Source organism: Arthrobacter sp. MSA 4-2 (assembly GCF_016405885.1).
Lineage (GTDB): Bacteria > Actinomycetota > Actinomycetes > Actinomycetales > Micrococcaceae > Arthrobacter_D.
Map to the genome: position 1 here is coordinate 1 of NZ_JAEKGC010000011.1, position 112596 is coordinate 112596.

103 protein-coding genes and 1 pseudogene (1 of these 104 only partly in view) are annotated in these 112596 nt (G+C 69.6%); 47 read left to right on the forward strand and 57 right to left on the reverse strand.

The features are described 5' to 3' along the window. Positions 1-246 precede the first annotated feature (246 nt). Complete coding sequence (locus I6N91_RS12765) at positions 247-477, forward strand: zinc-ribbon domain-containing protein (RefSeq protein ID WP_198813131.1); 231 nt, start codon at positions 247-249, stop codon at positions 475-477. Positions 478-501: 24 nt separating this feature from the next. Here I6N91_RS12765 and I6N91_RS12770 read toward each other — a convergent pair whose 3' ends face one another. Beyond that, positions 502-1347: a CoA ester lyase gene (locus I6N91_RS12770; RefSeq protein WP_198813133.1), complete on the reverse strand. Its 846-nt coding sequence runs from the start codon at positions 1345-1347 to the stop codon at positions 502-504. 135 nt (positions 1348-1482) lie between these two features. On the opposite strand from I6N91_RS12770, the gene I6N91_RS12775 reads away from it, so the two are divergent. After that, positions 1483-2487 carry a helix-turn-helix domain-containing protein gene (locus I6N91_RS12775; RefSeq protein ID WP_198813135.1) on the forward strand — a complete coding sequence of 335 codons (1005 nt, stop codon included), beginning with the start codon at positions 1483-1485 and terminating at the stop codon, positions 2485-2487. Positions 2488-2625: 138 nt separating this feature from the next. Further along, positions 2626-7164, forward strand: a complete 4539-nt coding sequence (locus I6N91_RS12780; RefSeq protein WP_198813138.1) for a S8 family serine peptidase — start codon at positions 2626-2628, stop codon at positions 7162-7164. A gap of 164 nt (positions 7165-7328) precedes the next feature. On the opposite strand, the gene I6N91_RS12785 is transcribed toward I6N91_RS12780, so the two are convergent. From I6N91_RS12785 to I6N91_RS12805, 5 genes are all read right to left on the reverse strand, one after another. Beyond that, positions 7329-9233 carry a cation:proton antiporter gene (locus I6N91_RS12785; protein ID WP_198813140.1) on the reverse strand — a complete coding sequence of 635 codons (1905 nt, stop codon included), beginning with the start codon at positions 9231-9233 and terminating at the stop codon, positions 7329-7331. Continuing rightward, a complete protein-coding gene (locus tag I6N91_RS12790) occupies positions 9230-10702 on the reverse strand; it encodes an ATP-binding protein (RefSeq protein WP_198813142.1) in 1473 nt (490 codons plus the stop codon). The genes I6N91_RS12785 and I6N91_RS12790 overlap by 4 nt, the downstream gene beginning before the upstream one ends. Next, entirely contained in the window at positions 10699-12399 is a 1701-nt protein-coding gene (locus tag I6N91_RS12795) for an FAD-dependent oxidoreductase (RefSeq protein ID WP_307843350.1), read from the reverse strand. Before I6N91_RS12795 ends, I6N91_RS12790 begins: the two co-directional genes overlap by 4 nt. A 255-nt stretch (positions 12400-12654) precedes the next feature. Then, on the reverse strand, positions 12655-13410 hold the full coding sequence (locus I6N91_RS12800; RefSeq protein ID WP_198813148.1) for a MerR family transcriptional regulator: 756 nt from the start codon (positions 13408-13410) through the stop codon (positions 12655-12657). Positions 13411-13515: 105 nt separating this feature from the next. Next, positions 13516-13773 (reverse strand): hypothetical protein, encoded by a 258-nt coding sequence (locus I6N91_RS12805; RefSeq protein WP_198813151.1) that lies wholly within the window; start codon positions 13771-13773, stop codon positions 13516-13518. Positions 13774-13968: 195 nt separating this feature from the next. On the opposite strand from I6N91_RS12805, the gene I6N91_RS12810 reads away from it, so the two are divergent. Then, positions 13969-14382, forward strand: coding sequence for a helix-turn-helix domain-containing protein (locus I6N91_RS12810; RefSeq protein ID WP_198813153.1), 414 nt, complete (start codon positions 13969-13971; stop codon positions 14380-14382). Here I6N91_RS12810 and I6N91_RS12815 read toward each other — a convergent pair. Further along, positions 14344-15558 (reverse strand): PucR family transcriptional regulator, encoded by a 1215-nt coding sequence (locus tag I6N91_RS12815; RefSeq protein WP_198813156.1) that lies wholly within the window; start codon positions 15556-15558, stop codon positions 14344-14346. The genes I6N91_RS12810 and I6N91_RS12815 overlap by 39 nt on opposite strands. Positions 15559-15868: 310 nt before the next feature. On the opposite strand from I6N91_RS12815, the gene ald reads away from it, so the two are divergent. Beyond that, positions 15869-16981, forward strand: coding sequence for an alanine dehydrogenase (gene ald, locus I6N91_RS12820; protein WP_198813157.1), 1113 nt, complete (start codon positions 15869-15871; stop codon positions 16979-16981). On the opposite strand, the gene I6N91_RS12825 is transcribed toward ald, so the two are convergent. After that, positions 16978-18009 carry a Gfo/Idh/MocA family oxidoreductase gene (locus I6N91_RS12825; RefSeq protein WP_198813159.1) on the reverse strand — a complete coding sequence of 344 codons (1032 nt, stop codon included), beginning with the start codon at positions 18007-18009 and terminating at the stop codon, positions 16978-16980. The two genes, ald and I6N91_RS12825, sit on opposite strands and share 4 nt — an antisense overlap. 75 nt (positions 18010-18084) lie before the next feature. Continuing rightward, on the reverse strand, positions 18085-18696 hold the full coding sequence (locus I6N91_RS12830) for a TetR/AcrR family transcriptional regulator (protein ID WP_198813161.1): 612 nt from the start codon (positions 18694-18696) through the stop codon (positions 18085-18087). Between the two features lie 85 nt (positions 18697-18781). On the opposite strand from I6N91_RS12830, the gene I6N91_RS12835 reads away from it, so the two are divergent. After that, positions 18782-19345, forward strand: coding sequence for an NAD(P)H-dependent oxidoreductase (locus tag I6N91_RS12835; protein WP_198813163.1), 564 nt, complete (start codon positions 18782-18784; stop codon positions 19343-19345). An 83-nt stretch (positions 19346-19428) separates the two neighbouring features. Here I6N91_RS12835 and I6N91_RS12840 read toward each other — a convergent pair whose 3' ends face one another. From I6N91_RS12840 to I6N91_RS12850, 3 genes are all read right to left on the reverse strand, one after another. After that, complete coding sequence (locus tag I6N91_RS12840; RefSeq protein ID WP_120166358.1) at positions 19429-19620, reverse strand: hypothetical protein; 192 nt, start codon at positions 19618-19620, stop codon at positions 19429-19431. Positions 19621-19662: 42 nt separating this feature from the next. Then, positions 19663-20631, reverse strand: a complete 969-nt coding sequence (locus I6N91_RS12845) for a lantibiotic dehydratase C-terminal domain-containing protein (protein WP_198813164.1) — start codon at positions 20629-20631, stop codon at positions 19663-19665. A gap of 86 nt (positions 20632-20717) precedes the next feature. Further along, positions 20718-20858, reverse strand: a complete 141-nt coding sequence (locus I6N91_RS12850) for a hypothetical protein (protein WP_198813166.1) — start codon at positions 20856-20858, stop codon at positions 20718-20720. Between the two features lie 430 nt (positions 20859-21288). Here I6N91_RS12850 and I6N91_RS12855 point away from each other — a divergent pair, with 430 nt between their 5' ends. The 4 genes from I6N91_RS12855 (at position 21289) to I6N91_RS12870 (ending at position 26005) form a co-directional block, all read left to right on the forward strand. Continuing rightward, positions 21289-22257, forward strand: coding sequence for a LuxR C-terminal-related transcriptional regulator (locus I6N91_RS12855; RefSeq protein WP_198813169.1), 969 nt, complete (start codon positions 21289-21291; stop codon positions 22255-22257). Between the two features lie 82 nt (positions 22258-22339). Beyond that, positions 22340-23524 carry an FAD-dependent oxidoreductase gene (locus I6N91_RS12860; RefSeq protein ID WP_198813172.1) on the forward strand — a complete coding sequence of 395 codons (1185 nt, stop codon included), beginning with the start codon at positions 22340-22342 and terminating at the stop codon, positions 23522-23524. Positions 23525-23613: 89 nt separating this feature from the next. Beyond that, positions 23614-24936 (forward strand): PLP-dependent aminotransferase family protein, encoded by a 1323-nt coding sequence (locus I6N91_RS12865; RefSeq protein ID WP_198813175.1) that lies wholly within the window; start codon positions 23614-23616, stop codon positions 24934-24936. Positions 24937-25381: 445 nt separating this feature from the next. Next, on the forward strand, positions 25382-26005 hold the full coding sequence (locus I6N91_RS12870) for a hypothetical protein (RefSeq protein ID WP_198813178.1): 624 nt from the start codon (positions 25382-25384) through the stop codon (positions 26003-26005). A 111-nt stretch (positions 26006-26116) separates the two neighbouring features. Here the strand turns inward: I6N91_RS12870 and I6N91_RS12875 are convergent, their stop codons facing one another. The 6 genes from I6N91_RS12875 to I6N91_RS12900 form a co-directional block, all read right to left on the reverse strand. Beyond that, positions 26117-27586 carry a dihydrolipoamide acetyltransferase family protein gene (locus I6N91_RS12875; protein WP_198813181.1) on the reverse strand — a complete coding sequence of 490 codons (1470 nt, stop codon included), beginning with the start codon at positions 27584-27586 and terminating at the stop codon, positions 26117-26119. Positions 27587-27595: 9 nt separating this feature from the next. Beyond that, positions 27596-28570 carry an alpha-ketoacid dehydrogenase subunit beta gene (locus I6N91_RS12880; protein WP_198813184.1) on the reverse strand — a complete coding sequence of 325 codons (975 nt, stop codon included), beginning with the start codon at positions 28568-28570 and terminating at the stop codon, positions 27596-27598. Beyond that, positions 28570-29751 carry a pyruvate dehydrogenase (acetyl-transferring) E1 component subunit alpha gene (gene pdhA / locus I6N91_RS12885; protein WP_374058950.1) on the reverse strand — a complete coding sequence of 394 codons (1182 nt, stop codon included), beginning with the start codon at positions 29749-29751 and terminating at the stop codon, positions 28570-28572. Before pdhA ends, I6N91_RS12880 begins: the two co-directional genes overlap by 1 nt. A 129-nt stretch (positions 29752-29880) precedes the next feature. Then, positions 29881-31011, reverse strand: a complete 1131-nt coding sequence (locus I6N91_RS12890) for a histidinol-phosphate transaminase (protein WP_198813187.1) — start codon at positions 31009-31011, stop codon at positions 29881-29883. 9 nt (positions 31012-31020) lie between these two features. Beyond that, positions 31021-32364, reverse strand: a complete 1344-nt coding sequence (locus I6N91_RS12895; RefSeq protein ID WP_198813189.1) for a hypothetical protein — start codon at positions 32362-32364, stop codon at positions 31021-31023. Then, positions 32361-32651 (reverse strand): hypothetical protein, encoded by a 291-nt coding sequence (locus I6N91_RS12900; protein ID WP_198813191.1) that lies wholly within the window; start codon positions 32649-32651, stop codon positions 32361-32363. Before I6N91_RS12900 ends, I6N91_RS12895 begins: the two co-directional genes overlap by 4 nt. Positions 32652-32793: 142 nt before the next feature. Here I6N91_RS12900 and purB point away from each other — a divergent pair, with 142 nt between their 5' ends. Next, positions 32794-34227: an adenylosuccinate lyase gene (gene purB, locus I6N91_RS12905; protein ID WP_198813193.1), complete on the forward strand. Its 1434-nt coding sequence runs from the start codon at positions 32794-32796 to the stop codon at positions 34225-34227. A gap of 42 nt (positions 34228-34269) precedes the next feature. Here the strand turns inward: purB and I6N91_RS12910 are convergent, their stop codons facing one another. The 4 genes from I6N91_RS12910 to I6N91_RS12925 all read right to left on the reverse strand — a co-directional run bounded on the left by I6N91_RS12910 (position 34270) and on the right by I6N91_RS12925 (position 37078). Next, a complete protein-coding gene (locus I6N91_RS12910) occupies positions 34270-34791 on the reverse strand; it encodes a 2'-5' RNA ligase family protein (RefSeq protein WP_198813195.1) in 522 nt (173 codons plus the stop codon). A 4-nt stretch (positions 34792-34795) separates the two neighbouring features. Continuing rightward, positions 34796-35704, reverse strand: a complete 909-nt coding sequence (locus I6N91_RS12915; protein WP_198813197.1) for an FHA domain-containing protein — start codon at positions 35702-35704, stop codon at positions 34796-34798. A gap of 12 nt (positions 35705-35716) precedes the next feature. Beyond that, positions 35717-35977, reverse strand: a complete 261-nt coding sequence (locus I6N91_RS12920) for a hypothetical protein (RefSeq protein ID WP_198813199.1) — start codon at positions 35975-35977, stop codon at positions 35717-35719. Between the two features lie 117 nt (positions 35978-36094). Beyond that, positions 36095-37078 carry an aldo/keto reductase gene (locus I6N91_RS12925; RefSeq protein WP_198813202.1) on the reverse strand — a complete coding sequence of 328 codons (984 nt, stop codon included), beginning with the start codon at positions 37076-37078 and terminating at the stop codon, positions 36095-36097. Positions 37079-37153: 75 nt separating this feature from the next. Here I6N91_RS12925 and I6N91_RS12930 point away from each other — a divergent pair, with 75 nt between their 5' ends. Both I6N91_RS12930 and I6N91_RS12935 read left to right on the forward strand, forming a co-directional pair. Continuing rightward, positions 37154-38644 carry an FAD-dependent oxidoreductase gene (locus tag I6N91_RS12930; RefSeq protein WP_307843351.1) on the forward strand — a complete coding sequence of 497 codons (1491 nt, stop codon included), beginning with the start codon at positions 37154-37156 and terminating at the stop codon, positions 38642-38644. 112 nt (positions 38645-38756) lie between these two features. Further along, positions 38757-39833 (forward strand): phosphatase PAP2 family protein, encoded by a 1077-nt coding sequence (locus tag I6N91_RS12935; protein ID WP_198813205.1) that lies wholly within the window; start codon positions 38757-38759, stop codon positions 39831-39833. Positions 39834-39957: 124 nt separating this feature from the next. Here the strand turns inward: I6N91_RS12935 and mscL are convergent, their stop codons facing one another. Then, a complete protein-coding gene (gene mscL, locus I6N91_RS12940; RefSeq protein ID WP_198813208.1) occupies positions 39958-40386 on the reverse strand; it encodes a large conductance mechanosensitive channel protein MscL in 429 nt (142 codons plus the stop codon). Continuing rightward, entirely contained in the window at positions 40379-40942 is a 564-nt protein-coding gene (locus I6N91_RS17375) for a TetR family transcriptional regulator (RefSeq protein WP_198813211.1), read from the reverse strand. The genes mscL and I6N91_RS17375 overlap by 8 nt, the downstream gene beginning before the upstream one ends. A gap of 62 nt (positions 40943-41004) precedes the next feature. On the opposite strand from I6N91_RS17375, the gene I6N91_RS12950 reads away from it, so the two are divergent. The 5 genes from I6N91_RS12950 (at position 41005) to I6N91_RS12970 (ending at position 47742) form a co-directional block, all read left to right on the forward strand. Then, on the forward strand, positions 41005-42558 hold the full coding sequence (locus I6N91_RS12950) for an MFS transporter (protein ID WP_198813213.1): 1554 nt from the start codon (positions 41005-41007) through the stop codon (positions 42556-42558). Between the two features lie 122 nt (positions 42559-42680). After that, entirely contained in the window at positions 42681-44291 is a 1611-nt protein-coding gene (locus I6N91_RS12955; RefSeq protein ID WP_198813216.1) for a peptide chain release factor 3, read from the forward strand. A 220-nt stretch (positions 44292-44511) separates the two neighbouring features. Further along, positions 44512-45819 carry a sugar ABC transporter substrate-binding protein gene (locus tag I6N91_RS12960; protein WP_198813218.1) on the forward strand — a complete coding sequence of 436 codons (1308 nt, stop codon included), beginning with the start codon at positions 44512-44514 and terminating at the stop codon, positions 45817-45819. Continuing rightward, positions 45819-46787, forward strand: a complete 969-nt coding sequence (locus I6N91_RS12965) for a carbohydrate ABC transporter permease (protein ID WP_198813220.1) — start codon at positions 45819-45821, stop codon at positions 46785-46787. Before I6N91_RS12960 ends, I6N91_RS12965 begins: the two co-directional genes overlap by 1 nt. A 46-nt stretch (positions 46788-46833) precedes the next feature. Further along, complete coding sequence (locus I6N91_RS12970) at positions 46834-47742, forward strand: carbohydrate ABC transporter permease (RefSeq protein WP_198813221.1); 909 nt, start codon at positions 46834-46836, stop codon at positions 47740-47742. Between the two features lie 69 nt (positions 47743-47811). Here the strand turns inward: I6N91_RS12970 and I6N91_RS12975 are convergent, their stop codons facing one another. From I6N91_RS12975 to I6N91_RS13025, 11 genes are all read right to left on the reverse strand, one after another. Next, positions 47812-48456, reverse strand: coding sequence for a DUF3105 domain-containing protein (locus I6N91_RS12975; RefSeq protein WP_198813223.1), 645 nt, complete (start codon positions 48454-48456; stop codon positions 47812-47814). Positions 48457-48537: 81 nt separating this feature from the next. Further along, positions 48538-49185 (reverse strand): DUF305 domain-containing protein, encoded by a 648-nt coding sequence (locus I6N91_RS12980; protein ID WP_198813225.1) that lies wholly within the window; start codon positions 49183-49185, stop codon positions 48538-48540. Between the two features lie 166 nt (positions 49186-49351). After that, positions 49352-50653: an ADP-ribosylglycohydrolase family protein gene (locus tag I6N91_RS12985; protein ID WP_198813228.1), complete on the reverse strand. Its 1302-nt coding sequence runs from the start codon at positions 50651-50653 to the stop codon at positions 49352-49354. A 123-nt stretch (positions 50654-50776) separates the two neighbouring features. Continuing rightward, positions 50777-52057, reverse strand: coding sequence for an ABC transporter substrate-binding protein (locus I6N91_RS12990; RefSeq protein WP_198813236.1), 1281 nt, complete (start codon positions 52055-52057; stop codon positions 50777-50779). 59 nt (positions 52058-52116) lie between these two features. Beyond that, positions 52117-52878: a ThuA domain-containing protein gene (locus I6N91_RS12995; RefSeq protein WP_198813238.1), complete on the reverse strand. Its 762-nt coding sequence runs from the start codon at positions 52876-52878 to the stop codon at positions 52117-52119. A gap of 26 nt (positions 52879-52904) precedes the next feature. Continuing rightward, complete coding sequence (locus I6N91_RS13000; RefSeq protein WP_307843352.1) at positions 52905-53699, reverse strand: sugar phosphate isomerase/epimerase family protein; 795 nt, start codon at positions 53697-53699, stop codon at positions 52905-52907. Then, entirely contained in the window at positions 53696-54742 is a 1047-nt protein-coding gene (locus I6N91_RS13005) for a zinc-binding dehydrogenase (protein WP_198813240.1), read from the reverse strand. The genes I6N91_RS13000 and I6N91_RS13005 overlap by 4 nt, the downstream gene beginning before the upstream one ends. A gap of 59 nt (positions 54743-54801) precedes the next feature. Next, complete coding sequence (locus tag I6N91_RS13010) at positions 54802-55713, reverse strand: carbohydrate ABC transporter permease (protein ID WP_198813242.1); 912 nt, start codon at positions 55711-55713, stop codon at positions 54802-54804. Then, on the reverse strand, positions 55710-56633 hold the full coding sequence (locus I6N91_RS13015; protein ID WP_198813244.1) for a carbohydrate ABC transporter permease: 924 nt from the start codon (positions 56631-56633) through the stop codon (positions 55710-55712). The genes I6N91_RS13010 and I6N91_RS13015 overlap by 4 nt, the downstream gene beginning before the upstream one ends. Position 56634: 1 nt before the next feature. Continuing rightward, entirely contained in the window at positions 56635-57924 is a 1290-nt protein-coding gene (locus I6N91_RS13020) for an ABC transporter substrate-binding protein (protein WP_198813247.1), read from the reverse strand. Between the two features lie 58 nt (positions 57925-57982). Beyond that, positions 57983-59137, reverse strand: a complete 1155-nt coding sequence (locus tag I6N91_RS13025; protein WP_307843353.1) for a Gfo/Idh/MocA family oxidoreductase — start codon at positions 59135-59137, stop codon at positions 57983-57985. A 135-nt stretch (positions 59138-59272) separates the two neighbouring features. On the opposite strand from I6N91_RS13025, the gene I6N91_RS13030 reads away from it, so the two are divergent. From I6N91_RS13030 to I6N91_RS13065, 8 genes are all read left to right on the forward strand, one after another. Beyond that, a complete protein-coding gene (locus I6N91_RS13030) occupies positions 59273-60487 on the forward strand; it encodes an ROK family transcriptional regulator (protein ID WP_198813250.1) in 1215 nt (404 codons plus the stop codon). A gap of 113 nt (positions 60488-60600) precedes the next feature. Then, entirely contained in the window at positions 60601-60948 is a 348-nt protein-coding gene (locus I6N91_RS13035) for a metal-sensitive transcriptional regulator (RefSeq protein ID WP_198813253.1), read from the forward strand. 33 nt (positions 60949-60981) lie between these two features. After that, positions 60982-61206, forward strand: a complete 225-nt coding sequence (locus I6N91_RS13040) for a heavy-metal-associated domain-containing protein (RefSeq protein ID WP_120166294.1) — start codon at positions 60982-60984, stop codon at positions 61204-61206. Next, complete coding sequence (locus tag I6N91_RS13045) at positions 61203-63440, forward strand: cation-translocating P-type ATPase (RefSeq protein ID WP_198813256.1); 2238 nt, start codon at positions 61203-61205, stop codon at positions 63438-63440. Before I6N91_RS13040 ends, I6N91_RS13045 begins: the two co-directional genes overlap by 4 nt. A 126-nt stretch (positions 63441-63566) precedes the next feature. Further along, a complete protein-coding gene (locus tag I6N91_RS13050; RefSeq protein WP_198813259.1) occupies positions 63567-64694 on the forward strand; it encodes a glycosyltransferase family 1 protein in 1128 nt (375 codons plus the stop codon). 15 nt (positions 64695-64709) lie between these two features. Continuing rightward, a complete protein-coding gene (locus I6N91_RS13055) occupies positions 64710-66068 on the forward strand; it encodes a UDP-glucose/GDP-mannose dehydrogenase family protein (protein WP_198813262.1) in 1359 nt (452 codons plus the stop codon). A 14-nt stretch (positions 66069-66082) separates the two neighbouring features. Beyond that, on the forward strand, positions 66083-66901 hold the full coding sequence (locus I6N91_RS13060; RefSeq protein ID WP_198813266.1) for an SGNH/GDSL hydrolase family protein: 819 nt from the start codon (positions 66083-66085) through the stop codon (positions 66899-66901). Positions 66902-67061: 160 nt separating this feature from the next. Beyond that, entirely contained in the window at positions 67062-68345 is a 1284-nt protein-coding gene (locus tag I6N91_RS13065) for a hypothetical protein (RefSeq protein WP_198813269.1), read from the forward strand. Here the strand turns inward: I6N91_RS13065 and I6N91_RS13070 are convergent. Beyond that, positions 68305-69276 (reverse strand): DMT family transporter, encoded by a 972-nt coding sequence (locus I6N91_RS13070; protein WP_120166284.1) that lies wholly within the window; start codon positions 69274-69276, stop codon positions 68305-68307. The genes I6N91_RS13065 and I6N91_RS13070 overlap by 41 nt on opposite strands. Before the next feature lie 110 nt (positions 69277-69386). Here I6N91_RS13070 and I6N91_RS13075 point away from each other — a divergent pair, with 110 nt between their 5' ends. After that, on the forward strand, positions 69387-69929 hold the full coding sequence (locus I6N91_RS13075) for a CGNR zinc finger domain-containing protein (protein WP_198813272.1): 543 nt from the start codon (positions 69387-69389) through the stop codon (positions 69927-69929). A gap of 27 nt (positions 69930-69956) precedes the next feature. Here I6N91_RS13075 and I6N91_RS13080 read toward each other — a convergent pair whose 3' ends face one another. The 7 genes from I6N91_RS13080 to I6N91_RS13110 form a co-directional block, all read right to left on the reverse strand. Then, a complete protein-coding gene (locus I6N91_RS13080; RefSeq protein ID WP_307843354.1) occupies positions 69957-70337 on the reverse strand; it encodes a hypothetical protein in 381 nt (126 codons plus the stop codon). Between the two features lie 166 nt (positions 70338-70503). Then, complete coding sequence (locus I6N91_RS13085; RefSeq protein WP_198813278.1) at positions 70504-71010, reverse strand: hypothetical protein; 507 nt, start codon at positions 71008-71010, stop codon at positions 70504-70506. A gap of 80 nt (positions 71011-71090) precedes the next feature. Continuing rightward, on the reverse strand, positions 71091-72440 hold the full coding sequence (locus tag I6N91_RS13090) for an MATE family efflux transporter (protein ID WP_198813281.1): 1350 nt from the start codon (positions 72438-72440) through the stop codon (positions 71091-71093). A gap of 42 nt (positions 72441-72482) precedes the next feature. Next, the gene (locus I6N91_RS13095) at positions 72483-73307 is read right to left on the reverse strand and encodes a glycerophosphodiester phosphodiesterase family protein (RefSeq protein ID WP_198813284.1); all 825 of its coding nucleotides are present in this window, start codon (positions 73305-73307) and stop codon (positions 72483-72485) included. A 108-nt stretch (positions 73308-73415) separates the two neighbouring features. Beyond that, on the reverse strand, positions 73416-73988 hold the full coding sequence (locus tag I6N91_RS13100) for an MOSC domain-containing protein (RefSeq protein ID WP_198813287.1): 573 nt from the start codon (positions 73986-73988) through the stop codon (positions 73416-73418). A 9-nt stretch (positions 73989-73997) separates the two neighbouring features. Next, positions 73998-75392 carry an FAD-binding oxidoreductase gene (locus tag I6N91_RS13105; RefSeq protein ID WP_198813289.1) on the reverse strand — a complete coding sequence of 465 codons (1395 nt, stop codon included), beginning with the start codon at positions 75390-75392 and terminating at the stop codon, positions 73998-74000. A gap of 139 nt (positions 75393-75531) precedes the next feature. Continuing rightward, on the reverse strand, positions 75532-76194 hold the full coding sequence (locus tag I6N91_RS13110; RefSeq protein ID WP_198813292.1) for a hypothetical protein: 663 nt from the start codon (positions 76192-76194) through the stop codon (positions 75532-75534). Between the two features lie 254 nt (positions 76195-76448). Here I6N91_RS13110 and I6N91_RS13115 point away from each other — a divergent pair, with 254 nt between their 5' ends. The 3 genes from I6N91_RS13115 to I6N91_RS13125 all read left to right on the forward strand — a co-directional run bounded on the left by I6N91_RS13115 (position 76449) and on the right by I6N91_RS13125 (position 78922). Further along, positions 76449-77429: a DUF1996 domain-containing protein gene (locus I6N91_RS13115; protein WP_198813294.1), complete on the forward strand. Its 981-nt coding sequence runs from the start codon at positions 76449-76451 to the stop codon at positions 77427-77429. Positions 77430-77655: 226 nt separating this feature from the next. Then, the gene (locus I6N91_RS13120) at positions 77656-78210 is read left to right on the forward strand and encodes a sigma-70 family RNA polymerase sigma factor (protein ID WP_198813296.1); all 555 of its coding nucleotides are present in this window, start codon (positions 77656-77658) and stop codon (positions 78208-78210) included. Further along, the gene (locus I6N91_RS13125; protein ID WP_198813298.1) at positions 78197-78922 is read left to right on the forward strand and encodes a hypothetical protein; all 726 of its coding nucleotides are present in this window, start codon (positions 78197-78199) and stop codon (positions 78920-78922) included. Before I6N91_RS13120 ends, I6N91_RS13125 begins: the two co-directional genes overlap by 14 nt. 102 nt (positions 78923-79024) lie before the next feature. On the opposite strand, the gene I6N91_RS13130 is transcribed toward I6N91_RS13125, so the two are convergent. Together I6N91_RS13130 and I6N91_RS13135 are read right to left on the reverse strand one after the other, a co-directional pair. Continuing rightward, on the reverse strand, positions 79025-80065 hold the full coding sequence (locus I6N91_RS13130; protein ID WP_198813300.1) for a M14 family zinc carboxypeptidase: 1041 nt from the start codon (positions 80063-80065) through the stop codon (positions 79025-79027). 60 nt (positions 80066-80125) lie between these two features. Further along, on the reverse strand, positions 80126-80722 hold the full coding sequence (locus I6N91_RS13135) for a hypothetical protein (protein WP_198813302.1): 597 nt from the start codon (positions 80720-80722) through the stop codon (positions 80126-80128). A 276-nt stretch (positions 80723-80998) separates the two neighbouring features. Here I6N91_RS13135 and I6N91_RS13140 point away from each other — a divergent pair, with 276 nt between their 5' ends. The 3 genes from I6N91_RS13140 (at position 80999) to I6N91_RS13150 (ending at position 84536) form a co-directional block, all read left to right on the forward strand. Continuing rightward, the gene (locus I6N91_RS13140) at positions 80999-82477 is read left to right on the forward strand and encodes a glyceraldehyde-3-phosphate dehydrogenase (protein WP_269823087.1); all 1479 of its coding nucleotides are present in this window, start codon (positions 80999-81001) and stop codon (positions 82475-82477) included. A gap of 131 nt (positions 82478-82608) precedes the next feature. Further along, positions 82609-83463 carry a class I SAM-dependent methyltransferase gene (locus I6N91_RS13145; RefSeq protein WP_198813304.1) on the forward strand — a complete coding sequence of 285 codons (855 nt, stop codon included), beginning with the start codon at positions 82609-82611 and terminating at the stop codon, positions 83461-83463. A 98-nt stretch (positions 83464-83561) separates the two neighbouring features. Beyond that, positions 83562-84536, forward strand: a complete 975-nt coding sequence (locus I6N91_RS13150; RefSeq protein ID WP_198813307.1) for a DMT family transporter — start codon at positions 83562-83564, stop codon at positions 84534-84536. Here the strand turns inward: I6N91_RS13150 and I6N91_RS13155 are convergent. Together I6N91_RS13155 and I6N91_RS13160 are read right to left on the reverse strand one after the other, a co-directional pair. After that, a complete protein-coding gene (locus I6N91_RS13155; RefSeq protein ID WP_198813311.1) occupies positions 84502-85620 on the reverse strand; it encodes a glucose-1-phosphate adenylyltransferase family protein in 1119 nt (372 codons plus the stop codon). The two genes, I6N91_RS13150 and I6N91_RS13155, sit on opposite strands and share 35 nt — an antisense overlap. Before the next feature lie 105 nt (positions 85621-85725). After that, positions 85726-86943 carry an ROK family transcriptional regulator gene (locus tag I6N91_RS13160; protein ID WP_198813314.1) on the reverse strand — a complete coding sequence of 406 codons (1218 nt, stop codon included), beginning with the start codon at positions 86941-86943 and terminating at the stop codon, positions 85726-85728. A gap of 114 nt (positions 86944-87057) precedes the next feature. Between I6N91_RS13160 and I6N91_RS13165 the strand changes: the two genes are divergently transcribed. Genes I6N91_RS13165 through I6N91_RS13195 form a run of 7 tightly spaced genes read left to right on the forward strand, consistent with a single transcriptional unit; the run spans position 87058 to position 95029 of the window. Next, the gene (locus I6N91_RS13165) at positions 87058-88566 is read left to right on the forward strand and encodes a sugar ABC transporter ATP-binding protein (protein WP_198813317.1); all 1509 of its coding nucleotides are present in this window, start codon (positions 87058-87060) and stop codon (positions 88564-88566) included. Further along, a complete protein-coding gene (locus I6N91_RS13170; RefSeq protein WP_198813320.1) occupies positions 88563-89579 on the forward strand; it encodes an ABC transporter permease in 1017 nt (338 codons plus the stop codon). Before I6N91_RS13165 ends, I6N91_RS13170 begins: the two co-directional genes overlap by 4 nt. Beyond that, on the forward strand, positions 89576-90673 hold the full coding sequence (locus tag I6N91_RS13175; RefSeq protein WP_198813322.1) for an ABC transporter permease: 1098 nt from the start codon (positions 89576-89578) through the stop codon (positions 90671-90673). The genes I6N91_RS13170 and I6N91_RS13175 overlap by 4 nt, the downstream gene beginning before the upstream one ends. Beyond that, a complete protein-coding gene (locus I6N91_RS13180; protein WP_120166248.1) occupies positions 90673-91905 on the forward strand; it encodes a substrate-binding domain-containing protein in 1233 nt (410 codons plus the stop codon). The genes I6N91_RS13175 and I6N91_RS13180 overlap by 1 nt, the downstream gene beginning before the upstream one ends. A gap of 33 nt (positions 91906-91938) precedes the next feature. Next, positions 91939-92796: a sugar phosphate isomerase/epimerase gene (locus I6N91_RS13185; RefSeq protein ID WP_198813324.1), complete on the forward strand. Its 858-nt coding sequence runs from the start codon at positions 91939-91941 to the stop codon at positions 92794-92796. A gap of 12 nt (positions 92797-92808) precedes the next feature. Next, a complete protein-coding gene (locus tag I6N91_RS13190) occupies positions 92809-93981 on the forward strand; it encodes a Gfo/Idh/MocA family protein (RefSeq protein WP_198813326.1) in 1173 nt (390 codons plus the stop codon). A 49-nt stretch (positions 93982-94030) separates the two neighbouring features. Continuing rightward, entirely contained in the window at positions 94031-95029 is a 999-nt protein-coding gene (locus I6N91_RS13195; protein WP_198813328.1) for a sugar phosphate isomerase/epimerase, read from the forward strand. 86 nt (positions 95030-95115) lie between these two features. Here the strand turns inward: I6N91_RS13195 and I6N91_RS13200 are convergent, their stop codons facing one another. Then, on the reverse strand, positions 95116-96867 hold the full coding sequence (locus I6N91_RS13200) for a pyruvate dehydrogenase (RefSeq protein WP_198813330.1): 1752 nt from the start codon (positions 96865-96867) through the stop codon (positions 95116-95118). 247 nt (positions 96868-97114) lie between these two features. After that, entirely contained in the window at positions 97115-98101 is a 987-nt protein-coding gene (locus I6N91_RS13205) for a nitrilase family protein (protein ID WP_307843355.1), read from the reverse strand. A 425-nt stretch (positions 98102-98526) separates the two neighbouring features. On the opposite strand from I6N91_RS13205, the gene I6N91_RS13210 reads away from it, so the two are divergent. From I6N91_RS13210 to I6N91_RS13235, 6 genes are all read left to right on the forward strand, one after another. Continuing rightward, positions 98527-99306, forward strand: a complete 780-nt coding sequence (locus tag I6N91_RS13210; protein ID WP_198813334.1) for a glucose 1-dehydrogenase — start codon at positions 98527-98529, stop codon at positions 99304-99306. Between the two features lie 46 nt (positions 99307-99352). Next, a complete protein-coding gene (locus I6N91_RS13215; RefSeq protein ID WP_307843356.1) occupies positions 99353-100834 on the forward strand; it encodes an aldehyde dehydrogenase family protein in 1482 nt (493 codons plus the stop codon). 77 nt (positions 100835-100911) lie between these two features. Further along, a complete protein-coding gene (locus I6N91_RS13220) occupies positions 100912-101994 on the forward strand; it encodes an ABC transporter substrate-binding protein (protein ID WP_198813336.1) in 1083 nt (360 codons plus the stop codon). 63 nt (positions 101995-102057) lie between these two features. Further along, positions 102058-103638, forward strand: a complete 1581-nt coding sequence (locus I6N91_RS13225; RefSeq protein ID WP_198813339.1) for a sugar ABC transporter ATP-binding protein — start codon at positions 102058-102060, stop codon at positions 103636-103638. After that, complete coding sequence (locus I6N91_RS13230) at positions 103635-104603, forward strand: ABC transporter permease (protein ID WP_198813340.1); 969 nt, start codon at positions 103635-103637, stop codon at positions 104601-104603. The genes I6N91_RS13225 and I6N91_RS13230 overlap by 4 nt, the downstream gene beginning before the upstream one ends. After that, positions 104600-105598, forward strand: a complete 999-nt coding sequence (locus tag I6N91_RS13235) for an ABC transporter permease (RefSeq protein WP_307843357.1) — start codon at positions 104600-104602, stop codon at positions 105596-105598. Before I6N91_RS13230 ends, I6N91_RS13235 begins: the two co-directional genes overlap by 4 nt. 35 nt (positions 105599-105633) lie before the next feature. Here I6N91_RS13235 and I6N91_RS13240 read toward each other — a convergent pair whose 3' ends face one another. From I6N91_RS13240 to I6N91_RS13255, 4 genes are all read right to left on the reverse strand, one after another. Then, the gene (locus I6N91_RS13240; RefSeq protein WP_198813343.1) at positions 105634-106392 is read right to left on the reverse strand and encodes an SDR family NAD(P)-dependent oxidoreductase; all 759 of its coding nucleotides are present in this window, start codon (positions 106390-106392) and stop codon (positions 105634-105636) included. Further along, positions 106389-107099 carry a hypothetical protein gene (locus I6N91_RS13245; RefSeq protein ID WP_198813346.1) on the reverse strand — a complete coding sequence of 237 codons (711 nt, stop codon included), beginning with the start codon at positions 107097-107099 and terminating at the stop codon, positions 106389-106391. The genes I6N91_RS13240 and I6N91_RS13245 overlap by 4 nt, the downstream gene beginning before the upstream one ends. 77 nt (positions 107100-107176) lie before the next feature. Continuing rightward, on the reverse strand, positions 107177-108274 hold the full coding sequence (locus I6N91_RS13250; protein ID WP_307843358.1) for a glycerophosphodiester phosphodiesterase: 1098 nt from the start codon (positions 108272-108274) through the stop codon (positions 107177-107179). A 105-nt stretch (positions 108275-108379) separates the two neighbouring features. Beyond that, complete coding sequence (locus I6N91_RS13255) at positions 108380-109489, reverse strand: aminotransferase class V-fold PLP-dependent enzyme (protein WP_198813348.1); 1110 nt, start codon at positions 109487-109489, stop codon at positions 108380-108382. Positions 109490-109681: 192 nt separating this feature from the next. Between I6N91_RS13255 and I6N91_RS13260 the strand changes: the two genes are divergently transcribed. Then, on the forward strand, positions 109682-110341 hold the full coding sequence (locus I6N91_RS13260; RefSeq protein ID WP_307843359.1) for a nucleoside/nucleotide kinase family protein: 660 nt from the start codon (positions 109682-109684) through the stop codon (positions 110339-110341). Positions 110342-110422: 81 nt separating this feature from the next. Here the strand turns inward: I6N91_RS13260 and I6N91_RS17615 are convergent. The 4 genes and pseudogenes from I6N91_RS17615 to I6N91_RS13280 form a co-directional block, all read right to left on the reverse strand. After that, positions 110423-110578 (reverse strand): annotated as a pseudogene (locus I6N91_RS17615) (CGNR zinc finger domain-containing protein); the annotation flags it as partial. A 119-nt stretch (positions 110579-110697) separates the two neighbouring features. Beyond that, positions 110698-110862 carry a BBE domain-containing protein gene (locus I6N91_RS13270; protein WP_198813350.1) on the reverse strand — a complete coding sequence of 55 codons (165 nt, stop codon included), beginning with the start codon at positions 110860-110862 and terminating at the stop codon, positions 110698-110700. Between the two features lie 55 nt (positions 110863-110917). Beyond that, positions 110918-112255, reverse strand: a complete 1338-nt coding sequence (locus tag I6N91_RS13275) for an FAD-binding oxidoreductase (protein ID WP_198813352.1) — start codon at positions 112253-112255, stop codon at positions 110918-110920. A 68-nt stretch (positions 112256-112323) separates the two neighbouring features. Continuing rightward, positions 112324-112596, reverse strand: the final stretch of a protein-coding gene (locus I6N91_RS13280; protein WP_198813354.1) for a ZIP family zinc transporter. It continues 483 nt past the right edge of the window; 273 of the gene's 756 nt are visible here — the last part of the coding sequence; the start codon falls outside the window, past its right edge — the gene reads right to left on this strand; its stop codon occupies positions 112324-112326.

Below are 112596 nucleotides of genomic sequence, written 5' to 3' on the forward strand. Positions count from 1 at the left end.
GTGGTCACCTACCTCAACCGGGTCGGCCTCGCCGCCCGCGACCCCTTCGACTGCCCCATGGTCAACAAGTACCGCCGGCAGTAGCCTCGCCCTCCAAGGACGTCCCGCACCCCCGGTGCGGGACGTCCTTGGGTTAAGGCACCCGGACGGGCGGCGGCAAGTCAATCATCAGTATGCTTCCTATTTTGCTCGGACTGCGGGTAGCGTTGACCCTTCGGACCAACCCCGCGCCCTTGAAGGAGCACAATGTTTTTCCTGTTCGGCCTCACCACCCGCGAGCGCGTCCTGTTCTCCCGCTCCGCCAGCTGCCACTTCTGCGGGCGCTTCGCACCACAGCAGGTTATTCAGCGGGCCACGAAATTCACGCTGTTCTTCATCCCGCTGCTGACGGTGCGCAAGAGCCGTCTTCTGGTGTGCACCAACTGCGGAGGGGCCTCGCCGCTCAGCGCGCAGCAGCAGCGGGCCATGGCGGCCTAAGGCGCCGGACGGCGACCTACCGGCTCAGGCGTTCCAGAGTCCGTAGGAGTCGGCGAGCGAGGAAATCTTCTGCGCCCGCGCCAGCCGCGGAAGGTAGGAGCCGTCCCCCACCACCGCACCGGCGGCATGGGCGCTGAGCAGCTCCACAGCCCACTGGATCTCCGATTCGCTCGGGGAGAGCGCCCGGTTGATCGTGTCGGTCGCGTCAGGTGAAAGGCACAGCTTGCCGGTCATCCCCATTGAGGCGGTGACCCGGCTCGCCTGCAGCAGCTCATCACCGAGCGCACCGACGGTCGGGCCGTCGATGGGGCCCGGGAGCTGGCCGACGCGGGACGCGACAACAAGCTTTGACCGCGCATAGGCAAGTGCCATTGGGTCGTCCGAGGCGCCGGTGTCGCGGCGGAAGTCGCCGACGCCGAAGGCCAGGCGGAACGTTCCTGGAGCACTCGCGATGGCTGTGGCGTTTTCGATGCCAAGCGCCGATTCCACCAGGGCGAGGACCGGGGTTCCGGCCTTGAGGCGCATGGCGGTATGGGTCACCTGCTCCGGTTTCTCCGTCATCGCGAGCATCACCCCCCGCAGCCCCGGGAGCCCGGAGAGGGCCGCGAGGTCATCGGCCCAGTAGTCGGTTTCGATCCCGTTGACGCGCACCCAGGCGGTCATGCCGCTGGACAGCGCCTCAACGACCCGGTCCCGCGCCTCAACCTTCGCGTCGGCGGGCACCGCGTCTTCCATATCGAAGATGACTGAGTCCGCCTCGGAGGCGAGCGCCGGGGCGAAGTTGGCCTCCGAGGCCGCTGAAGCCAGCAGCCAGGATCGGGAAAGTTTGGCTGGGAGCGCGGCGGCGCGGCTGTTTCGAAGGGAGGCCATAGGGAAACACTACTGAGGGGGACGGCCCATTATCCAACGGGGACGGATCAGCCCCGGAAAATCACCCACGCGGGGCGCTGTTCATCATCGGCCCGGCTGCGGCGGTACGGGTCCGGCCTCGGTAGGCTTTCTGCCATGGCTAAGGATGAGACCGTTCTCGACCTCCTCGGAATCGACGAGGCCAGCGAACGCATCTACCACCTTGTGCTGCGGCAGGGGGCGGCGAGCGTCCCCGTGGTGGCGGAACAGCTCGGGATCTCCCACACGGAGGCCGAGGACCGCCTCGATACACTGCGCGGGATGGGCCTTGTCGCCCGGCGGGCCACCGAGGACGGCGACTACGCGCCGGTCGATCCCCGGTTTGCCCTGCGGATCCTCACCGACCGGCACAGCGACGGCCTGGCCCGCATCCGCGACCACATCGGGGTGCTGGCGGACCAGTTCGACGCCGGGCGCTCGAGCCAGGCCGACGCGCCCCAGACGCAGGTCCTCAGCGGCGCCGATGCGCTGGCCGCCTGGTACGTGCGGCTGCAGCACCAGGCCGGCCGGGAATTCCTTGCCTTCGACCGCCCTCCCTACGTGTCGGCATCCTCGAACCCGCTCGAACCCGTGGTGCTCGACCGCGGCGTGTCGTGGCGGGCCATCTACTCGGCCGCCAGCTTCGAGCACGAGGGCAGCTGGGAGGAGGTCCAACGACTTGTCGCCCGCGGGGAACAGGCGCGGGCGACCCAAGAGCTTCCCCTCAAGCTGGCCATTGCCGACCGCACGGTCGCCATGGTGTCCCTCACTCTGGAGGGGGAGCGCTTCGACGCGCTAGTCACCGAGTCGCCTCCGCTGGTTGAGGCCCTCTGCCAGCTGTTCGAGTTCTACTGGCGCTCGGCCATCCCGGTGGGGGAAACCGCCGGGACGCTCGCCCGGGACCTCAAGACCCCGGGGCGCCGGGTGGAGCGGGCGCCGACCCCGGAGGAACATGCGATGCTCACCCTGATCGGCGCCGGCCTGAAGGACGAGGTCATCGCCCGCCAACTCGGCATGTCCGCGCGCACCCTGCGCCGCAGGAGCCAGGACCTCATGGCGGAGCTGGGAGCAGCCAACCGGTTCCAGGCGGGAGCGGAGGCGGCACGACGCGGGTGGCTGTGACGGTTCGATGACGCACTAGAACCCCCGTTCAACTATTTTCTGGCCTCCTGCGGCCAGAGGCCGCTCGCGGCCATTCATTTTGGGTATCCGCCCGTAGAGTTACGGCACGCCAAAAGGCGATCGTGACGAAGGATGTCCATGTCGATACTCGGTTCCCGTTCCTTAGCCCACCTTGCCGGAGGCACCGCGGTGCTCGCGGTCCTCGCCGGCGGCCTTACGGCCGTTGAGGCGCCTCCAGCCTCCGCCGCCAATAAATCCCAACGCGTCATCATCGAGTTCGAGGGCGAGCACGCGCTCGCCCGACTCGGAGACACCGAAGCCAACGCACTGCGGAAGGGATCGGGAAACGCCCGTTCCGCGGCGCAGAGCGCCTACCGCTCGGCCCGCGCCGAGGTGACCGAGGCGCAGGAGAGCGTCCTTGCCGAGGCAGAAGCCCGCGGCATCCGGCTCGAAAAGACCCGGCACGTCACCGGCGTGCTGAACGCCGTCATTGCCACGGTTGACCCGGTCCAGCTCGAAGCGCTCCGCGGGATTCCCGGCGTGGTCCGGGTGAACCTCGACCGCCAGGTCCACTCACTCGAGACAGCCCCGGCACCGACCGAGCCTTCCGACGAGGCGGAGGCGACGACTGCACCGACTCCGCCCGCCGAAAAGCCGACGCCTCCTACCGACCCCACAGCCCCGGCGCCCACGCCGAAGGCGACGCCGAAGCCCTCAGCGAAGCCCGCCCCTACAGACGCACCGACGCCGGCCAAGAACGCCCAGCCCGATGCCGATGCCCCGACGACGGCGGAAACCGCCGCCGGGAAGGGCTCGGTCGTCGCTGTCCTCGACACCGGAATCGACTACTCGCTGCCGGAACTGGGCGGTGGATTCGGCGAGGGCTTCAAGGTGGTGGACGGGTACGACTTCGTCAATGACGACGACGACCCGATGGACGATCACTATCACGGCACGCACGTCGCCGGAATTGTCGCCGGGACCGGTGCGGCAACCGGCGTGGCGCCCGAGGCGGCCCTCACTGCCTACAAAGTGCTCAACGCCGAGGGCTCGGGATGGGAATCGACGATCATCGCCGGGATCGAAGCCGCGGCGGACCCGGTCGGCGCCCACCCGGCCGATGTGATCAATATGAGCCTCGGCGGTCCAGGGGATGGAAACGACGCCCTAGGTGACGCAGCGTCAAACGCCACAAAGAGCGGCGTCCTGGTGGTCGCCGCCGCAGGAAATGAAGGCCCTGGGGAAGCGACCATCGGAACGCCCGCAGCGGCCGCGGACGTCCTCGCCGTCGGCGCATCGGTGACCGACTACCGGGTCGCCACGGCGGCGCTCGCCGCTCCCATGCAGCGCACACTCACCACCTGGCGGGCGCCGTTCAGCGCGAATCCGCCGGAACAGGACCTCACCGCACCGGTGGTCGCCCTCGGTGGGGCAGGAACGCCCGAAGACTTCGACGCGGCCGGCGATGTTGCCGGCAAGATCGTCGCCCATCAGAGGGAACTCCCCCGAAGCGCCACCGAATCCGCCGGCGGCCTCCCCGGGATCGCCCGGCTCGCCGAGGAGCGCGGCGCGGCGGCAGTCATCTTCTACAGCCCTCCTCCTGAGAGCGACACCCCACCCGTCGGGCCCGGGGATCCCACGGGCCCCGGGCTGGATCCGGGCATCACCGATGCCGCACCGAGCGCGTCAGGGCACCTCGCCCAGAGCAGTGATTCACGGTTGGATTCGGTCGTTGTCCTCGGGATGAAGAACTCGGAATACGCTGCCTTCGCCGAAGCGGTGGAGGAGGGAACTGCCCGGATCACCATCTCGTCGGTCGACGCGACCGACACCATCGCCAGCTTCAGCTCCCGCGGACCAACGGTCCTCAGCCGGCTCAAGCCCGAAATCGTTGCTCCCGGTCTGGATATCCTCTCAATGGTTCCCTCCACCTTCGGGGCGCCCGGCAATGTCGCCCGGCTCTCCGGAACGTCGATGGCCTCGCCCTTCGTCGCGGGAGCCGCGGCCATCGCGAGCGCCCAGCATCCCGACCTGGACCCGGCATCGCTTCGCTCGCTCCTCGTGGGGAGTTCGAAGGAGCTCGCGGGAGCGTCCGCACGGCTCTCCCCCACCCTCCAAGGCGCAGGCCGGGCCGACACGGGCACGCTGAAGAAGGCAAGCGTTCTCGCATCACCGTCGTCCCTCGGGTTCGGCCAGGCCGACGCCCGGGGGGACCGGCCCGTTCCCCTCGAATTCGCCCTGAAGAACCTTTCCACCGAGCCGGTCTCCGCGCGGCTTGAGGTCCTTCCCTCAGACCGCAGCGCCGGTGAACTGACGCTGAGCAGCCCCGAGGTCACGATCGCGCCCGGCGCCTCGGTCCCGGTGGAGGCGGTGGCATCCGCAACGGTGTCCGAGGCGGACTCGGAGCTCTCGGGGGTCATCGTCGCCCGTCTGAGCGACGGCACCGAGGTGCGCATCCCCTACCTGCAGCTCTCGCGCCGCCTCTCGGTCACCGCTACGCCCCAGCCCGCGGCTCCCGGAACGACGAGGGTCCTGATTAGCTCCTTCCTTCGCCTTGACGAGGCACCGGTCCTGACGGTGTCCCGCAACGGCGGGACCGGCGAACCGTTCACCGTCGCCGCGGTTCCGTCGCCGTCGATGCCCGGCTGGTACAGCGCCGACGTTGAGGCACGCGATGTGGGTGCCTACACCCTCACCGCCACCGGCGTCACCGGCGGCAGCCAGGTCGCGGGGTCAGGCTCGATGGAAGTCGTCTCCGGTGAAACCTCCGGGGACACGTGGAAGCAGGTGGGGCGGAACGCCAGTTCGGACCAGCTCGCTGTTTCGCCGGCCGCGCCCGGAACCGCACTGCAGACGACGTCGACGTCGGTGCGCCCCTTCGTCACCACCGACCACGGCGCCTCGTGGCGGCAGGTGAGGTCCCTGCCGGTGGCCGACGGCAGGGGTATCCCCATTGCCGACCCGAAAAACGGCAAGGCCTTCTGGTACGCCGTCAACGGCGGAGGGACGAATCCGCCCATGGACCCAAGCTACGCCGGGCGCCTGCTGCGCACGGAGGACCTCGGGAAGACCTGGAGTGTCCTGCCGATGCCCGACAAGCACGTCGCCGCGGTCGTCAATGACGGCAGCAGGCTTGCCGTCCTCACGGCGGACGGGGTGGAAATCAGCCTGGACGGAGGGACCACCTGGTCCCACGAGCCCTTCCGCTGGGCGGGAGCGGTGACCGGCGCCGCGCTGCAGAACGGCAACCTGCTGGTCACCGCGTTCGACCGGGTCTGGCGGGTCGAGGACATCTTTGGAAGCCCCGGCACCCCCGAACAGGTGTACGAATCCCCTGACCGGAGCATCACCGGGGTCGCCGCGACCGGCTCGGTGGTGGCCGTCAGCGAACGCGAACGGGTCACCACCTCGACCGACGGAGGCTCGACGTGGAGGACAACCGAGCCGCTTGGATCCTTCGCCATCAATGTCCACGCGGTGGGAGATGAACTCATCCGGGCCACCAGCAACAACGGATATGCCCGCTCCACCGACAACGGCGTCACCTGGAAGGACTTCACCTACCCGGGCGGCGGCGGTGGCATCGGCAGCGACTTCGCCCGGTGGCCGGACGATCGACGTTCCCTGCTCGTGGCGATGGAAGCGGGCGGCCTTTACGCCTCACGCAACGACGGAGACTCCTTCAAGCGGCTGGGCGTGGCTGCCACGACCATCAAGGACGTCATCGCTTCGACCGATGCCAAGGGCGCCCCGCGCCTGTTCGTGTCCGACGATCAGGGCTCCGCATCGCGCGAGCTTCCGGCCGGGCGCAAGCTGCCCGCCAACATCGTCGAATGGGGCCCCACGGGCGGGGAGGGTATGATCGGCGTCCGCTCCGACGAACTGGAGCAGGACGCCGGGGACCGGAACGCCCTGTGGAGGACCCGCGTGGATGCCTGGTTCGCCCACCGGATCGAGGTGAGCTCCGACGGCGGAGCAACCTGGACGCAGGCCGGCAGGTCGTCCCGCGGACAGGTGATCCACGACCTTGAGGCCAGCCCGACCACGACAGCGCACGGCGCTGGGAGCTACGCGGACTTCGGGGACAGGGGCCTCATGGTCACCCGTGACGCCTGGCAGACCTGGGAGACATACCAGCACCCGATCACCATCCGGAACATCGCCATCGACCCCTCGAACGACACCCGGATGTGGCTTGCCGCCGACGAGGGACTCTACCTCTCGGAGGACGACGGAGCCACGATCCGTCAGGTGCAGGAAGGGGAAACCTCAACCGTCTGGGTCAATCCGGCCGATCCGCTCCACGTCGTCGCCGGGGGCCGGGGCATCTCCGTCTCGACCGACGGGGGGAAGAGCTTCACCCGCTCGGACGTCGGCGGGATCGATATGTACACCAGTTCGATCACCGAGGCCGTGGTGAAGGGTAAGCGCGGGAACCAGACCGTCCTGTTCGCCGGGTCGACCACCTTCCGTCCCACTCCCCTGTGGGTCCATGGCCGCGGGGTGCTCGCGAGCCTGGACGGGGGTATCACCTGGAAGAACGTGTCCGCCGGACTGGCGTCCACCTCGGTCACCTCGCTCGATGCGAGCGACGACGGGAAGTGGCTGTTCGTCGGCACCCGGCAGGGCGGACTGTTCCGCGCCGACGCCGCCGAACTGATCAAGGCCGCCGGCTGATCAGCCCCTCCGCTGATCAGTTCTGTCCCTGATCGAACCGCGGGCTGATCAGTCCCCACGCTGATCAGCCCGCACCAGGGCCCGTCCGGCAGCCGCCGGGCGGGCCCTTTCGTCTGCGTCCCGCGCGCGCCGGCTTCCCCGCAGCGGGCGGACGGCGGCGGAAATCAGCCAAGCACCTCGTCGAGGTAGCACCACCGCCACGACTCGCCCGGCTCGACGCTGCGCATCAGCGGATGCCCCGTGTTCCGGAAGTGCCGGTCGGCATGCAGGCCGGGCGAGGACTCACAGCATGCGACCTCGCCGCACTCGAGGCACATCCGCAGGTGCACCGGCGTCGTCCCCTCACGGGCGCAGTCAAGGCACCGGGGGGCTGCCGGCGTCTGCCGTTCGGGCGCGTCCTGCAGATGCGCGCACCCGTCCCGGACGGGCCGGTCCCGCGGGTCCGCCAAGGCGGCCGGGCCCACCGCAGGGACGGTTCCGCCGGCCTCGTCCGCTTCCTCGGCGAGGAACGTCTCAAGCATCGCCTCCTCGGAGTCGAGCCGCTCAAGGACCTCATCGACCACTTCGGCGGCATAGAGGCCCTGCCGCCGCAGCTTCAGCACCTCCCGGCGTTCGGCGTCGAGCATCACCATCCGCAGTTCGAAATACCGCTGGCTCGGTGTCTGGAGCTGCTCCTCCGGCGGCCCGAGGCGCTCCCAGGCCGCGGCGCTCCATTCCTTGGTGCGGCGGCGGAGCATCCCGAGCAGCTCCGGTGAGTCCTCGGCGAGGATGCGCCCCTCGAGCTGGCCCAGGCCGGCCGCGGTGGATTGGCGCACCAGCAGGGCCCGCTGCAGCGCGTCCTCCCGGCGGTCGGGGCCGCGCAGCCCGAGCCGGCGCACCACCCAGGGCAGGCTGAAACCCTGGATGGCCAGGGTGCCGGCGGCCACGACGAGGGCGGCGAGGATGAGCACCGGCCGGTGCGGGATGTCCTCCGGGAGGACGAACACCGCCGCCAGCGTGACCACCCCGCGCATGCCGGCCCACGCGACGACGGCCGGGAACTGCCAGGGCAGCGGAGGTTCGGTGGTCCGGATCCGCGGAAGGAGCCGGGGCAGGTAGCTGGCAGGGAAGACCCAGACCGGGCGGAGCACGATGACCGCCAGCAGGATGATGCCGCACACGGTCCAGACCCGTGCCGGGCCCATCGGGTCCATCAGCGCGGCGTCGACGATCGAGCGCACCTGCAGCCCGATGAGCAGGAACACCGCGTTCTCGAGGAGGAACTGGACCGTCGCCCAGTTGGTGCGCTGGCTCAGCCGTGAGGCACTGCCGGGCATCGAGGGCGTCCGGGTGCCGATGATCAGGCCGGCGACGACGACTGCGAGCACCCCCGAGGTGTGGAGCGCCTCGGCGGGAAGGAACGCAACGAAGGGTGCGGCCAGGGACGTCGCCGTGTTGATCGGCACGTTCCGCACGCGCCTGCGGATGCCCAGCAGCACCAGGGCGGCGCAGGCGCCGATGAGCGCGCCGCCGGCGGCGGCCACCACGAATTCGAAGGCAATCTCGAGCAGGCTGATGCTCCCGGCGAGCGCGGCGACGGAGGAGCGCAGCAGCACCAGGGCGGTGGCGTCGTTGACGAGGGACTCCCCTTCGAGGATCGCGACCGCCCGGCGGGGCATGCCCACCCGCCTGGCGATGGAGGTGGCGGCCACGGCGTCCGGGGGTGCGACGACGGCTCCGAGGGCGAAGGCAGCCGGAAGGGGTACCTCGGGGATCAGCCAGGCGACCACGAGTCCTATGGTGACCGTGCCGAAGATGACGTAGCCGACCGAGAGCAGCGCGATGGGCCGCTTGAGGGCCCGGAACTGCACGACGGGGGTCCGCAGGGCGGCCGCGTACAGCAGCGGCGGCAGGATGCCGATGAGCACCATCTCGGGGATGAGGCGCACCGGTGGGATGAACGGCAGGTAGGACCCGATCACTCCGAGGATCACGAGCAGCAGCGGAGCCGACATCCGCCACCGGGTGGCCAGGGCGCTGGCGGCGCAGATGACGGCCACGATGGTGAGCAGGGTCAGGGCGAGGTTCATCCGTGTGCGGCCGGAGCTTCCTGCGCCGGGGCGGGGCCTGTCCCGGCGTCCTCCGCGGGCTGCTGCAGCGGCAGCCGCACCTGGAACGCCGTGGCCGGGTCGCTGACCAGCTTCAGCGACCCGTGGTGCTTGTTCACGACGATCCGCCAGGAGATGTCCAGGCCGAGGCCCGTTCCGCTGCCCACGGGTTTGGTGGTGAAGAACGGCTCGAAGATCCGGCCCCGAAGCTCCCGGGGAACGCCGGGCCCGGTGTCCCCGATCTCCACGAGGACGGTGTCGCGCTCGCGGACGGCGGTCACGGTCAGCCGGCCCTGCCCCTCCATTGCGGCCACGGCGTTGTCGATGAGGTTCGTCCAGACCTGGTTGAGTTCGGCCGGGTAGCACTGAAGCATCGGCAGGTCGGGATCGTAGGTCTTCTCGACAGTGATCCCGGCACCGATGCGCTGGGCCAGCATGACCAGGGTGCTGTCGAGCAGCGTTCGCACGTCGGCCTCCTGATAGGGCGCGCGGTCGAGCTGGGAGTATTGGGAGGCCGCTTCGACCAGGGAGGAGATCCTGGAGGTCGAATCCTGGATCTCGTTCATCAGCTGTTCGGTGACGATGACGTTGGCCAGCCAATGGAGGACGCCGTTGATGTCGCCGTCCGGAGCAGCTGTTGCGGCCTCCCGCAGCCAGTCCTCGCCGACGCCGGCCTGGACGAACGTCGCGGCCAGCTCCCAGCTGCCCTGGACACCGTGGTCCTCGAGCCAGTCGGCGAGCGCGTCCTCCCGGTCGGAGACCTCAAGCGGGCCGAGGGTTCCGACGTGCGCGGACCGGCGCAGCGCCTCCTCCTGCAGGTCGACGAGCCGCTCGAGTGCCTCCGGGGCCACGGTCAGGCCCGCCGCGAAATGGATCGTGTCACGAAGGGCGGCGACCCGTTCCCGCAGCACGGAGGTGGCCCGCAGCGCCGACGCCGCCGGGTTGTTGAGCTCGTGGGTCAGTCCGGCCGAGAGGGAGCCCAGTGCCATCAGCCGCTCCCGCTGTGCGATCACCTCGCGGGTATTCTCCATACCTAAGAACAGTCCCTCGAGCAGGTGCAGCGCCATCGGGAACCAGTCTCCGACGAGGTTGCCGAAGTCCTCGGCCCCGATCTGGAGGAACCGGCTGGGCCTGCTCGTGCGGAAGGACGTCGAATAGACCTGGGGTACCCGGTCGCCAAGGTAGGCCTGCACCGCGCCGGCGTACACGCCCCGCTGGCTGGTGCGGATGAGCTCGACGTCGTCGTCGCCGACCCGGCGGGTCAGCACCACCTCGCCGTCGAGCAGCACGTAGAACACCTCCGCCGGCGTGTTCTCGCTGTAGATCGTCTCGGCCCCGTAGGAGCGGATGGTGCCGATCTCGCAGATCCATGCGAGCTGCTCCTCGGTGAGCTTCTCGAACAGGAAGAGCGTGCGGAGCTCCTCCGGATCGCACCGCTGGCCCCCGTTCATTGCGCGGCCAGGTATCGATGGGCGAGGGTGACGGCCATGGCGCCTTCGCCGACCGCCGAGGCCACCCGTTTCACCGAGCCGGCGCGCACGTCGCCTGCGACGAACACCCCCGGAATGCTGGTCTCGAGCGGGTAGGGCATGCGGTCGAGCGGCCAGTCCGCAGGGGGCCTGCCGTCGGTCAGCAGGTCGTTGCCGGTCACGATGAACCCGCGGCTGTCCCGGACCAGGGCCCCCTCGAGGTTTTCCGTGTGGGGATCGGCTCCGATGAAGACGAACAGCCAGTTCGTCGCCACCTCCCGGGACGTACCCGTTTCCCGGTTCCGCAGGGTCAGCCCCTCAAGGTGGTCCTCGCCGCGGGCCGCCGCCACCTCCGTCTGGAGCAGCAGCTCGATGTTCGCGGTGGCCTCGATCTGGTCGATGAGGTAGGAGGACATTGACGCCGTCAGGCTCGAGGCGCGGATCAGCAGCCGAACCGAGCGGGCCGTGCGGGCGAAATAGACGGCGGCCTGCCCCGCGGAGTTGGCTCCCCCGACGATGTAGACGTCCTCGCCGGCGAGGTCGGCCGCCGAGGCGGTGGCAGCCCCGTAGAAGACACCCCGATCGGTGAGGTGCGGGAGCCCTTCGCCCGCCAGGGTCTTGTAGGCCACGCCCATCGCCAGCACCACCGCATGCCCGGCGATTTCCGTCCCGTCATCGAAGGTCACGACGCGCGCCCCGCCCCGCGCCTCAAGCCCGGTCATGTTGCGGGTGGTGAGCACCTCGGCTCCGAACTTGGAGACCTGGCGGCGGGCCCGGTCGGCCAGCTGGGCACCGGAAACCCCGTCCGGGAAGCCCAGGTAGTTTTCGATCCGGGAGCTCTGCCCCGCCTGCCCGCCGGTGGCGTTCTTCTCCACGAGGACGGTCCGGAGGCCCTCGGACGCACCGTAGACCGCGGCCCCCAGCCCGGCCGGGCCCCCGCCGACCACGACGAGGTCGTAGAAATCCTTGAGCGGGGCGGTGCTCAGCCCCACGCGTTCGGCCAGGACGGTGTCGGTGGGGGCAACGAGGGCGTCCCCGCCGGCGGTCACCACCACCGGAAGGACCGAGCCGTCGGTGCCGGCCGCCGCCAGGATCCGCTGCGCCTCCGGTTCGGTGACCGGCAGCCAACGATAGGAGACCTGGTTCCGGGCGAGGAATTCGCGCACTTCGACGGACCGCGCGGACCACCGGTGGCCCACGAGGGTCGTGGTGTGCACGGGCCGGCGGTCCGCGGTCCGCCAGGACTCGAGGAGGGAATCGACGACCGGGTACAGCTTCTGCTCCGGCGGGTCCCACGGCTTGAGCAGGTAGTGGTCGAGGTCAACGACGTTGATCGCGTCGATGGCTGCGCTGGTGTCGGCGTAGGCGGTCAGCAGCATCCGGCGGGCCGCCGGGTAGATGTCGATGGCTGCCTCGAGGAACTGGATGCCGTTCATCTCCGGCATCTTGTGGTCCGCGATGAGCAGGGCGACCTCGTCGCCGCGGAGCTTGAGCTCCCGCAGCGCCTCGAGCGCATCGGCCCCCGAATCGGCGCGCACGATCCGGTACTGTTCGCCGAAGCGCCGGCGCAGGTCCCGGGCCACCGCCCGGGAGACGCTCGGTTCGTCGTCGACGGTGAGGATGGCGACAAGCCCTCCGGCGCCGTCGGCCCTGCGCTGGCCCGCCGCTGGGGCAGTCACAGCCGCCCTCGGGCCGGCCGGCAGCCCGGCCCTGCACCTTCGTGTTGAGCAGCTTTCCTGCTCCCGCCCCATGGAAAAGCTGGTCCCATGACTGGGCCTCCCACGTCCGGTGCGCCTCGGGGCGCACGCGATTATCGAACCATCTGTGCCGGGGAGGGTCAATAGCGCCAGCGCCGGACCCGCCGTGCCCGTCCGGTTCCCGCGGCGTGGCGGGCCCGGCGCGCTGTGGTGGGGCCGGCGGGAGCCGGCCGGGGCCTAGAGGTTGGCGTCGGCGTAGGCCTTCAGGGCGTCGCTGACGAAGCCTGCCTTTTCCGGTCCTCCGTAGACCGCGCTGAAGCGGGGGTCGGCGACATACATCTCCCCGATCCCGATCACGTAGTCCTTGGCGGGCCTGCCGCCTTCGCGGGGAATCCCCGGCGCCTCGGACAGCCATTCAAAGTGCCGGGCGGCGAGCTCCTGCGCGCGGGGCCCCTCGGGGCGCTCGTCGCCGGACGCCGCGGCCACCCAGCCGTCGGCGAGCCGCTTGGCCGCGGCCGCGTAGTCCTTCCGCTCGGTCTCGCTCTTCGCCCGCCACCAGGAGTCTCCGGCGGCGTACGCGTCGGCGCCCCACCGCTGTTCCACCTCCTCCTTGAACTGGGTGTGGTCGAAGCCGTCGAACATTTTCTCGGCCATCAGGGGTTCCCCTCTCTCAAGACTCCGTACGGTGCCCAGCACCGATTCGATCTGTTGTCCGATCCGCTGGTGCTCCCGGCGCAGCTGTCCCAGATGGGTGCGCAGGGCAGCGGCCGGCTGTTCGCCGCCATCGAGGATGTCCCGGATGGCGGGCAGTGCCAGCCCGAATCCGCGCAGGAGAAGGATGCGCTGGAGGCGCACCAGTGCGTCGTCGTCGTAGTACCGGTAGCCGTTGGCGCCCACGCGCGACGGCTCAAGGAGGCCCAGCTGCCCGTAGTGGCGCAGGGCCCTGCTGGTGGTGCCGGCGAGTCTCGCGACGTCCTGGATCGACCGTTCCACGTTCTGTTCTCCCGTTCTGGATTCCGTGCCGGATCCAGCGTAGGAGTTGACGCAGCGTCAAGGTCAAGGCCGGTGCGCGGCAGGAGGGAAGCCGGCCCGGGTGGGTCAGCTGTACCAGAACCAGTGCGGTGGGCTCCAGTCCGCCGGCACCGTGTGCGCGGCGAATCCGCCGCACTCCGAGCAGGAGTAGCCCGCGCTGGCGGGAAGGATCGCCCCGCCGCCGCTCGGGAGCCGGGGCGGGACGTACTCTTCGAAAATCAGGAAATCGTCGGAGCCGCAGCGGTGGCACCAGGGGCGTTCGCCGGTTTCGGCGGGGGCCGCCCCCGGCCGGGCGGCGCCGGGCGTTGAGTTGATTGTCGTCATTGCCTTCACCATCTCGCTTCAAGCGGTCGACGTCGGCCGCGAACGGAAGTAAGGATACTGATCGCCTCAGGATACTACCGGTCCAGACCACCGGATAGTCCGCGCACCGCATCGGTGCCGCCCGGCCGGGCGCAAGCTTTGGGAAACGGGGGCCCAAAGAACCCGCAGGACGCCCATCTTTGGCACAATGTCCCCATGCCGCCACGAGCCCCCCGCACCACCGATGCGCTGCCCTCCGCCGAGGCCGCAAGGCTCGAACGGGCGCTGGCCGACAGCTCCGACATCACCGTCTTCGTCGACGGGACGGCGTTCCGCCTGCCCGCCGGCGCACGCGAGGCGGTGGTCGACCTGCTCGAACGGCTCGGAGCAGGCGACACCGTGCAGTGCTCCTCGGTGGCCGAGCTGCTGACGACCTCGCAGGCCGCCGAACTGGCCGGGATCTCCCCCACCTACCTGCGCAACCTCACCGATGCCGGGGAGATCGCCACCGAGTACCGCGGCTCGCACCGGCGCATCCGCCGGAGCGACATCGAACAGTGGCTGCGCCGTCAGGGCTCCCGCAGGGCCGGATCAGAACCTCGGACGGAGCATCCAGCGGCGGGCCTTTAGGGCGAGGTGCAGCTCGAGCCGCACCGCACCGCCGAGCGGATCGGCCCCGATGATGGCCCGGATCCGCGCGAGGCGGTTGTAGACGCTGCTGCGGTGCAGGTGCAGCTGCGCCGCGACATCCTGAACGGACCCGTTCTTGTCGTACAGCAGTTCGAGCACCGGCAGCAGCTCCCCTGCCCGGTCCTGTTCCTCCAGCTCGGCGAAATAGATGCTCCGGGCCGCCGCCGCCTGCCAGCCCACTGCCGCAAGCATCTGGTAGGCGCCGATCGAGCGGTACTCGACGAGAGTACCGAGCTGCGGCTCGACGCCGGCGGCCTGCGCGGCGCAGCGGGCCTGGCCGTAGGACTCGGCCAGCCGCTCAAGGCCCGCGAAGGGCTCCCCCAGCCCCAGGACCAGCAGCGCGGCCGGACGCCCCGCACGCTTGGCCAGGCCCTCCCCATACCGCCGCAGGACATCGGCGTGAGCGGCATAGCCGACCCCTGCTCGCAGGAGGAGGACCGCGTGCGTCGGCGCGCCGGCGCTGAAGAGGAACGGTTCGACGCCGACCGTCGCCTGCAGGGCGGCGGCCCGGTGCATCAGCGTGCCCGCTTCGGGATCGGCCGGCCGCGCCCGCGGGCTTCCGGCGTCGGCGATCACGCCGAGCTGCCACGGACCGCCGTCGTCGACCTCCGGCCATCCCCTGAGGTCCTCGAGGGCGGAGGCGGTGCCATCGCAGGCGGCCAGGAAGTCGGCCTCCCTGCGCGTGCGGTGTTCGGAGTCGGCCGTATTGCCCTCGAGCAGGAGCTCGGCGAGCCGGTCCAGCTCCGGGCGGACCCGGGGAAGGGCGGCGAGGATGTCTACGGCGGGATCGGCCTCGGACTCCTGCTGCACCCAGAGATATCCCACCCGGAAACCCTTGACCAGCAGGGGCACGCACACCCGCCCCAGCATCCCCAGGTCGGCGTTCGCCGGGACCGCCACCGGCCGCACCGCGGTCCCGATCCCGTGCCTAAGCTGCCAGGCGCCGACGTCGGCGGGGACCTTCTTGCTCAGCAGGAAATTGACCCGGACCCGGTCCGCGGAACTCTGGTGGCTGCTGTAGGCCACCAGCACGCCGTCGAGGTCCTCGAGTGAAAGACCCCGGCGCAGCGTCCCGGCAATCCGCTCGACGGCGTCCTCGATGGCGGAGTTGTGCATCCCGCCAGCCTAGGGGCTGCACGGGCAGCGGGGCGACATTTGCCGCTCCCGGACTCGACAGCTGTCGATTGCTTTCAACGGTCCCCCCTGCTAGTGACCTGGGACACAGGGAACGGCAGCCGCCCCGGCGTTGCGCGCCAGCGCGGGCACCGGCGGGAGGGGACACCGGCCCGGCAGGCAACGCTCCGCACGGCATCCCGCCGACGGCGCGCGATCAACCCCGGCAAAGCAGCAGACAGCGGTTTGGGCGCCGCTCATACTTGAAGCACGCCCCACCGGGCGCCTGCCCGAACGACACCTGGAGAACCCCATGATCATCGGCGTCCCGAAAGAAGTTAAGAACAACGAGTACCGCGTCGCCATCACGGCCTCGGGCGTCCATGAGTTCCGCACCCACGGGCACACCGTGCTGATCGAAACGGGTGCCGGAACCGGCTCCAACATCACCGATGCGGAGTACCGGGCCGCCGGTGCCGAGATCCTTGAGGACGCCGACGAGGTCTGGGGACGCGCCGACATGGTCCTCAAGGTCAAGGAGCCGATCAAGGAGGAATACCACCGCTTCCGCGAGGGCCTGATTCTCTTCACCTACCTCCACCTCGCCGCCGAGGCCGAGCTCACCCGGAACCTGCTGGACGCCGGAGTCACCGCCATCGCCTACGAGACCGTGCAGGACGGGCGCGCCCTCCCCCTGCTGGCCCCGATGTCGGAGGTCGCGGGGCGGCTTTCGGTCCAGGTGGGCGCCCAGGTCATGACCGCTCCTGCGGGCGGTCCGGGCCTGCTGCTGGGCGGAGTCCCCGGGGTGCGCCCGGCCAAGGTCACGGTGCTGGGCGCCGGTGTCGCCGGCACGAACGCCACGGCCATGGCCGTGGGGACCGGGGCGGAGGTCACGATCCTCGACATCAACATCGCCCGGCTGCGCGAGATCGACGCGCAGTACGCGGGACGGGTGAAGACGGTGGCCTCGAACGCCTTCGAGATCGAGAAGTCGGTGCTCGAGGCGGACCTGGTCATCGGCTCGGTCCTCATTCCAGGGGCGAAGGCCCCCAAGCTCGTCACCAACGACATGGTCTCGCGGATGAAGCCGGGCAGCGTGCTGGTCGACATCGCGGTGGATCAGGGCGGCTGCTTCGAGGACTCGCACGTGACCACCCACCAAGAGCCGACCTTCAAGGTCCACAACTCGCTGTTCTACTGCGTCGGCAACATGCCCGGCGCCGTCCCGAACACCTCGACCTATGCGCTGACCAATGTCACCCTGCGCTACGCGGTGGCCCTGGCCAACCGGGGCGTGCGCGCGGCGTTCGAGGCGGACCCGGCCCTGGCCCGCGGGCTCAACACGGCCGCGGGCCAGGTGGCGCACTCCTCGGTTTCCGAGGCGCACGGGCTCCAGCTTGCCGAGGACTGGCGGGACCTGATCTAGCCGCCCGCAAGCCGGTGGGCCTGCTCAATGAGGCGCAGGCCCGCCAGGGAATCCTCCGGTTCCACCGGAACGGCTCCGCCGCTGCGGACCGCCCCGGCGAGCTGCCGGTAGAACCCGCCGTAGTCGCCGCGGGCCGTCTCCACCGGCTCCGCCGACGGATCGTGGCCGAGCCGGCCCCACAGCTCCTGCGGCTCGCGCCCGTACAGGGGATCCCCGGGAAGCATCCCGGCCTCGATCGATGCTTCCTGCGGATCGACGCCCCACTTCGTGTAGGAGGCCTCCGACCCGGTGAGGCGGAACCGGGGCCCGGCCTGCGGGGCGAGGAAATTCATCGCCAAGTGGGAGAGAACTCCCTGCTCATGGCGCAGGACCACGAAGGCGTCGTCGTCAGGGCCACCGCCGGAGCGGGCCGTGGCCAGCTCCGCATGCTTAAGGGTCGCCGGACCGAAGAGCCGCAGGGCCTGGTCGATCAGGTGCGGACCCAGGTCGTAGAGGATGCCCCCGCCCTGGTCGGGGCCGGCGCTCTTTTTCCACGGCTTGGCTACCTCGGGCTTGAAGAACTCCATGCGCGATTCGAACCTCCGCACCCGGCCCAGGGCGCCCTCCCGGACCAGCCGTTCCACGGTCAGGAAGTCGCCGTCCCAGCGCCGGTTCTGGAAGACCGTCAGGATCCGCGAATGCGAGGAGGCCAGTTCGGTCAGCCGCACGCCCTCGGCGCTGTCGACGACGAAGGGTTTGTCGACGACGACGTGGAGCGAGGCCTCCAGTGCCGCTCCGGCCAGCGCGGCATGGGTGGCCGGCGGCGTGCTGATGACGGCCAGGTCCAGGTCTGCGGCCCGGGCGAGGGCCTCCTCCGCCGAGGACACCACGGCGGCCCCCGGGTAGGCCTGCCGGGCGGCCGTGGCGCGCCCCGGATCGGAGGTGACGATGACTTTGAGCTCGAACCGGGGGTCAGCGGCGAGGAACGGGGCATGGAAGACCCTTCCGCCGAGACCAAAACCGAAGAGCGCCGCGCGGATCTTATGCATGGCCCCAGCCTACCGGGGTGCGTCCGTCCGCCCGCGGACGGGCGCGCCCTGCGGCTGGTCCCTGGCGCCGGCCGGCTACCTTGGCAGGAAGCGCTTGACCAGCTCGTTCCAGCCCGCGATGAGGCGCTCCTGGGGCATCCGGCGCTCCTCCGTGAGGTGGACCAGCACCCCGGCATTGAGGTAGGCGGCGAGCTGATACGCAGCGAGTTCGACGTCGCCGGTGGTTCCGGCCTCACGGAGGAGAAGGCCAAGGTGCTGCCGGGAGAGCCGCTGCGTGGGGTGGCCGAGTGCCTCCGGCCCCTCCTGCGCGGCCCGCAGCAGGTGACCCTGAAATTCGCACCGCCGGATCGACGCCTCGCCGAACGCCTTCAGCCGCTCCCCCGGGGCCGCCCCGGGGCCGAGGGGAGGCGGCCCGGACATGAACGCGGCCTGGAAGTCCCTCCCGGACTGATCGAGCAGCGCCTGGATCAGCCCGGTCTTGTTCCCGAACCGGCGGAACAGCGTGCCCTTGCCTACTCCGGCGTGGCGGGCCACCTCGTCCATGGTGAGCTTCTCGGGTCCGTGCAGCTCCACGATGCGGACGGCGGCCTCGAGCAGGAGCCGGCGGTTGCGCGCGGCATCGGCCCGCTCGCCGTCGTTGCCGGAGAGCCGAAGCACTGGATTCCCGCCCGACATAGGTTCAAGCATAGTGCGGAATAAAAGTGGACCACGGTCCGGTTATAGTGGACAGCGGCCTGAGGGCCGAGACCCATTACCCCCACAAGGAGTACACATGACCACGACCATCCTCACCCTCGTCGGAAGCCTCCGCGGAGATTCACACAACCGCCAGATCGCCGAAGCTGCAGCTGCGGTTGCCCCGGGTGACGTGAGCATCGTGACCTATGACGACCTCACCAGCATCCCGTTCTACAACGAGGACCTCGATGTACCCGGCGCCGTCCCGGCCGCCGCCGCGAAGTTCCGTGCCGCCGTGGCCGAGGCCGACGCCGTCCTGCTCGTCTCCCCCGAGTACAACGGCACGATTCCGGCCGTGCTGAAGAACGCCATCGACTGGGCCTCCCGCCCCTACGGCGAGAGCTCCATCTCGGCCAAGCCCGCAGCCGTGATCGGCTCCTCCATGAGCCCCTACGGTGCGGTACGCGCCCATGACGACGCACGCCGCTCGCTCGGCGTTGCCGGCGCCTCGGTGCTCGAGGACGCACAGCTGTCGGTCGGAACGAGCATGGAGCGGTTCGCCGAAATCCACCCCAAGGATGACGCCGAGCTCGTCGAGCAGGTCACCGCGATCCTGAACGCGCTCGCCGGTGCCGCCAAGGAACCGGCCGCCGCGTAACTGAGCTTATCGCTGGTGTTGACCAGGAAGGCCGGGCAACTGCCCGGCCTTCCGCCGTTAAGGAGGTACGGGCGCGCCGGTGCTCAGTGCCACAGGCTGTCGGCCCAGGCGGCGTCCCGGAGGTAGTCCCTCGCCGGGCCCACCTCCCATAGTTCGCCGGAACTCGCGAGGACCCCGCTGTCCCTCAGGGACGCAAGCGCCGCGGCGGAACATCCAAGGGCCACTGTCAGATCACGGTCGTCGGCGGCGATAACGAAATCACTGCGGTCGCTCATGGGAACCTTCTTCTGGTGGGGGGGCGCTGCGGGTCGTGTCGATCAGGAGGTGCTGTGCTGCCGGCGCCGAGCCCCCGCCGGCACCTGCGGGCTCCAGGTCCGGGCGTGAAGTCCGAGGGCCGCCTCCTCCCGGGGAAGGAAGCCCAGCCGGTTGAGCGTCATGTGGGCCTGGTACACGGTCAGGTGGCGCGCGCCGCGGCTCACGCCGGCCTTATCCGCGCTGCTGAGGTAGCCGTCGAGGGCCGAGAACCACCGCCGGCGCCAATGCTGGACGGTCGCTTCGGCCGCCGTGGCCCCCATGAGGCTGTGGAAGGCCGGGCTCTTGGCCCGGACCTGCTCGGTCATGGCCTGCCGGACGGCCGGCGCGCGCACGCCCAGCTCGGCGGTGCAGGCCGCAAGGTGGTTGTCCCAGTAGGAGTCCCAGGAGTCCCGCCGCCGTTCGGGCCAGGTGCCCGAGCGCGGCCCGCGCATCATGGCCTGGGTTGAATCGAAGAGAATCAGCGCCCCCAGCGCCGAGCGGCTCTGCATGCGGGTGAACCGCTGCACGGCCCACAGGGAAAGGTCCGAGCTGAGTTCGAACACCTGCTCGGCCAGTTCAAGCCCGGCCGAGCCGCCGTAGGTGATGAGATCGGACTCGAGCTGCGGATCGGGTTCCCCGACTCCGCCGAAGTAGTAGAGGTCCACGGCCGGGCTTGAGGTGTGCTGCCGGATCGAGACCTTCGGCCTGGCGGCGCTGCGGTGAATCCGCTGGTCGCGCTGGAGGCCCTGGAGCTTCTCCAGAACGCGGGGGTGGGCCTGGATGTTCACCCGAACCTGGGTGGCCGGGTCGCCGCTGCGGGAAAAGTACCAGCGCTTGGCTCCCAGCGAGCGGGCCTGCGCCACCAGGGGGGTAACCAGCTCTTCGATGATGCCGTCCGCTACATCGAAGCCACCCGCAGTGAAGGTGAGGTGCCACCATTGAGTGCTCCCGGCCGTTCGTGAGGCGGTTCGAACGGTGGTGAGCTGACTCATGGGCCCTCTCCTTCAGGGTTAGTGGTTACCCCGCTGGGGCGGGATCGGGGGGAACGCCGCCGCACCAACACGCACAGCGTTCCGGCTTACTTCGGCCAGTCCCAACTGCCGGCGACGAGGTCTCCACGCGGCGACTCGGCGCTGCCTGCCGCGAGGGCCGGGCCCGCCGGTGACACCGCGCCCATGAGGATGAGGATTCCGGCGGCTGTGCCGAGGAGCTTCTTCATGGAGATCACCTTTCGCAGTGGGACTGATTCCGGAAGGGATGGCCGACGAACCTGTCGGGCCTTTCGATGCCGCCGTTCCACCAGCACCGCCTTTCCGGTCTACCCAGAATGGTCGGAGTGTCCCTGCGTGTCCAGCCTCCCGGATGGCCGCTTCAGGACATGGCCGGAACCGGACTTCTGACCGCCCCGGCGGCCGCCGTCGCGCCCCGGATACCCGCGGGATTTCGCGCCAGTATGCGGAGAATCCGAGCGCCGACGCCGGCGGGTTGCTGCTCCGTCCGCGGTGTCATTAACTGGACATGCCATGTTTTTCGCACCGTCGGGTCGGCGGGAGCGCCACTGCGGGAATGGCGGGGCGGGCCGGGGCTCCTCTGTACTCTGGGGAAGGGCGGGCCGCCGACGCGCCGCCCGGTGTCCAGAAGGAGGTCTCATGCTCGACGGTTCATGCCTTGAGTTGTACCGGTACGCCGTCGGCCATCCCGGCTGGACCAAGGAGCAGGCCTCCGAGGCGCTGGGCCTGACGCTGCGCGAGATCGACAATGCCATGACCGAGCTTCAGGCACGCCGACTCCTCGGGCCGCAGGCCGCCGGCACCGCCGGCTTCGTCGCGGTCTCACCCGATGTCGCCCTCGCGGACCTCGTCGACGCCGACGAGCGGTCCCTGCAGGAGCTGAAGATGCGCATCAGCTCACGTCGGCGGGAGCTTTCAAGCCTCGTGCCGATCTTCCTCGAGGCGCGCAAGCAGAGCGTGTCGAGCACCTCGGTGGAAACCCTCGAGGATCCCCATCTGATCCACAGGGTGCTGATCGACTACGGCAGGGACGTCTCCGAAAAGGTCCTGATCGCCCAGCCCGGCCAGGGCTCCACCGCCGATGTGCACGAGGAAAGCATCCGCAAGGACCTCGACCTCCTCAACCGGGGCGTCCGGCGCCGCACGCTCTACGACGTCAGCACCCGCGACCACGTCCCTACGCGCAAGGCCGTCACCGCCATCCAGGCCGGCGGCGGTGAATTCGGGGCACTTCCCTTCGTCCCGCTGCGCATGATGATCTTCGACCAGAAACTCGCCCTCGTCGCCCGGCAGCTCGACGCCGGCGACAAGGCGGCGCTGGTGATCCGCGACCCGAGCCTCATCCACATCTTCACCCTGCTCTTTGATGTCGCGTGGGAACTGAGCGAGCCGTTCCTGGCACCGGACGCGACACAGACCCCCCTCAACAGCATGCAGCACGCGATTCTCCAGGGGCTGGCCGCCGGACTGTCCGACGAATCGATCGCCCGGCGCCTCGACATCAATGTGCGCACCTGCCGGCGGCACATCGCCTGGATGCTTGAGACGCTGCGGGCCGACAGCCGCTTCCAGGCGGGGGTCAAGGCGCGCGACGCCGGCTGGATCTAGCGCGGCCAAGGCGGCCCGGCTGCCGGACGGCTGCTACCCGGCGTAGCATGGGCCGGCGGAGGCACTGCGGGCGGGGGATGGAATGGCCGGAACCAAACGGGACGCTGTGGTGGTCGGGGGCGGCATTGCCGGGCTGGCCGCCGCCTGCTCCCTGCTGCGCCAGGGATGGAACGTGACCGTGCTCGAGCAGGCACGCCGGTTCGCGGAGGTCGGGGCCGGGCTGGCCCTGACACCCAACGGCCTGTCCGCGCTCTCGTCGCTCGGGCTTGATGCACCGGCGCGCGGGGCGGGCCATCCCGTGCAGATGGCGGGCACCCAGGACCACCGCGGCAGGTGGCTCGTGCGCATCCCCTCCGGCAGCGTCCGGCGCCCGCCCCCGACGGCCTACGGCATCCACCGCAAGGAACTGCACCGCCTGCTCCTGGCGTCCGCCCAGGGAGCCACCCTTCTGCCCGGCGCGCGGGTGGTGGGCATCGATCCAGGTCGGCCGGACGGGCCAAGGGCAGTCGTGTTCTGCGCCTCCGACAAGGGGGACCTGGCCCTCGACGCGGATCTCGTCGTGGCAGCCGACGGCCTGCGCAGTGCCTGCCGTCAACAGCTCGCACCGGCGTCGGCACCACGGTACAGCGGGAAGTCCGCCTGGCGGGGCGTCGTCCGGGAATTCCCTGCCGCGGCCGACGGCTTCGCGGTGCGGTGGGGCCCGGGTACCGAATTCGGGGCGCTGCGGATCGGGGCCGGCTCCGTGTATTGGTATGGGTACACCTTCTCCGAGGAGGGCCAACGATGGGCCGATGAGAAGGACGCCGCGATGGAGCACTTCGCCGGCTGGGCCGAGCCCGTCCCTTCGCTGATTAGGGGGACGCCCCCGGCGGTGATCCTGCGCCATGACGTCTACGCACTCGCGCCGGCACTTGCGACGTACGTCTACGGGCGCGCCGTGCTCATCGGGGACGCCGCCCACGCGATGGTGCCGACCTTGGGACAGGGGGCCAATTCCTCCCTTGAGGACGGGGCGTGCGTCGGTCTCCTCATTGCCCGGGCGGTCAATGAGGGTGCCTCCCTGGCCGCTGCCCTCGGAAGCTATGACGCCCGGCGCCGCCCCCGCACCCAGCGGATCGCCCGCCGGTCCGCCACGGCCGGCCGGCTGGGAGCGGACCTCCGCGCGCCGGCCGGCGTCGCCGCCCGGAACGCACTGCTGAGGCTTCTCCCCGGCAGCCTCGCTGCCCGCGCCGGCTCATCCGTCGTGGCGTGGCGGGCACCGGCCTGAGCGGTTCGCCGGCCGACCCCGGGACGCGCGCCCCCACAAATGGGCAACAGCTGTTGCCCCCCGGTGAACCCGCCGCCTAGACTCGGGGGGTGACGAACTCCAGTGACTCAAGCCACGAAGTGATTCCCGCCGAAACCGAAGCAGCCCTGGAGCGGGTGGCCGACTATGCGGCCCGCCACGACGTGCTCTACTCGGCCCGTGCCGCCAACATCAAGCAGTCGGCGGTCCGCGATGTCTTCGATATTTCGATCCGGCCCGGCCTCGTATCCCTCGCCGGAGGCAGCCCGTACCTGCGTTCGCTGCCCCTCGAGGACCTGGGCCGAACGGCCCAGCGGATCATCGCCGAGCAGGGCCTCGAAGCCCTTCAGTACGGCGGCGGCCAGGGCATGGAGGAGTTGCGCGAACTGATCTGCGAGGTGATGGCCGCCGAAGGGATCACCGACGCCGACCCGGCCGACATCGTGGTCACCACCGGCTCCCAGTCGGCCCAGGACGTCGCCGCAAAGGTCTTCTGCAACCCCGGCGACGTGATCCTCTGCGAGGATCCCACCTACGTCGGGGCCCTGAACACCTTTGAAGCCTACGAGGTCGACGTCGTCACCGTCCCGATGGACGACAAGGGCCTCATTCCGGAGGAGCTCGAACGCACCATCCTCCGGCTGAAGGAGGAGGGCCGGTCGATCAAGCTCCTCTACACCATCCCCAGCTTCAACAACCCCAGCGGGATCACGATGGAGGCCGGCCGGCGCCAGCGCGTCGTCGACATCTGCCGGGACAACAACATCCTGGTGCTCGAGGACAACCCCTACGGCATGCTCCGCTTCGACGGCCACCCCCTGGCGCCGATGCGGGCGGGCAACCCGAACGACGTCATCTACCTCGGCTCGTTCTCGAAGATCTTCGCCCCGGGCGTCCGGCTGGGCTGGGCGCTGGTTCCGCGCCACCTGCACCGCCGCTTCTACCTGGCGTGCGAGGCCGTGGTGCTGTGCCCGTCGCCGCTGACCCAGATGCTGGTGAGCTCCTACCTGACGGACTATGACTGGCGCGGGCACCTCGAGACCATGAGGGTGCTGTACCGCGAGCGGTGCGACGCGATGCTCGCCGCGCTGGCCGAGCACCTTCCGGAGGGCGTGCACTGGACCACCCCCGAGGGCGGCTTCTTCGTCTGGGTGACCCTGCCCGCGGGGATCGACACCTATCCCCTGCTCTACGAAGCGATCGACGCCGGCGTGGTCTTCATTCCCGGTGCGGCCTTCACCCCCTCGGACGAGGCCTCGAACAAGCTCCGCCTGGCCTTCAGCGCGGTCTCCCCGGAGGACATCGCCGAGGGTGTGCGCCGGCTTGCGCCCATCCTGCAGCGGGCCCTGGCGTCGGTCCCGCCGCAAAACGCGGCGCAGTCAAGCAACTCCTGACGGGACCTCCCGGGCGGGACTCCGGCACCCGTCGGCCTGGCTCCACGGGGGCATGACGGAGCATTGCACAGGGGTTTCCGCCACCCGGCTGACGGCGCCGGCCCTGCCGCGGCCGGGTGCACCGGACCGGCCGGGGGCGAAGATCACAGCGGGATCACGAACCCACCCGGCCAGTTACAGTTCGGTGACAGGAGTTGTTGCCTCCCGACGAGCATGCCTACGGTTGAAGGACACAACAGGAGCCACGCACCCACAGCGTCGGCTTCAAGGCTGGCCTTGGAGACCGCACCAGCGCGGCCGGAAGGTCGTCAAAGAGGGCCAATAACGACACGGGCCCATCCATCACAGACCGAGCACCCTCGCCGAAAGGGCCGAGCAGTCAGCGTTCCCCCTGGGCTTTGAACTTCAACCAGCCACGGCGAAACCCTCACGCAGGGAGAAGACAATGGATAACCAGAACACCTCCGGGGCGTCGTCCCCTAAAGGCATGCGGAACTCCGTCGTGGCCGAGGAAAGGCGTCAATTCGGCGGGATCAAGTTCGGGTCGGCCTTCTTCGGTTGGATGACGGCCACCGGCATCGCCGTGCTCCTGACGGCGCTGCTCACCGCCCTCGGCGCGGGCGTCGGCGTCGCAAACAATGCAGCACCGGCCGAGGTCGCGGAGCGGGCCACCCAGAACGCGCAGACCGTCGGCGTCGTCGGTGCCGTCCTTCTCGCAGTGATCCTGTTCATCGCCTATTACTGCGGCGGCTACGTCGCAGGTCGGATGGCGAGGTTCGACGGCGTCAAACAGGGCCTTGCCGTCTGGCTGTGGGCCATCGTGGTCGCTGTTGTGCTGGCCATCATCGGCGCCGTCGCCGGCAGCGAATTCAACCTCCTCAGCGGTCTGAACGGATTCCCCAGAATCCCGATCAATGAGGGAACCCTGACCTCGGGCGGCATTGTCGCCCTGTCGATTGCGGTGATCGTTCCGCTTGTCGGCGCCCTCCTCGGAGGTAAGGCCGGGATGCACTTCCACCGCAAGGTCGATCAGGTCGGTGTGGACCACCAGGTTGGCCTGAGCGGGTAATTCACCCCCCCCCTCGGCGCCGGGGCACAACTCCTGCCCCGGCGCGCGTTGGCGCCCCGGCCCGGGCGCTCATCCCCGGCGCCGCGAACCACCTGCCGCTCGAACCATCTGCTAGTCGAGCAGCAGTGCCGGCTCCTCGAGGATCGAGGCGACGTCGGCCATGAAGCGGGCGCTGAGGTCGCCGTCGACCACCCGGTGGTCGAAGGATCCGCCCAGGGTGGTGATCCACCGCGGGATCACCTCGCCGTCGAGCACCCACGGTTTCTGCTTGATGGTGCCGAACGCCACGATCGCCACCTCGCCGGGATTGATGATCGGGGTTCCCGTGTCGATGCCGAGGGCGCCGATGTTGGTGATGGTCAGGGTGCCTCCCTGCATCTGGGCCGGCTGGGTCTTGCCGGCCCGCGCCGTCACCGCCAGGTCGTTCAGGGCCAGGGCGAGCTCCTTCAGGGACAGGTTCTGCGCGTCCTTGATGTTGGGCACCATCAGCCCGCGGGGCGTCGCAGCGGCGATCCCCAGGTTCATGAAGTGCTTCACCAGGATCTCGTCGTCGGTCCAGGTGGCATTGACCGAGGGGTTGCGGGCCGCCGCCCAGATCACGGCCTTGGCCAGGATCAGCAGGGGTGAGACCTTGATGCCCTCGAAGTCGCGCGAGGCCTTGAGCCGCTTGACGAACTCCATGGTGCGGGAGGCATCGACGTCGACGAAGATGCTGACGTGCGGCGCGGAGAAGGCGCTCTGCACCATCGCCTTGGCGGTGGCCTTGCGCACCCCCTTCACGGGGATGCGCTCGATGCGCCCGGCGCCGTGCTTCTTCCGGTCGTCCCAGAACGAGTCGGCGCCGTCCTGTTCGGCGTCGCGCTGGGCCTGGTAGCTCATCAGGTCCTGCTTCGTCACCTCGCCGGAGGACCCGGTGGCAGGAACATCGGCGAGGTTGATCCCGAGGTCCCGCGCGGCCTTGCGCACCGGCGGCTTGGCCAGGACGCGGTTGAGCAGCTGGTTCAGCGGCCCGGGCCGCGGGTCCGGCCGGCCCGCAGCGGGACCGGTGCCGTCGGCGCGGGCCGCCGGGAGGTCCGCGGATACGGCGGGAGCAGGCGGTGCCGGTGGCGCAGGCGGTGCCGGAGGCGCGGGCGCGGCCGCCGGCTCCGGGGTGTTCGCGCCGGGGGCGCGCCGCGGCCTGCGGCGGACCGCATCGGCCTTGGGCCCGGTTCCGACGAGGGGGCCGTTCTCCGGTCCGGCCGCGGGCTCAACCGGCGGCGGGGTGGTCAGTTCGCCGGGCATTTCGGGGGCCGGCGCCTGGGCGGCCGGGCCGCCGGCGGCGGGCTCCCCGGGAGCCGGGACGGCGTCTTCGACGGCGATGATCGCAGTTCCCACCTCGACGGTGTCGCCCTCTGCCACCAGCAGGGCCGAGACCACGCCGGCGAAGGGGGATGGCAGTTCGACCAGCGACTTCGCCGTCTCGATCTCGACGATGGTGTCGTTGACGGCCACGACGGCGCCGGGCTGGACCTTCCAGGAAACGATTTCGGCCTCGGTGAGCCCCTCGCCGACATCCGGGAGGTGGAAAGTGTTCAGTGCCATTCGGTGTCCTTAGTAGGCAAAGGCCCGTTCAAGGGCCTCGAGGATTCGGTCGATATCGGGCAGGTAATGTTCCTCGGTGCGCGCCACGGGGTAGGGCATGTGGAAACCGCCCACCCGGATGACCGGCGCTTCGAGGGAGAGGAAGGCACGTTCGGAGATGCGGGCGGCGATCTCCCCGCCGATGCCTCCGAAGGTCGGCGCCTCGTGGGCCACCACCAGCCGGCCGGTCTTCGCCACGGATGCCGTGACGGTGTCGAAGTCGATGGGCGAGATGGAGCGCAGGTCGATCACCTCGACGCTGTGCCCGTCCGGCTGCGCCGCCTCGGCCGCCGCCAGGGCCACCGGGACCAGCGGGCCGTAGGCGACGACCGTCGCGTCGGAGCCCTCCCGCAGGACCTGTGCCGTGAACGGGCTCGGCGGGGCGTTGACGGTGTCGACCTCGCCCTTGAGCCAGTACCGGCGCTTGGGTTCGAAGACGATGACGGGGTCCTGGCAGTCGATGGCCTGCTGGACCATCCAGTAGGCGTCCTGCGGATTCGACGGGGTGATGATCCTCAGCCCGGCGGTGTGCGCGAAGAGCGCCTCCGGTGACTCCGAGTGGTGTTCGACGCTGCCGATGCCGCCGCCGTAGGGGATGCGGATGACGACCGGAGCGCCCAGCATGCCGTCGCTGCGGGTGCGCAGCTTGGCCAGCTGGGTGGTGATCTGGTTGAAGGCCGGGAACACGAAGCCGTCGAACTGGATCTCGCACACCGGCCGGTAGCCGCGCAGCGCCAGGCCGATGGCGGTGCCGATGATGCCGGACTCGCCCAGCGGGGTGTCGACGACCCGGTCGGCGCCGAAGTCCCGCTTCAGACCCTCGGTGATGCGGTAGACGCCGCCGAGCTCACCGATGTCCTCGCCCATGAGCAGCGTCTTGGGATTGTTCTCAAGGGCGGCACGCAGCCCCTCGTTGATCGCCTTGGCGACCGTCATCACTGCCATCAGGACGTTTCTTCCTCTCCAATGAAGCCTGCTTCATAGTCCCGCCACGCCTGCAGCTCCTCCTGCACCAGCGGATGCGGCTCCGCATACACGGTGTTGAAGCGTTCCTCGAGTCCCGGGGGCTGCATGGCCTGCACGTCGCGCCGCAGCTCGACGGCCATGGCCTTAGCCTCGCCGACCAGCTCCTCGAAGAAGGCATCGCCGGCCTTCCCGGTGGTGCGCAGGTGCTTCTCCAGGCGGGCGAGCGGGTCGCGGGGATGCCAGTCCTCCTCCTCGCGGGAGAGCCGGTACTTCGTGGGGTCGTCGGCGGTGGTGTGCGCGCTCATCCGGTAGGTGAACGCCTCGATCAGGACCGGACCCTTGCCGCTGCGGGCGTGCTCGAGTGCCCAGTTGGTGACGGCCTCGACGGCGACGACGTCGTTGCCGTCAACCCGGATGCCCGGGAAGCCGTACCCTTCGGCCCGCTGCGCCAGCGGCACCCGGGTCTGCACCGACGAGGGCACCGAGATGGCCCAGTGGTTGTTCTGGCAGAAGAACACGACGGGGGCGTTGAAGGAGGCGGCGAACACCATCGCCTCGTGCACGTCGCCCTCGGAGCTCGCCCCGTCGCCGAAGTAAGCCACCGACGCCGCGGGCGCCAGGGTGGGATCGGCGGCCTGGTCGCGCTGAAGGCCCATAGCGTAGCCGACGGCGTGCAGGGCCTGGGCGGCCAGGACGAGCGTGTAGAGGTGGAAGTTGGTCTCGCGCGGGTCCCACCCGCCGTTGGTGATGCCGCGGAACAGGCGGAGCATTTCGGAGAGCCGGACGCCGCGGGTCAGGGCAACGCCGTGTTCCCGGTAGGTCGGGAACACGTAGTCCTGGGCCTGGAGTGCCCGGCCGGAGCCGATCTGGGCGGCCTCCTGGCCGGTCAGGGGCACCCAGAGCGCCAGCTGGCCCTGCCGCTGCAGTGCGGTGGCCTCCTGGTCGAACCGGCGGATGAGGTACATGTCCCGGTAGAGGGCCTTGAGCCGTTCCGCTCCGGTGCCACTGGAGAAGCCGCCGAATTCGGGATGGTCGTTCAGGCGCCCGTCGGGGTCGAGGAACTGGACCATGCCCGGGCCCCCGTCGGGGCCCGGCGGGGCGGAGGCGAGGGCGATCTCCTCCGATTCGAATTCAGCCGCAGGCAAACGGGTGCCACTCATGACCACTCCTCAGTCGACGTATGCCCCACTCGGAATGCTTCGTGGACGCATACACCGGGATACATATGTTCGTTAAACGTACGGCTCCCACACTAGCCAGTGACGGCGGTTAGACCTATTTATGTCTGGTCAGCACCCGCCGGGCGCCGCCGGGTATCCTGCGCACAGCGCCAGGAACCGGGTGTTTGCCTCGGGTTCCCCGATGCTGACCCGGACGCCTTCGGTGCCGAAGGCCCGCACGGACAGGCCCTGCAGGTCGGCCTGCGCCGCGAAGTCGGGGGTGGACTCACCGAGGGACAGCCAGACGAAGTTTCCCTGCGCCTCGGGGATCTTCCAGCCCAGCGCCCGGAGGCCCTCCACCACGCGCACCCGCTCGTCGACGATGCCCTGGACCCGCTCCGCGACCTCGTCGAAGTGCTGGAGCGAGGCCACGGCGGCGGTCTCTGCGATCTGCGACACCGCGAAGGGCACCGCGCTCATCCGCAGGTGCGCGGTGAGTCCGGGCTGGGACACCGAATACCCCACCCGGAGCCCGGCGAGCCCGTGCGCCTTGGAGAAGGTGCGCAGCACGATGACGTTCGGGTACCTCCGGTACATCTCAAGCCCGTCCACGACACCGGCGTCCCGGACAAATTCCTGGTACGCCTCATCGATCACGACGACAACCGAGGCAGGCACCCGGTCGAGGAAGTCCTCGACCGCGGCGGCCGACAGTGCCGGGCCGGTGGGGTTGTTGGGGGTGCACAGCAGGATCACGCGGGTCCGGTCGGTGACAGCGGCGGCCATGGCGTCGAGGTCGTGGGTGCCGTCGGCGCGGACCGGCACCGGCCGGGACTCCGCCCCGGCAAGCCCGACGCAGATCGGGTAGGCCTCGAAGGAGCGCCACGCGTAGACGACCTCATCCGGAGCGTCGAAGTCGTTCTGCCCGGCGAAGGCGGCGAGGATCTGGTTGAGGGCGCCCAGGCTTCCCGCGCCGGTCACGATGTCCTCGGCCGGCACGCCGAGGAAGGAGGCGAGTTCTCCCCGCAGCGAAGTGGTGGCCGGATCCGGATAACGGTTGATGTCGGTGCGGTCGCGGATGGCGGCCAGGACGGCCGGCAGCGGCGGCAGGGGGTTCTCATTCGAGGAGAGCTTGTAGCTCTGCACCCCCTCCAGAACGGTGGGCGGCTTGCCTGCGGCGTAACGCGGGAGTTTTCCCAGCACGCTGCGCGGGGAGATGCCTGCGGCGGCCTCGGTGCTCTGGCTGTTGTTCGACGTCATGCCCATAGCCTAGCGCCGGGGCGCCGGTGGAGGGCCGGCCGGCCCAGGGCGGGTAGCGCCCTCCGCCGGGGCCGGTACCGGAACGCCCGCCGGGAGTCCGGGGCGGCCGCTCGGCCGGCTGCTGCCCGGCCCCGCGGCGGCAGTGTGTTCCGCGGGCGGCCGGACCGCCCGGTAGAGGCGGCGCTGGGCACCTCCCCCGGTCGCCGCGAGGGCCGCCGCGGCCGGGGCCAGGGACGGCAGGGCGCTGGCGTCGACGAGCGCCGCCGTCTGCGCGTAGGCCGCGAGCTTGTGGGCGGCACCGAGCCCCTTGCCCTCGGCGCCGGGTCCGGAAGGCAGGGCGGGAACGGGGGAATCGGCCCGCACAGTGACTCGGTTCGGATCGTCCGGGGCGGGGCCGCCGTCGAGCGCGGGCACGGTGTCGGCGGCGTGTTCGAGGTGGAGGTACTCGGCCGTCCCCGTCGGTTCCCAGCCCGTGGGGGACCCGAGGGTGACCACCAGGCGGACGTCGTAGGCGCCGCCCACGGCGCCACCGGCGGCCAGGTTCATGGCGTGCATTCCGCCCTGGCTGTAGCCGGCGAGCAGGACGGTCTCACCCGGCCGGGCTCCGGCCTCCCGCAGGGCCTGCGCCACGGCGGCTCCGACATAGCGGCTGTCCTCATTGACGGCCTCCGCGATACCGGTGGCATCGAAGGGATTGCCGGGCTCGGCGGGCTGGGTGCCGGGGAGGATCACGAGGTAGGCCGGTCCGGCGGGCCCGTCGGTGCGCAGGATCTCGAAGGAACCAGGCGGGGCCGCCTCGACGGCGGCAAGGCGGTCGGCGATCGCCTCAAGGGTTCCCCCGAAGGCCACCTGCTCCACCTCGGCCGGCGCGGTGAGGGCCAGCGGGCCCGGCACCAGCAGCCCCTCCCGGGCGGCCGCCGAGGCCACGGCGCGGGCCGAGAGTTCCACCGACTCCGTGGCGCCACGGACCGCGAGCCGCGCCGCGGCATCCGCGGCGAGATAGGCCAGACGGGCCCGGGTGATCCGGTCGGCGGTCTCCTGAAGTTCGTCGCCGGAATCGGAGGTGCGCCGGCGGGCGGCGTCGAGCGCTTCGGCGGCGGCCCGTCCGGCGGCGCCGGCCTCCCGGCCGCCGGGGAGCCAGGCAGCTGCCAGGCGGGTGCGCTCAAGCTCGAGGCTGAGGTACAGCAGGGCGGTGGAGACCTCCCGCACCGCCTCGGCAAGGCCGCCGAGTTCGACCGCCGCCCGGTCGAGTTCCTCCCACTGGAACCGGATGCCGCCCACGCCGCCGCGCACGCTCAGTCCCGGCCCGGACGCGGGGACCGGAGCCGGATCGTAGCCGCCTGCGGAGCTCACGGCCCGGTGCTTCCCGCCAGGGGCCCGAGGGCGCCGCCGAGTTCGGCGGCGCACACCTCGGCCAGCCGGGCCGCCTGTTCAACCAGTTCGGCCGCGCTTCCGACCGCTGAGGCGCGCCCGGCCAGGTACTGCCGGAAGTTGCGGCCCGCCGGGGACTCCCAGTCGAGGGCCGCCACCGCTCCCGCCCGGTGGCGGATCTCCTCGAGTTCGCGGGCCTGCCGCAGCAGCCTGCCCCCAAGGTCGGCGGCGTCCCCGGTGGGGAGCCGAACGATCCCCTGAGCTGTCATGGCGGCCTCCTTGTGCTGCTGACCGATGTCAGGATGCTAGTGCCGCCCGGCGCCGGGGTTCTCCGCCGGCCGCCTATGTGGATGCACGCTGCGCCGCGGGCCCGGCGTCCGTCGGCCGTCCGGGCCGTGAAAGAATCGGAGCATGGCTGATACCTCCCCGACCCGTGTTGACCTTGCTTCCATCCCCCAGGGAGAGGCGCCCTCGCTGGCCCTCGGGCCGCTGGACGGCCGGTACCGGGAGGCGTCCGCACCCCTGGTGAACCACCTGTCCGAGGCGGCCCTGAACCGGGACCGCCTCCACGTCGAGGTCGAGTGGTTCATCCACCTCACCCGCAATTCCGTCGTCCCGGGCGCCGGCCCGCTCGACGCGGGGCAGGAGGAGGCGCTGCGCGCCATCGTCACCTCCTTCGACGCCGCCTCGGCCGCGGAACTCGCTGACATCGAGAAGGTGACGGTCCACGACGTGAAGGCTGTCGAGTATTTCATCGGGCGCCGGCTCCCGGGCATCGGCCTTGAGCGCCTGAAACCCCTCGTGCACTTCGGCTGCACCTCGGAGGACATCAACAACCTCTCCTACGCACTGGGCATCAAGGGCGCCGTCCGCGACGTCTGGCTGCCCGCGGCCCGCCGCCTGGTCGGAGCGATCGAGGACCTCGCCCGGGACTCCCGGTCCGTCGCGATGCTCTCGCGCACCCACGGCCAGCCCGCCACGCCGACCACCCTGGGCAAGGAGATGGCCGTGACGGCCCACCGGCTCTCCCGGCAGCTTCGGCGCATCGAGGCCACCGAATTCCTTGGGAAGATCAATGGAGCCACCGGGACCTACGCCGCCCACTATGCCTCGGTCCCCTCGGCTGACTGGGAACAGGTGGCGCGCAGCTTCGTCGAGGGGCTCGGCCTGTCCTGGAATCCGCTCACCACGCAGATCGAGTCCCACGACTGGCAGGCGGAGCTGTACTCCGACATCGCCCGGTTCAACCGGATCCTCCACAACTTCTGCACCGATGTCTGGAGCTACATCTCCATCGGGTACTTCGCGCAGGTCCCGGTCGCCGGAGCCACCGGGTCCTCCACCATGCCGCACAAGGTGAACCCGATCCGGTTTGAGAACGCCGAGGCGAACCTCGAAATCTCCTCGTCCCTCCTTGACGTGCTCGCCTCGACTCTGGTCACCTCCCGGTGGCAGCGCGACCTCACCGACTCCTCGAGCCAGCGCAACATCGGGGTGGCCTTCGGGCACTCCCTCCTGGCCGTGAGCAACGTGCTCAAGGGCCTGAAGCGGCTGGACGTGGCCGGGGCGGCCATCGCCGCGGACCTCGAGGACAACTGGGAGGTGCTCGGCGAGGCGATCCAAATGGTGATGCGCGCCGAGGCCGTCGCGGGCACCGCCGGCCTAGATGACCCGTATGAGCGGCTGAAGGACCTGACCCGGGGACGGCGGGTCGACGCCGCCCGCATGCGCGAGTTCGTCTCGGGCCTCGGACTCGGCCCTGAGGCGGAGCAGAGGATGCTCGGGCTGACCCCTTCGACCTACACCGGGATCGCCGACCGGCTGGTCGACCACCTCGGGTCCTGACGGCGCCGCCCGGCCGACGCCCCGGCAGCACCCGGGGCGCCCCTACCCGCTGAGGTCGACCGTCACCCTGGCGGCGCTGTCCCACCGGCGTGCCGCCACCGCGGTGGCGGCCGCCGGTTCGGCCTGAACGGCCGCAACGGCCTGCCCCACCTGGTCGGCGGAGAGGCCGCGGGCCAGGGTGACGTGCGGCGTCCAATTCCCGGCGAGGGTGGTGGCGAACTGGCCCGGCAGGCCGGCGAGGGCATCCCCCACCCTCCGGTGCAGGTCCGTCAGCGCCGCGGAGACCACGACCTGGCGCACCAGGATGAACGTCCGCCGCCCTCCCCCGAAGAGCAGGAGCCCGCCGAAACGCACCTCCTGCGGCAGGCCCCGGACCGCGCCGCGCAGGGCGGCGTCGAAGGACCCGTCGATGGCCGGAGCGGCCGCGAGGGTGATGTGGGGCCGGTTGCTCTCAGAGGTGTGCCGCGCCTGGCTGGGCAGGCCCAGCTCCAGCAGCCTTACCCAGTCGCGGCGCACCGCCTCCTCCGCGGCGGAGTCCAGGAGCAGCTCGACGCTGTCGCTCACGCTCTCAGCGCGGAGGCCGCCGCGGATCGCCGATGCCGACGGATCCGTCCTGTTCGGTCGCCCCGGTGCGCGGGTTGCGCTGGGGACGCTGGTAGGCGAACTCCCCGCCGTTGCGTCCGCCGAAGGGACGGCCGTGGTCGGCGTATTCCTCCCGGAAGAACGCGAGGCACCAGGAACCGAGCTGGACCCGCGCCCCGGTGCGCAGCACCGCCGGCCCGCCGCCGACGCTGCCGGTGACGGCGCCGTGCGGGACCAGCACGTATTCGTCGTTGGCGTCGTGGAGGATCTCCGCGTGCAGTTCCTCAAGGCCGGGCAACTGCAGGTCCGAGTCCGCCGACGCGCCGATGGTGGTCCGCTCCTGTCCGAGCACGAACTCCCGCGGCACCTGACCGTTCCACCGGGCGGAATCCTGGACGAAGATCAGCCGCGGCCGTCCCCCGCCCGGGGCGTAGTGGGTCGTGGTGATCCGGCGGCTGATCCGCCGGTTCACCGTGGGCACGAGCGGCAGCGGCGTGGACGGCGGCAGCAGGCTCGCCGAGCCGGAGCGCTCGAGGGACCGCCGCCCAAGGTGAATCAGCGGGGCGAGGACCGACGGCGACCCGAGGCGCAGGTGCGGCGAACGGGTCAGGAGCCGCTGCGCCATCGAGGTTTCGACGGCGCCCAGGCTGATCAGGGGACCGCGCGGGCCGCTGACCGTCACGTCGAGACCGGCGTCGGCGAGCAGTTTCGCGAAGGTCCGCACCCCGGAGACCGAGGGAAGGTTTCCGCCGAAGGCTCCGGGGGTGTCGCAGAAAATCGAGATGCTCGATCCGGCCGCCGTCACGGTTCCGGAGATGACCGCGTCCGGGCCGCCGTCGGGTCCGGGTTCGGTCAGGGAGAAGGCGAGGTCGATGTCCAGTTTCAGCTGTGCCACCACAACGGTGCCTCAGCCGCGGTGGGGGTCGGCACCGGGTGCGTCGTTGTCGCTGGTGGTGACGCGTAGGGTGCCGTTGAACTTCCAGGTGGCGCGCGGGGCGTCAGGCCCGACGTCGCGCGGGACCTCGACGGTCATGTCGACCAGGCTGTAGTTGACCGCGGCGCCCTTGCCGGTGAGGTAGCTCCACATTTCCTCGGCGAGGTCCGCCCAGTCGCGGATGGAACGCTCCTCCCGGCCGGCGGCGGAGAGGGACGAGGTGAATTCAGTCATGGTTGATTCCTTAGGTGGATCGAACGATGACAGACGTCCTCTAACTCCGTCTGACGGGTGGTTCAACGATAGCGGACCGTGCCGCGGCAGGGAACCCCTTGCCGCGGGCCCTCCGGCTCACCAGCGGGAGTGGACCGTGGGCCGGAAGCGGCGGTCGTACAGCGCGGTGACGCCGTCGTGGATCGCGCGCCCGAGGTCAAGCCGGCCGGCCGCGGCGGCGTTCGCCCGGGCCTGGGCGGCATTGCGGGCCCCGGGGATGACGGTGCTGACGCCCTCCTGGGCGATGATCCAGGCGAGCGCGCCCTGTGCCGGTTCCACGCCGGCTGGAAGCAGCTGCGCGAACTCCTGGGCGGCGGCGAGCCCCGTGTCGTAGTCGACGCCCGAGAACGTCTCCCCGACGTCGAATGCGGCGCCGGAACGGTTGTAGTTGCGGTGGTCGTCGGCCGGGAACACGGTGGAGGTGCTGTATTTGCCGCTCAGCAGCCCCGAGGCCAGCGGAACCCGGGCGATGATGCCGACCCCGGCGGCCCGGGCGGCCGGGAGGACGGCGTCAAGGGGCTTGAGCCGGAAGGCATTGAGGATGATCTGCACCGTGGCCGTATTGCCGCGCTCGATGGCGGCGAGGGCCTCGTCGGCGCGCTCGACGCTGACCCCGTAGTTCCGCACGGCGCCCTCCTCGACGAGGGTGTCCAGCGCGTCGTACACGGCCTCGGTGGTGTAGACGTCCGAGGGCGGGCAGTGGAGCTGGACCAGGTCCAGCGTGTCCATGCCGAGGTTGGCGCGGGAGCGGTCCACCCAGGAACGGAAGTTCGCGAGGGTGTACTGGGAGGGGTCCTGCTCCACCCGCCGGCCCATCTTGGTGCCGACCACCAGGTCCAGTGCGGGGTTGGCCCGCCGGAACGCCCCGATCGTCTTCTCGCTCCGCCCGTCCCCGTAGACGTCGGCGGTGTCGAAGAAGGTGGTGCCCGCCTCCGCCGCGGCCTCAAGGACCTCCAGTGCGTCCCTCTCTTGGACCTCGCCCCAGTCCGCGCCGAGCTGCCACGTTCCGAGGCCGATCACCGAGACCGGCCGGCCGGTTCTGCCTAATGTCCGCTGTTCCATCCTCCGACTATAGGCGGTGACCCTCCCTTGACTGTAAGCATGATTAGTAGTGGGCTGGGAACCACCTACGGAGGGATGACGATGAGATCACTGTGGTTGGATACCGCGCCGGAGATACCTGCAGAGCCGTTCTCCCCCGGGGCCGGGTTCGACTCGGTGGTGGTCGGCGCCGGACTGACCGGCATGACCACCGCACTCCTGCTCGCCCGCGCCGGACACAAGGTGGCGGTGCTTGAGGCCCGCCGGGCCGGCGCGGTCACCACCGGCAACACCACGGCCAAGCTCTCACTGCTGCAGGGCACCGGGCTTTCCCGGATCACCTCCCACCACGACGCCGAGCTGGCGCGGGCCTACGTCACGGGCAACCGCGAGGGGCAGAGCTGGATCCTCCGGTTCTGCGACGAGAACGGGGTGGGGTACGAGCGCCGGGACGCCGTGAACTACGCGGTGACCGACAGCGGCGCAAAAAGCCTCGACGCCGAACACGAGGCCTGCACACAGGCTGGCCTGGGAACCGAGTTGGGCAATGCCTCGACCCTCCCTTTTCCGGTGCGGCGCACCCTGAGGCTTGCGGACCAGGCGCAGTTCCACCCGCTGGAGGTGCTCGCGGCGCTGGCCTCGGAGCTGCGCCGCCACGGTGGGCGCCTTTTCGAGGGCGTGCGGGTTCAGGGCGCCTCAACCCCCAAGTCCGGCGGCGTGGAACTGAAGACGGACGCCGGCGCCGTGACGGCCCGCAATGTCGTGCTGGCTACCGGCATCCCCATCCTCGACCGGGGCGGCTACTTCGCCGTCCTCAAGCCGCAGCGGTCCTACTGCATCGCCCTTGAGGTGACCGACCGGGTGCCCCCGGAGATGTACCTCTCGGTGGACACCCCCACCCGTTCCCTGCGCACGGCCCGGGTGGGCGGCAGGGACTACCTCATCGTGGGCGGCAACGGCCACAAGGTCGGCCACCACTCAAACACCCAGGGCCTCGTCGATGATCTGACCCGCTGGGCCGGCGAGTATTTCCCGACGGCCCGCCCTGCCTACTCCTGGTCGGCCCAGGACTACCAGCCGGCCGCCGCGGTTCCCTACGTCGGCAAGGTCCCGGCCGGCGGCGGCCACATCTACGCCGCGACCGGTTACAACAAGTGGGGCATGACGAACGCGGTGGCTGCCTCGCTGGCACTCTCGGCCAAGATCCTGGGCGGGCACATGCCGTGGGCCGACACTCTCTACAGGACCCGGGTGACCCCCGTTGACGCGCTGTCGACGGCCCGGGTCAACGCCGAGGTCGGGCTGGAGATGCTGACCGGCTGGGTGTCGGGCCTGGCGAAGACGGCCCCGGCCTCCCCGCCGGAGGGGCAGGGTGTCGTGGTCCGTGAGGGCAGGAGCCCGGTCGGGGTCTGCACCGTCGACGGCGTCGAGCACCGCGTGTCGGCGGTGTGCCCGCATCTGCGCGGCATCGTGAGCTGGAATACCGCCGAGCGGACGTGGGACTGCCCCCTGCACGGGTCCCGGTTCGCCGCCGACGGAACGGTGCTCGAGGGGCCGTCAACCTCGAATCTGGGCAGCGGAATCTAACCACAAGTGCGGCCTTGGTGCCATAGGGTGGATCGCCTATGGGAAGATGGGGGCAACTGTTAAGATGCCTGTCACCCTTCTGACACTGTCGCGCATAGGATAGATATATATAATGACCACCCACGTCGGGCCCGAACGCCCACCATGGCGCCGACTGTTCGGCGTTCCCCTGATCGTGACCCTCGCCTTCGCCGGCCTGATGGTGCTGACGGCCGTGCTCACGGGGCTGCCCCTTCGTGACCCGGAGGGCTTCCTCGGCCCCAGCTACGTCCGGTTGCCCCTGACCGTGCTCGGCGTCATAGCTGCCGACGTCATCCCGCGGGTGCTCCTGCAGCGCCCCGCTCCGCGCGACCTCGTGCGCGTGACCCGCAGGATTTTCAAGCAGAGGTGGACCGGGCACCGGATGTCGGTTGCGGCTGCGGGCCTGGCGAGCTTCTACCTCGCCTACGTGGCGTACCGGAACCTCAAGAGCTTCCTGCCCTTCCTTCAGGACCACCTGGTCGATGCCGCACTGGTCGAGACCGACCGCTGGTTCGGGGGCGGCGGCAACCCCGCCGACGTGCTCCAGCAACTGCTCGGCACCGGCATCACGGCGGAGGTGCTTTCCTTCGTCTACATGATCTTCCTGATCTTCGTGCCGATCTCCCTCGCCGTGGCCCTCGTCTGGTCCAAGGACCTGTCCCTGGGCGCCTGGTATGTGGGCGCGCTCTGCTTCAACTGGGTCATTGGAACGGTGACCTACTACGCGGTTCCCTCGCTGGGCCCGATCTACGTGCAGCGCGCATCCTTCACCGACCTCCCGGACACTGCGGTCTCAAGCCTTCAGGAATCGCTGTACCGCAACCGGTTGACGGTCCTTGCCGACCCGCATTCGACGCAGTCGGTGCACGGCATCGCGGCCTTCGCCTCGCTGCATGTGTCCATCGTCTTCACAGCCGCATTGGTCGCCCAGCTGGCGCGCCTGCCCCGGGTGGTCCGCTGGGTGATGTGGATCTACTTCGTCCTGACGGCCGTGGCCACCGTGTACTTTGGCTGGCACTACGTCATTGACGTCTTCGCCGGCCTCGCGGTGGGCGGCCTGTCGGTCTGGCTTGCCGCGGTGTCGGTCGGCCGGGCGAACCTGCGCTTCGGGGCAGGCAAGGACCAGAACCTGCTCGACGCACGCACCGGGACCGCCGCGCTGCGCTGACGAACCGCCCCGGCTGAGTCCGGGGCCCGGCAGCAGGCCGGGTGCACCCTCCCGGCTGACCCCGGGAGGGCCGGTGCACAAGCTGACCCCGAAAGGGCCGGCGCCTTTGGGCGCCGGCCCTTTTTCAGTTCCTGTTCCTGCCGCTGGATTCGGTGAGCTGGCGGAGCAGGTCCCGCATCTCGGTCAGCAGCGCCGTGTCCACGGGAACCGGCTGCTCCTCCGCCTCCGCGGCGGCCGTCCGCGCCCGGGCATGGGCATTGATCCGGTTCATGGGAAGCACGACGCCGAAGTAGACGACCGCAGCCGTGATCAGGAAGGTCACGGCGGCGGTGAACACCGCGCCGAGGTCGACGAAGGTCTCGGGGTTGCCCGGCCAGATGCGGAACCCGAATCCCTCGGCGCTGACTCCCCCGCCGGCGGCGGCGATCAGCGGCCGCAGCAGGTTGTCCGTGACGGACCCGACCAGGGCCGTGAAGGCCGAACCGATGACGACGGCGGTGGCCAGTTCGACGACATTTCCGCGCAGGATGAAGTTTCGGAAGCCCTTAAACATCGGCGGCACCCCGCGGGATGCAGTGGTTGAGCACGATAAGGTCAACTACCGAAAGGACCCGTTCAAGGTCCTTCTCACTGGGGCCCGCGGCGCCCTCGCCCCGGAAGAACGCAGCTTCGTAGTAGAGCCCGTCACCGAGGAGCTTGATGGCCAGGGCCGCCGTACGGTCCCCTAGCCGGTCCTCGAGGGTGGTCAGCCAAAGCTGCTGGATGCGCGAAAGCGTCCGCCGGGCCACCGGGTGGCCCTGCTGCGCCAGGCGCGCCATGGAGACAAGCGCCCGGTCCAGCGGACTGTCCTCATAGACCGAGGTCCGCACGTAGTAGCGGCCGGGGCCCTCCGGGTCGGCCGACATCTGCTCACGGTCCTTCTCGACCAGGGCCAGCAGCCGTTCGGCGAGGGCCTCGACGAGGGCCTCCTTGGCCGGGAAGTGGTACAGCAGGCCGCCCTTGGAGACCTCAGCGGCCGCCGCTACGGCCTCCATGGTGGCGGCCCGTTCCCCGTCGCGGATCAGGGTGTCTTCGAAGCTGTCGAGGATGCGTTCTCGTGAACTTGGCATTCCTCCATGATAGAGGTCACGAAAGTTGCACTGTACCGGCTGGACGGTATAGTCTCCTCGACATGACTTCGTCCATCTCCACTTCCGCATCCCCGGCCGGGGTGAGCTCAGCGCTGTCACCGGCCTCCACCCGCACAGGGGTGAGGGGTTGGATCTCCCTCGCTGTCCTGATGCTCCCCGTGCTGCTCGTAGCGGTGGACAACACGGTGCTTAGTTTCGCCATTCCCGCCATCTCCCTCGCGTTCGCCACCAGCGGAGCGACCCAGCTGTGGATCATCGACAGCTACCCGCTCGTGCTGGCCGGACTCCTTGTCGCCATGGGCAGCCTTGGCGACCGGTTCGGGCGCCGCCGCCTGCTCATCATCGGCGCCTGGGGCTTCGCCGCCTTCTCCGTCGCCGCCGCGTTCGCCCCAAGTGCCGGGTTCCTCGTCGGAGCCCGGGTCGGCCTCGGAATCTTCGGCGCGATGCTGATGCCCTCCACGCTGTCCCTGATCCGCAACATCTTCACGGACCGCGACCAGCGCCGCGTCGCCATCGCCGTGTGGGCCGCCGGGTTCTCCGCCGGGGCCGCCCTCGGCCCCCTGCTCGGTGGCGCGCTGCTTGAGCACTTCTGGTGGGGCTCGGTCTTCCTCCTGGCCGTACCCGTCCTGGTGCTGATGCTCATCCTCACCCCGATCTTCGTCCCCGAGTCCCGCGATCCGAATCCGGGGCGTATCGACATCCTGAGCATCGGGCTCTCGGTCGCTGCGATGCTTCCGGTCGTCTACGCCATCAAGGACTTCGCCATGGAGGGCCCCAACCCGGTGGCCATCTCCGCAGTCGTGGTGGGACTCACCGCCGGCGTCGTCTTCGTGCGCCGGCAGCTGCGCCGGCCCGGGCCTATGCTTGACGTGCGGCTGTTCACCGTGCGCGCCTTCACCGGCGCCGTGCTGGTGAACCTGCTGGCCATCTTCTCCCTGGTGGGCTTCCTCTACTTCGTCTCGCAGCACCTGCAGCTCATCCTGGGCTACAGCCCGCTTGAGGCCGGAGCCATCCTGCTGCCCGGGCTCCTGATGACCATCGCCGCTGGATTCGCCGTCGTGCCAGTGGTCAAGCGGGTCCCGCCGCACATCGTGGTCCCGGTGTCGCTCGGGTTCTCCGCCGCCGCGTATGCCTTCGTCGCCTTCACGGGCGAGTCCGCCATGGCGCTGCTGTTCGCGTTCATCCTGCTGGGCATCGGCGTCGGGGCCTCCGAGACCGTCTCGAACGACCTGATCCTCTCGACCGTTCCCCCGGCGAAGGCCGGAGCGGCCTCGGCGGTCTCGGAGACCGCCTACGAGGTCGGTTCGGTGTTCGGCACCGCGGTGCTCGGCAGCATCCTGCTCGCCTCCTACCAGGCCCACCTGAGCCTGCCGGCCGGGCTGAGCGCCGGGCAGGTGGCCGAGGCCACCGAAACCCTGGGCGGGGCGGTCAACACCGCGGCCCAGCTGCCGGCAGGGAACGCCGCCGCGCTGCTCGAGTCGGCCTTCTCCGCCTTCGACAGCGGAGTGATCCTCACCTCCGGAATCGGGGCCGTGCTCATGGTGCTGGCCGCCGGGCTCGGCTGGTGGTCGCTGCGCCCGACCGCCGCGCGCTGACCGGGTTCCTCCGGACCGGGTTCCGCCGGGCGGGCACTGCCCCGCCCGGCGGACCACGCCCCCCGGCTGCAGGACCCGCCGGCCCCGGCGGGGCACGGACAGCGGATCAGCGACAATGGAGTGTGCCAGTTCTTACCGAATCCCCCCTCACCGATCCCGCGGCCGTCCGGCGTGAAGCCTCCCGGCGCCGCACCTTCGCCGTGATCTCCCACCCCGACGCCGGCAAGTCGACCCTCACCGAGGCCCTTGCCCTGCTGGCCCGCGCCATTCAGGACGCCGGGGTCACCCACGGCAAATCCAGCCGCCACGCCACGGTCTCGGACTGGATGGGCATCGAGCAGGAGCGTGGAATCTCGATCAGCTCCGCCGCACTTCAGCTGACATACCGGGACACGATCCTCAACGTCGTCGACACCCCCGGCCACGCGGACTTCTCCGAGGACACCTACCGGGTGCTCGCCGCCGTCGACTCCGCCGTGATGCTCATCGACGCCGCCAAGGGCTTCGAACCGCAGACAGTGAAGCTGCTGGCCGTCTGCAAGGCCCGGAACATCCCCATCATCACGGTGATCAACAAGTGGGACCGCCCCGGCCTGGACGCACTGGGCTTGATCGACGACATCGGCGAGCGGACCGGGATGACACCGGTGCCGCTGACCTGGCCCGCGGGGATCGCCGGGGACTTCCACGGGCTGCTCGACATTCCGGGCAAGCGGGCGTTCCGGCTCGAGGCCGTGGACGGCGGCGCCCAGGCCGCCGAGGAAACCGAGGTCAACACCGCCGACCTCGACCCGATCGAAGCGGCCCGCTGGCTCGATGCGGAGGAGGAAGCCGGGCTCGTCGAATCCTCGAACGGCGCCTTCGACACCGCCGAGTTCGCCGCGGCGCGGCAGACCCCGGTCCTGTTCGCCGCCGCCGCGAAGAACTTCGGCGTCTCCCAGCTGCTCGACACCCTCGTCGACCTGGGCCCGGCGCCCTCACCGCGGGAGACGCTCAGCGATGAGCCCCGCCCGCTGGAATCCCCGTTCTCCGGCTTCGTCTTCAAGGTCCAGGCCGGCCAGGACAGTTCCCACCGCGACCACATCGCCTACCTGCGGATCTGCTCCGGCAGCTTCGAGCGCGGCATGGTCATCACCAACCAGCGCACCGGCAAGCCCTTCGCCACCAAGTACGCCCACCGCGTCCTGGGCCGCAGCCGCGAGGTCGTCGACACCGCCTGGCCGGGCGACGTCGTCGGGCTGGTCAACGCCACCAGCCTGCGAGTCGGGGACAGCCTCTTCGCCGAGGAACCGGTGCGTTTCCCCGACATCCCCCGGTTCTCCCCCGAGCTGTTCGCCGTCGCCCGGGCCAAGGATCCGGGCCGGTACAAGCAGTTCCGCCGCGGGATTGAGCAGCTCGAGCACGAGGGCGTGGTCCAGGTGCTGCGCTCGGACCTGCGTGGCGACCAGGCGCCCGTGCTGGCCGCGGTGGGCGCGCTGCAGTTCGAGGTCGCCGCGCAGCGGCTGGGCACGGAGTTCAACGCGCCCACCTCGCTCGACTCCATCTCCTACACCCTGGCCATGGCCGTGGCCCCCGAAAGCACCGGGGTCCCGGAGACCTTCCGCGGCGGGGAGATCCTGCACCGCGCCGACGGCGAAATCATCGCCGTCTTTGGCGACAAGTGGAAGGTCGGACACTTCCGCAAGGACTACCCGGGCGTAGTGCTCGAACCCATCGGTGCCGCCATCGACTGACGGCAGGCCGCGGAAGGGTCTTCGCGGGCACCCCGCTCCCGCGGCCGGGCACCCCGCTCCCGCGGCCGGGCGCCCGCTCCCCGCGGCCGGGCGTACCGCGGATGGACGCCAGACCGTGGCGGCGCACCGGACGATAACCCCGCAGGGAGCGGTGGTAAAGGCAGTTCGGGAAAAATTCCGCCGGTGTACATTGTGACCAACCTGACCGGAAGGCACCACAATGACCATCTCCCGACGGCAGATTCTCGGTGGAGCAGGATTCCTCGCAGCAGCGGCGGCCCTTGGTGGCTGTGCGGGCTTCTCGGGAGGACAAAACAAGGACAACAAGGACGGAGGGGAGCAGACCCTCACCTTCACCACCTGGGGCAGCCCCGCCGAGGAGGAGGGCTTCCGCCGCGGAATCGAGGCCTTCAAGGCCGCCAACGCGGGCGCGGACGTCAAGCTGAATCTGGTCCCCTACGAACAGATCTTCCAGAACATCGACGCGCAGCTGCAGGCTGGCACCGCCCCGGACCTCTTCCGCGTTGACTACGGCACCATCGGTGCCTACAGCAGCCAGGACCAGCTCCTCGACCTCAGCGGCTACTTCGATACCGGGGCAAGCGAGGAGTTCCTCCCGGCGATGTGGCAGGCCATCCAGTTCGACGGCAAACCGTATGGGGTGCCCCACCAGACCGATACCTCGGCCGTGGTCTACCGCCGGGACCTCTTCGAGCAGGCCGGCATCACGAACGTCCCGGACAGCCTCGACTCGGCCTGGACCTGGGACGAGTTCCGCGACGTGGCCGAGAAGCTCCGGGGCTCCCTCGCCGACGATCTCTACCCCTTCGTCTACAACTGGCAGCTCGGCGGCTCCACCCGCTGGCTGAGCTGGCTCTTCCAGGCCGGCGGCCGCCTGCTCAACGAGGACCTCACCGCATCGGCCATCGAATCCGACGCCGGAAGGAAGGCGCTGGCATTCACGCAGAGCTTTTTCACCGACAAGCTGGTGCCGCCAAGCAGCTCGGTGAAATCCTCGACCTACGCCGATGGAGCGTTTTCCGCAGGAACAACGGCCATGGCGTTCGTCGGCAACTTCGTGCTGCCCAGCCTCGACGAGGCCATCACCGACTTCGAGTGGGGAGCCACCTACCTGCCGCGGGACGAGCGGGGCGCCTGCGACCTCGGCGGCAATGCTCTGGTGGCAACGAAGAACGCCCGCAATCCCGACCTCGCCGCCGAGTTCCTTCGATTCATGACCCAGCCCGACCAGATGTCGGACTTCTGCGCCCGTGCAATGGAACTGCCCACCCTGAACAGCCTCGTCGACGCCAGGCTCGACTACCAGACGCGCCCGGACATCGCCGGGATTTTCGTAGAGCAGGCCACCACCCTCGAGCCAGAGGACGTCAAGCAGCTCACCTCACCCGCCATGGCAGCCATCAATCCGAAGCTGCGGGACGAACTCGAGGCGGCCTTCACGCAGGGCCAGCCGGTGGACGAGACACTGGAAAACATCGCGGCCGCCGTCGATGAGGCCGTCGGCTGATGTCCGCCGACACCTCGGCCCGCGAGGAGTCGACCGGCGGTGCCTCACCCAGGGCCGGCCCCGGAGCCACCTCCACGGCGCGGCCCGGCAGGGAGCCTCGGCGTCAGCGTTCGACGCTGACCTCCTACGGCTTCCTCGGACCAAACCTCGTCCTCCTCGGCATCTTCCTGTTCCTGCCCCTTGGCTGGGCCTTTCTGATCAGCTTCCAGGAATCGAGCGGGTTCGGCGCGAGCGGCTGGGTGGGCCTCGGGAACTACCGGAGACTCATCACGGATCCAACCTTCTGGCAGTCGGCCCTGAACACGGCGGTCTTCACGCTGATCACCGTCCCGCTCAGCCTGGCCCTCGGGCTGGGGCTTGCTGTGCTGATGAACTCCGTCCTGCCCGGCCGCAGGTTGTTCCGTACGCTGATCTACCTGCCGATGGTGATCTCAGGCGTGGCCACCGCGCTCATGGGCGTCCTCCTGTTCGACGAGGCGACGGGCATCCTCAACAAGCTCCTGCGCGGCGGTGGACTCGCCGGCGTTCCCTGGCAGTCCGAAGGAACCGCTGCGTTCGCCTCGATCATCCTCGTGACCCTGTGGATCCGCGTCGGCTTCAACATGGTGATCTACCTCGCCGGGCTGCAGGGCATCTCCCCCGAGCTCTACGAAGCGGCGAAGCTGGAGGGTGCAAGCTCCTGGCAGCAGTTCCGCCATCTCACCATCCCCCTCGTGGGGCCCTCGACGTTCTTCCTGCTGATCATGGACGTCATCTACTCGTTCCAGGTCTTTGACACCATCTTCGTCATGACCGGCGGCGGCCCCGGCCGCTCGACGTCGGTGCTTGTCACCTACGCGTATGAGAACGGCTTTGTCACACGCGACCAGAGCTATGCGGCCGCCATCGGAATCGTCATCTTCCTGCTCACGCTCATCTTCACGGCCATCCAGTGGCGCGGTAACCGCTCGCGCGACACTGCAGGCTGACCTCCAGCCGGCGCCCGCCACCCGAGATCACCAGAACAGGATTCCCATGGCCTCTCCCCTTCCCCTCCAGGGCAACCCTCCAGCCGCCCCGGCCGCCCCGACCGCCGGGGCCGTTCCCCGGGTTCGGCGGGTTCCCGCCGCGCAGCGCGTTTCCGCCGCCGCCCGCCTGGGAACCGCCGTCGCCGTCGGGCTCGTCATGATGTTCCCGCTGTACTGGATGGTGACGATCGCCTTCTCCCCGAATGCGGACGTCTTCAGCAGGGAACTGAAAATCTGGCCGTCCGAATGGACGCTGGACAACTTCCGCACCGTCTTCGGCAGCTTCCCCACAGCCACCTGGTTCGGCAACTCGGTGGTCATCACCGCCATCGTCACGGTCCTGACCGTCACCGTGAACCTGCTCTCCGGCTACGCCTTCGCGAAGCTCGACTTCCGCGGCAAGGGAGTGATCTTCCTGCTGGTATTGAGCACCATGATGGTTCCCGTGCAGGTCCTCATGGTCGCCCAGTTCCGCCTGGTGACCGAACTGGGCATCTATGGCACGTTTTGGGCCGTCATCCTCCCATCCGCGGCCTCGGCCTTCGGAATCTTCCTGGCCCGGCAGTTCATCATCGCCATCCCCGACGAACTTCTCGAGGCGGCGAAGGTCGACGGCGCCGGTAACATCCGGATCTTCCTGCAGATCATCCTGCCCCTGTGCAAACCGCTCATCGCGGTCCTTGTCCTGCTCACCGTCATGTATCAGTGGAACGACTTCGCGTGGCCCCTGATTGCGCTCAAGGACAGCCAGCTCTTTACGCTGCCCATCGGCCTGCTCTACCTGCGGGGCCAGTACGGGGCGGATTACGGCGCCATCATGGCCTTGGCGCTGGTGTCCATCACGCCCATCGTGATCATGTTCCTCGCGTTCCAGAAGTACTTCGTGCAGGGTCTGGCGCGAAGCGGTATCCGCTAGGAACACAGCCGGACCCGGCGCACCGTCCGAAGTGACGGGCGCCGGGTCCGGGTGGGCGAAGGGTGGGTCCTAGGCGCCGGGGGTGATGCCGCCGGAGCAGGACGCGCCGGGCTCAGGGGTCTGCTCGCCCTGGATGTACTTCTCCATGAACGCCGCCAGGCGGGGATCGTCGGCGGAGTCGACCTCAAGCTGCAGGCCCCAGGCGCTGGCGGCGATCGGGGACTCCTGGTCGGCGTGCGGGCTCAGGACCACGTAGCTGCGGGTGCCGACGAGGTCGGTGAGCGCATCGATCTCGGCCGAATCCAGCTCCGGCTGGTAGCTGATCCAGACGGCGCCGTGCTCGAGGGAGTGGACGGCGTTCGTGTCCGGCACGGGCTCGGTGTACACGCCGCAGTTGAGCCAGATGGGGCTGTGATCCCCGCCGACCGGAGGCGACTGCTCGTAGGTGACTTCCTCCTCGGTGTGCTCCCGGCCCAGGTCCTCGAAGGTCGCCACACCCTCGATCGGCTTGGCGGCAGCCTCCCTGGCGGCGTTGTTGGCCTGGACCTGGTTGACGATCACCAGGGTCACCGCGATGATGATCGCGAGGATGACAGCGCCGATACCGCCGAAAATCAGAGCGCTGCGCTTGCGTTCACTGGCCCGCTGCTGGGCCTGGATGGCGGCAAGCCGTGCCTGGCGGTCCGAGTTCTGCTGGGCTCTCTTCTTGTTCAACGGTTATCTGTCCTTCGTGGCGGAATGGGGAGCGCCCTGCGCGGGCGCACCGGCTGTAGTCCAATCTACCGCCGGTGCCGGCTAACGCCGGTCAAGCAGATCCTGCAGGGCGCCGATTTCGGCCTGCTGCGCCGTGGCCATCTTGGTGGCCAGGGAGCGCACCTTGGCCGTCTCGGCGAGTTCCGCACCGGCCTCGGCCATCTCGGCGCCGGCGGTGTGGTGGTCGATCATGAGTTCAAGGAAGAGGCGTTCGGCCTCGACGCCGGAGGACGACTTCAGCTCTGCGAGCTGCTCCGGGGTGGCCATCCCCGGCATGAGCGCTCCGGCGGTGTGCGCCGGGGCGCCGTCCTGCCCGCCGTGGTGGCCGCCGGCGGAGGAGTCGAGCCACGCCATCGCGGGCGCGGAGCTGCTCTGGGGCAGGCCCCACTCCTCAAGCCAGGCGTACATCTGGCCGATCTGGTGCTGCTGGGTGAGCGCGATGTCGTAGGCGACGGACCGCAGGTCCTCGTCGGTGCTGCGGTCGCGGATCAGCAGGGACATCTCCACAGCCTGCGCATGGTGCACCTGCATGTCGCGGGAGAAGCCGGCGTCGGCGCTGGCCCCGTCCGGGTGGTCCTGCCCGGCGGACACGCGCCCGGCGGTGAAGACCAGGCCCATCAGGGCCAGCACGGCCACTCCGGCCAGGATGAGCAGCAGCCGTTTTTGCCAGAACGGCAGGGAGTTCGTCATGGGTTTCCTCGCTGGACGGTGGGTTCAACCTCCAACCGTAGGCCATCATGCTGGGCGTTGCCTTAATGCCGGCCGGCCCGCGGTGACAGGCGCCAGGCCGGGCAGATGGTGCGTCCGCGGCGCCCCCGGAGGGGATGCCGCGGACGCGCCGGGCCTGCCCGCTGCCCTAGCCGGCCCGGCCGGGGACCAGCCACAGGGTGCGCTCGGCGAGTTCGTCGATGGTGATGTGGTCGTAGCCGCGCACGTCGCTGCGCACGTGCTCGTGTGTGGTGCCCACGAGTTCGGCGGGAACCGCGTCCGCCCCGTGCAGGGCACCGTAGGCGCTGCCCACCGTGGCCGCCGTGGAGTCGGTGTCGCGCCCGCCGGAGATCGCGATGGCGACGGCGCCGGCGAAGTCCCTGCCCCATAGCAGGCCGATCGAGATCAGCGCTGCATTGTGGATGGTGTGGACCCAGCTGTAGTGGCCGAGCGTCTCGTCGACCCAGTCCAGGGCCTCCTCGGGCGACGCACCGCCGTCGAAGAGCTCGAGGACACCGCGGAGGGCCTCGGCCAGCCGGGAGCGCTCGGGGACAACGCGCAGCGCGGTGCCCAGGGCATCCCGTGCCGAATCGGTGGTGAAGGCGGCCGCCAGGAGGGCGGCGGCCCACATCTCCCCGTAGGCGCCGTTGGCGGTGTGGCTCAGGCGGGCGTCGACCAGGGCCAGGCGCGCGGCCTCCGCCGGGTCCCCGGGGTTCACGTAGCCGAAAATATCCCCCCGGATGAGGGCGCCGATCCACTCCCGGTAGGGGTTGGCCTCGGTGGCGGTGGCCGGAGCCTGCAGGCCGGCGATCAGGTTGCGGTAGGCGGCGCGTTCGGCCGTGTAGATCTGGGTGAACGGAAGCCGGCCCAGCCACTCCGCGGCGATGTGTTCGGTGGTGAGGCCGCGCCCGTGGGTTTCGAGCAGGTTCAGGCCAAGGATGGTCCAGTCGATGTCGTCGTCGCGCGGCACCTCGGTGAAGTTCCCCTCGGAGGCCGTCGGGGCCGAGGGGTGGAGCCGGTCCACCCCGGCCGGCAGCGGGTCGAGCAGCCGAATGTAACCCTTCTGGGGCCACTGGCCGGCGGCCCGCAGGTAGGTCTCGACCTCGCCTCGGGTCAGCCCTTCGATCGGCTTGCCCATGGTATTGCCCACGGCCCGGCCGAGCCAGGCTCCCCGGATCCTGCCGGGAAGTTCGGATGGCTCGTACGCCGTCCTTTCTACCCGGCGGGCCAGTTCGAGCAGGACCGCCTCGTCCCCGGGCTCCTCGTAGGACCAGTCCGGGTCGCGCTGCAGTCCGGCGAGGGCCTGCCCGATGGCGGCCAGGCGTGGCAGGTCGGAGGCTTCCGCCGCTTCCCGGGCCTGCTGTTCCAGGTCTCCGACGGCGTAGCCGGAATGCGCCAGCTGTTCGGCCTCGTCGGGAATGATGTCGCGGGGATCGAGTACGTCGTGCATGGTTTTCCTCGTTGCTGGTCAGGGGTGCGGGTTCGGGTGGGGAGTAGAAGGGGGCACTTCGGGTGCGGGGCCCGGGAGGGAGCCCGGGGGGACGGCCCGGCCCGGGCCGTCCCCCCGAGCGTGTTACTGCTTGAAGGCGGAGTCGAGGTCGGCGGCGACGTCCTCCGCGCTCTGCTGATCGGTCAGCATGGCCTGCACGCCCTTCCACATCGCGTCGTTGAAGACGTCCGTCGACAGGACATCGACGTTGGAGCCGAACTCGCCGGTGCCGTCCGAGATCTTCGAAGCGTCCTCGAGAACCTGGGCGAACAGGGGGTCGGCGTCGATGCCCTCGGTCTCCACCGGGAACGGCGGGATGGTGTTGAAGTTCTCAACAGTCCACCGTCCGTGCTCGGGGGTCACCAGGTAGTCGAGGAACTTCTCGGCAGCCTCGGTGTTCTTCGACGCGGCCGAGATGAACGGGCCGGACCCGAGCCCGCCGCTGAAGATGCCCGGACCGTCCTCGGCCGGGAAGGGAATGAAGCCGACCTCGAAGTCGGTGTTCTTGGCGATCTCGTCGGTGGCCCAGCTGCCGGTGGGCAGGATGGCGGCCTCCTCCTTGTAGAAGAGGGCGTTGGCACCGTCGTAGGTCAGGGACGTCGGGAAGTCCGGGAGGTAGCCCGCGGCGTTGAAGGACTTCCAGGTGTCCAGGGCCGCGACAACCTCCGGGGAGGTCCAGGGCATCTCGCCGCCGAGCAGCTTGTCCACCCCATCGGCGCCCACCCGGCTCGACAACGCCATGCTCAGCAGGTGCCCGCCCTGCCAGCCTTCCTTGTCGCTGGCCGCGAACGGGGTGATTCCCTTCTTGGCGAGGGCCGCCGCGGCGGCCTCGAGCTCCCCCAGGTTCGTGGGCTCGCTGATGCCGAGCTTGTCGAAGAGCTGCTTGTTGTAGAAGAGGCCGACGGTCTCGATGTCTCCGGGCACCCCGTAGACCTTGCCGTCGAAGGTCACGCGCTCCTTGGCGAACTCGTAGACGGGCCAGTCGTGCTCCTCATAGGCGTCCGTCAGGTCGTGGAGCAGCCCGGCGTCGGCCAGCGCCCCGGCGTAGCCGGGGCCCGACCCCCAGTTGAAGATGTCGGGGCCCTCGCCGGAGCGCAGCTGGGTCTGGAGCACGGTGCGCATATTGTCGGTGGGCAGGACCTCGAGTTCGACGTCGATGTCGGGGTTCTGCTTCTCGAAGACGGCGATGTCCTCGTTGATCAGGTCGACGGCGGCCGAGTCCTCGGGCTGTTCGATGAGATATCGGATCTGCTCACCATTCCCGCTGTCCTTCTCCGCGGCCGACGAGGTGCCGGTGCACCCTGTGACGGCGAAGGCGAACGCGGCGGTGACCGCAGGGATCCGGAGAGCTGCAAGACGTTTCATGGGGTGCTTTCTTGTCGAATCGGTGGGGTGCGTACGGGTGTGCCTGGCGTGCTGGCCGGTCAGGCCGGGGGGTCCTGGAACCAGCCGCGGGCCGGGTTGGTGACCGCGGGCGGTGTCCGCTCGGCGGAGGGCTGCGCCGCCCAGCGGACGCCGTTGGCCAGGACCCTCCGGATCTGGGGATGGTGGTAGACGGGATACGCCTGGTCTCCAGGGCTGAAGTAGAAGATGTGTCCGCGCCCCCGGGTGAAGGTCACTCCCGAGCGGAAGACCTCGCCGCCGCTGAAGGAGCTGATGAACACCAGGTCATCCGGGGTTGGGATGTCGAAGAACTCCCCGTAGGTTTCCTGTTTCTCGATCACCAGCGGACCCTCGATGCCCGCCGCGATGGGGTGGTTGGGGTTCACATTCCAGACGAGTTCCCGCTCCGCCCCGTTGCGCCACAGCAGGGAGCAGGTGGTGCCCATCAGGCGCGTGAAGATCTTGGAGAAGTGGCCCGAGTGCAGCACGAGCAGGCCCATCCCGCCCAGGACGTGCCGCTGAACCCGCTCCACCACCTCGTCGGACACCTGGTCGTGGGCGATGTGGCCCCACCACAGGAGGACGTCGGTCGCCGCGAGGACCTCCTCGCTGAGCCCGTGGTCCGGATCGGCCAGGACGGCCGTCCGGATCACCGGGTCCCCGTCGAGGAGGAGCCGGAGGCCCTCGGCGATGGCGCCGTGGATGCCGTCCGGGTAGATGGCGGCGACCTCCGGCTCGGTGGTCTCGTGGATGCCCTCGTTCCAGACGGTGATCCGCAGGGGCGGGATGGTGCTGTGCTGCATGAGAATCCGTTCGTCGCGGCTTTCGCCTAGTTCTTCAGCAGGGCCGAGACCTTCGGCAGGACGTCCCGGGCCGGGCCGCTGAGGCGGCACTCCATGGCGAGCCATCCGTCGTAGCCGATCCCCTCCAGCGCGGCGAGCGTCGCGGGCCAGTCGTAGTGGCCGGCGCCCGGCTCAAGCCGGTTGCTGTCGCCGAGCTGCACGTGGCGGATATGCTTCCCGGCGGCCCGGATGGAGGCGGGAATGTCCGCCTCCTCGATGGACATGTGGAAGGTGTCGGCGATGACGGCGACGCCCGGGGACGACACCTCCTCGACGATGGAGACGGCGTCGGCCAGGGTGTTGACCATGAAGTCCTCGTACCGGTTCAGGGGTTCGAGCAGGACCAGGGCGCCTTCGGCCTCGGCGTGGGCGCCGAGCTCCGCCAGGGCCTCGACGAGGACCGCGCGCGATTCCTCGTCGCTGCGGGGCGGCTCGAACGGGGGAAGCCGGCGGCTGAACAGGGCGTAGGCGTTGGGCGTTACGGCGCCGAACCCTCCGGCCTCGGCGATGCCTGAGAGCAGGTCCTTCATCTGTTCGCGTGCGTCCTTGGCCCGAGCGAGGTCGAAGTCACCGATGAAGTGGTCCATGTTGACGCACACGCTGGGCATAACGACCCCGGCGGCCCGGGCCTCACGGAGTTCGGCGGAGCGTCCGGCGAAGATCCCGTCGCCCTTGCCCAGCAGCTCGATGCCGTCGAAGCCGCGTTCCTGCGCGAACTCGAACTTCTCCATGAGGTTCCTGCCCTCAAGGAAGTGTTCCTGGATTGCCAACCGAAAAGTCACTGGTTCTCCTCAAAGCTGAGGACGACCTGGAGTGCGTCCTGCGGGTTTTCGTCGAGCATGCTGAAGGCGGCCGCGGCGTCGGCCAGCGGAACGGTGTGGGAGATCAGGCCGGTGAGGTTCAGCTTCCCGGCGACGGCCAGCTCGATGGCGGTGGTGTTGAGCCGGTAGGTGTCCCACCGGTGCTGCAGTGCCGGGGACACCCCGGAGATCTGCGAGGAGATGACCTGGATGCGGTTGTGGTGGAACTCCTCGCCGAGGCGCAGGCCCATGCCGTCGCCCTGCAGGAAGCCCGCGGCGCAGACGCGGGAGCTGTAGGCCACCGAGCGGATGGCCTCGTGGAGGGCGCGGTAGTTGCCGGTCACCTCGAGGGCGGCGTCGGCGCCGCGGCCTCCGGTGAGCTCGCGGATGCGCTCGGCGACGTTCCCGTCGGCCGGGTCGAGGACGATGTCCGCACCGAGTTCCTCGGCGAGCTTGCGCCGGCCGGCGATACCGTCGACGGCGATCACGCGGGCGCCGTTGAGCCGGGCCAGCTGCGCAACGATCTGGCCGGGAACTCCAAGGCCGAAGACGGCGACCGTCTCACCGACGTGGATGTCGGCGTCGAGGACGACGTTCAGGGCGATGGCCCCGATCTGCGAGAAGATGCCGATCCGGGGGTCCGCGGAGGGGTCGAGGATGCGCGCGGCGGCGTACTCCGCGGTCTTCACGGTGGAGGACCTGTGGCCCCAGGTGCCCCAGATGCGGTCGCCGAGGGCAACGGTGGTCACGTCGGAGCCGATCTCGACGACCTCGCCGACCTCTTCGTAGCCCCAGCCGTGGACCGGGTAGGAGAGGGTCGATTCGCCGTCGACGAACAGCCGCCGCTCGGGGCTCCACTGCTTCTGCAGGTAGGGGTTGCTGCCGCGGTAGGCGGTGAGCTCGGTGCCGGCGGAGATGCCGGAGTAGAGGGTCCGAATGCGGACCTCGTTGCCGGCGAGTGCTGCTTCGGACTCGTCGGTGATTTCCGCGACGCGGGGGGAGGTAAAACTGACAACGGATGCCATGGGGGCGGTGTCCTTCGTGTGTTGGCGATTCTCGATCTAGTGGGGAAAATGTGTCCGGGTCAGCCCTTGACGGCGCCGGAGATGAAGCCCTCGGCCACCTGGCGCTGCATGAGCAGGAACAGGACGACGACGGGGATGATCGTGATGAGGGTTCCGGCGGCCAGCGGTCCGATGTCCAGGGACCGTCCGCCGGTGAACTGGTAGAGCCCGGTGGTGAGGGGCCGGAACTCCCCGCCCGGCAGGTACAGCAGGGGCACCAGGAAGTTGTTCCAGTTCTGGATGAAGGTGAAGACGCCCAGGGCGCCGGCGCCGGAGGACACCAGGGGGAGCATGACCTTCAGGAAGATCTGCCACTCCGAGGCCCCGTCGACCCGGGCTGCCTGCTCCAGTTCCAGGGGAAGGTCGGAGAAGAACGCCCGCATGAAGAAGGTTCCGAAGGACACCCCGGTGGAGGTGAGCACCAGGATGGCGCCGGGGAGGGTGTCGAGGAGGCCGAGCCCGCGGAGCTGGAAGTACAGCGGGATCATGTAGGCGAAGAACGGGACGAGCAGGCCCAGGACCACGAGGTAGAAGGCCACCGAACGCCCCCGGAAGGGGAGGCGGGCGAAGGTGTAGCCGGCCATGGTGGAGAGCACGACGACGAGCAGGGTGCTGGGCACGCTCAGCAGGATGCTGTTGAGCAGGTAGCTGCCGAAGTCGCCCACCACCCAGGCGTTCTGGAGGTTCTCCAGGGAGAACGAGGTGAACAGCCCGAAGGGATTGGTACGCACCTCCTCCTCGGACTTCAGCGCCGTGGAGATCACCAGGATCACCGGGAAGAGGGAGACCGCGGAGAGCACGATCAGCAGGAGGTGCTTGCCCGTCAGCGCAGTGCGCCGGCGGGGCGACATGCCGTTGTCTTCGCGGGTTGTCCGCACCTCGCGCCGGGGTGTGGGTGCCGTTTCAGTGGTGGGTGCCGTTGTGGTGGTCATGCGCCTGTTCCTTGGAGAGAGAGCCGCCGCTGCAGCCGGTTGAGCGCCACGGCGAAGGGTACCGAGAGCGCGGTGATCAGCAGGGCCAGGGTGGTGCCGTAGCTGATCTGGCTGAGCTGGAAGGCGTTGGTGTAGGCGTAGGTGCCAATGACGTTGGTGGCATTGGCGGGCCCGCCGCCGGTCATGATGAAGATGATGTCGAAGACGCTGAACCCGCCCACGAGGGTCACCGTGGTGACCATCAGGAAGACGGGCATGATCTGGGGCAGGATGATGTACCACAGCTGCTGCACGGCGTTGACGCCGTCGAGCCGGGAAGCGTCCATGAGCGCCGCGTCGACGTTGCGCAGCGCGGACAGGAAGATGATGAGCACGAAGCCGGTCGTGGCCCAGATCGCGGTGACCAGGACCGCGTAGAGCGCCGTGTTCGGGTTGCCCAGCCAGCCGGTGGCGAAGGAGTCCAGACCCACCACCTGCAGGGCCTTGTTGACCCAGCCGCTGACCGGATCATAGATCCAGCCCCACACGATGCCGATGGCCACCTGGGGAAGGACGTACGGGAGGAAGAACGCGAGCCGGTAGAAGACGCCGGCGTTGCGGACCTTCCAGAGCAGCAGCGCCTGCGCGAGTCCGATCAGCAGGGGGGCGGCGGTGCCGATGACGATCCAGATGGCATTGTTGCCCAGGGCGTGCCACACCTCGGGGTCGGTGAGCAGCCGGGCGTAGTTCTGCAGGCCCACGAAGGCAGGCGTCGGGTCGATTCCGTCGAAGTCGACGAAGGAATAGTAGATGGCGTTCCCGAGCGGGAAGAGGAAAAACACGATCACCAGCAGCATCAGCGGGCTGATGAGCGCGATGCCGAGGCGGGTCTGGGCCCGCCGGGTGACCTTGGGGGTCGTTATGGAAATAGGTGTGCTCATGTCACTTGTCCTCGGCAGCTTGCTTGCTTGCGGTCTGGAGGTCCTGGGCGACGGCCTCGGCGGTCTTCTGGCCCGTGAGGATGCCCTGGAAGCCGTCCCACATGGTCTTGTTGAAGGTGTCGGTGGTCAGGACGTCGATGTTGTAGCCGAACTCGCCCGTGCCTTCGGCGATCTTCGCCGTGTCCTCGATGACCTGGGCGAACAGCGGGGAGACCTCGAGCCCTTCGGTGTCCACCGGGAAGGCCGGGATGGTGCCGATGTTTTCGACCTGCCAGCGCCCGTGCTCTTCGGACTGGAGGTAGTCCAGGAGCTCGACGGCTCCTTCGGGGTTCTCCGTGTCGGCCGAGATGAAGCTTCCGCCGCCGAGGCCGCCGGTGAAGATGCCGGGGCCGTCCTCGGCGGGGAAGGGCAGGAACCCGACCTCGAAGTCCACCGTCTCCTGCAGTGAGGAGATGAGCCAGCTTCCGGTGGGGTTCATGGCGGCGTCGCCCTTGTAGAACAGGGCGTTGCCGTTGTCGTAGGTCAGGGCGTTGGGAGAATCGGGCAGGTGTGCGTCCTTGGCGAAGCCGCTCCAGGTCTCCAGGGCGGCAACCACCTCGGGTGAGGTCCACGGCATGCTGCCGTCGAGCAGCTTCTCCATCCCGTCCGGACCGACGCGGCTGGACAGGGCCATGCTGAACAGGTGGCCGCCCTGCCAGCCTTCCTTGTCGTTGACGGCGAAGGGGGTCACGCCCGCCGCGGTGAAGGTTTCCGCCGCCTTCTGGAGGTCGGAGAGGTTCTTCGGTTCCTGCACGCCGTGCTTCTTGAACAGGTCCTTGTTGTAGAAGATGCCGACCTCCTCCAGCTGGGTCGGCACGCCGGAGATCTTCCCGTCGAAGGTGACCCGCTCACGGGCGAAGTCGTAGATCTTCCAGTCGTTTTCCTCGTACGCGTCGGTGAGGTCGTACAGGAGGCCCGCTTCGGCGAGGGTGCCGGCGAAGCCGGGGCCCGTGTCGTAGTTGAAGACGTCCGGGCCTTCGCCGGAACGCAGCTGGGTCTGCAGGACAGTGCGGAGGTTCTCCAGCGGCAGGACGTCGAGGGTGACCTCGATTCCGGATTCCTCCTCGAACTCCTCCAGGTCGGACCGGATCGCATCAAGTTCCGATGGGCGTTCGGGCTGGTTGATGAGGTAGCGAAGGCCGTCGGACCCCTCCGCGGCGGCATCCGGCGCGGCTCCGGTGCATCCCGTCACTGCCAGGGCCAGGATTGCTGCGGAGGTTGCCGCCGCCCGGGTCGAAGCTGGTTTCTTCATCGTTGACTTCCTTGTCGTGGTGTTGTGCATGGAGGAACGCTGAGGGAGCTGCGGGTGGCTAGCTTTCCGGCAGGGAAGCACCGGCCGTCGACACGGTGAGCAGCGCCGGGGAAAAGTCCCCGACCTGTACCCAGGTGCCGTGCTCGGCGGAGGCAAGGACCGCCTCGGTGATCGCCGCCGTCCGGAGTCCGTCCTCGAAAGTCGGCATCCGGTCCACGGCAGCGCCGCCGGAGACACTGGCATAGACATCGGCAACGAAGGCCCGGAAGGCGTCGTGGTAGCCCTGGGGGTGCCCGGCGGGAAGCGTCGACAGTTCGGCCGCCTCCGGGGAGAGGATGTTCGGGTCGCGGGTCAGAACCTGGTTCCCTTCGCGTCCACCCACCCAAAGGGTCTCCGGCTGTTCCTGGTCGAAGCCAACACTCACATTCACCGTGCTGATCTCGAACCACAGCCTGTTTTTGCGCCCCGGCGACACCTGGCTGATCACGACCGAGCCGACGGCGCCCCGGTCGGTGCGGAAGGCGACGCTTGCGATGTCTTCGGTCGCGACCGCTCCCGGCACGGCTCCGGCCGCACCGGGCCGGTCGGCGTAGGCCGTCTTGGTGAGTGCGGAGACCTCCTGGATGCGGTGGCCGCTGACCCACTCGATGAGGTCGCACCAGTGCGACCCGATGTCGGCGAAGGCCCGCGATGCGCCGCCCTTTCCGGCATCCACGCGCCAGTTGGTGTCCTCAGGGTTGGAGAGCCAGTCCTGGAGGTAGGAGCCGTGGATGAGATGGATGTTGCCGGCCGAACCGGCCTGGATCCGCGCCCTGGCCTCGGCGACGAGCGGGTGGTAGCGGTAGATGAACGGAACGGCTGCGGTCAGCCCTGACATGCGGGCGCTGCCGGCCAGGGCGCGGGCCCCGGCAACGTCAAGGGCGAGGGGCTTCTCGCAGACGACGTGCTTGCCGGCCTCCAGGGCCCGCGCGGCCAGCGGCTCATGGAGGTGGTTGGGCACGCAGAGGTGCACAACATCGACGTCCGGGTGGGTGATGAGGGCCTCGACCTCGAGGGCGGCGCTGCCCCCGGCCCATTCCCGCACGGCCCGCTCGGCCGAGGTGCGTGAGGATCCCGCGACGGCAACGACGCGTGCACCGACCCGGCGCGCGGCGTCTGCGTGGATCCGGCCCATCATGCCCGTTCCCACAATGCCGATACCTAGCTGTGTCACATGGCTCCCAAAGTCGAATGGATTCCGAACTATCACTGGTATCACCAGCAACATGCTGAGCATATGTTCTGTTTGATATGTAGACAAATGGTGAAAGTTTTTCAAATCTTGGCTAAACAATGGCAGGATACTTTTATGACCTCCCCTTCCGGACGATCCCGCTCCGAGGCCCTCCCGTCGGCGCACGCCGACCTCAGCGCCCTCCTGCACGCCATCGCCCGGCGGCCCCGGTGCACCCGGGCCTACCTGACCCGGCTCACCGGCCTGTCCCGGGGAACGGTGGCGACCCGGATCGAGGAGCTGATCGCCACGGGCCTCGTGGTCGAGGAGGCAGGTGCCTCCAAGGGTGGCAGGCCCCCGGGGGAACTGAGGCTCAACGGGGCTGCCGGGGTGATCCTGGGCGCGGACCTGGGATCCTCGCACTGCCGGGTCTCGGCGAGCGACCTCGCGGGCGTCCCCCTCGCGTCCGCTTCCTACGACCTGCGCATCGCGGACGGCCCCGCCGCGGTCCTGGGGAGCCTTGACGAGGCGTTCCAAGACCTGCTGTCCTCCGCGGGAAAGCGTCCCTCGGACGTCCGCGCCATCGGGATCGGGGTCCCGGGCCCGGTCGAGCACAGCACCGGCACCGTGGTGCGCCCGCCGATCATGCCGGGCTGGGACGGATTCGCCATCCCGGAGTTCTTCGCGGACCGCTACAGCGTCCCGACGCTTGTGGACAATGACGCCAACCTCGCGGCGCTGGGTGAGTACTGGGCGCGCAGGGAGGACTATGAACACATCCTCTACGTCAAGATCAGCACCGGTATCGGCTGCGGCATCGTCAGCGGAGGCGCCCTGCACCGGGGTGCCCAGGGCGCAGCCGGGGACATCGGCCACATTCGGGTGCCCGGCGGCGAGGACCTGCTGTGCTCCTGCGGGAACATGGGCTGCCTCGAGGCCGTCGCGGGAGGAGAGGCCCTGGCCCGCCGGCTGCGCGCCCAGGGGGTGGCGGAGGCACGGACCAGCCGGGACGTGACCCGGCTGGCTGCCGAAGGCAACCCCTTCGCGCGGCGGGCCGTGCGCGAGGCCTCCGAAAGCATCGGAAGGGTGCTCGCGACCCTCGTGAGTTTCTACAACCCGAACGCGATTGTGGTCGGCGGGCCGTTCGCCGAACTGAACGAGGAACTCCTGGCCGGGATCCGCTCGGCCATCTACCACCGCGCGCTGCCCCTGGCCACCCGGTCCCTGCGCGTTGAGTCAAGTTCCCGCGCCGAGACGGTGGGCGTCCGGGGCGCCGAAGTGCTGGCGCTCCAGCAGGCGCTGTCCCCGGAGGGCCTGCAGCAACTGCTGGCGGCGCGCGTCGGCTCCTGAACGGCGCCTGACGAAGGCGCCGCGGCCCGCGCCCTGCGGACCGGCCGGCCGACACCGGCGCCCGCTTCCCACCGGATACCCCCTCGGGGTATGATTGACCGGAGGAGGCAGCCATGACCCAGGAAATCACCCCAGCATCAACCGACGCGCCGGCGGGCGCACCGACTACGCACGGCTACAGCGGGGAGAAGGACGCGTACCTCAAGCGCCTGCGGCGCATCGAGGGTCAGGTCCGCGGCATCGCCCGCATGGTCGACGAGGAAAAGTACTGCATCGACATCCTCACCCAGGTGGCGGCGATCAACAAGGCCCTCCACGCGGTCAGCCTGGGCCTGCTCGAGGACCACATCGCCCACTGCGTCGTGGATGCGGCCCAGGAATCCCAGGCCACGGGAAACCCCGACCTCGTCCAGGACAAGGTCCAGGAGGCGGCTGCGGCCATCGGCCGCCTGCTGCGCTGAGTCCCACCCACCACCAGCCAAGGAGCACACACCATGACAACCACCACCGTCAGCATCTCCGGAATGACCTGCGGCCACTGCGTCGATGCGGTTACCAGCGAACTGCAGTCCCTCGAGGGCGTCCAGGGCGTTGAGATCGACCTGAACAAGGAGGGCATCTCCACGGCCACCGTCACCTCCGCGGGCCCGCTGGCTCCGGCCTCCATCGGCGAAGCCGTCGCCGAGGCCGGCTACCTCGTGGTCTCCAACGACGCATGACAACCCGCGCCGACAGGCCTGCGCCGGCCGCGGAAACCCGGGTCGTCGAACTGGCCATCCAGGGAATGACCTGCGCGTCCTGCGTCAGCCGTGTCGAGCGCAAACTGGGCAAACTCGAGGGCGTCGAGGCCAGCGTCAACCTCCCACTTGAGTCGGCCGTGGTGCGGGTTCCGGCCAGCGTGCCGGACCAGGTGCTGCTCGACACGGTCAAGGCCACCGGCTACTCGGCCCGCCTCAAGGACCCCGAGGAGCCGGAGGTCCAGGACGGCGACGACGGAGCTCCCACGGCCGCCCGGCTGCGCCCCCGCCTGCTCACCGCCGCCGTCCTGACAGTGCCCGTCCTGCTGGTCTCGATGGTTCCCGCCCTGCAGTTCCCGGGGTGGGGCTGGATCGTCTTTGCCCTGTCGGCGCCGGTGGCCACCTGGGCCGCCTGGCCCTTCCACCGCGCCGCCCTCGTCAACGCCCGCCACGGCGCCTCCACGATGGACACCCTGGTGTCCATCGGGGTCGCCGCGGCCTTCGGTTTCTCGGCGTGGCAGCTCCTCTCGGTGCCGGACCTGACCGCCCACCCCGGCATGGACATGGGGGCGCACGCCCTCTACTTCGAGGTGGCCGCGGTTATTGTGACCTTCCTCCTGCTCGGCCGCTACCTCGAGGCCAACGCCAAGCAGCGGGCCGGGAGCGCCCTGACGTCGCTGCTGAACCTCGGAGCGAAGGACGCCCGCGTGCTGCGCACCGTCGACGGCGGACGCGTCGAACTCGGCATTCCGGCCTCCCAGCTCATCCCGGGGGACGAGATCGTGGTGCGCCCCGGGGAGAAGATCCCCACCGACGGCGTGGTGGCGCACGGGCACAGCGCCGTCGACACCTCACTGCTGACCGGTGAGTCGATCCCGGTGGAGGTCGGGCCCGGTGACCGCGTCACCGGCGCCACCATGAACACCTCGGGCCGCCTCGTCGTTCAGGCCACCCGGGTCGGCAGCGAGACGACGCTGGCGCAGATGGGCCGGCTGGTCAGCCAGGCCCAGAGCGGCAAGGCCCGGATTGCGCGCCTTGCCGACCGCATCAGCGCCGTCTTCGTGCCGGTCGTCCTCGGCATCGCCGTCGTCACCTTCGCCGCCTGGATCCTCCTCACCGGGGACCTCCAGGGCGCCTTCACCGCGGCGGTCGCCGTACTGGTCATCGCCTGCCCCTGCGCGCTCGGCCTCGCCACGCCGACGGCCCTGCTGACCGGATCCGGGCGGGGCGCGCAGCTTGGCATCCTGATCCGCGGCCCCCAGGTGCTCGAGGACACCCGCACCATCGACACCATCGTGCTGGACAAGACGGGCACCGTCACCAGCGGCCGGCTGTCCGTCAGCGGCGTCGAGGTCCTCGGCCGCTACGGATCCGACGAACTGCTGCGCCTCGCCGGAGCGGTCGAAGCCGCCAGTGAACACCCCATCGGCGCGGCCATCGCCGCCCGGACTCCGGCCCTGCCCGCGGTCACCGCCTTCACCAGCGCCCCCGGCGGCGGCGTACGCGGCACCGTCGAGGGGCTGAACGTGGTCGTGGGCCGGACCGGCTGGCTTCAGGAGCACGGTATTCTGCCCGGAGCCGTCGAGGCCGAGGTGTTCGGGGCGGCCGAGGGCGCGGGCGCCACGGCCGTCTGGGTCGCCGTGGACGGCGCCGTGGCCGGGGTGATCTCCCTGACGGACACTGTGAAGGACGGGTCGGCACGGGCCGTCCGGCAGCTGAAGGAACTGGGCCTGCGGCCGATCCTGCTCACCGGGGACAATGCGGCCGCCGCGGCCCGCGTGGCCGCAGAGGTCGGCATCCCCCCGGCCGACGTGCGTGCCGGCGTCCTGCCGGAAGGCAAGGTGGCGGTGATCCGCGAGCTCCAGCAGGAGGGTGCGACAGTCGCCATGGCCGGGGACGGCGTGAACGACGCGCCGGCGCTCGCCCAGGCCGACCTCGGGATCGCGATGGGCTCTGGCACCGACGTGGCCATCGAGGCCGCGGACATCACCGTCATGGGAAGCAGCCTCGAACAGGTGGCCCAGGCCGTTCGGCTGTCCCGCCGCACCCTGGCCACCATCAAGACGAATCTGTTCTGGGCCTTCTTCTATAACGTGATCGGAATACCTGTTGCCGCGCTGGGCCTGCTGAACCCCATTCTGGCCGGCGCCGCCATGGCGGCGAGTTCCGTGCTGGTGGTGGCCAACTCGCTGCGCCTGCGCCGCTTCGGCCGCTGAACCGCTGACCGCGGACACCCCGGCAGGCCGCCGGGGTGCCTGCGGGCTCCTGGTATTCACTGGAGCTTCCCCCACCGGTCACCTTCCGGCCCCGGCCCATCACCGTAGGAGTGCGACGGTGATCCGGTGAGGATCGTGGTCGTCGCCGAAACATTCCTGCCCGCCGTCAATGGGGTCACCCATTCCGTACAGAAGATGCTTGAGCATTTTGCCCTGCGCGGAGACGAGGTCCTGGTCATCGCGCCCTCCGCCGGCGGCCCTCCAAGGCCGGTGCCAAAGGCCGCCCGGGTCGTGCTGCTTCCATCGGTTCCCCTCGCCCGGTACGCCAGCGTCCGGATCGCGGTGGGCGGCGTCGCTCGAATCCGCCGGATCCTCGCCGACTTCGCACCGGACGTGGTGCACCTCGCCTCCCCCTTCGAACTGGGCTGGCGGGCCGCCCGCGCCGCCGAGCAGCTGGGATTACCGGTCATCGCGGTCTACCAGACCGACATTCCCGGCTACGCAGCCAGGTACGGCGTGCCGTTCCTTGAGAACTGGGCGTGGCAGCGGGTCGAGAACATCCACGGCGGTGCCTCCCGAACCCTCGCACCATCGAGCGCCGCCGTTGCCCAGCTGCAGGACCGGGGCGTTCCGAGGGTCCGCCTGTGGCGGCGCGGCGTCGACACACACCGGTTCCACCCCTCCCGACGCAGCACCACCCTGCGGGCCGGCATCGCTCCGGACGGGGCCCGGCTCATCGGCTATGTGGGACGGCTCGCCGCCGAGAAACAGGTGGAGGACCTGCGGGCCCTGGCTGGTATCGACAACACCCGCCTCGTCATCATCGGCGACGGGCCCCAGCGGCAGGCCCTTGAGGCAATCCTACCCGACGCCGCGTTCCTGGGGTTCCTGGGCGGGAATGCGCTGGCCGCGGCGATGGCCAGCCTCGACCTCTTCGTCCACCCCGGTGAGCTTGAGACGTTCTGCCAGACCATCCAGGAAGCGATGGCCTCGGGCGTCCCTGTCGTCGCCACCGCCCGGGGCGGCCCGGTGGACCTGGTCGACAACTCCCGCACGGGCTGGCTCTACGAACCGGGCAACCTCGCCGACCTCCGGCGCCACGTGGAGGACCTGGCCGGAGACGACGCGAAACGCGCGGCCTTTTCCGCAGCCGCGTTCGCAGCCGTCCAGGGGCGCACCTGGCCGGTCCTGTGCGAGCTGCTGATCCAGCACTACGAAGAAGCCATCAACGACCATGCCCTCCTTCACCTCTGAGCTTGGGGAAACACCATGAAGATCTCCGTCATCGGATGCGGCTACCTGGGTGCCGTGCACGCCGCCGCACTGTCCTCGCTGGGTCACACCGTCACCGGCATCGACACCGACCCGGCCCGGGCCGCGCAGTTGGCGGCCGGGTCGGCGCCCTTCCACGAACCCGGGCTTGAGCCGCTGCTGCAGGGAGGACTCCGGGACGGAACGCTGCGCTTCACCACCGACCCCGCCGCCGCGGCCGGTGCCGACGTCCACTTCCTCTGCGTCGGCACCCCTCAGGAGAAGACAACCCGGCGCGCCGACCTGGGCTACGTCACCTCGGCGGTCCGGGACCTCGCCGCCCACCTGCGCCCGGGGTCGACCGTGGTGGGCAAGTCGACAGTCCCCGCCGGGACCAGTGCCATCCTCACCCGCCTCCTCGCCGGAACCGGGGCGGACCTGGGATGGAACCCGGAATTCCTCCGCCAGGGCACCGCGGTCGCCGACTCCCTGCAGCCGGACCGGCTGGTCTACGGCGTGCCCGACGGCGCGGCGGGAGCGCGGGTGGCCCGCGTCCTCGACGAGGTCTATGCCCCCCTGCTCCGCGACGGCGTGCCCCGTCTCATCACCGGGCTCGCGACGGCCGAACTCACCAAGTCGGCGGCCAACGCGTTCCTGGCCCTGAAGATCTCCTACCTCAACGGCATCGCCGAGCTGTGCGAGAACGCGGGCGGAGACGTCGTCCACCTGGCCCGGGCCCTCGGCCTCGATGCCCGGATCGGTCCGAGGTACCTGCAGGCCGGCGCCGGCTTCGGCGGCGGCTGCCTCCCGAAGGACATCCGCTCCCTGCAGGCCCAGGCCGAGGATGCCGGTGCCGGCTCGCTCGGGCGGCTGCTGGCCCTGGTCGACACACTGAACACCGAAACCCGGCACCGGATCCACGAAGCGGCCCGCCAGATGTGCGGCGGGCAACTGGCCGGGCGCCGCATCACGGTCCTGGGGGCCGCCTTCAAGCCCGACACCGATGACATCCGCGACTCCCCTGCCCTCGACATCGCCCTTCGTCTCGCCGGCTCCGGCGCGGTGGTCACGGTCACGGATCCCCGGGCGGCGGGCCAGCCGTGGTTCCGCTACCCGGAGCTTCGCTTCGAGCCGGACACGGCGGCGGCGCTGCGCGGTGCCGAACTGACGGTCCTGCTCACCGAATGGGCCGAGTACCTCGCGCTCGACCCGCGCGAGGTCTCGTCCCTGGTGGACCGGTGCGCGGTCCTGGACGGACGCAATGCGCTCGATGCCGCCGCCTGGCGGTCGGCGGGGTGGTTCCACCGGGGCATCGGGCGCGGCCGGCGGGCCGGACTCTCCACCGTCGACGCCGCCCACTCCGGCGTGGGGTCCTGAGGCCGGAGCCGCACATGCACCTCCAGCCGCCGGGACTCCCGGGGCGCTATGTCGCTCTTGGCGATTCCTTCACCGAAGGGGTCGGGGATCCGAGCAGGATCCTCCCCAACGGCGTCCGCGGCTGGGCGGACCGGGTGGCCGAGCGGCTCGCGAAGTCCGCGCCGGGATGGGAATACGCGAACCTCGCCATCCGCAGCAAACGCCTGCGCCATATCGCCGCCGAACAGCTCGGCCCCGCCCTGGCCATGGAACCCACCCTGATCACGCTGTACGCCGGGGGAAACGACATTATGGATGCGGGGACCAACGTCCTCGAACTCCTCTCTTCCTACGAGCGACTCGTCGCCCCACTGGCCGCGACGGGGGCGCGGCTGCTGCTCTTCACCGGCTACGACGTCGAGGTCTCCCCGGCGCTGCGCCTGCTCCGGAAACGCAATCACGCCTACAACGACGGGGTCCGTGACATCGCACGCCGGCATGGTGCGGTCCTCGTCGACTTCTGGGCCATGGATGCCTACCGCGACCGGAGGATGTGGGCGGCCGACCGCCTCCACATGTCGAAGGCAGGACACAAGTACATGGCCGCACAGGTCCTGGACCTGCTGGGGGTGCGGCACTCGCTCACACCCAAGGAATGGGACCCGGCACCCCGGCGGACGCTGCGGGAATGGGAGTACGCCCAGCGCCGGTGGGTCCATGACTGGGTCCTTCCGCTGGCGCACCGGAAGCTCCGCCGGGTCACCCTTGGCGATCACCTCGAGCCCCGCTGGCCCGAGCCACTGCGGGTGCCGCCGAAGGGCGGGCTCCGCAGGCTGGCCAAGGCCGCGCGGTGACACCGCACCGGTCGGCCTGCAGACCAGAAGAGGCGTGCTGTTCAGCTCCGGGTCACGCCGCCGTCCGGCGCTGTTGGCCCCGGCTTGGAACCCTGAAGGTGCCCGCCCCGCAGCGCCGCCGCGGCGGAACAACCCAGCCCGCCCTGCCAGGAGACCGCTGATGAATTTCGTCCTGACCGCCCCGCCCCGCCCGCCGGCCCCCGCGGCGGCGCCGCCGTCGACCGCACCGCCCCGGCTGGTCCTCCCGCCGCGCATCGACAGCGGGATGTGGCGGGCCGGGCACGTCCAGGGCATCGCCGTCGATACGGCCCGGGGCTTCGTCTACTTCTCCTTCACCACCCTGCTGGTGAAAACCGACCTTTCCGGCACCGTCATCGGTTCGGTCACGGGATTCACGGGGCACCTGGGCGATGTTGCCTTCAGCCCGCACGACGGCCGGGTCTACGCTTCCCTCGAATACAAGGCGGCGGAGTCCTTCTATGTGGCCGTCTTCGACGTGGACCGGGTGACCCGCCGGGGAATGGATGCGGAATCCGACGGGGTGGTCACCACCGTGTACCTGAAGGAGGTCACCCACGATTTTACGGCGTCCGTCCGGACCGACGACGGACGGCACCTGCCGCACCGATACGGCTGCAGCGGGATCGACGGCATCTCCTTCGGCCCCACCCCGGGCGATCCCGGCGGCCCGTGGCACCTTATGGTGGCCTACGGCGTCTACTCGGACACCAGCCGAAACGACAACGACCACCAGGTGCTCCTGCAGTACGACCCGGCGGTGTTGAGGCCCTACGAGCGGACCCTGCAGCAGGACCGGCCCCACCGGAACGGCCCGGACCGGCCCCAGGACAAATTCTTTGTCCGCACCGGGAACACCCGCTTCGGAGTGCAGAACCTGAAGTACGACCCGCACACCGGGCACTGGTTCCTCGGCGTGTACCAAGGGGCCAAGGACGGCTTTCCCAACTACCGCCTGTTCATGGTCGATGGAACGGTTCCGCCGGTGCGGGCTCCGCTCGGCACGGGCGCCGGGCCGGAGCACGGCCGGATGCTGCAACTGCACCCGTCCGGGCTCCACCATCCCGCCTCGGGCATTAATGGCTGGGATTTCCGCGCCGACGTCGGATTCGAGGCACTCGGAGACGGGTACTACTACGTCTCCGAGCAACGCACGGGACCGGCGGGCAACGGAAGCCTTCTTCGCCTTCACCGGTGGACGGGCAACTCACCGGCACCCTTCGACCCGGCGCCTCTCGATCTGCTGGACCGGACGGCCCGACCGGCGTCGGTTCCGGCCAGGCCTTCGGGCCCCCTGCCGGCCCGGCCATCGGTCCGGTCCTCGGTCCGGTCCTCGGTTGGGTCCTCGGAGCAGGTCCGGTCCGCGGTGCCTGTTGACGGGGGGCTCAGGCGCGCGGCACCGGCTCCACAACATTCGGCTGGTTGAGCGGATCGCGTGCCGCCCTTCCGGCGGCACGCAGTTCATCGACCCGGACGCACACCACGCCGGCGACGATCAGGGCCCCGCCGGCGAGCTGGATCAGCCCGGGGAGCTCCCCCAGGATCAGCCAGGCCGCAAGGACGGCGAAGACCACCTCGGTGAGCGCGGCAAAGGACGCCACCTTGGAGCCAAGCCGCTGGGCGGCGACGATGCCCGCGACGTAGGCGGCCACCGTTGAGATGAGGACCAGGCCGGCCACCGGCACCAGCCAGGACGTCTCCCAGCCCGCCAGCACCACGTCGGTGAACACGAAGCGGAACGGCATCAGGCCGGTCAGGCCCAGGACCAGGATGGTGAGCGCCCCGGCCACCATGCCGCCGCCGGCCATGACCAGCGGCGGGAGGGAGTCCTGCACCCGGGCCGACATCAGGAAGAAGACGACGAGGCACACCGCCGCGGCGAGTCCAAAGAGCACGCCGACAGGGTCGAGCCGTTCCTCCGCGCCCAGGTCGAGCACCAGCAGCAGGCCGAGGACGGCGACGACGGAGCCCAGGGCGGTCAACCGGTGCGGTGCGCGCCGGGAACGGATCCACAGCCAGCCCACCAGCAGCACCGGAGCCAGGTATTCGAGCAGCAGCGACACGCCGACCGACATCCGGGCCACCGCGTTGAAGTAGAAGAGCTGGCACAGGGCGATCGCCGTGACGCCGTAGATGGTCAGGGTCAGGGCGTTGCCGCGCAGCGTCGACCAGCGCCCCCGCAGGGCCACGAGCACCGGCACCAGGAGCACCAGGGCCGCACCGCCGATGCGCACACCGACCGCCGCACCCGGACTCCAGCCGATCTCGAGCAGGGATTTGGCGAACGGTCCGGAGACCCCGAAGGTCGCCGCGGACAGCAGCGCCACCCAGATGCCGGACGGTGGACGCTGTGCCATGCGCTTGCCCCTCAGGTGACGATCCGCGGGATGCCCCCGCCTACGGTGGTGTAATGACCAAAATATGGTTATGGTCGTGACACTAGCGGGCCGATTTGTCAGGAGTCAAGATGTCTTTCGCCTATGACACGGAAGTTGCGTTGGTGTCCGCTGCGGCGCTGATCAACACGGCAGCGGAGGACCCGGACGGGCTTTCCACACTGGCCGACCTCGACGCGTTCCTTGCCGCCCAGCAGTTCTCCGGCTCCCGCACCCACACGCAGGCCGAGCTCGAGGACGTGCGCACGCTCCGCACCGAGCTTGAGGCCATCTGGCATGCCCCCGAGGACGACGCCGTCGAACGCGTCAACCGCATCCTCCGCGCGGCGCACGCGCTGCCCCAGCTGGTGCGCCACGACCACTGGGACTGGCATCTTCACGCCACGGGGCCGGAGGCGCCCCTCGCGGACCGGATGGCCACCGAGGCGGCGATGGCCCTCGCCGACGTCATCCGCGGACACGAACTCGAGCGGCTGCGCACGTGCGCAGCGGAGGACTGCGCGGCCGTGGTCCTTGACCTCAGCCGCAACCGTTCCAAGCGCTTCTGCGACACCGGAAACTGCGCCAACCGGACGCACGTGAAGGCCTACCGGGCCCGCCGCGCGGCGGTCTAGGCTGGATGCCGCCCGGGTACGGCCGCGTCAGGCGTCGGGGCTGCGCTGCCCGTAGCGCGGCTCTTCCGTGCCGGACTCAGGCGCGGCCGGAGTGCCCGCGGCGCCCGACCTTCCGGGCCCGCCGGCCGCGGCCGAGGACCGGTTCACTCCGGAACCCTTGCCCAGGTGTTCCGGGTTGGGCTTGGCGGAGATCATCATCATCGCGCAGATGACCAGGGACACGATGAAGGCGAGGCCCGCCGCCGTGAGCCCGAGATCGACGCGCAGGACCCTGCTCCCCCCACCGGTCGCGAAGACCGTCGTGGCGGCGCCGGCCACGACCGCAAGGACCGCCGAAAAGACGAGGGGCCCCTTCACGCCGAGGCGCTCGCTGCCCTGGCCGGGCTGCCCCGGTTGGCTCTTAGCCACTGTCAATCCTTCCGGTGGAGCATAGATGGTCGGGGCTTCTACGACCAGTAGAAGCACCCCTCCTAGTTTACGGCGTTCCCGGCGGGGCGCGCACCGGCGTCCTCCGGCGCCGGGCGGCCGGCCTCCTGCCGGTAAGTCAGGGCGGCAATACCCAGCACGACGGCGGTCAGCAGCGCTCCCCCACCGGCCACGCCGAGGAGCGCATGGGCACCAAGCTGCACGACGAACGGCAGGGCACCGCGGTGAGGACGGAGACCGCGCCGATAAGGATCAGGTCGTTGCCCGCCGGCCGGGTCCGCCGCAGGCGCGCCCCGGTGACGAGCTCGACGGCTCCGGCGGCGCCCAGGGCGGCCCCGGCGGTGGCGGCGAAGAGGAGTCCGTCATGGACCACGAGGTTGCCGAGCGCCGCTGCAGCGAGGAGGCCGCCGGCCAGCGCCGCGGCGGGACCGCGGGTCCCGGAAACCCCGGTGGAGCGCACTGTCCATGCGAGGCCCGCGCCCAGGACCAGCAGGTATGCCCCACCGGCGATGGACAGGACGTGGACGGACGGCTCCTGCCAGAAGATGGTCAGCAGTCCGAAGACGGCGGCCGCGGCGGCCCGCAGCAGGAAGGGCTTCCAGATGGAGGAACCGTCCCGGCTGTCCGGCCCGGAGGCGCGGGAAGTCGCGGTCATCACGCTCTACCTTTCAGGGGGAACCGGGCGGGAAAAGACACCTCCGGCACCGACAAGTGTAGAGGGCCGGGCGGGCCCGTTCACGCGGGACGGCCGCCGGGGCCGGTGACCATCCACCGGTCATCGCGCACGCGCCAGCCCAGGGTGGCGGCCCGTGCCGCCATGTAGCCGAGGGCGAAGGCTGCCCACAGCCAGACCAGGCCGGCACCGCCGGTGAGCCCGGTGCTGTGCACCCAGGCGAGCAGCGGAAGATAGACGATCAGGTTGAGGACTCCGGCGAGGGCGAGGTAACGTGCGTCGCCGGCTCCGATCAGGACGCCGTCGAGCACGAACACGAATCCGCACACCGGCTGGGCGGCTGCAAGCACCCAGAGGCCCGCGGCGAAGGCCGCCTGCACCGATTCGTCGGGGGTGAAGATCCAGCCGGCGAAGGGCGCGGCCAGGGCCAGCAGCGCGCCGGTGAGCACGCCGAAGCCGACGCCCCACACGATCATGCGCCGGGTGAGGGCACGGGCGAGGGTCTTGTTCGCCGCACCGAGTTCCTTCCCGATCAGCGCCTGGGCCGCAATGGCCAGCGCGTCGAGGGCGAAGGCGAGGAACGTGAACACCGTCATGACCAGCTGGTGGGCCGCGAGGGACACCGGTCCCTGGGCGGTGGCGACGAAGACCGTGGCCAGGATGGCAAGGCGCAGGCTGAGCGTGCGCAGCATCAGCCAGGAGCCGACGGTGGCGGTGGACCGCACCCCGCGCCAGGACGGCCGCAGCGGCACCGCGCCGGCGCGCGTGGACCGGAAGATGATCGCCAGGAAGGCCGCTGCCATGCCGCACTGGGTGATGCTGGTGCCCAGGGCGGAGCCGGCGACTGACAGTCCCGCTCCGTACACGAGCAGCAGGTTCAGCACGATGTTGACCCCGAAGCCCACCGCGGCGACGATCAGCGGTGTCCGGGTGTCCTGCAGGCCGCGCAGCACCCCGGTGGCGGCCAGGACCACGAGGATCGCGGTGAGCCCGGGCATGGACCAGCGGAGGTAGTCGACGGCGAAGGCGTGCACCTCACCCCGGGCACCCAGGCCCGCGGTGAGCGCCGGGGCGAAGATCCAGCCGGCGGCGGAGAGCACAACGCCCAGGAGCACCGCAAGGCCGATGCCGTCGCGCCCGGCGGCCAGGGCTTCCTCGCGCCGGCCCGCGCCGAGGAGGCGGGCCACGGCCGGGGTGGTCGAGTAGGCGAGGAAGATCATCAGGCCCACCCCGGTCTGCAGGACGGTGGAGGCGAGGCCGACGCCGGCGAGCTCGGCGACGCCCAGGTGCCCGACGATGGCCGAGTCGGCCAGCAGGAAGAGGGGTTCGGCGATGAGCGCGCCCAGCGCGGGCACCGCCAGCCGGAGGATGCTGCGGCTGAGCTGCCGGTTTCCGGGGAGGGTTTCACTCACCTGCTCAGCCTATAAGCCCGGCTCCCGGGAGCGGCACGGCCATCACGGCCCCGTCCGGACGAGGCCGGCCAGGAACCTCCGGAGGCGCCGGAGCCTGCTGAGAACCGGATCGGCGGCCAGGACCTCCGCCAGGAGCGCCGGCCGGTTGGTGATGATGCCGTCGGCGCCGAGCTGAATCAGTTCGCGCATGCGGCGGGGGTTGTCGACCGTGTAGGGCCACAGGACCATCCCGCCGCCGTGGACGCGGCGGACCAAATCGGCGGTGACCTTGGTGTTCTTCGGGTTGATGCAGTGCGCCCAGCCCGCCGCCCCGTCGATCTCCTGCGGGAGCGGCGGCCCGCCCAGCAGACCCACCGGCACCTCCGGCAGGAGGAGGTGGAACTCGTTGACGAAGGTCCAGTCGGCTGACTGCACCACCAGCTGCCCGGCCGAGGCTTCCTCAAGCCAGCCTGCGGCGTCGAGCACCGAGTGAAGGTCGTCGGCGATGCCCGGGGCGGATGCGGGATCCTTGACCTCAAGCAGCAGGCCCGCCCGGCCGGCCAGGGCGGTGAGGACCTCGTAGAGCGTGGGGACCCGGACCCCCGCGAAGCCGGGCCCGAACCAGCTTCCCGCGTCGAGATCGCGGATTTCGGGCAGGGTGAACCCGGCGACGTCGTACCGGGCGCGGCCGGGGAACACCCGGAGCACATCCGTGGTCCGCTGCAGGGTGGGGTCGTGGATGACGACCAGCTCCCCGTCCAGGGTCCGGCGCACGTCGATCTCCACGAAATCCGCGCCGTGGTCGACGGCGAGGGCGACGGCCGCAAGAGTGTTTTCGGGGGCGTCGGCGGACGCGCCGCGGTGCGCAATGACCTTAACTTTTCCCACGAAGCCGCTGTCCTCCCGCCGTACGCGAACCGCCGGGCATAGCCCACCCCGGACAGGGCACAGCCTACCCGTCCGGCCGAGGGCGGACGGGTAGGTGGCCGTGCAGGGTCAGGGCAGCCGGGTGGCCCGGCGCAGGGCCGGAACGTGCGCCTGCCAGGGCTCCAGCGGCACGGGGCTGACCAGCACGGCCTGCCCGCGGTGCAGCACACCGTCCGAGAGCACCTGGCAGCGGATGCCCCCTCGCCCGCGCATCGCGGAGTGCACGCCGGGGGCCATCACCCGGTCCATCCAGACACAGGGGTGCGCCGGCCGCCCGCCCCGAAGCCTCACGGTGTCGCCGCCGGATTCCAGCGCGAACTCCTCCCCGATCAGGGGTGCCAGCTGGGCGCCCCGAAGGATCACATTGCGCCGTGGAAGCAGCGGGTCGAAGTGCTCGACCCCCAGTTCATCGGCGATTGCATCGAGGGCCTCGACCGCCATCAGCGTCACGGCCGCATCCATGTGCGCCGCCTTGCCGAAGAACCGGTCGCCGACGATCCCCTTGCCCGCCACGAGGTCAACCCTGTCGGCGTCCGTCGTCGGGACGTCCGCCGCTCCGTCGCGGGCGCGGCCGAAGTACGCGTGCGCCGGCGACACGAGCAGGTGCAGCACCTCCACGTCGTACCGAAACGATGTCGTCATGACCTCAAGCTATCTCCGCGAGCCCGCCGGCACTGCATATGAGGCATCGCGGCCGAACACACCCTGCGGATCCACCCGCCGGCGGACTACCTCGACCTGCTCCGCCACCGAGGCGTCGAAGGAACGCTGCGGCCCATCGAAGCGGTCAACGAAGCTTGGAGCGGTCAGGCCGGTGTCCCAGGGCTCAAGCACCGCACGCAGTGCGGCCAGTCCGGCCTCCACCCCCTCCGCGGCGTCGGGGCCGGCGAGGATGCCTATGCTGAGCGAGCCGTAGGCACCTGGCAGGGAGTTCACGACCCCACCCCGTGGATCGGCGACGGCCAGGGCCCCACCGAGCTGCCGGAGCTCAACGATCGTCAGGTGGGCCCCATCGGCCGTGCCTGCGATCGATAGCAGAGCCAGGCGCCCGGCGGCACCGAGTGGCTTCAGCATCTGGTGGTCGCCTACGAACGGTGCCGGGTCCGGGGGATCCATGTGGGTTGCGGGCACGTCGGTGGGGACCCCGGGGTGCCAGGTGTCGAGGATCGGTTCGACCCGCCGGCGGAGGGGTTCCAGGAGGTCCGCGGCGATCTCCGCCCCGGAGCGCCCCTCCCCGTCGAGTACGGCTCCGTCGATGCACACGACCGGGCCCGCCGTAAGCGCCGGTGGAATCCCTGGCAGGGGCGGCAGGTTCATGACGCGGAAGGCAGTGGAGGCCTCGGGCGGTGCCGTCGCGGCCCACTCCTCCCACGCCTGAAGCAGGAACGGGGCCTCGGCGGCCGGCCAGAACGCGGCACCGGTGAACACCGAGTCGATGGCGAAGAGGGCCACCGTCACCGAGACGACGACGCCGAAGCCGCCGCCACCACCGCGCAGCGCGTCGAACAGTTCACGGTCGTTGTCGTGGTCCACCGTGACGACGGCACCATCCGCGGTGACGAGCGTGATCGAGGTGACCGAGTTCGAGGCGAGGCCGTACCGCCTGCCGTAGAAGCTCAGCCCCGTCCGCAGCAGGTACCCGACAGCCCCCACCGTCGGGGAGGACCCGTGCAGCGGAACCAGACCGTGGGGAGCGGAGGCGGCCAGCACCTCCCCCCAGGGAGTGCCCGCCGGAATCACCGCCGTCCGTGCCTCCGGGTCAACAGTGACCCCGCCTTCCAGCCGCGCCCGGATGAGCACGTCGTCCACCCCGTAGGGCAGCGCCGAGCCGGAGGCATGCCCGGTGGCATGCACCCGCACCGACAGGTCCTGTGCCCTCGCCTCCCTGATGATGGCCTGGACTTGGGCGACGGTGGTGGCCGTCGCGGCGAACTGCGGACGGATCTCCACCGCCAGGTTGTAGCTGGAGGTGGCGGCTGTGTAGGCGCTCTCCCCGGCGGCAGCCAGGATGGGGCCGGTGGCGGCTGGATTCGGTTCTGCGGTCACTATGGTCTCCTGAATTTCCTGATTCCTGGGTTTCCTGGGTCCCCTCGGAAGGGCACTCTTGCCCGGGCAGGCCGCCACCGACGCCTGGTCGATACGCGGACTTGAGGGGGAATGGGTTCAATCGGCTCGGGATGCCGGCTTAGTATCCCGGGGCCTCCGACGGAGCAGCCGTCTGGGCGGCCTTCTTGCCGGTTCCGTCGATCGTGAACCAGGTGCCCCCAATGCCCTGGCCAAGCGCCTGACCCGGGGCTGTATCCCCGGCGAAGTAGTAAACGGGCCATCCGCCAAGAGTCACCTGGCAGGTCCCGTCGGACCGTTCGACGTAGCCGATCAGGCTGGCGTCGACGTTCTCAGTGTAGATTTTGGCGGTGCCGTCCACCAGTAGCGGCGGCCAGTTCACGGCGCAGTCATCGACACAGGTGGTAGTGGACGGGTTGGCGGTGTCCTTGTCGAAGCGGTAGAGGGAGAATCCGCCCGCGTCCGTCACGGCGGTGCCGGCCGCCGGTCCCGCCGTGAGCTGGATGGCGTTCTTGGCGCTGTACCGATCGGCGGTGTCCAGCAGGGTCGGGGCGGCGCCGTCGAAAATCTGCACGGCCCCCTGGGTGCGCACCAGCGTCGGAGCCTTTGCGGGCGCCGGGGATGCTTCGCCCGGTGCGGGTGCAGCCTCCGCCGGGGCGGGCGCGGCCGAGGTCGGCGCGGCGGAGGCGGTTGAGGCCGGTTCGGCGGCTGCGCTGCAGCCGGCCAGGGTCGCCAGGAGAACGGGGATCAGTGCTGCTTTGAGGGCGGTGCGGTTCAGGGTCATTCGATCGTCCTTTGACTGGGGGTGGAGGTGATGGCGGTCCATCACATCCACCACACGGACCATGTCGCTAAACGGTTCACCCGGGGGGGCTCCGGCCGTTCCGCGGCCGGGAACCGGGTAAAGTAGTGGGGTCCCGGGCACGCAGTCTCCGCATCACCGCTTCGGGATCTTTGTTCGGAAGGCGCACCACCTGAATTCCAGATTTTTCCGGCACATCGGAACAAGCGTTTCACCGTCAGCCGTGGGTCGACTCCGTGTCCGGTGACCCGGGAGGGAAGTTCAAGGCTCCCGCCCTTGCGTTCCTCCTTGCCGTTATCGCCGCGCTCACCGCGGGGCTGCTGCTCCTCCCGGGGGCCGCAGGGTCGTCACCGAGCGCCGCTGCGTACGAGCCGATCTCGAAGGCTCCCCGAGCCGCTGCCGCCCCCGAAGCGCAGCCCGGGGCCTCCCTCGGGTCGTTCACCGTCGACTGCGGGGTGAACAGCGGCAAGGTGCGGAACTCCGACAACCTCGTCGTTAGCCCCGGCAAGCGTGGTGCCGCGCACCACGTCCATGATTACGTCGGCAACCTCTCCACCAACGCCTTCTCCACCGAGGAGAGCCTCACGGCGGCCGGGACCACCTGCACGAACGGCGACAGGTCGTCCGTCTACTGGCCCGTGCTCCGGGTCGGTCCGGGGGCCGGGCACGGCACGCACGGCGCAGCGGCCGACGACGAGGGCATCCTCACCCCGCGCTCCGTCCGCATCGAGTTCCGGGGCAGCCCTGCCGCCAATGTCGTGCCGCTGGCCCCGAATGTCCGCACGGGCGCGGGAAACGCCCACGGGTACACCCAGGCGGGGGCGGGGACGGACCACCTACGGTGGTCCTGCTCGGGCAGCCCCGACCTCGCCAGCCGGCACTATCCGCTCTGCCCCGCAGGCGAAGACACGGTGCGCATTTTTGATTTCCCCAGCTGCTGGGACGGGCGGTCGGTCGACAGCCCCAACCACCGCTCCCACCTCGGCTATCCGGACGGCGCCGGCTTCTGCCCGCCGGGCACGTTCCCGGTGCCCCAGCTCCACCTCGAGGTGGCCTACGCCGTGCCCGCCGGCGCCCGGTACGTCGTCGACGCGTTCCCGGAGGAACGCTCAAGCCCGGTGAGCGACCATGCCCACTTCATCAACCTGATGTCCGCCGGACTGATGGACAGCGTGGTCCGGTGCCTCAACGAGGGACGGCACTGCGTCCCTGAGTAGGGCCTTTCCTTCCGCGCCGAAGCGCGGATCCGGGGTATTTCACAATCCGCCGGCCGTCCATTGAACCGGTTCGGCCCGGGGCACGTGTTCCCCCTTGTACCGCTGAAAAGAAGCTGAGGAGTGACATGCACGCGTCTGCGCCACAGAACGCTGCTCCCGTAGTGGGTAGGGGCCGGGCATGGAGGCATTCCTCCTGCCGGTCGATCCCGATGAAGGGACAGGGCGAATGATCCTACGACGGCGGGCCCAGGTGGATCCCGGGGACGAATTCATCCGCACCCTCTTCCAGGAGCACGGCAACGCGATGCTCGCGTACGCCACCCGCCTCACCGGCGACCGGGCGGCGGCCGAGGATGTTGTGCAGGAAACACTGATCCGGGCGTGGAAACACGAGGAAACCCTCGGCAACGGCAAAGGGTCTGTGCGCGGATGGCTCCTCACCGTGGTCCGGAACATCATCACCGACCGGATTCGGGCGCGTAATGCCCGGCCGCTCGAGGTTGCGGAGAACGAAATGACGGTGCCGCTGGAGCCCGACCATTCGGCGTCGGTCGTGACCACCATGGTGACAATGGATGCGCTGGAACAGTTATCCTCCGACCACCGTGATGTGCTGAGATGCGTCTACCTTGAGGGGCGGACGGTTGGAGAGACGGCGGAGCGGCTCGGCATTCCGCCGGGCACCGTGAAATCCCGAACGTACTATGCCCTGCGTACTCTGCGGGAGCGCTTCAATGATCTGGGGCTCAACATGGAAGGAGTAGCCCATGAACATGTTTGATGCCCACCTCGATGTCCAGGCAGTGTGGATGGACGAGCTGACCGGCGAGGAGGAGAGGCACGCGCGGGACCATCTTGCGGCGTGCCAGGCCTGCCGGGATGAGCTCGACTCCCTGCGGGCGCTCGAAGGCTCCCTGCGGTCCCTCCCCCCGGAGGCCCTGCTTGAAGGACCACCGCCAGACGCGGATCTGCTGCTGCAGCGCACCCTTCGGCAGCGCCGGACCCTCGGGACACCTCAGGCACGCGCGGGACGGCGGCGGGTGGCTACCTTCGCGGCAGCCGCGGCGCTGGTGGCGTTTGTCGCGGGAGTCAGCGGGACGGTGGGTTACACGATGAACGCCCCGCAGGCGTCCACCCCCGTTCCGCCCGCCCCGCCGGCGGCCACCGCTCCGGCGACCGAGGTGCCGGGAACCCGGTATGCGAGCACCGTCGACGCGGCCACCGGCGCCCGGCTCACGGTGAGCGTCCAGCCGGCGGCCGGGTTCGTGAAGGTCAACGCGGCCGTGACCGGCATCCCCGCGGGGGAACGGTGCCGGCTTATCGTGGAGGGCATCGACGGGAACCGGGAGATCGCCGGAAGCTGGGTCATTTCCGAGAAGGGCGCGGCCGAAGGGGCAACGATCAACGGAAGCGCGATCTTCGATCCTTCGCAGGTCCGGGCCGTCATGATCGAGAACTCGGACGGGAAGCGGTTCGCGGCGGCGACCCTCTGACGCCTGCTGCGGGCGCCGGTTCGAACGGCCGCCGGCACCCCGGCGGACACTGGGCGTCGCGGGTGCCGGCGGGCACGGAGGGGCCGTGCCCGCCGGCGGCGGCTACTCCGTCGGGCGGGTGGTCTGCTCCGCGAGGGTGTCCCAGAAGGACGTGTCGGCGAAGTTGATCGACCCGTCGGCGATGGCGCGGGCCGTCGCGTCGAGGGTGAGAACGGTCTGCCGGATCAGGTAGCCGTTGCTCTTCTGGCCCAGCACCGCGGACTCGGCGGTGTTGTCCGACATGCCGCGCATTTCGAAGAGCAGGGTCGAGATGCCGTACTCCACGGCGATCCCATTGCGGCTGATCGTCTCCGCCGTGCCGCCGACGTACCGGCCCAGGTGTCCCCACCCGGTGGAGTCGACGGCACCGAACACCACCGATCCGAGCCGCTTGGAGCCCTCGAGGACAGCAGGCTCGACATTGGCGGTGGTCGGGTAGAGGATCGAGCCCGAAACCAGCCGCCCGTCACGTTCGCTCTGGGTCCCCTGATGGTGAAGGTCGATCATGTAGTCGATGTCGTAGGCCCGCATGACGTTGTTGTGGAGGGCCTGGGTCTCGGGCTGGAGCTTGTTCACGTGGTCGCGGTTGAGGTCGACCCCGTTGGCGTTGGCCCGCGTCAGCGTCCTTCCGCCGTCGGCGATGTAGCCGTCCAGCGGGAAGTTGACGTCCCCCATCGCACCGTCGGGATTCAGCATGGGCACCACCAGGATGTTCACGCCATCAAGCACGCCGCGGGACTTTCCGGTCCCCAGGTGCTTGATGAATTCGAGGGCACCCTCGGTGGTGAGCTGCTCGTTGCCGTGCTGCTGCGTCAGGTAGAGGATGGTGGGGTTGTCCGGATTGCTGATGTACTTCGCCAGGTACAGGTCCCGGCCCTTGACCGACTGCCCGATCACCTCCAGTTCAAGCGCGGACTGGCGGGCATCCTGGTTCTCCAGCTCCGCGACGACCTCGTCGTAGGAGCGCAGGATCGAGGTGTTGATGGTCTCGTGCCCGCCGTAGTTCGGACCCTCGCCCACGGCGAAGGCCGGGGCTGCGGCCGTTGCCCCGGTGGTGAGCAGGACGGCCAGCGAGAGGGCGGCGAATTTCCTGGATGACGTCATGGTGTTCCTCCCCAAGGAGCGGATGTGGTGTCCTGAGTCAACCGTTACCGGTTGCCCGTGTCAACCTTCTCTACGGAAGCCGAGCCACACCAAGAATTGGTGCCAGATCGTCCTTCCCGTGTAAACAACCCACGCGATTACGGGCCACACTGCGGCATCGGTGGCCGAGTACCCCCATGCCATCAGGACCAGGAAAAGCCCGAGCGCGATCAGAGCCGCCACCAGCACACGGGCCCACCACGGCATACGCCGCAGGCGTGCAAGGCGTGACCAGAAGGGCGGTGTCCGCTGGGACTGTACGCCCGGGTTCGCATCCTGCAGGGTCCGCCCGAACTCGGCGAGCGCTGCCGCGCGCGCCGGACGGTCCTCCTTGAGCCACCGTTCCAGTTCCTCGCGGGATTCGACAATGCCAAGGGCCCGGGCGGCAACCGGCTGCGACGAATGCCCCCTCTCGTGGTGGACGGCGGCGAGGCTGAGCCACACATCGTTGTCGTCCGCGCCGCGGGAGAGCGCGAAGGCCTCGTCAACGCCGAAGTCGCTGCGGATCCAGGCGGTGGCCTCCTCCAGAGTGGCCCCTTTCGCAAGATGGTCCTCGAACTCGCGCCGAACGTCCAAAGCGTCGTCGTTGTCGAAAATTTCCGTCCCCCAGGAGCCCATCCGATGAGCCTAAGGGCGCGAAATCCCCCGGCAGCCCCGGTGGGTGAAAATTGCGCAAATACTGCGCCGCGCGCCCCCGCCGCGGACGGCCTGCACCCCCGGGGCGGGCGCCCCGAATCGACGGCGGCATGCAAGGGCCGTGTTTGAAGTTGGCTGGCACGCACCGGAAGCGGTGTAATGAGTCAAACGACCAGTCGACGATGCCTGGCGCTATCCCTGCGTCCCATCCGGCTGGATGAGTACGCGCCGGTGCTCCCGGCGCAGTGAGGGACACAGTTGACGCACCACGATCCGACCACGAGCCGCGGGACCTGGATGGACCGCGAGGCGCTCGCCGAAGCGATGATCCCGCTGATCGGCCGCCTGTACCGCACCAACAATGTGGTCACCAGCATCCACGGCCGCAGCCTCATCAATAAGTCGACCATGAACATCCTCAAGGCGCACCGGTTCGCGCGGCGGATCAGCACGGAGGAACTCCGCCTCGAGGACACCCTGCCAATGCTCGAGATCCTCTCGCGCCTCGATCTCGGCGCCGCGGCGATCGACATCGCAAGGTTGCGCCTGAAGTACGACCTTGAGGGTGGGAGCCGCTCACTTGAGGACTTCCTCCGTGGCGAACTCGCCGACGTCGTGGGCAAGGGCGGCCGTGACGAGCGGACGAGCACCGACGTCGTCCTCTATGGTTTCGGCCGGATCGGCCGCCTCCTGGCCCGCCTGCTCATCGAAAAGGCCGGCGGCGGCCATGGCCTGCGGCTGCGCGCCGTCGTCGTTCGCCGGGGCTCCGACAACGACCTCATCAAGCGGGCGAGCCTGCTGCGCCGCGACTCGGTCCACGGCTCCTTCGAAGGCACCATCCAGGTGGACGAGGAGGCGGAGATCATCACCGCGAACGGGATTCCCATCCAGGTGATCTACTCGAACGATCCCTCAACGATCGACTACACCCGGTACGGAATCCACGACGCGCTCGTCGTGGACAACACCGGCCGCTGGCGCGACGCCGAGGGGCTGTCCCAGCACCTGCGCAGCAAGGGTGCGGCGAAGGTCCTGCTGACCGCGCCGGGCAAGGGCGGGCTGAAGAACATCGTGCACGGCATCAACCACGGCACCATCAGCGGCGACGACACCATCATCACCGCCGCATCGTGCACCACGAACGCCATCACGCCCGTCCTGAAAGCCGTCAACGACCGGTTCGGGGTGGTGCACGGGCACGTAGAGACAGTCCACTCCTTCACCAACGACCAGAACCTCATCGACAACTTCCACCGCGGGGACCGGCGGGGACGGTCTGCAGCCCTGAACATGGTGCTCACGGAGACCGGTGCGGCGAAGGCCGTCGCCAAGGCGCTGCCCGAACTCGAAGGGAAGCTGACCGGCAGTTCCATCCGCGTCCCCACCCCGGATGTCTCCATCGCGATCCTGAACCTCACCCTGCGCACCGGCACGACGAAGGAGGAGGTGAACGCCTACCTGCGGGAGATGTCGCTGCAGTCGGACCTGCGCAAGCAGATCGACTACATCGACTCGCCGGAGGTTGTCTCAACAGACTTCGTCGGCTCGCGGCGCGCCGGAATCGTCGACGGCCTGGCGACCATCGCCAACGACACCTTCCTGGTGCTGTACGTCTGGTACGACAACGAGTTCGGCTACAGCTGCCAGGTGGTGCGGGTGATGGAGGAAATGGCCGGGGTCCATCCTCCGGCCTTCCCCGCGAAGGAAGCGGACGCGCGGGTCGCCGTCGGGCGCTGAGCCCGGAACCCGGGGAAGGCGGGCGGAAACCTTTACAACTCCGCCCGCCGCGCGCACAATGGCTCGCATATCAGCCTCCACTGCCTCGACAGCGCGCTGTCACGTCCACCTGAAGAGCAGAAGGCATCGTCATGAATGAGGTACAGAATGCGTCCGACGCGGACCGGGCGCTGAAGCAGAAGCACCGCGCCATGTGGGCCCAGGGCGACTATCCGACCCTGGCCAGCGACCTGATCTCCGAGCTTGGAGCGGTCCTCGTCGAAGCGTGCGGAATCCGGCCCGGGCAGCGGGTCCTTGATGTGGCAGCCGGTGCGGGCAACGCAGCCATCCCGGCGGCCATGATGGGGGCGGAGGTGATCGCCAGCGACCTCACCCCCGAACTGTTCAACGCCGGCCGCGACCACGCCGCGGCCCGGGGCGCCACCCTTGAATGGCGGGAGGCCGACGCGGAGGCCCTGCCCTTTTCGGACAATGAGTTCGACGTGGTGATGTCCTGCGTGGGGGTGATGTTCGCCCCGCACCACCAGGCGGCCGCCGACGAACTGGTCAGGGTGTGCCGGCCCGGCGGCACCATCGGCCTGCTGAGCTGGACCCCCGGCGGGTTCATCGGGAAGATGTTCGCCACCATGAAGCCGTTCGCTCCCCCGCCCCCGCCCGGCGCCCAGCCGCCGCCCCTGTGGGGCAGCGAGGACCACGTCCAGGAACTCCTCGGAGCGCAGGTCACCGATCTCCGCGCGCTGACCCAGACGGTGGTCATCGACAAGTTCGCCGGGCCGGAGGAATTCCTCCACTACTTCAAGGACTTCTACGGACCGACGATCTCGGTGTACAAGTTCATCGCCGATGACCAGGAGAAGGTCGACGCCCTCGACAAGGCCCTGATCGAACTGGCCCGCACCTCCAGCACCGCCGGCCAGGGGTCGCCGCCGCTGATGGAGTGGGAGTACCTGGTGCTGACCGCCCGGAAGATCGACGCCGGAGGATAAACTGACCTACCGGGCTCCCTCCCCCGGGATGCGGAGCTGCCGGTGGACGTTGGACGACCCGAAGCCCCTGCCAGGGCCGCCGGCCGGGTGATGGGCCGATGAGCCGCGGGCTGCCGCTGGGGGTTGCCGCGATCCTCGTGACCTCCTTCCTCTGGGGCACCACCGGCACGGCCGCGACCTTCGCCCCCGACGTGGGGCCCCTGGCGATCGGGGCCGCCGCCCTGGGCATCGGCGGGCTCCTGCAGGCGGTGATCGCCGTCCCGGCACTGCGCCGGGCCCGCCCCGGCCTGCGCCGCCATGCGCGCCTGGTCGCAGCCGGCGCGTTGTCCGTCGCCGTCTACCCGCTGGCCTTCTACAGCTCGATGCACCTGGGCGGGGTGGCGATCGGCACGGTGGTGTCACTCGCCTCGGCGCCGCTGGCCTCGGGCGTGCTCGAACGGTTCCTTGAGGGCCGCTCCCTCAGCCGCTGGTGGATGCTTGCCGCGGCGCTGGGCGTTGCGGGAAGCGTCCTGCTCTGCCTGTCCAGGCTGGAAGGCTCCCCGGCCGCCGTCCTCCCGCTGGCCGGAAGCATAGTGCTCGGCCTGGTTGCCGGCGCGACCTATGCCACCTATTCCTGGGTGGTGCACCGCCTGATGGCCTCCGGCGTGGAACGGGCCGCCTCCATGGGTGCGGTGTTCGGCGCCGGCGGGGCCCTCCTGCTGCCGGTCCTGCTCCTTACGGGCGCGCCGCTGCTCGCCACCGGGCAGTCGATCGCCGTCGCGGCATATATGGCGCTGGTGCCGATGTTCCTGGGGTACCTGTTATTCGGCTACGGCCTCACCCGGGTGCGCCCGAGCACCGCCACCACGCTCACCCTCAGCGAGCCGGCCGTCGCGGCGCTCCTCGCGGTCCTCGTCGTCGGCGAACACCTGACGGCGGCCGGCTGGGCCGGACTGGCAACCATCGCCGCGGCCCTGGTGGTGCTCGCCGTCGCCCCGGCCACCAGCGGGCCCCGCCCGGACGCCGCCGGACCCATGGGCCGCGGGGATCCGGAGGGAATCAGGAGTGTTCCTGCCCCGCCCCATCGACGGTGATGACGCCGTCGGCGCCGTCGATCTTGCGGTCCGCCTCAATGGAGGCACCGGCGTCGACGATGGCCCGTGTGACCTCCGCTCCCGCGGCAACCCTGACACCCTCAAGCAGCACCGAATCCCGGACCACGGCGCCGGATTCCACCACGGTGTCCGGGCCGATGACGCTGCCGGAGACGTGGCCGCGCACCGTGGATCCGGGGGACAGCAGCGAATTCTCGATGCGTGCGCCCGCGGCCACGAAGGCCGGCATCCTGCGCGGAGCCCCGGTGAGCATGGGCCACTTCGGGTCATCGAAGTCAAGGCCCGTGCCTTCGAGAAGGTCCATATGGGCGCGGTGGTAGTTCTCGGGCCGCCCGAGGTCCCGCCAGTAGCCCTCGAGGCGATGCTCGGCAACCTTGGCGTTCTTCACCAGGTGGGGAACCAGCTGGTGGCCGTAGTCCTTCAACTCCCCCTCCGTCTCCTGCAGCATCGCCAGGGTGTCGAGGAGCGTCGAGGCGTCATAGAGGAAGATCTCGGCTGCGACGAGGTCCGTCGCGGGCTGGTCCGGTTTGTACTGGAACCCGGTGACCAGTCCGTTCTCCGCTTCGACCACGCCGTGCTGGGAGGCGTCCCCGTCGAAGCGGGTGGTGACCATGGTCAGCACCGCCCCGGAGTCGAGGTGGGTCTGCACCACCTCCCGGTAGTCCAGCTGGTAGAGGTGATCGGCGCTGAGGACCAGCACGAGGTCCGGGCCGTATTCGCGGATGAAGTCCGCCTGCCTGTGGATCCCATCGGCGTTGCCTTCGGCGAATCCCTCGCCGTCGTTGCCCTGGAAGGGCGGCAGCACGCGCAGGCCCCCGTTGGTCCGGTCGAGGTCCCAGGGCCGGCCGCTGGCCAGGTGGTCGTTGATCGATTTGGGCTGGTACTGCTCGACGATCCACACGTCGGCATAGCCGCTGTGATAGAGGTTCGACAGGGGAATGTCGATCATCCGGTAGGTGCCGCCGACGGGAAGCACCGGCTTGGCCCGGTGGTCCGTCAGGACACCCAGCCGGCCGCCGGCGCCTCCGGCCAGGATGAGGGCAAGGACCCTGGGCTGATGCATATGCTCTTCCTCCCGCTCCAATCCCCCATCACACGATTCCCCATCGACAGTTCAATTGCACCAAACCGGGGCCGATAACGGCACCCCTTTCCCCCGCGGAACGGCTCAGGTGAGGGCGGCGCTGGCCGCCTCGATGGCCTCCGGCGAGAGGACGTGGGCGATCGCCATGACCGCGGCACCGAGCACACCGGCGCGCTGACCGGCGATGGAGGGCACCACCCGCAGGTGTTCGGTGGCCAGCGGCAGGGACCTCCGGTACACCACCTCCCGGATTCCGGCCAGCAGGTGCTCCCCTGCCTGCGCGAGGCTGCCGCCGATGACGATGACCGAGGGGTTGGTCAGGTTCACGCAGGTCGCCAGGACGTCCCCGATGTCCCGGCCGGCCTGCCGGATCACCTGGATGGCGGTGCTGTCCCCGGACCGGACCAGCCGGATGACGTCCGCGCTGGAGGAGAGCGTCAGCCCGGTCTCGGCGGTGAGGGCCGCGGCGAGCGCGGGCCAGCCGGCCAGTGCCTCGAGACAGCCGGTATTGCCGCAGCGGCACCAGACCTCCCCGCCGCGGGGCACCCGGACGTGGCCGAGGTCCCCGGCGGTGCCCTGGGCTCCACGCTGAAGGGAGCCGCTTGAAATAATGCCGGCCCCGATCCCGGTGGCCACCTTGATGAACATGAACTCGGTGATGTCGGGCCAGTGGAACCGCTGCTCCCCCAGGGCCATGATGTTCACGTCGTTGTCCACGAGCACCGGAACGGAATAGCTCCGCTGTACGAGGGCGGGGACATCGATGCGGTCCCATCCGGGCATGATCGGCGGGTTCATGGGCCGGCCCGTCTCGTGCTCGACCGGCCCCGGGAGCCCGATGCCGATGGCGGCGAGCTCGGCGACGCTGCGGCCGGCGCGCGTGAGGAGGGCCCCGATGGTCTCAGTGAGCCAGCCCAGGACGCGCTCCGGCCCGTCGGTGATCGGGAGCTCCGCCGAGTCGCTCTCGAGCTCGGTGCCGGAGAGGTCGCTGAGGATCACCCGGGCGTGGGTGGCACCGAGGTCAGCGCCGATCACCACGCGCGCCCCGGGGTTCAGGGCAAATAACGACGGCGGACGGCCCCCGGTGGAGGCAGCACCTCCGTACGGGGCGACGAGGCCGAGCCGAATGAGGGTGTCAACGCGCGAGGCGACGGTGGAGCGGGCGAGGCCGGTCAGCTGTGCCAGTTCGGCCCGGGTGCGCGGCTGCCCGTCCCGGAGGAGCTGGAACACTTCGCTCGCCCCCGGTGCGGGAACCGTTGACGGGCGGGCTCCCGTCCATGGAAGCGCTGGAAAAGATGACACGCGTTCAGTAAAGCACGCGCACTTTCGATCGTCACTTCAGCAGGTAACGAGCAAGTAGTACGCGACTTTTGAACGAGTATCGACAGAAGTTGTGAGCTCTGTCACAGTGTGTTCATGAATGGGAACGTCCAACCGCCGGTGCTCCGCGTGACCGGCCTCGCCAAGGCCTTCTTCGGGGTGCCGGTGCTCCAGGAGGTGGGCCTCGAGCTGCGCGCCGGGGAAGTCCACGGTCTCGTCGGCGAGAACGGGGCCGGCAAGTCGACGCTGATGAAACTGCTGGCCGGGGTCTACCAGCGCGACGCCGGAACCATCGAGATCGACGGGGAGCCGGTGGAGTTCCACCACCCCACCCAGGCCCACCTCGCGGGCCTGTCCACGGTGTTCCAGGAGTTCAACCTGCTTCCCGACCGCACCGTGGCGGAGAACATCTACCTGGGCCGGGAGCCGCGCCGGGGCCTCCTCGTCGACACGAAGGCGATGAACCTCAGGACGGCCGAACTGCTCGACCAGCTCGGCATCGGCAACATCCGGCCCACCGCGGCGGTCAGCTCCCTGTCGGTGGCCCAGCAGCAGATCGTCGAGATCGCCAAGGCCGTCAGCTACGACGCCCGCATCATCTCCATGGACGAACCCACCGCAGCCCTCGCCGGCGCGGAGGTCGAACTCCTCTACGCCATCGTGCGCCGCCTGAAGGAACGCGGAACGGCCATCCTCTATGTCTCCCACCGGCTCAAGGAGATTTTCGATCTCTGCGACACCATCACGGTGCTCAAGGACGGGCGGATCGTCGGTACCCAGCCGGCCGCCGAACTGAACGACGCCTCCCTCGTGCGCATGATGGTCGGCCGTCCCATCTCGGCCTACTACCCGGAGGAACACCCGGGCACCACCGCAGGACGGACCCTGCTGACCATCGAGGGAGGCGGCAACCACCAGCTCGATGCCATCGACCTCGACCTGCGGGCCGGGGAGATCGTCGGGGTGGCCGGACTGCAGGGCTCGGGGCGCACCGAGCTGGTCGAGGCGATCTTCGGGGCAGCACCCTTCACCCGCGGCCGCGTGGAGCTGGACGGCCGGCCCTTCACGGCCACCTCCCCGCGCGAGGCCATTCGGCGGCGCATCGCCCTGATCACCGAGGACCGCAAGGCGCAGGGGCTGAGCCTGAACCAGTCAATCCTCAACAACGCCCTGGGCGTCATCCGGTCGGTCTTTCCGCGGCGCACCCCCGAGGCGCGCGCGGCGACGCCCGGCATCCTGTCCTCCCTTGAGGTCGTCGCGCGGGACCTGGACCAGGAGGTGCAGTACCTCTCGGGCGGCAACCAGCAGAAGGTGGTGCTGGCCAAGTGGCTGGCCATCGACCCGCTGGTGGTCCTCCTCGACGAACCGACCCGCGGCATCGACGTCGGGGCCAAGCTCGCCGTCTACAACCTCATGCGGGCCCTCGCCGCCGAGGGCCGGGCGCTGCTCATGGTCTCCAGCGAACTGCCCGAACTGCTGGGCATGAGCAGCCGCATCGTGGTGATGCGCGACGGCAGGATCGCCGGTGGGCTGCCGGTGGGCGCAAGCGAAGAACAGGTCCTCCAGCTGGCCACCGGGGCCCGGAACGAAACGGCACTTCCATGAAAATCACCTCCCGGCTCACCTCGACCCACATCGTCTACCTCGTGGTGCTGCTGACCGTCATCGCCGGCACCATCCTCGTGGCCGCCGCCGGGCGCAGCTTCTTCAGCGCCGGCAACATCTCCTCGATCCTCACGGGCACCAGCGTCCTCGGCTTCATCGCCATCGGCCAGACCCTGGTGATCCTCGTGGGAAGCCTCGATCTCTCCGTGCCCTACGTGGTGAGCCTGAGCAGCCTGCTCGCGGCGGGGATCATGGCCAACCAGCCGGCCAATATCCTCCCCGGCGTCCTCGTGGCGCTCGCGGTGGCTGCGGTCATCGGCCTCATCAACGGGCTCGTGGTCTCCGGACTGAAGGTCCACGGCTTCGTCGCCACCCTGGGCACGGGCCTGATCATCAGCGGATATCTGGCCACCAATTACAAGGGCAGCTCCGGGCAGGCCCCGCTGTCCTTCCGGCTGGTGGGCGCCACCGGCCTCGGACCGGTGCCCATCTCCACCCTGATCATGCTCGCCTGCGCCGCCGTCGTCCTGCTGGTGCTCGACCGCACCCGGCTCGGGCACTCGATGTACGCCGTAGGGGGCGACATCAACGTGGCCCGCATGTCGGGCATCCGCACCAGCACCCCCATCATCGCCGCCCACATCATCTGCTCCGTCCTGGCCGGCATGGCGGGACTGCTGCTGGCGGCGCGGCTCGGGGTGGGCAGCCCCACCATCGGTAGCCAGGGCGGCTACGACCTGCTCTCCATCGCCGCCGTCGTCCTCGGCGGCACCCTGCTGGCCGGTGGAAAAGGATCACTCGTGGGAACCCTCGGAGGCGTCCTGATCTTCGCGATGATCGACAACATCATGAGCGTTCTGCAGATCAACCCCTTCCTCAAGGATGTGGTGCGCGGCATCGTCATCGTCGCCGCCGTCGCGGTCTACGCCGGACGCCGCGTGGTCAGCCGGACCGCCCGCTTCGACGACACCCCGCAGGAAACCGTGTCGACCCGGCAGGAAGTCGGCGCATGAGCACCCTCACCCCGGACCGGAAGGCCGAACTGCGGCGCGACCGCTCACCCCGGAAGGACCGCCTGCTGCGCGGCATGCGTACCCCCGGAGGCGCGGTGTTCATCCTGCTGCTGGCCCTGCTCGCCGCCGTCATCTTCGTCAACCCCTCCTTCGGCGAGCCCGGCTCCCTGATCCGCTTCATCGGCCGCACCGCACCGATCGCGATCGCCGCGATCGGACAGTACTTCGTCATCGTCTCGGGCGAATTCGACCTCTCCATGGGATCGGTGGTGACGGCCCAGGTCATCATCGCCGGGAACCTCATCGGACAGGACGACGCGAAGGTCCTTCCCGTGCTGCTCCTGATGCTGGTCTTCGGCGCGCTCATCGGCCTGATCAACGGCCTCGTGACGACGCTCCTGAAGATCCCAAGCTTCATCGTCACCCTCGGCATGATGCTCGCCCTGCTGGGCCTGGTGCTCTACTGGACCGGCGGCGCCGCCACGGGAAACCCCGCAGACACCTTCCGCCAGATCGGCCGCGGGGGCATCGAGAACATTCCGGTGCTCGAGATCCTGCCCTACCCGGTACTGATCCTCCTGGCCATCGCCGCCGGGGCCTTCTGGCTGATGCGCCGGCCCTACGGGCGCACCCTGATCGCCGTCGGCGACAACGCCCGCGCCGCGGCCCTCACCGGGGCCCGCGTGTGGTGGATCCGCACCCGCGCCTTCATCCTCTCCTCGCTCGCCGCCACGGTCGCCGGCATCATCCTGGTCGGCTACGCCGGGGTGCACCCCTCGGTAGGGCGCGGCTACGAGTTCACGGCCATCACCGCCGTCGTCCTCGGCGGGGTGGTCCTGGGCGGCGGCCGCGGCTGGGTGCTCTCCGCGGCCGCAGGGGCCTTCGCCCTGGAGATGCTCTTCACGCTGCTGAACTTCGCCGGCGTCGCATCGACCTGGCGGGACACCGTCCAGGGCATCATCATCGTCGCCGCCGTCGCGGCCGGCGCACGCACCTGGGAGCGCCGCCGGCGCGGCGCGTCCAGCGCCACCCACGACAAGCAGACACCAATTGCACAGCCGCCCGCAGTGGGCACCAATGAGGGAGGAAAATGATGCGCCGAAGCATCCAATCAAAGGTCACGGCGGTCGCAGCGGCAGCGTTGCTCGCCCTGACCGCGTGCACCACCGATCCATCCATCGAGAACCCGCCGGCCGCCGAGACCGAAGGCGGGGAGGCGGCGGCCACCCCTGCCGAGGAGGGCGGCGACGAATGGTTCGACCAGGCGGCGTTCGATGAGCAGTCCGAGCAGCGCTCGGCCAGCTTCACCGGCGACCCGGAGCAGCCGTGGCTCCAGTACCTCGAGGGGGAGATGACCGACACCTCCGAGTTCGCGTCCGAGGGCGCCAAGAAGGTGTGCTTCGCCAACGCGTCGATCTCCAACCCGTGGCGCCAGACCGGCTGGATCACCATGAACCAGCAGCTCGAGGTGCTCGTGGAGCAGGGGGTGATCTCCGAGATGGAGACCCGGGACGCGCAGGACGACGACAACACCCAGATCGCCGACATCGACTACTTCATCGCGGAGGGCGACTGCGACGCGTTCATCATCTCGCCCAACTCCACCGCCGCCATGACCCCGGCCGTCGAGCGGGCCTGTGAGACCGGGAAGCCCGTGATCGTCTTCGACCGCGGCGTCGAGACCGACTGCGCCACCACCTTCATCCACCCGATCGGCGGTTTCGCCTGGGGCATCGACACCGCCGAATTCCTTATCGACAACCTCGAGGAGGGCGACAAGGTCGTGGCCCTGCGGATCCTCCCCGGCGTCGACGTGCTCGAGCAGCGCTGGGCGGCGGCGGAGAAGATCTTCGAGGAGAACGGCATCGAGGCGACCGACTACTTCACCGGGGCCGACCCGACCGAGATCAAGAAGATCATCTCGGATGAGCTGGCGACCGGCGACGTGCAGGGCGTGTGGATGGACGCCGGCGACGGCGCCGTCGCGGCCATCGAAGCCTTCGAGGACGCCGGCAAGGACTACCCGGTCATGACCGGGGAGGACGAGATGAGCTTCCTGCGCAAGTGGGAGGAGACGGGGCTGACCGGACTCGCGCCCGTCTACTCCAACTTCCAGTGGCGCACCCCGCTGCTGGCCGTCGAGAAGATCTTCGCCGGCGAGGAAGTGCCCAAGGAGTGGGTGCTCCCGCAGACCCCCATCCCCGAAGAGGAACGGGCCGACTTCCTTGCCTCGAACGAGGGCATGCCGGACGGCCACTACGCCAAGTTCGGCGGCACCGACCTCCCGGGCTACCCCGAGGTGTGGCAGGAACGCCAGATCCCGTAACCGGCCGGCAGCACGTTCAGGAGGCAGGGCAGCATGCACCGCAGCATCGGCGTCAACACCTGGGTGTGGGAATCCCCGCTCACCGACGCCACCCTGCCTCCGCTGCTTGCCCGCATCGCCGCCATGGGCTTCGATGCGGTCGAGCTGCCCCTCGAGAACGCCGGGGACCTCACCGCGGAGGTGGTGCGGGCCGCCCTGGGCGGGCTGCAGCCCTTCGTGGTCGGGGCGATGGCCCCGGGCCGGGACCTCGTCTCGGCCGGGGAGCCCGTGATCGCCGAAACCCAGGACTACCTCCGCGAGTGCATCGCCCTGGCCCGGGACATCGGTGCCGGGGCGGTGTGCGGGCCGTTCTACTCCTCCACCGGCCGTGTCTGGCGGATGGATGAGGCGGCGCGGCGGGACGCCTACGCCCAGCTGCGCCGGAACCTGGCCCCGCTGGCCGAGGAGGCCGTGGAGGCCGGCGTCGTGCTGGGAATCGAACCCCTCAACCGGTACGAGACCTCCCTGCTCAACACCACCGCCCAGGCGCTGGAGGCGCTCGGGCCGCTGCTCGGCCGGGGCGTGGGCCTGGCCCTGGACACCTACCATCTGGGCATTGAGGAGCGCTCCTCGGCGGACGCCATCCGCGCCGCCGGGGAGCACCTGGTGCACCTGCAGGTCTGCGGCAACGACCGGGGCGCCCCGGGCGGTGACCAGACCGACTGGACCGGCATCTTCACGGCCCTCGACGCCATCGGCTACCGGGGCGCGGTGAACATCGAAAGCTTTACGGCGGACAACGCCAGCATCGCCACGGCCGCCTCCATCTGGCGCCCGCTTGCGGAGTCACAGGACGCCCTGGCCCGGGACGGACTGCGGTTCCTGCGCTCGGTCCCCGCCGCCGCCCTCTAAGGAGATCCCTACATGACCACCACCGTTCCTGCACCCGCCCCTTCCCCGTCCGACGTTTCGGCGGACCCCCTGGGGGTGGCGGTCCTCGGCTATTCCTTCATGGGCAAGGCCCACTCCAACGCGTGGCGCAATGTGAACGCCTTCTACCCCTCGCCGCGGGTCGCCCAGAAGGTGCTGGTGGGCCGGGATCCGGCGCAGGTGCGGGAGGCCGCGCGGCAGTTCGGCTGGGAGGAGAGCGCCACCGACTGGCGCTCCGTCCTTGAGCGGGACGACATCGCCATCGTTGACATCTGCACTCCCGGGCACCTCCACGCCGAGCTCGCCATCGCCGCCCTGGAAGCGGGCAAGCACGTCCTCGTGGAGAAGCCGCTGGCGAACTCCGTGCCGGAGGCCGCGCTGATGGCGGCGACCGCGGTGGAGGCCCGCTCCCGCGGCGTGCAGTCGATGGTCGCCTTCAACTACCGCCGGCTGCCGGCGCTCGCCCTGGCCCGTAAGCTCATCGCCGAAGGCCGGCTCGGGGAGGTCAGGCAGGTGCGCCTGAGCTACCTTCAGGACTGGCTTTCGGACGAGGGCGCCCCGATGTCCTGGCGCCTGCGCAGGGAAACCGCCGGCTCCGGCGCCCTCGGCGACCTCGCCTCCCACGCCGTCGACCAGCTGCTGTTCCTCCTCGGGACGCCCGTCGTCTCGGTGTCAGGAACCGTGAACACCTTCGTTTCGACGCGGGAGGGCGGTCACGGACCGGAACCGGTCACCGTCGACGACGCGGCCTGGGCGACGCTGCGGCTGGGCAGCGGCGCCGTGGCCAGCCTCGAGGTCTCCCGGGTCGCCACCGGCCGGAAGAACGCGCTCCAGATCGAGGTGTTCGGCTCCCGCGGCGGGCTGCGGTTCGACCTGGAGCGGCTCAACGAGCTGAGGTTCTTCGACGCCGGAGCCCCGGCCGAGGCCCAGGGGTACAGCACGATCCTCGCCACGGAGCCCTCCCACCCCTACCTCGAAGCGTGGTGGCCGCCCGGCCACCTACTAGGCTGGGATTCGACGTTCACCAGCCAGGCCGCGGACCTGCTCCGGGCGATCGAGTCCGGGACGACGCCGTCCCCCTCGTTCGAGGACGGGCTCGCGGTGCAGCGGGTGCTCGAGGCCCTGCAGGTCAGCGCGGCCCAGGGCAGCCGGGCGGTGGACCTGTGACGCCGGAGGTCGGGCCCCACGCCCGCTTCCCGAACCGAGGAGATGCTTAGTGGGACGAAACTACACGCTGTTCACGGGCCAGTGGGCCGACCTGCCCTTCGAGAAGGTGGCCGAACTGGCCGGCCAGTGGGGGTACGACGGGCTGGAGATCGCCGTCTCCGGGGACCACCTCGACGCCTGGCGGTGGGACGACGACGCCTACATCCAGGACCGGCTGGACATCCTCGAACGCAACGGGCTGAAGGTCTGGGCCATTTCGAACCACCTCAAGGGCCAGGCGGTGTGCGATGACCCGATCGACTTCCGGCACGAGGCGATCGTCGGGCCCAGGGTCTGGGGCGACGGCGACCCCGAGGGCGTGCGCTCCCGGGCCGCCGAGGAGATGAAGCTGACGGCGCGCCTGGCGCAGCGACTCGGCGTGAAGACCGTCGTGGGTTTCACCGGCTCCTCCATCTGGCAGTACGTCGCGATGTTCCCGCCGGTCTCCGCCGAGGTGATCGAGGCCGGGTACCGGGACTTCGCCGACCGGTGGAACCCCGTCCTCGATGTGTTCGACGAGTGCGGCGTCCGCTTCGCGCACGAGGTGCATCCGTCGGAGATCGCCTACGACTACTGGAGCACCCAGCGCGCCCTGGAGGCCATCGGGCACCGCGAGGCGTTCGGCCTGAACTGGGATCCGAGCCACTTCATGTGGCAGCAGATTGATCCCGTGGGGTTCATCTCCGACTTCGCCGACCGGATCTACCACGTGGACTGCAAGGACACAAAGATGCGGATGGGCGGCGGGCGCAACGGCATCCTCTCCTCGCACCTGCCCTGGGGGGACCAGCGCCGGGGCTGGGACTTCGTCTCGACCGGCCGCGGGGACGTGCCCTGGGAGGCAAGCTTCCGGGCTCTGACGGCCATCGGCTACGACGGGCCGATCTCGGTGGAGTGGGAAGACGCGGGCATGGACCGCCTGCAGGGCGCCCCTGAGGCGCTGGCCTTCCTGAAGTCCTTCGACTTCGCCCCGTCCGGCGCCTCCTTCGACGCCGCCTTCAAGCAGTAGCAGGGCCCCGACGCCGAAACTGCAGCTCACCACGCTTTCCCGGGCTCGGAGCGTGGTTATCTGCAGTTTCGGCGGACAGGGAGCGCCTACCGTCTGGGGAGATTGCGGAAATTGCTGCGGGCCATGCTGACGGCTTCGCCCGCCCCTCCGTTGAGGACCACCTTGGACATCGCCGTCGCGAAACCCACGACCTGGTCCCGGGTGATTTTGGGCGGGATGGACAAGGCCCGCGGGTCGGTGATCAGCTCCACGAGCGCGGGGCCGGGATGGGCGAACGCCTCGCGGTAGGCATCTTTGATCCCTGCGGGGTCGGTGACCCGGGCCGCGTGGAAGCCCATCGCGCGGGCCACCTCGGCATAGTTGATGTCCGGCACGTCCACGCCGAAATCGGGGAGGCCGTCCACGAGCATCTCGAGTTTGACCATCCCCAGGGTCGAATTGTTGAAGACGACAACCTTGACCGGGAGCCGGGAGGCCACGGCGGTGAGCAGGTCCCCCAGCAGCATGGACAGCCCGCCGTCGCCGGACACCGAGACCACCTGGCGCCCGGGGTAGGCCGCCTGGGCGCCGAGGGCATGCGGCAGGGCGTTGGCCATTGAGCCGTGGAGATAGGAACCGATCAGCCGGCGCGTCCCCAGGGGGTTGATGTAACGGGCGGTCCAGACATTGCACATGCCCGTGTCGGCGGTGAAGACGGCATCGGGGGCGGCTGCTTCATCCAGGAGCGAGGCAGCGTACTCCGGGTGGATGGGCCGGATCTTTTCCACATCGTGGGTGTAGGCGCCGAGGGCCTTGTTCATCAGGCGGTCGTGCTTCTTCAGCATCTTCTCGAGGAACTGCCTGTCGGTCTTGGGGACGACCAGCGCCTCGAGTGCCCGCAGCGTGGGCCGAACTTCGGCGTGGACGGCGACGTCGACGTCGGTCCTGCGGCCAAGGTGGTCCGGCGCGCTGTCGACCTGCGCCGTGCGGACGCCGTCGGGCAGGAACTGGTCGTAGGGGAAGTCGGTTCCCAGCAGGAGCAGGAGGTCCGCCCCCTCGATCCCCGCGGCGGCGGCCCCGTAGCCGAGCAGGCCCGTCATGCCGATGTCGAGCGGATTGTCGTACTGGATGAAGTCCTTGCCGCGCAGCGTATGCCCGATCGGGGCGCCGATCTTCTCCGCAAGGGCGATCACGTCGTCGTGGGCGCCCTCGACGCCGGCTCCGCAGAAAATGGCGACGGTTCCGGCGTCATTGATCGCTGCGGCAAGGGCGCGGACCGCATCGGGGTGCGGAACGAGCGTGCCGCGGGTGAACGGGGCACACAGCGGGGTGTCCGCCACCGCGTCGTGCTCGGCAAGGTCCCCGGGAAGCACCACGACGCCCACACCGCGCAGACCCACGGCGTGCTGGATGGCGCTCTGCATGACCCGGGGGGCCTGCGCCGCGGTGCTGATGAGTTCGGAGTACACGGAACATTCGCTGAAGAGCCGGTCGGGGTGGGTCTCCTGGAAGTACCCGGTCCCGATCTGCCGGCTGGGGATGTGCGAGGCGATGGCCAGGACGGGGGCGCCGCTCCGCTGCGCATCGAAGAGCCCATTGATCAGGTGCAGGTTGCCCGGCCCCGCCGAACCGGCGCAGACGGCCAGCCGGCCCGTGAGTTGGGCTTCGGCCGCTGCGGCAAAGGCGGCAGATTCCTCATGGCGGACGTGGATCCAGTCGATACCCCCCTTGGCGCTACCTCCGGTCTGCCGGACGGCATCCACGATGGAGTTGAGGCTGTCCCCCACGATGCCGTAGATGCGCTGCACCCCTGCGGATTGGAGCTGTTGAACGAGCTGGTGAGCAAGATTCTTGGCCATCAGGGTCTCCTGGAGGTAAGCGCTGGTGCCCTTGCAGTCGCCAGTGTAGGCGGGCTCCGGCGGCCCCCGCCCGAAACCCCGTCACAAAACGTCCGCCCGCTGCCACAAATCCTCCTCCGGGGAGGCCGCGCCCGGCGCAGCGCAGGTGCCCGCCGAGACTGCAACTCACCACGCTTTGCCCGCCGCTGCGGGTGGTTACCTGCCGTTTCGGCGGGAGGCTCCGTACCCGGGCGCCGGAGGGCCGACCTTACGCATCCTTCACCCGGAAGGAATCCGGCACGGGGGAAGCCGAGTGGCGGGCAGTACGGGGGTCCCGTTCGAGGCCCGAGGGTTGGGTGAGGATTGAATACAGCTCGGGTCGGCGGCCCAGGAGCCAGCGCCGGCCGGTTGCCAGTGGCAGTAAGTCCAGGTCCAGGTCGGCCGTGACGACAGCGGTGTCGGGGACGGGCGTCTCGGCAATGATGCGGCCGTAGGGGTCGAGGATCATGGCGTTCCCCGTGCGGATTTCGTCGTCATCGGGGCCGATCCCGTTGCTGAACAGGACAAAGATGCCATTGTCATGGGCACGCGAGGGCAGCCAGCGCATCAGCCACCCGCGCCCGGACGGCCCGTTAACCGCCGCCAGGAGTGCCTCGGGATCATCATGCCGGTTATCCCAAAGGGTGCGCGGGAGGGGACGCATCCCGTGAGGGCTCATGGATTTCGTGCCTCCGGTCTGGTGAGGGGCAATCAGGACAGTGGCGCCCAGCAGCGCGACAGCCCGCACATTCTCGACGAGGTTGTTGTCCCAGCAGATGAGGATCCCCATCCGCGCGCCCCAGGGTGTGTCGAAAACCGTGTACGAGTCCCCGCTCGAAATCGCTTCGTGCTCGAACGCATGAAGTTTGCGGTGGACGTGCACTTCCCCATCGGGCAGGCAGACGGCATAGGAGTTGTAGAGGGTATCCCCCGCCGCTTCAAGGAATCCCACGCCGATGCCGAGCCCCAGTTCCATGGCCAGCTGCTGCACCTCGGCGACGGCCGGGCCGTCTTGGGACTGGGCCAGTTCCCGCAGCCGGGACGCGGGCTGGCGGGTGAGATGCCAGTAACCCAAGAGGCACATCTCCGGGAAGGAGATCAGCTGCACACCGTCCGCGGCTGCCTGCCCTGACAGCGTCCGAATGATCCCCAGGTTGGCCCCAATATCGTCAGGAACAGGCTCAAACTGGACTACTGCTGCACGAATCGCGTTCACCGAAGGCACCACTTCTCAGCATCCCCCTTGGATGGGTTGGTTGAACTCTCAAAGCCCCAACGGATAGTGGGGGCGTCGGCCCGGATTCAAGTCAACCTCCCGGCCGCCCGTCCGTCCAGCCAGTCCATGCGTCCGGTCCGCCAGGGCCTCCTTCACCGAGGCTGCAGCACACAATGCTCCGCCCGCCGCTGAGGGTGGTTACCTGCAGTTTCGGCGGGAGTGCGGGTGGCATGGCGCACGCTGGGAACTTAACAGGACCATCCCTTGAACGCGCCTGCAGGCCCCCGCACTACCCTGCCGCCAGCATTTCGCCTTGACAGGCATGCCCCTCAATGTAATCTTTATCACAGCAGAAAACCGGTTTTTCAGCCGCATCAGGCGAAGGGCGCGCTCCGCGCCGCCGGAATACTACTGAGGAGAAACACATGGGATCACTTGAGGGCAAGGTAGCACTCATCACCGGCGCCGCTTCCGGAATGGGCAAGGCGATGGCGGTCGGGTTCGCTGGAGAAGGCGCACATGTCGTCATCGCCGACCTGAACCTGGACGGGGCGAAGGAGGCCGCCGAGGCCATCCGCGCCACGGGAGGATCGGCCTCGGCCGTCTCCCTCAACGTCGCAGATCCCCAGCAGTCCAAGTCCGTCACCGAAGACATCGTGAACGAGCACGGCCGGATCGACATCCTGGTCAACAACGCCGGCATCGGCCTGATCAAGCCGCTCTGGGAGACCACCCCCGAAGAGTGGGACCGCATCATGAATGTCAACGTCAAGGGCCTGTTCTTCCTGACCCAGGCGGTGTGTGAACCGATGCGCAAGCAGCGCAGCGGCAAGATCATCAATATGGCCTCCATCGCCGGCCGCCGCGGCGAGGCACTCGTCGCCGCCTACTGCGCCTCCAAGGCCACCGTCATCTCCATCACCCAGTCCACCGCCATGGCCATGGCCGAGTACGGCGTCAATGTCAACGCAATGGCACCGGGCATCGTCGACACCCCCTACTGGAAAGAAGTCGACAAGCAGTTCGGCGAGATCACTGGAAAGGCCGAGGGCGAGACGTTCAAGAGCGCCGCCGACAACATCCCGCTGGGCCGCACCTCCGTTCCCGAGGACGTCGTGCCGCTGGCGATCTTCCTCGCCGGCCCGGGCTCCGACTACATCACGGCCCAGACCTACAACGTCGAGGGCGGAATGGTCATGAGCTGAGCCTTCCGGCTCAACCCCATCCCTACCTGTTCCCGAAAGGACAGTCGTGAGCTTTCCCCTCCTGAGCGAGAACTCCCTGCTTGGATCAACACCCGCCATGCTCGTCGGCGGACGGTGGGTCTCCACCGACGAAACCCGGCCTGTCGACAACCCGGCCACCGGCGAGGCGCTCACCGAAGTGCCCGAGGCCGGCCCGGAACACCTTGAGGAAACGCTCGCCGTCGCCTACAAGGCCCAGAAGGACTGGGGCCGGCGCACCTACGCGGAGCGCGCCGACGTCCTGGCCGCCGTCATCGACGCCGTCGAGGAGCACGCCGAGGAACTGGCGCAGATCGTCGTTGCCGAACAGGGCAAGACGATCACCGAGGCGCGCGGGGAAATCGGCGGGGTCAAGGCCTTCTTCGACTTCGCGCTCACCCAGAAGTACCGCAACGTCGGCGAGGTGGTCGCCTCCTCGGCGGCCAACCGCCAGCTGATGGTGCGCGAGGAACCCATCGGCATCGTCGCGGCGATCATCCCCTGGAACTTCCCGGCGGCGATTTTCGCCCGGAAGGTCGCCCCCGCCCTGATGGCAGGCAACGCCATCGTGCTCAAACCCAGCGAGCTGACCCCGCTGTCGGCCCTCGCCATGGCGAAGGTGTGCGAAAAGGCGGGCGTCCCTGCCGGCCTGGTGAGCGTCCTCACCGGCGGGGGCCGGAGCATCGGCAAGGCCCTCGTCGAACACCCGCTGGTGGGCATGGTCACCGTGACCGGGTCGACCCGCGCCGGCCGGGAGATCCTGGCCCAGGCGGCGCACAAGGTCATTCCGGTGTCCCTCGAACTGGGCGGCAAGGCCCCCGTAATCGTCTTCGATGACGCCGATCTCGACCTGGCGGTCCAGGAGGCGTTCGAATCGCGGTTCTGGAACTGCGGGCAGGTCTGCACCTGCAACGAGCGCACCTACGTCCAGCGGGGGGTGCACGACGAGTTCGTGCGGCGCCTCCTGGAGAAGGTGAACGGGCTCGTGGTGGGCGACCCGCTGGACGAGGGCAGCCAGATCGGCCCCAAGGTCTCCCAGGCCGAATGGGACAAGGTCAAGGCCTTCGTCGACGGCGCGGTCGACGCCGGTGCGCGGCTCGAGACCGGCGGCGGCCGGCCCGAGGACCTCAAGGACGACAAGGGGTTCTGGTTCGCCCCCACCGTCCTGACCGGTGTCAGCAATGAAATGGACATCGTGCAGCAGGAAGTGTTCGGCCCGGTGCTCCCGATCATCCCCTTCGACACCTACGACGAGGTGGTGGAGTTCGCCAACTCGACCGACTACGGCCTGACCGCGTACGCCTACACCGAGGACTTCCGGACGGCCCTCTCGCTCACCGAGGACCTCGAGTTCGGCGAGGTGTACATCAACCAGACCGGCCCCGAGCAGGTGCAGGGTTTCCACACCGGTTGGAAAATGTCCGGTCTGGGCGGCGACGACGGCCAGCACGGCTTCGAGCGCTACACCCGCAAGAAAACTGTCTACCTGGACTACCGGCGCGGCACCTAGCCGCCTCCGCCTTCGAGGCCCCGCCACAGCAGTCGGGGCCGCAGCCGAGCACGAACCTCAACAAGGAAGTTGGAATCATGAATCTGCACGCCACTCCGATCCTCAAGTCCCTGGCCTGTGCCGCCGTGCTGGGCTTCGCCCTGACCGGCTGCACCAACACGGGAACCACCACCGGGGGCTCCGGAGGCGGCTCCGAGACGCCTGAGGGAACTCAGCAGTCCGTCGCCTCCGCCGAAGGCCCCACCTGCTCCATTGAGGACTACGGAGCCGAGAAGATCGACCTGAAGGACGCCGTCGTCGGATTCTCCCAGTCGGAGAAGGAGGACAACCCCTTCCGCATCGCCGAGACGCAGTCGATCAAGGATGAAGCGGAGAAGCTGGGGGTGAAGAAGCTGATCACCACCAACGCGCAGTCGACCCTGTCCAAGCAGATCTCCGACATCCAGGACATGATCTCCCAGGGGGCCCAGGCGCTCATCGTCGCTCCCCTGAACTCCGACGGCCTGGAGCCTGCCCTGCAGGCGGCCCGCGACAAGAACATCCCGGTCATCACCATCGACCGTAAGGTCAACGCGACCGCCTGCGAGGACTACGTCACCTTCCTGGGCTCGAACTTCGTCGAGCAGGGCAAACGAGCCGCCGACCAGTTGATCGAGGGCACCGGAGGGGAGGCGAAGGTCGCGATCCTGCTGGGCTCCTCCGGCAACGCCGTGACCACCGACCGGACCAAGGGGTTCAAGGACCAGGTCGCCGCCGAGGCGCCGGGTATCGAGATCGTGGCCGAGCAGACCGGCGACTTCGCCCGCGACAAGGGCCAGTCGGTCACCGAACAGCTGCTGCAGGCCAACCCGGACATCACCGCGATCTACGCGGAGAACGACGAGATGGGCCTCGGTGCCCAGGCGGCGATCGTCGCGGCGGGCAAGACACCGGGCGAGGACATCCAGATCTACTCCATCGACGGCACCCGGAACGCGGTCGAACAGATCACCGCCGGCTCCTACAACGGCGTCATCGAATCGAACCCCCGCTTCGGGCCGCTGGCCTTCCAGACCCTGGTCGACTTCATGGACGGCAAGCCGGTGGGGCAGGACATCATCATCGCCGATTCGGAATACGACCCCTCGAACGCTGCCGAGCGGGTGAACTCCGCGTACTGATTCCCCGGGGGCGGGGCCGCACCGGTCCCGCCCTCCACCACCGTCACACGAAAGGCAGCAAACGTGACAGAGCAGCTCAGCACCGCCGCACCGGCGCCCGTGCTCGAAGCCCGCGGGGTGGGCAAGACCTTCACCGGAGTCGCGGCCCTGCAGGGCGTCGACTTCACCCTCCGCGCCGGTGAAAGCCTCGCCCTGATGGGAGAGAACGGCGCCGGGAAGTCGACGCTGATCAAGGTCCTCACCGGGGTGTACCAGCCGGACGAGGGCCAAATGTTCCTCCATGGCGAGCCGGCCAGCTTCGCCAAGCCGGTTGACGCCCAGCACGCCGGGATCAGCACCATCTACCAGGAGGTCAACCTCGTCCCCCTGATGACGGTGGCCCAGAACATCTTCCTGGGCCGCGAGCCCCGGAACCGGTTCGGCCTGATCGACTTCCGGAAAATGCAGGAGGACGCCCGCTCCCTCCTGGCGACGTACGACATCCACGTCGACGTGCGCCGTCCGCTGCGCAGCCTGGCCCTGGGCATGCAGCAGATGGTCGCGCTCGCCCGGGCCGTCTCCATCGACGCCCGCGTCGTCATCATGGATGAACCGACGTCGTCGCTCGAGGCCCGCGAGGTGGAAACCCTCTTCCGGGTGATCGGGATGCTCCGCTCGCAGGGCATCGCGATCGTCTACGTCAGCCACCGGATGGACGAGATTTTCGCCATCTGCGAAACGGTCACGGTCCTGCGGGACGGCAGGGTGGTCCACAACGGGCGCCTGGCCGACCTGTCACGGGTCGAACTGGTGGCGCTGATGCTCGGACGGTCGGTGGAGAAGGTCAAGCGTGGCGGCGTGACCGCCTTCGGCGAAGTCAAGGAGGGCGAGGGCGAACCGGTCCTTACCGCCCGGGATCTGAGCCGCAAGCACCAGATCAGCGGCATCGGCCTGGATATCCGCCCCGGCGAAGTGGTGGGTCTGGGCGGCCTGCTCGGCTCCGGGCGCTCCGAGACGCTCAAGGCGATGGCCGGGGTCATGCAGCTGGACGAGGGAAGCCTCACCGTGGACGGGAAACGCGTCCGCAGCGGATCGGTCGCGGCCGCCATCAAGGCGGGCGTCGTCATGCTCCCCGAGGACCGGAAGGCCGAAGGGATCATTCCGAACCTCTCCATCCGCGACAACATCGTCCTGGCCGCCCTGCCGCGCCTCTCGCGTGCCGGGTTCACCTCGCGCGCCAAGCAGGACGCCATCGTGGACGTGTTCATGAAGCGTCTGCGGATCAAGGCCGCGAGCCCCAACCAGGTGGTGTCGGAGCTGTCCGGCGGCAACCAGCAGAAGGTCATGATCGCCCGCTGGCTGGCCATGAACCCGAAGGTCCTGCTGCTCGACGAGCCCACCCGGGGGATCGACGTCGGTGCTAAGGCGGAGGTCCAGGCGCTCATCAACGAGCTGGCCGACGAAGGCCTGGCGATCGTCCTGGTCTCCTCCGAACTCGAGGAAGTCGTCGAGGGATCCGCGCGCGTCGTCGTCCTGCGCGACGGCTCCGTCGAGCGGGAGCTGCGCGGCAGCGAGGTCACCGAGCAACACCTCATGGCCGCCCTGGTGGGCGAGAACCACTCACCGGCCGACGAGTCACCAGCTGAGATTAAGGAACGCCTGTGAGTACCGTAACGTCCGCTGTCCGCCTGCCGCAGAAGGGATCGGCGCTGGTCTTCCTCCAGCGGTACGGCGTGTACCTGGCCATTGCGCTGCTCCTGCTGTTCAACCTGTTCTTCACCCCGAACTTCATGACGATCGATAACTTCCGCGTCCAGTTCATCCAGGTGGTTCCGGTGCTCATCGTGGCCCTCGGCATGGCCCTGGTGATCGGCACGGAGGGAATCGACCTCAGCGTCGGTGCGGTCATGGCGCTCTCCGCGGCGGTGATCCCCCTCTACATCGGGTACGGCCCGCTGCCGGCGGCGATCCTTGCGGTCCTCGCCGGCTGCCTGATCGGTCTGGCCAACGGCACGATGATCGCGCTCATCGGGGTGCAACCGATCGTGGCGACGCTCTCCCTCATGGTCGCCGGGCGCGGCATCGCCCTGCTGGTGGCCGACGAGCAGCTCAAGTCCGTCATCGACCCGGGCTTCCTGGCCCTGGGCCGTGGAACCATCGCCGGCGTGCCCTACAGCGTCCTGCTCGCCCTGATCCTCGTGGGCCTGGTGGCGGTGCTGGTGAACCGGACGACCTTCGGCAAGCAGCTGGTCTCCATCGGCGGAAGCCGGCGGGCCGCCGAACTCGCCGGACTGCCGGTGAAGCGCGTGCTGATCACCATCTATATCCTCGCGGCCGCGCTCGCCTCCATCGCCGGCATCATCCAGACGGCACGGCTCAGCGCCTCGGTGCCCTCAACGGTCGGGAACCTCATTGAGCTTTCGGCGATCACCGCCGTCGTGATCGGCGGCACCCCGCTCAGCGGCGGCCAGGTGAAGGTTTTGGGGACCGTCGCCGGCGCCCTGCTCCTTCAGCTCATCGCGGCGTCGCTGATCAAGCACAATGTGCCCGACGCGTACTCCCAGATCACCCAGGCCGTCATCATCCTCCTCGCGGTCTACCTTCAGCGTGGAAAGGCGGTGCTCAAGTGAGCCTGGCCCTTGAACCCAGTGTCGGACCGGCAACGACCAAGCAGGTCACGCGCGAGCGCATCGCCGGGAACGTGCAGCGCTACGGGGCGGCGATCGTCCTGGGGCTGCTGCTGGTGGTCGGCAGCTTCGCCTTCCCCACTTTCCCCACCCTGAGCAACTTCACGAATATCGCCACCCAGTCCTCGTTCCTGCTCATCGTCGCCGTCGGCATGACCTTCGTCATCCTGACCGGCGGGATCGACCTCTCGGTCGGCTCCGTCTACGCGCTCGGCGGGATCCTTGCCGCCTACGGCTCCACCTGGGGCATCGCCGGCGCCGTGCTCCTGCCGCTGCTGGTCTGCGGGGCCGTCGGCATTCTCCAGGGCCTGCTGATCGCCTATGGCGGGATGGCGCCCTTCATCGTCACGCTGGCTGGCCTGCTCGGCATCCGCGGCCTGGTCTTCGCCCTGACCAACGAGGGCGCCAACACCCCGCTGATCAAGGATGCCGCGGTGACCGCCCTGGGCCAGGGCGGCATGCTCGGCCTGCGCTGGCCGGTGGTGATCGCCGTGGTCGTCGTGGTCATCGGGTCGGTGCTGCTTGCCCGCGGCAGGGGCTCCCAGACGGTCCTGGCCATCGGCGGCTCCGAGAGCGCGGCGGTGCTGATGGGCCTGCCGGTGGCCCGCGTGAAGTTCAGCGTCTATGTGGTGAGCGGCCTGTGCGCCGGCCTCGCCGGGGCCCTGAACGCGGCCTACTCCTCCTCGGGCGTGCCGACCGTCGGCGTCGGGCTTGAACTGAGCGCGATCGCCGCCGTCGTCATCGGCGGAACGCTGCTCACCGGCGGCCGCGGCAACCTGATCGGGACGACGGCGGGCGTGCTGCTGCTGACGGTGATCCAGAACCTGATCAACCAGGTCGGCTCCCTCACCTCGTCGGTGCAGGCGGTGGTGTCCGGGATCTTCCTGGCCGTCGTGGTCATCATCCAGACGGTACTGTCCCGTACCCAGCGGTTGTAGCCGGGTACGCGGTTACCGGGGCGTCCTACCAGCGGTCAGCGCAGGTAGGACGCCCCGTTTGCGTCGACCACGGTTCCGCTGACCCACTCCGGGGCGCCGGTCGCCAGCCACAGTACGACGGCGGCAACCTCCTCCGGCTCGGCGACCCGCCCAAAGGGGCTCTGGGCGCGGACGGCGTCGCCCTGGGCGCCCTGCAGCACCGGCCGACCCATCCTGGTGTCGACGAACCCGGGGGCGACGGCGGCGGCGACGATGCCGTGCGGGGCCAGGGCCACGGCGAGCGACTGGGTCATTGAGTGGAGCGCGGCCTTGCTCGCGCCGTACGCGGGGGTGGTCGGTTCGCCCCGGTAGGCGCCGCGGGAGCCGACACTGATCAGCCGCCCGCCGGCGGGCCCCCGGGAGCGGTGGATCAGGTGGTCGGCCATCAGCCAGGACAGGTTGGCCGGGCCCATCAGGTTGACTTCGAGGGTGCGCCGCCAGGCCTGCTGCCAGTCGGCATAGGAGGTGCCGTCCACGGGGTGTGCTTGGAAGATGCCCGCATTGTTGACCAGTACGTCGATGCCGCCCAGCTCCCGCGCCGCCTCGTCGAAGACCCGCCGGCAGGCCTCGGGTGAGGAGAGATCGCCGACGACGACGGCGTGGCCGTCACCGGGCAGCCCGGCCCGCACCCGCTCGGCGGCGTCGGCGTCGTGACCTGCGTGCACGGCCACCAGGTGGCCGGCGTCCGCGAGCGCGTATGCAATGGCGGCGCCGATGCCGCGGCCGGCGCCCGTCACGAGGCTTGCTGTCGTCATCTGCGTGACGATACCGAACCGGGGCCCGGGTGGCTATCGGGATCCTGAGAAGTCGCAGCGCGGGCAAGCTGCACGGCGGCTGCCGCCATCTCATCGGCAAGCCTGAAAACATCCCACACCGCTGACGGGCGCGTTTCGCTGCTGAAGGCCGTCACCGTAGTTTCTCCGGAGGAGTCCTCGACGAAGAAGTGGAGGGGAGCAGGACGCTTCAGGTGGAGTACCGCCGCTTGGTGGCGCAGTCCCGTGGTGTCCCAATCCCTGTCCAACTCCACCCAGAGGGTGGTGCCGATCTCCCGGCTGCTGGCACCCGGCCGGGTGAACACCGCATGCAGGGCGGAGAGCGTCTCGGAGATTCCTTGAGTCGCACTCCACGACTCCTCGAGAGAGAACCGCCGGGCGGCGGTGCGGCGCATGACGTCGATGGGCAACCGGACTGGCCGGCGCAGGAAGCTGCCCTGGGTCAGAAGAACTGCCAGCACGAAGACAGAAGGATAAAAAAGGAGCATGGTAAGCATCCCGAGCAGGAGTGATTCGCCGGCATAGGTTACCCGAAGAACGTTGAGGGCCATCCATCCGCCCACCACCACCAGCACCGCCATGGTTCTGCGCAGCGGCGTGGTGAAGTAGAGCATCAGCCGCTGCACCCGGCTCAGCTTCTCGTCGGGCTGCCCGCCGCCGGTGCCCCCATTCGGCCGGTCCGAAGTCATGCGCCAGTGTCGCACGGGCCGGGCATTTCCGGCAGGGGCGAACCCACCGAAGATGCCCGGCCCGCGGCCGACACCTCCTAGGAGGACGCCTTGGCTTCCTTGTACTGGTGGGGCAGCTTCATCGACTTCCCGGCGAGGACCCCGCGCAGCCGGTCCGGGTAGTCGGTGATCAGCCCGTCGATGCCGAGGTCGATCAGGCTGGACATGGTGGCCTCGTCGTTCACCGTCCAGGGGATGACCTGCATTCCCGCGGCGTGCGCCCGCTGGACCATGTCGGCGGTGACGTAGGGGACGTAGTTGCCGTCGGTGACCGTGCCGTTCTGCGGCGACCCATGCACCGGAGAGACGGCATCGAAGCCCAGGAAGGAGGCCGCCCGGACGAGGTCCCCGCCGAAGTCGTCGGCGTCGATGCCGCCGAGCCAGGGCGAGGCGCCGGGCTGTCCAACCTGCAGGAAGTCCTTATTGGTGAGGGCGACGGTGCGGATTTCCGGTGCCTGCTGCTGCACGAGGCGCAGGGCGCCCCAGTCGAAGCTCTGGATTGAGGTCCGGCGCTCCATGCCGGCCGCGCGGATCTCCCGCAGCGCCACCTCGACGAACTGCTCCCGCGGGGCGGTCTGTTCCGGGGCGCCTGCCTCCACCTTGGTTTCGATGTTGAACTCGACCTGGCTGGCCCGGTGCGCCTTCACCAGGGTGAACAGTTCGGTCAGGGTCGGCATTTTCGCGCCCGGCGCGGTGACCTGGCCGGGGTAGGCGGGCAGCGCGCGGGATCCGCAGTCGAGGGTGCGGACCTGGTCGAAGGTGAGGTCCTTGACGTACTTGCCGGCATAGGGGAACTGCGGGTCGCCGGGGACCACGGGCGCGGTGTCGGCGCACTTGCGGCCGTCGATCCGGCGGTCGTGGGTGATCACCTCCCGGCCGTCGCGGGTGATCTGCAGGTCGAGCTCGAGCGTCGAGACCCCGGTGCGCAGCGCGGCGGCGAATGCCGGGAGGGTGCTCTCCACGGTGAGGCCGATCCCGCCCCGGTGCGCCTGGAGGTCGAAGTGCGCACCGGCGGCGGCCGGCGCGGGGCCGTTGGCCGCCGGAGCGGGAACGGTCTGTGCGGCGGCGGGGGCGACGGCGCCGAACGCCAGGGCGAGGCAGAGCGCTGCCGTGGCGGGAAGGTGTCGTGGTTTCACTGGAGCTCCTGGTCGGGGGCGGTTTGCGCTTCCACCGTCGCGGGGATCAGCGAACGGCCCGGGTCGGGAAGGTGGCCGGGGCGCTGACTCCCCCTGAACATCCGCCTAACCGGCGAGGATCCCCGCAGCTTCTACAAACGTCTGGGCCGGCGTCGTGACGTGGGGTGAAAGACGGATACGGCGGCCGTCGTGCGCGGTGGCACTGATGCCGGCGTCCGCGAGTGCCCTCAGGGCAGCTCCCGCGTCGGGAACCTCCACCGACACGATCCCCGCACGCTCGGCACGCCGCCGGGGCGAGAGCACCGGAAGACCGGCGGCATCGAGTTCGGCGAGCAGGCGGTCCACCCCTGCCGCGATCCCTGCCTCGATTCCGGGCAGGGTGGCGGCCTCGATCAGTTCGAGCGCGGCGGCGAAGGACCCCACGGCGAAAGGCGAAAGGTGGGAGATGCCAAAGCCGAGGGCGCCCGCGCGCGATGGGTGCTCGACGCCGTCATAGACGGTCGCGTCCTCGACCCCCGTCCAGCCGCTCAGCACCGGACGGATCCGCGCAATCCCTGCCTCCGAAAAGGCCAGGGCGCCTGCACCCCACCCGCCGCGGATCCATTTCTGGGCACCGACGACGAGTGCGTCGGCCAGGGTCCAGTCGAGCTCGACGACCCCGAAGCCCTGGATGCCGTCGACGATGAGCAGCCGGTCGGGCCCGAGAACCTCCCGGAGGCCGGCCAGGTCCGCGCGGTAGCCGGTGCGGAAATCGACGGCGCTGACGGCGAGCGCGACGGTATCGGAGGTCAGTGCCTGGTCCACCAGTTCCACCGTGACGCGGTCTCCCGGCGCGCCCAGGCGGTGGACCGCACCAAGCCCCAGTCCGTTCGCGCGGAGCCAAGGATAAAGATTGGCGGGGAACTCCCCCGCACCGACCAGGACCGTCCCGGTCCCGATCCCGAAGGCTACCTGGAACAGCCCAAGCGAGGTGTAGGGCAGCAGCCCCACACGCTCGACCGGGAATCCACTGAGCCGGGAGAACGCCTGCCGGGCCCGCAGGTCCTGCAGGTGCAGCTGTTCACTAGTGCCGACGGCTCCCTCGGCGGCCGTGCGCAGGAGGTCCGCAGCGGTCTCCTCAACCTGCCGCGACGGCGGTCCATAGCTGGCGAAGTTCAGGTACCCGCCAGATTCGCGGAAGGCCGCCGCATACTCCTGCAGCTTCGAATCGGGCACTGCCGCTCCCCTCCCCTGGCCGCGGCCGTCCGGCCGCGGGTGCGCTTTGATTGTCCGTCTGTGTCGTTCACCCCAGTATCCCCGGGGCGCAACGGAGTCCGCGGGAAATGCCGACGCGCGCCTGCCCGGGTGGCGCGACGGGTGCCGTCCCGACACAATGGCGGTACAGCGTGCCCAAGGCGAAGAGGAGCCGTGTCAGCTGAAGCGATAAGGGCCGCGGGCCCCAGTGACCTGGAGCGGTTTCTCCCGCGGCCCGTCGACGGCGGGCGCGTCCTGCTTGGCATCACCGGGGCTCCGGGCGCCGGGAAGTCGGCGCTCGCCCGGGCCCTCGTGGACGCGGAACCCGGCCGGCGAGGCTATGTGCCGATGGATGGATTCCATTTTGCCGATCAGGAGCTGGTGCGCCAGGGGCTGCGGGACCGGAAGGGCGCCCCGGAGACCTTCGACGCCTACGGGTACGCCGACCTGCTGGCACGGCTGCGCCGCCGGCCGGCCCACACCGTCTACGCGCCGGCCTTCGAGCGGGATCTCGAACAGCCCCTCGCCAACGCCCTGCCGGTGCCGCCCGGGCTTCCGCTGCTCATCACCGAGGGAAATTACCTGCTCCTCGACGCCCCGGGGTGGCGGGAGGTTCACGCGCAGCTGAGCGAGGTATGGTTCGTCGACGTCGACCCGTCCCTGCGGGTGCAGCGCCTGATCGACCGGCATGTCCGGTTCGGCAAGTCCGAGGACGCCGCCCGCGCCTGGGTCGAACAGGTGGATGAGCCGAACGCCCGCCTTATAGACGCGACGAGGGCCGCCGCCGACCGGGTGATTGACCTGACCGCCTTCGCCGTCCCGGGCGCGGACTAAGGGAACTCCTGCGATTGACGACGACCGATCAAGCTGCTGGTCTGCAGCGTCCTTCGCCGCAGCACTGGCCTTGCGCTGCCGGTAGGAGCGCATCGCCATCTTCGTGCCGCAGGGATTGGCCCTGCAGTAGGCTCCGGCGCCATTGCGGGTGCGGTCGTAGAAGGCCGTCTTGCACTGCGGGTTACCGCAGGCCCTGACCCTGTGCCACCGCTCCCCACTCCACCCACCGGTCGGCATCCCCTGGAGGTGCCGGCCGGTCGCCGCGTTCACGGCATGGCACGCTCCCACGCAACACTCCAGGAGCGCGTCGTCACCGGCGCAGCCCGCCCGTGCCCGGGGCTGGAGGGCCCGGCCGGTCAGGCAGTCCGGAAGGCCGGGGTGGCGAAGACCCCTGCGGGGTCGGCCGCGGCCCGGATTCCGGCCAGCCGCTTCGCGTTCTCGCCGAAGTAGGCGGTCCCCGGATCGGCCAGGGTGGAGTCGGAGTAGTTGAAGTAGGCGCCTTCACCCCAGAACGGGACCATGCTGGCACGCGATTGCCGGACAAATTCATCGAAGGGAACGGGATTTCCGCCCTCCTCATAGGTGGCCGTGTACTGGACGGTGGCGTAGGCACCCCGATGCCCGAAGGCGGTCGAGGCGGCCGGCAGTTCCCGGACCGCGCCCCCAAGGGCATCCAGCGACACCCCCGTTTCGATGGCTCCCAGCCGGTGGCCGAGCTCGCACCGTTCCACCAGCACAGCGGCACCCTCGACGTCCAGCAGGTCGTAGGGGACATGGGAGGTGGCGCAAAGCCTCTCGCCGGAGCGCCCCGCCGTCACCGGTGGTGCACTGGTCCACGGGCACCCCGGCGCACCCGGCGTAGGTGAACATCACCTCGGTGTAGGTCCGGTCCGGCCGCACGCTGTTCACCAGCGGCAGGACTCCGGCCGCCTCGTGAAGGCCGGCAACCTGGGCGTCGAGTGCGGCGGAGGGACCCGTCCAGGTCGCGGTGAGCTGGATGGTCGGCCCGTCGTGCCGGGCTCCACTGAGCAGCTTGAGCGTTGACCACAGCCGGGGATCCACCTCGGGGGCCCACTGCTGCCACGCAAGGATGACCGGCACGGCATCGGTGAAAGCCCACTCGAGGAACACAGTGGTGATGGTGGGAGCGGGCACCGTCTCGAAGGTCAACGACGTCACGATGCCGACCTGCCCGCCTCCCCCGCGGCAGGCCCAGAGGAGGTCCTCATTCTCGTCGACGCTGGCGGTCAGGAGCTCCCCGCCGGCCGTCACGAGCTCCACCGACCGCAGCGCGTCCGAGGTCAGCCCGTACGCCCGGGTCAGCACTCCGACACCACCGCCCAGGGTCAGCCCGGCGACGCCCACCGTGGCGCAGGAGCCGCCGGCCACCGCGCGCCCCCTTGCGCCGACCGCGTCGTAGACCTGGATCAGGGATGCGCCGGCCCCGATGACGGCCGCGCCTGAGTCCTCGACCGTGATGCCGGAAAGACCTCGCAGGTCGATGACGAGCGACGGTGCCAGGCCTGCCTGGCCCACATCTCCCGAGGAATACCCGGAATAGCTGTGGCCCCCGGCCCGGACGACGAAGGGCACGTCCGCCTCCCCTGCGAAGCGGACCGCCTGTGCGACGTCGTCCGCGGTGGCCGCCGCCAGCACGGCGAGCGGCAGGGCGCCGTCGAACCGTGGGTTCTCGACCCTCTTCGCGTCCTCATACCCGTCGGCACCCTCCAGGTACAACGGTCCGGAGATCTTTGACCGGAGCTTCCCCCAATTCGGCCCGGCCGGCGGTGGCTCCACGGTCGGCGGGGTCTGCACGACCGTCGGCGTTGCAGGCCGGGAACAGGCCGCCAGCACAGCGGCGGTCCCGCCAAAGGTCACCGAAGCGAGGAAAGTCCTCCGGTTCACAGAACTCATCATTTGAGCCTACGCTTCCGGAGCCGCGCTCCCATTGCGCGCAACATGTGGGAAGCGCCACCGTCAGCTCAACCCCCCACGCGGTGGATGGTGAAGGCGGTGAGGAATCCGACGGCCGCGGTGAAACCAGTGAGGTTGTGATGCTCCTCAAAGGCCTCCGGGATCATGGTGTCTGCCAGCATGGCGAGGATGCCTCCGGCGGCGATGGCCGTGATGAAGGCGATCAGCGCGGCCGGGGCGTTCTCCAGGGCGGCATATCCAAGCAGGGAGGCCAAGCCACAGAGCACCGCGATGGCCGTCCACACGCCGAACACGTATCCGGGCCCGCGGCCGGCCTTCTT

What these genes read in the sequence shown, in the direction of transcription:
- I6N91_RS12765 (WP_198813131.1), top strand. Translation starts at nt 247, where the DNA reads ATGTTTTTCCTGTTCGGCCTCACCACCCGCGAGCGCGTCCTGTTCTCC.
- I6N91_RS12770 (WP_198813133.1), bottom strand. Translation starts at nt 1,347, where the DNA reads ATGGCCTCCCTTCGAAACAGCCGCGCCGCCGCGCTCCCAGCCAAACTT.
- I6N91_RS12775 (WP_198813135.1), top strand. Translation starts at nt 1,483, where the DNA reads ATGGCTAAGGATGAGACCGTTCTCGACCTCCTCGGAATCGACGAGGCC.
- I6N91_RS12780 (WP_198813138.1), top strand. Translation starts at nt 2,626, where the DNA reads ATGTCGATACTCGGTTCCCGTTCCTTAGCCCACCTTGCCGGAGGCACC.
- I6N91_RS12785 (WP_198813140.1), bottom strand. Translation starts at nt 9,233, where the DNA reads ATGAACCTCGCCCTGACCCTGCTCACCATCGTGGCCGTCATCTGCGCC.
- I6N91_RS12790 (WP_198813142.1), bottom strand. Translation starts at nt 10,702, where the DNA reads ATGAACGGGGGCCAGCGGTGCGATCCGGAGGAGCTCCGCACGCTCTTC.
- I6N91_RS12805 (WP_198813151.1), bottom strand. Translation starts at nt 13,773, where the DNA reads ATGACGACAATCAACTCAACGCCCGGCGCCGCCCGGCCGGGGGCGGCC.
- I6N91_RS12810 (WP_198813153.1), top strand. Translation starts at nt 13,969, where the DNA reads ATGCCGCCACGAGCCCCCCGCACCACCGATGCGCTGCCCTCCGCCGAG.
- I6N91_RS12815 (WP_198813156.1), bottom strand. Translation starts at nt 15,558, where the DNA reads ATGCACAACTCCGCCATCGAGGACGCCGTCGAGCGGATTGCCGGGACG.
- ald (WP_198813157.1), top strand. Translation starts at nt 15,869, where the DNA reads ATGATCATCGGCGTCCCGAAAGAAGTTAAGAACAACGAGTACCGCGTC.
- I6N91_RS12825 (WP_198813159.1), bottom strand. Translation starts at nt 18,009, where the DNA reads ATGCATAAGATCCGCGCGGCGCTCTTCGGTTTTGGTCTCGGCGGAAGG.
- I6N91_RS12830 (WP_198813161.1), bottom strand. Translation starts at nt 18,696, where the DNA reads ATGCTTGAACCTATGTCGGGCGGGAATCCAGTGCTTCGGCTCTCCGGC.
- I6N91_RS12835 (WP_198813163.1), top strand. Translation starts at nt 18,782, where the DNA reads ATGACCACGACCATCCTCACCCTCGTCGGAAGCCTCCGCGGAGATTCA.
- I6N91_RS12840 (WP_120166358.1), bottom strand. Translation starts at nt 19,620, where the DNA reads ATGAGCGACCGCAGTGATTTCGTTATCGCCGCCGACGACCGTGATCTG.
- I6N91_RS12845 (WP_198813164.1), bottom strand. Translation starts at nt 20,631, where the DNA reads ATGAGTCAGCTCACCACCGTTCGAACCGCCTCACGAACGGCCGGGAGC.
- I6N91_RS12850 (WP_198813166.1), bottom strand. Translation starts at nt 20,858, where the DNA reads ATGAAGAAGCTCCTCGGCACAGCCGCCGGAATCCTCATCCTCATGGGC.
- I6N91_RS12855 (WP_198813169.1), top strand. Translation starts at nt 21,289, where the DNA reads ATGCTCGACGGTTCATGCCTTGAGTTGTACCGGTACGCCGTCGGCCAT.
- I6N91_RS12860 (WP_198813172.1), top strand. Translation starts at nt 22,340, where the DNA reads ATGGCCGGAACCAAACGGGACGCTGTGGTGGTCGGGGGCGGCATTGCC.
- I6N91_RS12870 (WP_198813178.1), top strand. Translation starts at nt 25,382, where the DNA reads ATGGATAACCAGAACACCTCCGGGGCGTCGTCCCCTAAAGGCATGCGG.
- I6N91_RS12875 (WP_198813181.1), bottom strand. Translation starts at nt 27,586, where the DNA reads ATGGCACTGAACACTTTCCACCTCCCGGATGTCGGCGAGGGGCTCACC.
- I6N91_RS12880 (WP_198813184.1), bottom strand. Translation starts at nt 28,570, where the DNA reads ATGGCAGTGATGACGGTCGCCAAGGCGATCAACGAGGGGCTGCGTGCC.
- pdhA (WP_374058950.1), bottom strand. Translation starts at nt 29,751, where the DNA reads ATGAGTGGCACCCGTTTGCCTGCGGCTGAATTCGAATCGGAGGAGATC.
- I6N91_RS12890 (WP_198813187.1), bottom strand. Translation starts at nt 31,011, where the DNA reads ATGACGTCGAACAACAGCCAGAGCACCGAGGCCGCCGCAGGCATCTCC.
- I6N91_RS12900 (WP_198813191.1), bottom strand. Translation starts at nt 32,651, where the DNA reads ATGACAGCTCAGGGGATCGTTCGGCTCCCCACCGGGGACGCCGCCGAC.
- purB (WP_198813193.1), top strand. Translation starts at nt 32,794, where the DNA reads ATGGCTGATACCTCCCCGACCCGTGTTGACCTTGCTTCCATCCCCCAG.
- I6N91_RS12920 (WP_198813199.1), bottom strand. Translation starts at nt 35,977, where the DNA reads ATGACTGAATTCACCTCGTCCCTCTCCGCCGCCGGCCGGGAGGAGCGT.
- I6N91_RS12925 (WP_198813202.1), bottom strand. Translation starts at nt 37,078, where the DNA reads ATGGAACAGCGGACATTAGGCAGAACCGGCCGGCCGGTCTCGGTGATC.
- I6N91_RS12930 (WP_307843351.1), top strand. Translation starts at nt 37,154, where the DNA reads ATGACGATGAGATCACTGTGGTTGGATACCGCGCCGGAGATACCTGCA.
- I6N91_RS12935 (WP_198813205.1), top strand. Translation starts at nt 38,757, where the DNA reads ATGACCACCCACGTCGGGCCCGAACGCCCACCATGGCGCCGACTGTTC.
- mscL (WP_198813208.1), bottom strand. Translation starts at nt 40,386, where the DNA reads ATGTTTAAGGGCTTCCGAAACTTCATCCTGCGCGGAAATGTCGTCGAA.
- I6N91_RS17375 (WP_198813211.1), bottom strand. Translation starts at nt 40,942, where the DNA reads ATGCCAAGTTCACGAGAACGCATCCTCGACAGCTTCGAAGACACCCTG.
- I6N91_RS12950 (WP_198813213.1), top strand. Translation starts at nt 41,005, where the DNA reads ATGACTTCGTCCATCTCCACTTCCGCATCCCCGGCCGGGGTGAGCTCA.
- I6N91_RS12960 (WP_198813218.1), top strand. Translation starts at nt 44,512, where the DNA reads ATGACCATCTCCCGACGGCAGATTCTCGGTGGAGCAGGATTCCTCGCA.
- I6N91_RS12965 (WP_198813220.1), top strand. Translation starts at nt 45,819, where the DNA reads ATGTCCGCCGACACCTCGGCCCGCGAGGAGTCGACCGGCGGTGCCTCA.
- I6N91_RS12970 (WP_198813221.1), top strand. Translation starts at nt 46,834, where the DNA reads ATGGCCTCTCCCCTTCCCCTCCAGGGCAACCCTCCAGCCGCCCCGGCC.
- I6N91_RS12980 (WP_198813225.1), bottom strand. Translation starts at nt 49,185, where the DNA reads ATGACGAACTCCCTGCCGTTCTGGCAAAAACGGCTGCTGCTCATCCTG.
- I6N91_RS12985 (WP_198813228.1), bottom strand. Translation starts at nt 50,653, where the DNA reads ATGCACGACGTACTCGATCCCCGCGACATCATTCCCGACGAGGCCGAA.
- I6N91_RS12990 (WP_198813236.1), bottom strand. Translation starts at nt 52,057, where the DNA reads ATGAAACGTCTTGCAGCTCTCCGGATCCCTGCGGTCACCGCCGCGTTC.
- I6N91_RS12995 (WP_198813238.1), bottom strand. Translation starts at nt 52,878, where the DNA reads ATGCAGCACAGCACCATCCCGCCCCTGCGGATCACCGTCTGGAACGAG.
- I6N91_RS13005 (WP_198813240.1), bottom strand. Translation starts at nt 54,742, where the DNA reads ATGGCATCCGTTGTCAGTTTTACCTCCCCCCGCGTCGCGGAAATCACC.
- I6N91_RS13010 (WP_198813242.1), bottom strand. Translation starts at nt 55,713, where the DNA reads ATGACCACCACAACGGCACCCACCACTGAAACGGCACCCACACCCCGG.
- I6N91_RS13015 (WP_198813244.1), bottom strand. Translation starts at nt 56,633, where the DNA reads ATGAGCACACCTATTTCCATAACGACCCCCAAGGTCACCCGGCGGGCC.
- I6N91_RS13020 (WP_198813247.1), bottom strand. Translation starts at nt 57,924, where the DNA reads ATGAAGAAACCAGCTTCGACCCGGGCGGCGGCAACCTCCGCAGCAATC.
- I6N91_RS13030 (WP_198813250.1), top strand. Translation starts at nt 59,273, where the DNA reads ATGACCTCCCCTTCCGGACGATCCCGCTCCGAGGCCCTCCCGTCGGCG.
- I6N91_RS13035 (WP_198813253.1), top strand. Translation starts at nt 60,601, where the DNA reads ATGACCCAGGAAATCACCCCAGCATCAACCGACGCGCCGGCGGGCGCA.
- I6N91_RS13040 (WP_120166294.1), top strand. Translation starts at nt 60,982, where the DNA reads ATGACAACCACCACCGTCAGCATCTCCGGAATGACCTGCGGCCACTGC.
- I6N91_RS13045 (WP_198813256.1), top strand. Translation starts at nt 61,203, where the DNA reads ATGACAACCCGCGCCGACAGGCCTGCGCCGGCCGCGGAAACCCGGGTC.
- I6N91_RS13055 (WP_198813262.1), top strand. Translation starts at nt 64,710, where the DNA reads ATGAAGATCTCCGTCATCGGATGCGGCTACCTGGGTGCCGTGCACGCC.
- I6N91_RS13060 (WP_198813266.1), top strand. Translation starts at nt 66,083, where the DNA reads ATGCACCTCCAGCCGCCGGGACTCCCGGGGCGCTATGTCGCTCTTGGC.
- I6N91_RS13065 (WP_198813269.1), top strand. Translation starts at nt 67,062, where the DNA reads ATGAATTTCGTCCTGACCGCCCCGCCCCGCCCGCCGGCCCCCGCGGCG.
- I6N91_RS13070 (WP_120166284.1), bottom strand. Translation starts at nt 69,276, where the DNA reads ATGGCACAGCGTCCACCGTCCGGCATCTGGGTGGCGCTGCTGTCCGCG.
- I6N91_RS13075 (WP_198813272.1), top strand. Translation starts at nt 69,387, where the DNA reads ATGTCTTTCGCCTATGACACGGAAGTTGCGTTGGTGTCCGCTGCGGCG.
- I6N91_RS13085 (WP_198813278.1), bottom strand. Translation starts at nt 71,010, where the DNA reads ATGACCGCGACTTCCCGCGCCTCCGGGCCGGACAGCCGGGACGGTTCC.
- I6N91_RS13100 (WP_198813287.1), bottom strand. Translation starts at nt 73,988, where the DNA reads ATGACGACATCGTTTCGGTACGACGTGGAGGTGCTGCACCTGCTCGTG.
- I6N91_RS13110 (WP_198813292.1), bottom strand. Translation starts at nt 76,194, where the DNA reads ATGACCCTGAACCGCACCGCCCTCAAAGCAGCACTGATCCCCGTTCTC.
- I6N91_RS13120 (WP_198813296.1), top strand. Translation starts at nt 77,656, where the DNA reads ATGATCCTACGACGGCGGGCCCAGGTGGATCCCGGGGACGAATTCATC.
- I6N91_RS13125 (WP_198813298.1), top strand. Translation starts at nt 78,197, where the DNA reads ATGAACATGTTTGATGCCCACCTCGATGTCCAGGCAGTGTGGATGGAC.
- I6N91_RS13130 (WP_198813300.1), bottom strand. Translation starts at nt 80,065, where the DNA reads ATGACGTCATCCAGGAAATTCGCCGCCCTCTCGCTGGCCGTCCTGCTC.
- I6N91_RS13135 (WP_198813302.1), bottom strand. Translation starts at nt 80,722, where the DNA reads ATGGGCTCCTGGGGGACGGAAATTTTCGACAACGACGACGCTTTGGAC.
- I6N91_RS13145 (WP_198813304.1), top strand. Translation starts at nt 82,609, where the DNA reads ATGAATGAGGTACAGAATGCGTCCGACGCGGACCGGGCGCTGAAGCAG.
- I6N91_RS13150 (WP_198813307.1), top strand. Translation starts at nt 83,562, where the DNA reads ATGAGCCGCGGGCTGCCGCTGGGGGTTGCCGCGATCCTCGTGACCTCC.
- I6N91_RS13155 (WP_198813311.1), bottom strand. Translation starts at nt 85,620, where the DNA reads ATGCATCAGCCCAGGGTCCTTGCCCTCATCCTGGCCGGAGGCGCCGGC.
- I6N91_RS13165 (WP_198813317.1), top strand. Translation starts at nt 87,058, where the DNA reads ATGAATGGGAACGTCCAACCGCCGGTGCTCCGCGTGACCGGCCTCGCC.
- I6N91_RS13170 (WP_198813320.1), top strand. Translation starts at nt 88,563, where the DNA reads ATGAAAATCACCTCCCGGCTCACCTCGACCCACATCGTCTACCTCGTG.
- I6N91_RS13175 (WP_198813322.1), top strand. Translation starts at nt 89,576, where the DNA reads ATGAGCACCCTCACCCCGGACCGGAAGGCCGAACTGCGGCGCGACCGC.
- I6N91_RS13180 (WP_120166248.1), top strand. Translation starts at nt 90,673, where the DNA reads ATGCGCCGAAGCATCCAATCAAAGGTCACGGCGGTCGCAGCGGCAGCG.
- I6N91_RS13185 (WP_198813324.1), top strand. Translation starts at nt 91,939, where the DNA reads ATGCACCGCAGCATCGGCGTCAACACCTGGGTGTGGGAATCCCCGCTC.
- I6N91_RS13190 (WP_198813326.1), top strand. Translation starts at nt 92,809, where the DNA reads ATGACCACCACCGTTCCTGCACCCGCCCCTTCCCCGTCCGACGTTTCG.
- I6N91_RS13200 (WP_198813330.1), bottom strand. Translation starts at nt 96,867, where the DNA reads ATGGCCAAGAATCTTGCTCACCAGCTCGTTCAACAGCTCCAATCCGCA.
- I6N91_RS13210 (WP_198813334.1), top strand. Translation starts at nt 98,527, where the DNA reads ATGGGATCACTTGAGGGCAAGGTAGCACTCATCACCGGCGCCGCTTCC.
- I6N91_RS13220 (WP_198813336.1), top strand. Translation starts at nt 100,912, where the DNA reads ATGAATCTGCACGCCACTCCGATCCTCAAGTCCCTGGCCTGTGCCGCC.
- I6N91_RS13240 (WP_198813343.1), bottom strand. Translation starts at nt 106,392, where the DNA reads ATGACGACAGCAAGCCTCGTGACGGGCGCCGGCCGCGGCATCGGCGCC.
- I6N91_RS13245 (WP_198813346.1), bottom strand. Translation starts at nt 107,099, where the DNA reads ATGACTTCGGACCGGCCGAATGGGGGCACCGGCGGCGGGCAGCCCGAC.
- I6N91_RS13270 (WP_198813350.1), bottom strand. Translation starts at nt 110,862, where the DNA reads ATGGTCCCGTTCTGGGGTGAAGGCGCCTACTTCAACTACTCCGACTCC.
- I6N91_RS13275 (WP_198813352.1), bottom strand. Translation starts at nt 112,255, where the DNA reads ATGAGTTCTGTGAACCGGAGGACTTTCCTCGCTTCGGTGACCTTTGGC.